Source organism: Brevundimonas sp. ABV4_179 (genome assembly GCF_056311945.1).
On the sequence record NZ_CM149976.1, the window covers coordinates 1,234,847 to 1,343,639 of the forward strand.

The window sequence follows — 108,793 nt, forward strand, 5'->3', positions numbered from 1 at the left end:
CGACGATGGCGCGGGCGCGGTCCTGGGCGCCCAGGTCGGTGCGCGGCAGGAAGACCTGACCCACGCAGATGGGGCCGGGACGCAGGGACTGGCCGATGGAGGCGACCTGTTCGGCGAAGAAGCCTTGCGGCAGTTCGGCCATGATGCCCGCGCCGTCGCCCGACAGGCCGTCGGGATCGACCGCGCCCCGGTGGGCCACGGCCTTCAGGCTGCGGATCGCATATTCGACCACGTCGCGGCGCGGCGTGCCGTCGATGGAGCAGACTAGGCCCACGCCGCAGGCGTCGCGCTCGGAGCTGCGATCATAGGCGTTTCCGGCTTCCAGCCGGTCGCGTGTTGCTTCGTACTTATCAAGCCACTGGGTCATGCCGCGACCTCCTCGGTGCGGGTCTTAAGGTAGCGATCGATTTCGGCGGCGGCGTCCTGGCCTTCACGGACGGCCCAAACCACAAGCGACGCGCCGCGCACGGCGTCGCCGGCGGCGAAGACGCCGGGCAGGCTGGTGACGAAGCTGACGGCGCCGACCTTGATCGTGCCGTCGTCGCGCAGGCGAAGGTCAGGTTCGTGCGCCGCGAACGGCTCGGGCGAGAAGCCCAGGGCCTCGATGACGATGTCGGCGGGAATGTCGAAGTCGGCGCCGGGAACGGGCACGATGTCGCGGCGCTCGCCGGGGGCGGCTTCGGTCAACTGCATCCGTGCGGCGCGGACGCCGGTCACGGCGTCGCCTTGCGACAGCAGAGCCTTGGGCGCGCCCAGCCATTCGAAGACGACGCCTTCCTCCTCGGCGTTCTGAACCTCGCGGGCGGAACCCGGCATGTTCTCGCGGTCGCGACGATAGAGGCAGGTCACGCTGGCCGCGCCCTGACGGATGGCGGTGCGGACGCAGTCCATGGCGGTGTCGCCGCCGCCGATGACGACGACGCGCTTGCCGCTGGCCTCGTACCAGCCCGCCTGTTCGGCGTCGCCCAGGTCGCGGCGGTTCTGGTGCGTCAGATAGGACAGGGCCTCGACGGTCGAATCCGGGCCACGACCGGGCGCCGACAGGATGCGGGGCTGATAGACGCCCATGGCCAGCAGGACGACATCGTGGCGGTCGCGCAGTTCGGTCAGGGTCACGTCCTTGCCGACCTCGCAGCCCAGCACGAACCGGACCCCGCCCTCGGCCAGGCGATCCACGCGGCGCTGGACCACGTGCTTCTCCAGCTTGAAACCGGGGATGCCATAGATCAGCAGGCCGCCCGCGCGGTCGTGCCGGTCATAGACCGTGACCTGATAACCCTCCGAACGCAGACGGTCGGCGGCGGCCAGACCCGCAGGCCCCGCGCCCACGATGCCCACGGTCTCGCCGCGTTCGGCGGCGGGGCGGATCGGCTCGACCCAGCCCTTTTCCCACGCCTGATCGCCCAGCCAGGCCTCGACCGAGCCGATGGTCACGGCGTCCCAGCCGGACTGGTTCAGGGTGCACGATCCCTCGCACAGCCGATCCTGCGGGCAGATGCGGCCGCAGATTTCGGGCATGGTCGAGGTCTGGGACGACACGCGCCAGGCCTCGCGCGCCTCGTTCTCGGCCGACAGGCGCAGCCAGTCGGGGATGTTGTTCTGAAGCGGGCAGGCGTTCTGGCAGAAGGGCACGCCGCAGTCGGTGCAGCGCGACGCCTGTTTCTCGGCCGTCTCGGTCGAAGGCGGAATCGTAATCTCACCGAAACCGCGCGCGCGCAGTTCGGCCGAGGCCTTGGACAGGCGGCGGGGCTCGACGACGAAAGTCCCGCCTTGCTTCAGGGTCTTATGCATATCTCGCATATGCCGCAAAGCTGGGCGTCTAGGCAAATATTATTGCCGCGAGCCATTATCAGCGTTCGAAAAAGAATAAATCGTCCACTATCGGACGTTATGTCGTCAAATGATGCCGATTTCCCTGGTTGCGATGCAACGCTGTTTGGTTCCGAGCCTGCGACATTAGGAACCAGACGGGAGCTGAACCGTTGCAGCAACTGCAATCCCAGCAGGAGAGGCCGATCATGCCGCGATGGACAACCCCCGCAGGTCTGGGAGGCTGGCTGACCCTGCTTCTCGGCCTGCTTCTGGCCGTGATCGGCGTGGTGCTGACCGTGGGCGGGGTTCAGCTCGCCGCGCTGGGCGGCTCCTGGTACTATCTCCTGGCGGGCCTGGCGCTGATCGCGTCGGGCTTTTTCCTTGTCTATCGCGACGTTCGCGGCGCCTGGATCTATGGCGCGACCTTCATCCTGACCCTGGTCTGGGCGCTGTGGGAGAAGGGTCTGAACGGCTGGGCCATGATCCCGCGTCTGGTCGGGCCGCTGGTCTTGATGTTCTTGGTTCTGGCGACCCTGCCGGTGCTGCGTCCCGGGCGGGGCGGCGGTCGCACGGCCGGCGTCGGGGCGCTTGGCCTGGCGGTGCTGACGGTGGTGTTCGGCCTGGTGGTCGGTCAGATCAATCAGCCCGGCGTCGATAGCCCTGTGCCCGGCGCGCGCGGTCCCTTCGGCGATCCGGCGCTGATCAAGGCCGGCGTGGACTGGCCCGCCTATGGCGGATCGGAGGCCGCCCAGCGCTACTCGCCGCTGAACCAGATCAACAAGGACAATGTGGGCCAGCTGGAACGCGCCTGGACCTTCCGCACCGGCGACCTGCCGGGCCAGCGGTTCGGGGCCGAGACCACGCCCCTGAAGATCGCCGACACCATCTATCTGTGCTCGGCGCGCAACAAGATGTTCGCTCTGGACGCCAACACCGGCAAGCAGAAGTGGGCCTATGATCCCCAGGTGCCGGACGAGCAGATCCCCTATACGGCCGCGTGCCGGGGTGTGACCTATTACGCCGTGCCGAACGCGGACCAGGCCCAGCCCTGCGCCACCCGCATCATCGAAGGCACGCTGGACGGCCGCATCATCGCCTTGGACGCCAGGACGGGCGTGCCTTGCCCCGCCTTCGGGACCAATGGAGCGGTCAGCATCAAGGAAGGGATGGGCGACCCCTACCCCGGCATGGTGTCGATCACCTCGCCCCCCGTCATCGTGCGGGGGATCATCGTCACCGGCCACCAGGTTCTGGACGGCCAAAAGCGCTGGAACGCATCCGGCGTGATCCAGGGCTATGACGCCGTGACGGGGCAGATGCGCTTCGCCTGGGACATGATGCGTCCCGAGACCGCCACCACCCCGCCGCCCGGTCAGACCTATACCCCCGGCACGCCGAACATGTGGACCACGGCCACAGGCGACGAGGCCCTGGGCCTGGTCTATCTGCCGATGGGCAACTCGGCCGCCGACTATTATTCGTCGCTGCGTCGGCCTGAGGAAAACCAGTACTCCAGCGCCCTGGTCGCGCTGGACGTCACGACCGGCAAGCCGCGCTGGCATTATCAGACTGTCCGCATGGACGTCTGGGACTATGACCTCGGCTCGCAGGTCACGCTGGTGGATATGCCCACGGCGTCGGGCGTCGTGCCTGCCGTGATCCTGCCGTCCAAGCGCGGCGAGATATTCGTGCTGGACCGCCGCACCGGCCAACCCCTGCATGGCGTGCAGGATCGTCCGGCCCCGCGCGGCGGCGTCGAACCCGCGCAACGGGCGGCGACCCAGCCCTATTCGCTGTTCAACACCCTGGCCAAGCCCGATCTGCGCGAAGCCGATATGTGGGGCATGTCGCCGATCGACCAGATGATCTGCCGCATCCAGTTCAAGAAGGCGTCGTATCAGGGCCAGTTCACGCCCCCGACCGTGGATCGTCGCTTCATCGAATATCCCGGCTACAACGGCGGTTCGGACTGGGGCAGCGTGGCGCTGGATCCGCGTCGCGGCGTGATCATCGCCAACTACAACGACATGCCCAACTACAACCGTCTGGTGCCGCGCGCCGAGGCCGACAGGCTGGGCTGGTTCCCGCGCGACGACCCCCGCTACATCGCCCGCGAGAAGGAGCTGGCCAATCGGGGCGGCAACCTGTCCAAGGCCGAAGGCGCGGGCGACCCGCAGATGGGCGTGCCCTACGCCATCGACGTGAACGCCGGCTGGCGGATGCCCTTCACCGGCCTGCTGTGCAAGGAGCCTCCCTATGGCGGCATCCGCGCCATCGACGTGCAGAGCGGCAAGACCCTGTGGGACCGTCCGTTCGGCACGGCGCGCAAGAACGGGCCTTTCGGCATCCCCTCGATGCTGCCGCTTGAGATCGGCACGCCGAACAACGGCGGTTCGGTCGTCACGGCGGGCGGGCTGATCTTCATCGCCGCGGCGACCGACGATCTGATCCGCGCCATCGACATCGAGACGGGCAAGACCGTCTGGTCCGACGTCCTGCCCGCAGGCGGCCAGGCCAACCCGATGATCTATGAGCAGAACGGCCGCCAGTATCTGGTTATCGTGGCGGCGGGCCATCACTTCATGGAGACGCCGGAGGGCGATTACGTGATCGCCTATGCTCTGCCCAAGGGCAGAGCATAAGCTCTCTTGCTGGGCCTATCGCGCTTCGCGCTGCTTGAGGCCGAGTGGTGGGATGAATGTCAAAGGCTGGCGCGGACGGCTTGCATCGTCCGCGCCAGCCGATCGTCGTCGATGCGTCCAAGATGGGTCGCAACGGCGACATCAATGGTCGCGATCTTGGCTGGCCGGATGACAGACGGCGCGGGCAGGCCGGCGTCGGCATAGGTATCGCCGAACGGCACATCGTCGGCCCATGGCCGATTGTCGGCGCTGGTGATCATCACGACCCACAAAAGCCGGTCGCCGTCGCCCAGCGGCCCGTCGGAGACGATCAGGGCCGGGCGATGCTGGCGGGTGCTGCGGTCGGTATAGGGGAAGGGGACGCGGACGACGTCGCCGCGCTCAAAGTCCGGCATAGGCCTTGCGGTCCGCCTCGCCGTCCCATTCATCGAACGCCGCGAATGGATCTTCCGCCGGCGCACGGCGGGCCTTGCGCAGGATCACCCGGTCGCCGTCCAGATCATATTGCAGTTCGTCGCCGTCCTGCAGACTGAGCGCGGCGCGCACGGCCTGGGGGATGGTCGTCTGGGCCTTCGATGTCAGGCGGCTCTTGATCATGCAATGAAGGTAAGGAATTTCCTTACTGACGGCAAGCCGGGCTTCAGGGCCTGATCTGCCCCTGGCCGCGCACGACGTATTTGTAGGTGGTCAGCTGCTCCGCCCCGACTGGGCCTCGCGCGTGAAGGCGGCTGGTGGAGATGCCGATTTCGCCGCCGAAGCCGAACTCTCCGCCGTCGGCGAACTGGGTCGAGGCGTTGATCAGGACGATGGCGCTGTCGATCTTTGACGCGAACCGTTCGGCGGCAGCTTGGTCGGTCGCGACGATGGCCTCTGTATGGCCCGAGCCGTAGCGGGCGATGTGATCGACGGCGGCGTCCATATCCTCGACTATGCGGACGGCCAGCATGGGCGCCAGATATTCCGTCAGCCAGTCGCTCTCGACCGCCGGGACCATGCCGGGGACCAGCGCTTGCGCCTCGGCGTCGCCGCGCAGTTCGCAGCCGGCCGCGATCAGGTCGGCGGCGATGGGGGGCAACAGGTGCTGGGCCGCCGCCCGGTCCACCAGAAGGGTCTCTGTCGCGCCGCAGACCGAGACGCGGCGCATCTTGGCGTTCAGCACGATGGCGCGGGCGGTCTCCAGATCGGCCGACCGGTGCAGATATGTGTGGTTCAGCCCCTCCAGATGGCTCAGCACCGCCGTTCGAGCCTCGGCCTGGACGCGGGCGACCAGGCTCTTGCCGCCGCGCGGCACGATCACGTCGATGGCGCCGTCCAGCCCGGTCAGCATCAGGCCCACGGCGTGGCGGTCGGGGGTGTCGACCAGCTGGATCGCGTCGGCGGGCAGGCTGGCCTCGGCCAGGGCTTCGGCGATCAGGGCGGCGATGGCCAGGGACGACTGCAGACAGTCCGAGCCGCAGCGCAGGATGGCTGCGTTGCCCGAGCGGATGCACAGGGCGGCGGCGTCGGCGGTGACGTTGGGCCGGCTCTCGTAGATGACGCCCAGCACGCCGATGGGGGTGCGGACGCGGGCGATATCCAGGCCGTTGGCGGGAGTCCAGCGTTCGGTCTCGACCCCCAGAGGATCAGGCACGGCGGCGATGGTCGCCACCGCCTGGGCCATGCCCTCCACGCGGGCGGGCGTCAGCAGCAGCCGGTCGATCTGGGCCTCGGCCATGCCGCTGGCGCGCGCGGCCTCCACGTCGCGGGCGTTGGCGTCGAGGAGCGCGGGCTCGGCCGCCTTCAGCTTTTCGGCCAACAGCGCCAGCGCGCGTGTGCGGGCGGCGGCGGGCGCCTCGCGCAAGGCTGCGGCGGCGGCGCGGGCGCGGCGGCCCAGGTCGAGCATTCGTGCGGTCAGGTCGGTCATCGGTCAGCCAGAACCATGTCGTCTCGGTGGATAAGGACGGAGGCCCCGCGATAGCCGAGGATGGCCTCGATCTCATCGCTGCGGCGTCCACGAATACGGGCGGCGTCTTCGGCGGCGTAGGCGGCCAGACCCACCCCGACCGGCAGGCCGGAGGGATCGGTCAGGCGTACGCAGTCGCCCTTCTCGAAATCGCCCGATATGGCGATGACGCCTGCGGGCAGCAGGCTCTTGCCCGCCTGCAAGGCGGCGACGGCCCCGGCGTCCAGCCGCAGTTCGCCGGCCGGCGACAGACTGCCCGCAATCCACTGTTTGTAGGCGGCCATCGGGCCATTGGGCGCGACTATCAGGGTGGCCCGCGCGCCCTCGCGGATGGCGGTCAGGGGCCACAGGGCCTGGCCCGAGGCGATGATAGTGGCGCAGCCAGCGGAGCGTGCGATCTGGGCCGCCGCCAGCTTGGTGGCCATGCCGCCCGTGCCGACGCCTGCAGCGGCGTTGGCGCCTCCGCCCATGGCCAGGACCTCGGGCGAAAGGGTCTCGATCAGCGGCAGGTGGGCGGCGTTCGGATCGCGGCGCGGATCGGCGGTGTACAGGCCGTCCACGTCCGACAGCAGGATCAGCAGGTCCGCTCGCGCCAGTTGGGCCGCGCGCGCGGCCAGCCGGTCGTTGTCGCCATAACGGATTTCCTCGGTCGCCACCGTGTCGTTCTCGTTGACGATGGGAATGACGCCGTGGGCCAGAAGCGCGTGGACGGTGGCGCGACCGTTCAGCCAGCGGCGGCGGCGTTCGGTGTCGTCGCGCGTCAGCAGAACCTGGCCCGCCACCAGACCATGCGGCTCCAGCGCCGCAGACCAGGCCGCCATCAACAGGGACTGCCCGACCGAGGCCGCCGCCTGCTTGTCCTCCAGCCGAACGCCCAGCGCCGGCAGCCGCCCGCGCCCCAGGGCGATGGAGCCGGACGAGACGACGATGACCTCGCGCCCTTCGGCGCGCAGCGCGGCCAGGTCCGAGGCGATGGCGGCCAGCCAGTCGCGCGTCGGCCGGCGCGTGGCGGCGTCGATCAGAAGCGAGGATCCGATCTTGACCACGACCCGCCGCGCGACGCCAAGCGCCGACGCAGCGTTCGGGCCGGCGGGGAGGGCGGCGCGCTGGGACATGAAGCTTTCTCTAACGCCACGGTTCGGGCTTGTCTCTTGCCGCGTCGCGCCTCAATGCAGACGGATGATGGAATCCCTTTCCCCGATTGCCGCGGGCGGTCTCGGCAGCCTGGCGGCGGGCATGATGACGGCGGTGGGGGCTGTGCCGCTGCTGTTCTTCCGCAAGGCGGGGGTTCAGACCCAGAGCGCCCTGCTGGGCTTCGCCGCCGGCGTCATGCTGGCGGCGTCGTTCTTTTCGCTGATCATTCCCGGCGTGGACGTGCTGCAGGCGGGGGGCGCCGGACAGGCGATGGCCGCCGGGGTCATGGCGACGGCGGTGCTGATCGGGGCGGCGGTGATCGGCCTGATGAACCGGTTCGCGCCGGTCGACATGCTGGCCATCGGCCCGGCGGGATCGCGCGACCTGTCGCGGCGCATCTGGCTGTTCATCATCGCCATCACCTTGCACAACTTTCCCGAAGGGGCGGCGGTGGGAGTCAGCTTCGGCGGCGGCGACCTGCACCAGGGCCTGTCCACGGCTGTCGGCATCGGCATCCAGAACATGCCGGAGGGTCTGGCCGTGTCGGCCGCGATGGCGACCCTGGGCTATGGACGCTGGCCGGCCTTCCTGGCGGCGCTGGCGTCCGGCCTGGTCGAACCGGTCGGCGGACTGATCGGGGCCAGCGTGGTCGATCTGGTTCCCGGCGCGCTGCCGTGGGGCCTGGGTCTGGCGGCCGGCGCCATGATCTATGTCGTGACCGCCGAGATCATTCCCGAAACGCGCGAGAAGTCCAAGGGCGAGGGCTCGATGATCGGGCTGATGATCGGTCTGGTGGGGATGATGTTCCTGGACATCGCCCTGGGATAGGCGGGGGCCGAACGGGGCGCATCCCCGACAGAGCGACGGCGGCCATGTCGATCACGGCGCTGAAACGGACCTTGATCGGGCGGGCGGCCGTTACATCATTTACATCGTCGGCGGGGGTTGAAGCGGTCGGTCGCCAGAGGCTAGGCGTCTGAGCTTCGCTGCTCGATCTCGTCCCTGAAGGAGCGCCACTGTTGACGCGACCTCTCAAGCCTGCGGCTTCCCGTAGAAATTTCTTGTCTGGCCTGGGGCTTTTGGCCCTGATGGGCGCCGGAGTCTTCCCCATGCCTGTTTCCGCCCAAGCGTCCCGCACCATCGCCCGCCACCGCCAGAGGATCGAGGATCTGATCGCGGCCATGACGGTCGAGGAGAAGGCCGGGCAGTTGAATCTGCTGGCCGATCCGTTCCGCTGGATGCCGACGGCCGTGAATCCGCTGGACGGCACGGGCGATCCCGCGCGCGTCACCGCCCTGATCCGCGAGGGCAAGGTCGGGTCGCTGTTCAACGGCATCGGCGCCGAGGCGGGCCGTCGCATCCAGCAGGTGGCGATGGAGGAAAGCCGGCTGAAGATCCCGCTGCTGTTCGCCGCCGACGTGATCCACGGCCTGTCGACCATCTTCCCCGTGCCCCTGGCCGAGGCGGCGGCGTTCGACACCGAACTGGCCTATCGGACCGCACGCGCGGCGGCGGTGGAGACGGCGGCCTCGGCCGTGCACCAGACCTATGCGCCGATGGTGGACGTGGCGCGAGACCAGCGCTGGGGCCGCAACGTCGAGGGCGCGGGCGAGGACGTGCTGCTGAACAACCTGCTGGCCGCCGCCCGGGTGCGCGGCTTCCAAGGCGAAAAGGGCCTGGACGACCGTGACGCGGTCCTGGCCACCGCCAAACACATGGCCGCCTATTCCGCCGCCGTGGGCGGCGTCGAATACAACACCACCGACATGAGCGAACAGACGCTGCGCGGGGTGTTCCTGCCGCCGTTCAAGGCGTCGGTGGACGCCGGCGCCCTGTCGATCATGAGCGCCTTCAACGATGTGAACGGCGTGCCGGCCTCGGGCAGCCGCAAGTTGCTGACCGACATCCTGCGCGGAGAGTGGGGCTTCGAAGGCTTCGTGGTCTCGGACTACACCTCCGAGCAGGAACTGGTGGCCCACGGCTTTGCCGAGGACGGCCGCGACGCCACGCGCCTGGCCTTCAACGCCGGGGTCGACGTGTCGATGGTGTCGGGCCTGTATATGGAGCATCTGCCCGGCCTGGTGGCCTCGGGCGAGGTGTCGATGGCGCGGCTGGACGAGGCGGTGCGTCGCGTCCTGACCGCCAAGGCGGCGCTGGGCCTGTTCGACGATCCCTATCGCGGCACCGACGCTGCGCGCGAAAAGGCCGTGGTGGGATCGCGCGAACACATCGAACTGTCGCGCGAGGCGGGACGCAAGTCGGTGGTTCTGCTGAAGAACGAGCAGGACCTGCTGCCGCTGGACAAGGGCCGCAAGATCGCCCTGGTCGGCCCGTTCGCAGACGACGTGGACAATGTGTGGGGGCCGTGGACCATCTGGGGCGCGCCCGAGCGGCGGGTCTCGCTGGAGACCGGCTTCCGCGCCGCCATGCGCGATCCGCAGAACCTGACCATCGCGCGCGGTTCGGGCGTGGAGACGCCGCTGGACGGCGGGATCGAACAGGCTGTCGCCGCCGCCCGCGACGCCGAGGTCATCGTTCTGGCTATCGGCGAGGCGACCAATATGTCGGGCGAGGCCCAGTCGCGCACCGAGATCGTGGTGCCGGCCCCGCAGATGGCGCTGGTCGACGCCATGGCGGCCCTGGGCAAGCCCATGGTCGTCCTGCTGAGAAACGGCCGGGGCCTGGCGCTGGAAGGCAATGTCAAGAACGCCCAGGCCATCGTCGTGACCTGGTTCCTGGGCGAACAGATGGGCCATGCGGTCGCCGATGTGATCTTCGGCGATCACGGCCCGTCCGCCCGCCTGCCTGTCAGCTTCCCGCACAAGTCGGGCCAGCAGCCCTATTCCTACGACCGCAAGACGACCGGCCGCCCGGCCAATCCCGATCTGGCGACCGAGGAGTACAAGTCCCGCTATCGCGAGACCCCCAATACGGCGCTTTATCCGTTCGGCTACGGCCTGACCTATGGGGCGATCACATACGGGCCGATCGAGATGGCGACGGATCAGTTGCCCTGGGCCGGGACGCTCGAGGTGGCGGTTGCCGTGACCAATACCGGCCGACACGCGGCCGAGGAGCTGGTGCAACTCTATATCCATGACCGGGTGGCCAGCCTGACCCAGCCGGGGCGGCTGCTGAAGGACTTCAAGCGGGTGGCCTTGCGCCCCGGCGAGAGCCGCAAGGTCAGCTTCACCCTGAACGCCCGCCAGCTGGGCTTCATCGGGGCGGACGAGACCTATCGGATCGAGCCGGGTCTGTTCGACATCTGGCTGGCGCCCCACGCGCAGGGCGGAGTGACGGCGACCTTCCAACTGGTCGGACCGGCCTCCATCAGCGATGGGCGTTGAGCCGTGGTTGACGGCGCGAGCGGCAGGGCCTAACGACCCGGCCGTTTGCGTCCCGCCCCGGTTCGGGCGGGATTCGGTTTTAGGAGCGCGCCCATGACGACCAAGATTCTTCCGGGCGCGACGGGCGTCCTCGCACTGGCCGACGGCACCATCCTGCAGGGGATCGGCGTCGGCGCCGTGGGTTCGGCCCTGGGCGAGGTGGTCTTCAACACCGCCATGACCGGCTATCAGGAAATCCTGACCGACCCGTCCTACATGAGCCAGATCCTGGCCTTCACCTTCCCGCACGTCGGCAATGTCGGCACGAACGTCGAAGACATCGAACAGATGGGCGGCGGGTCCGACACCTCTGCGCGCGGCGCGATCTTCCGCGACCTCCCGACCGATCCGGCCAACTATCGCTCGGACGCCAGTTTCGACGACTGGATGAAGCGGCGCGGCGTCGTCGGCCTGGCCGGCGTCGACACCCGCGCCCTGACCAAGATCATCCGCGACAAGGGCGCGCCCCACGCGGTGATCGCCCATGACCCGAACGGCGAGTTCGACCTGGACGCCCTGGTCGCCCAGGCCAAGGCCTGGACCGGCCTGGTCGGTCTGGATCTGGCCAAGCCTGCTTCGACCCTGCAAGCCTTCGAGTGGAACGAGGGCGTCTGGGACTGGCCGGAAGGCTATCCCACCGTCGCCGGCGGCAAGACTGTCGTTGTCATCGACTATGGGGTGAAGCGCAACATCCTGCGCGCTCTCGCCTCGACCGGCGCCAGGATCACCGTGGTTCCCGCCACGACGACGGCGGAAGAGGTTCTGGCCCGCAATCCCGACGGCGTGGTCCTGTCGAACGGTCCGGGCGATCCGGCCGCGACCGGCGAATACGCCGTGCCGGAAATCCAGAAGCTGGTCGCCAGCGGCAAGCCCCTGATGGGCATCTGCCTGGGCCACCAGATGCTGGCCCTGGCCCTGGGCGCCAAGACGGTGAAGATGGAGCAGGGCCACCACGGCGCCAACCATCCGGTCAAGGATCTGACCACCGGCAAGGTCGAGATTGTGTCGATGAACCACGGCTTCACCGTGGACCGCGACAGCCTGCCCCAGGCCGTGACCGAAACCCACGTCAGCCTGTTCGACGGCACCAATTGCGGCATCGCGGTGAAAGACAAGCCGATCTTCAGCGTCCAGCACCACCCCGAGGCTTCGCCCGGACCGACCGACAGCCTGTATCTGTTCGACCGGTTCGCCGAACTGATGGGCGACCGCTGAGGCCATGAAACAGGGGGCGGCGCGGTCGGACTATCTGGACTGGCTGGCCCAGGCGCTGGCGGCGACGGAAGCGTTCGCGCCCCTGCCCGATGGCGATGCGGTGGTTGGCTACGCCACGGGATACGACGCCGCCGACATCGCCCCCTTCGTGACCTCGCTGCGGGCCGTGTTCGACGGGGCGGTCGCTCTGGTGGTGGACCAGGACGCGGACCTGCGCGCCTTTCTGGCCCGTCATGAGGTGATGGCCGTGGATGCGCCGGTTTGGCGCGGCTGGACGCCCCATCCGGTGATGCAGCGGTTCGTCGCCTTTGCGGGCCTGCTAGGCGACCGGCCGGGCGCAGCCCTGGCCTGCGACGTACGCGACGTGATCTTCCAGGCCCCGCCCTTCGATCCCGCGCCGCAAGGACTAGAGGCCTTCGTGGAGGCGGACGGGCCGCTGGCGGACCACGCCTTCAACATGAAATATCTGCGCGCCCTGTTTGGCCAGGCTCAGGCGGATCGGATGGCGGACAGGGCCTGTCTGTGCGTGGGGACGCTGGTCGGGCCGCGTGCAGAGGTTTCGCGTCTGTCGCGGCTGATCCTGGCCCTGGCGTCCGCGCCGCGTTCGGAGATCGGCGGCGCGTTCGGCGCCGATCAGGCGGCCTTCAACCTGGCCATCCATCGGGGGCTGGTCGGGGCGACGGTGCGGGCCAACTATGGCCGGGTGGCGACGCTGGGCCTGACGCCCGGCGAGCGGCTGAGGTTCGCAGACGGGCATGTGGTCAATCCCGACGGCGGGATCAGCCCCATCGTCCATCAGCACGACCGCCATCCGCATCTGGACGCGCCGGTCCATGCCCGCTGGGGCGCGGGGCTGGAGCATCGCAAGCGGGTGCGGCCGAAATCCGCAGGCCAGAAGCTGGAAAAACTGAAAGCCTCGCTGCGCCGCCGGATGCCCGAACTGCGCTGAGGCGGTTGTGCCAGGCCCAGGCGCTGGCGACGATGGCGGACAGGTCGGACTGGCGCGGCGCAAAGCCCAGGTCCCGGCGGGCCAGGGCGATGTCGGCGACCAGATGCGCCGGATCGCCAGCGCGGCGTTCGCCCGATACGTCGGGCAGCCGCAGGCCGCTATGGCGCATGATCGCCGCCAGAACCTGACGCACCGAATGGCCCTGGCCGGCGCCGAGATTGTAGGCCGCAAAGCCGCGGCGTCCATCCAGCAGTTGCGCCAGGGCCGACAGATGTCCCTGGGCCAGGTCCGACACATGGACATAGTCGCGGATCGCCGTGCCGTCCGGCGTGGGATAGTCGGTTCCATAGACGGCGAAGTCGTCGACGCCGCCCTTCAGGGCCATCATGGCGCGCGGGATCAGGTGGGTCTCGACCGGCCGGTCCTCGCCGATCAGGCCGCACGCCGAGGCCCCGCTGGCGTTGAAATAGCGCAGGGCGACGGCGTTCAGGCCGTGGGCGGCGGCGGCGTCGGCCAGAATCTGTTCGCACCCCAGTTTGGAGCGGCCATAGGGGGTGACGGGCGCCGGCGCCTGCTCCTCGATGATCGGCCCGGCGCCGGGATCGCCATAGACGGCGCAGGTGCTGGAGAAGACGAGGGTGTTCACGCCCGCCGCCCGCATCCCGCCCAACAGGCCGAACAGCCCGCCCAAATTGTTGCGATAACAGTCGAGCGGCGCGCGCACCGATTCCGGCACGACGGAGGAGGCGGCGAAATGCAGGACGGCGCGGATGTCATGCTCGACCAGGGTCCGACGCACCAGTTCGGCGTCCCAGACATCCCCCTCGATCAGCGGCCCCCAACGCGCGAAGGCGCGACGGCCCGTTGACAGATTGTCCAGGACGACGGGGCGGTATCCTGCGGCGGCCAGGCCTTCACACACATGGGCGCCGACATAGCCGGCGCCCCCCGTGACCAGGATCGCCTTTCCGACGGAGAGTGTCGCGACGCGAGCGGCCATGCCCCTCCTTGTCGACATCAAAGGCCGTTTGGACAACCCCTGATGCCAAACAAAGTTATCTGAGGTAGGTGAAGTCCGTCACGGCAGGGGCGAGAAGCTGCGTTCCTCGCGCAGGGCGCTGGCTTTCCGAACGGCGATGGGGGCGGCGTGAAGCCAGTATTCGGCATCGTCGAGCCGATGCTCGCGACGGCGTTCCAGCCCGCGCAGGCGGCGCAAGGCGGCGTTTTCGAGAAGGCGCGCATGGAGGGCGCGGGGCGACAGTTCAGCGATGGCGGGAGAGCCGGGGACGGCGACGGCGTCGGGGCCTTGGGGCTCCACCGCCGGGCGGGCGATGGCGATAAACATGACGATCTCGGTGCGGGAGGGGAGGGCGCTTCTGCGCCGCGTTCACGGTGGATTAACCACAGTCCCTGTGGATAGTTCCTGAGTGCGGCCGAAAAAAGTCTGTGAATCGAAAGGCTTACCGCCGCGATCCGAACATAGTGATTACCAGAAGGTTAATCCGGGGGCGGAGCGTTCGCTCGACGCGGCGGATCGGAACGGTCGTGGAGGCGTCGCCGGTGGCAGTCCCTAGGGGAGTCGAACCCCTCTTTTCAGGTTGAAAACCTGACGTCCTAACCGATAGACGAAGGGACCGCGGCCGGGGCGGCGCATGTGCCCCGGTTCGGTCCCCTCTGCAAGCGAAAACTTATGCGGCTTCCGCCTTGACGGGCGCCAGGGCGTCCAAGGCCGGGAACAGGTCGCCGATCAGATCCTCGACATGCTCCAGCCCGACAGACAGGCGCACCAGGCCGTCGCCGATCCCGGCGGTGGCGCGCTGCTCCGGCGTCATGGCGGCGTGGGTCATGGTGGCGGGGTGGGCGATCAGGCTTTCGACCCCGCCCAGCGATTCCGCCAGGGTGAAAATCTCCAGCGCTTCGACCAGGTCGCGCACGGCGCCGGTCCCGCCTTCCAGCTCGAAGCTGAGCATGGCGCCGGGGCCGGCCTGCTGGGCGGCGACCAGGGCATGGCTGGGGTGGGACTTCAGGCCGGGATAGTGGACGACCTTGACCGCCGGATGGGCGTTCAACAACTCGGCGATCTTGCCCGCCGTGGCCTGCTGGCGCTCGATGCGGGCGAACAGTGTGCGTACGCCGCGCAGGGTCAGATAGGCGTCGAACGGCGATCCGGTCACGCCGGTGCAGTTGGCCCACCAGGCCAGGGTCTGATGATCCTCGGCGTCGGCCGAGATGACGGCGCCGCCCACCACGTCGGAATGGCCGTTGATGAACTTGGTCGTGGAGTGAACCACGAAGTCGGCGCCCAGCTTGATCGGGTTCTGCAGCGCGGGCGACAGGAAGGTGTTGTCGCAGACGACCTTGGCGCCCGCCGCATGGGCGCGGGTGCAGATGTCGGCGACGTCGACCAGGCGCAGCAGGGGGTTGGACGGGGTTTCGACCAGCACCAGCCTGGGCTTCAACGCCAGGGCCGCCTCCAGGGCGACGGGATCGCCTTGGTCGACCAGCAGCAGCTCGAAATGGCCCTTCTTGGCGCGGGCGTTCAGCAGGCGACAGGTGCCGCCGTAACAGTCGTGCGGCGCGATCAGAAGATCGCCCGGCTCCAGCAGGGCAAGGGGCAGGTCGACCGCGGCCATGCCGGTGGCGGTGATCACGGCGCCCGCGCCGCCTTCCAGCTCGGTCAGGGTCTCGGCCAGGACGTCGCGCGTCGGATTGCCCGAGCGGCTGTAGTCATACTTCCGCTTCTGCTCGAAGCCCGCGAAGGAATAGTTGGATGACAGATAGAGCGGGGGCATGACCGCGCCATGTGCCGTGTCCGAATCCACGCCCGTGCGGGCGGCGATGGTGTGCGGATTGGCGGGACGGGAAGTCATGCTTTGATGTCCTTGAAGGCGGCGCGGAGGATGTCGCCCACGAAGGCGTCCTCCTTCAGAAAGGCGTCGTGGCCATAGAGGGAGGGCGCCTCGACGAAGCGCCACAGGGTCGGCAGCCGCGCGGCCAGTTCGCGGATGTCGTCGATCGGCACCAGCCGGTCGGAAGTGAAGCCGATCAGGGTGACGGGGGTTGAAATGGCCTCGGGCGTCACGCTGTGGCGATCCAGGGAATCGGACATCGACAGCCAGCGGGCCGGGGTGGTGTGGGTGCGGTAGGCCCGGCCCCGCGCCGTCAGATAGTCGCACACAGGATAGGCGCCGCCGACGGCCGCAGGCGCGGTCGTATCGAAACGGTCGTGGAACTCCTCGGCCGTGCGATAGGTGGTCATGGCCAGTTCGCGGGCCAGGGCGACGCCTTCCTCCGGGCGACCGGCGGCGACGGCGAACTGCAGGATGCGGCGCTGGATGCCGCGCCAGGCCGTGGCCTGGGGGTGGGCGCGGTGGGCGGCGGACACGACGATCAGCTGCTCGGCCCAGTCGGGAAACAGTTCCGCGAAGGCCAGGGCGACCATGCCGCCGTAGGAGCAGCCGACGAAGGCGGCGATCCGCTCGATCTTCAGATGGGTCAGCACCAAGGCAAGCAGGCGCGCCTGATCCTGGGTGGTGATGGTGACGGGCGTGTCCAGAAACTCGGCGCCGGGGGCGAAATCCACGGCCAGAACCTGGAAGCGGCTCAGGTCGATAGGGCCGCGCACCGACACGGCGCCCGACCACCAGCCCAGGCCGTTGGTCTCGGTGCGGTGGACGAAACGCCCCGCGGAAATGCCGCCCGCGACGACGACGACGGGCGCGCCCGCCCGGCCATGAAGGCGGCCCACGATATTGGGTTGGTTCAGTTTTTCGCCCGAAGTCAGGCGGAAGTCGGCGGGGATGGAGACGATGACGTCACGGGCCCCGCCGCGTTCGCGCGTCGGTTCGCGCACGGCCGGCGCGTCGATCGGCTGGGGCCGACAGAAGGGCTCTTCAAGCAGGGATGTTTCAGCCAGGGTCATCAATCGTCGTCCGCATCGTTCTCGCCTCAGCAAGGCTCGATGCGGTGACAGATCGTGGAGCGTCGCCTCGTCGATGCTCCACTCATCTCTCGCGACCCCGAAGGACCCCGCAGGAGTTGGCACCGTTTCGGGCGGAACCCGATGGTTGCCCCGGCGTCAAAGGGCCTAATCCCTCAGCCGGTCTTGATGAGTGACTTTACGTTGATCAAACAGGCGGCACCGGTCAAGCGGAAAATTCGACCTCAATGCAGGGCTCGGGCGATGACGCGAGGTGCAAAAAGAACGCAAATGGCGCTGTCGTGAAAAAATCATCCACGGCCGCTTGACAGACCGGGGGTGCGCCAATCACCCTAGGCCAAGATTTCAACCGGACCTGTCCCGTGCCGCAGCGCTCGTTCATCGCCGAAGTCACCACCGTCGCCGGCCTCGCCGCGACGGTCTTCGGCATGGGCGCGACCCTCGGCGGAACCATTATCGGCGGCACGACCGGCGCCACCACCATGCCCAGTCGGGCGGGACGAGTTTAGCACGCCGAACACAGGCGAACGCAGAACCCGAACCCCGCCCGGTCCGCCAGGCGGGGTTTTTCTTTTCACCCCACGCTCCACGCAGAAATCCGAGAACCCCATGTCCGCCTCCCTCGCCGTCGTAGAGACATCCGAACCGCTCAATCCCGATTGTCGGCTCGCCGCCGATCCCGCCCCCGAAGTCGTGGTGCTGAAGTTCGGCTCGTCCATCCTGCGAAGCCCGGCAGAGGCGCCGCTGGTGGCCTCGGCCGTCTATGGTCATGTCCGGGCGGGGCGAAAGGTGGTGGCGGTGGTCTCGGCCTTCGGCGGGGCGACGGATCGGCTGCTGAGCGAGGCGCGGGCGTTGGGCTTAACCCATTCCAACGACCTGCTGCCCGGCTATGTGGCCCTGGGCGAGGAAAAGTCGGCGGCCCTGGTCGCCATCGCCTGCGACCGGATCGGCCTGGACGCCTGCGCCCTGTCGGTGCGCGAACTGGGCATTGTGGCGGAAGGCGAGCCGGAACATTCGCGACCCTGCGGCCTGCGCGCCGATCATCTGAAACAGGCGCTGGACCGGCATGAGGTTGTGGTGGTGCCCGGTTTCGGCGCCGTGCGGCCGGACGGGCGGGTGGCCTTGCTGGGACGCGGCGGATCGGACCTGACGGCGGTTTTCCTGGCGGCCGAACTGGGGTTGAAGAAGGTGCGGCTGGTCAAGGATGTGGACGGTCTCTACGACCACGATCCCAACGACAAGACGGCCCCGGCCCTGCGCTATCGCCGCGCGTCCTGGGACGTGGCGCGCAAGCTGGGCGGGGCCCTGGTGCAGCACGACGCCATCGACCTGGGCGAAAGCCGTGGGGTCGAGATCGAGGTGGCGGCGCTGGACCGGGCGGACGGCACGGTGATCGGCGACAAGTCGGCGCCCCCCGGGCCGGCCCCGGCCCTGCCGCCGCTGAGGGTGGCGGTCGCCGGGTGCGGCGTGGTGGGCGGCGGGGTGCTGGGCCGGCTGCTGGCCGATCCACGATACGACGTCGTCGGGGTGCTGGTGCGCAATCCGAACAAGGCCCGCGACGTGGCCTGCCCGCCCTCTCTGTTCACGGCCAGCGCCGACGACCTGCTGTCGCGCAAACCTGACATCGTGTTGGAGGCCCTGTCGGAGGGCGAGGCGGGTCATGCGGTGATCCGCGCCGCGCTGGAGGCGGGCTGCGACGTGGCCAGCGCCAACAAGCAGGCGGTCAGCCGCGATCCCGGCGGCTTGCAGGACCTGGCCCGACAGCACGGCCGTCGCGTCTTCTGGTCGGCCTCGGTCGGCGGCGGGGCGCCCATGGTCGAAACGGTGCGCGCCGCCCGCGCGGCCGGCGAGGTGGTCGGGTTCGAGGCGGTGCTGAACGGCACGGTCAACTTCATGCTGGAGCGGCTGGGCGACGGCGCGGCCTTCAGCGAGGCCCTGGCCGACGCCCGCGCGGCGGGCTTCGCGGAGGAAGATCCGTCGTCGGACCTCGAAGGTCTGGATGCGGCGGCCAAGGTGCGCCTGCTGTGCCACGAGGCGTTCGGCCGGTCGCCCGATGGCGACGTGCCGCGCGACCACCTGACCGAGGAAACCTCCGCCGAGGGCGGGGTTCGCCAGATCGGCGCCGCCCATCTGAAGGATGGGGTGATCAGCCCGTCCGTGTCGCTGAACGCCGACCATGGCGACCCCCTGTTCTCCAACCTGTGCGGCGAGGGCAATGCGCTGAAAGTCTATGGCGCTGACGGCCGGGTGTGGCGCTGTCGCGGGCGCGGCGCCGGGCGCTGGGCCACGACCGAGAGCATCATGGCGGACCTGGCCGAGATCGTCCGTGCGCGCCGCGCCGATGTGGGGCTGAATTAGGTCCATGGCCGTCTTCACCTCCGTTTCCCTGGACCAGGCGCGCGCCTTTCTGACCGGCTATGACATCGGCGAGGCGGTGTCGCTGACCGCCATCGCCGAGGGGGTGGAGAACACCAACTACCGGCTGGAGACGCAGCAGGACGGCGTGACGCGACGGTTCGTCCTGACCCTGTTCGAGGGGCGGACCGACGCCGCCTCCCTGCCGTTCTGCCTGGGGCTGACGGCCCATCTGGCGGGGCGGGGCTTTTCCTGCCCGATGCCGATTTCGGATCGGTCGGGCGGCTGGCTGGGGCGGCTGAACGATCGGGCGGCGGCGGTGATCGAATGGAAGACCGGCGCCTGGCTGCGCCATCCTGACGCGGCGGATCAGGCGGCGGCGGGCGCGGTCCTGGCGCGCCTGCACCAGACGGCGGCCGATTTTCCCCTGCGTCGCGCCAATCCGGTGGGGCCGGCGGTCTGGCGGAAACTGGCGGATCGGTGCGCCGGGGGGCTCACGCGCGCCTCGGATACGGACCGGGCGCTGTTGAAACAGGTCCAGGCGGCGTTGACGCGGCTGGGCGATCCGTTCACGGACGACCTGCCGGGCGGGGCGATCCACGCCGACTACTTCCCCGATAATGTGCTGTTCGCGGATGGGGCGGTGTCGGCGGTCATCGACTTCTATTTCGGCTGCGACGGCGCCTTCGCCTATGACCTGGCCATCGCCCTGTCGGCCTGGGGCTTCGACGCCGAGGGACGGCCCATGCCCGAGGCCCTGGCGGCCTTCCAGCGCGGCTACGAGGCCGTGCGGCCCCTGAGCCCCGCCGAGCGCGTGGCTCTGCCGCGCCTGGGCGAGGCCGCCGCCCTGCGCTTCACGGTCACGCGGCTGCACGACCGCATCTTTCACGACCCGGCCAACCTGGTCACGCCCAAGGACCCGGCCGTGTTCCTGCGCCGCCTGGACCACTGGCGGGCGGTGGAAATGGCCTGAAGCGGCGCCATTGCGGGAACCGAAAGCGACAGCCGGGATTTCTGTGATCAACGGCGAAAACCGCCGCTCTCCCCGAGGATGACATCATGACTGACGAACAGATCAACGGCGCCGCTTCGCAGGTGCAGGGCAAGGCGCAGAAGGCTTTCGGCAATCTGGTCGGCGACCAGAAGATGCAGGTCGAAGGCGCCTATAACGACGCCAAGGGCAAGTCGCTGGAGACCTTCGGCAAGGCCATGGACGCCGTGGATCGCCTGGTCGAGAAGGCGCCCGCCGACTATCGCGACAAGGCCCGCACCGTCGCGGCCGAGGCGCGCAAGCGTCCGCTGGTCACCACCCTGTCGGTCGCCGGCGTCGGCCTGCTGCTCCTGCGCGCCCTGACCGGCGGCGGTCGACGCTAAGCTCGGGTTCAGTGGCGGCCTGAAAAGGCCGCCACCGCATCCCGCGCCGCCGCCATTGTTCCATCGACGACCGTTAACCGCTCGGGCTTGTCGCCCAGGGCGGCGACGACGTTTGCGGGCTCGGGTTCGAAGCCCAGCACGTTCGAGACGAAGGCGCCGAACTTGGACGGATGGGCGGTGGACAGGGCGACGACCGGCCCCTTGGCGCGATCCTGCCGCCGGGCGGCGGCGAGGGCGACGGCCGTGTGCGGACAGATGACGCGGCCCCAGGCCTCATAGGCGTAGGCGATTTCGGCGCGAGTCTCGTCCTCGTCGATCGAGACGGCCGAAACCTCGGCGCGGAGGGCCGCCAGCAGGGCCGGATCGAAGGCTGCTGCGCCGTCGCGGGCGAAGCTTTCGAACACCGTGCGGGTGGCGTCGGCATCGCGGCCGGTCGCCTCGAACACCAGCCGTTCGAAGTTGGACGGCGCCTGAACATCCATGGAGACGCTGCCGCTCTCCACCGCCGGACGGCGCGAATAGAGGCCGTCGTTGAGCGCGCGGGCCAGGGCGTCGTTCTGGTTCACCGCCGCGACGAAGCCGTTAGACGGCAGTCCCATCCGGGTCGCGGCGATGCCGGCGAAGGCGTCGCCGAAATTGCCGGTCGGGACGACGAAGGTCGCGGCCTGACCCAACTGGGCGGTGGCGGAGACATAATAGGGAATCTGACCCGCCAGCCGCGCCCAGTTGATGGAGTTGACCGACGACAGGCGGCCCCGCGCGCGCAGGGCGTCGTCGGCCAGAAGCCCCTTCACCAACCGCTGGCAGTCGTCGAAATCGCCACGCACGGCCAGGTTCAGCACATTGTCCGCCTGGACCGTCGTCATCTGTTTGCGCTGGATCGGCGAGACGCGATCCAGCGGGTGCAGCACGACCAGATCGACGGATTTCGCCCCGGCGAAGGCGCGCACGGCGGCCGCGCCCGTGTCGCCCGACGTGGCGGTCAGAATGGTCAGCCGCTCGCCCGAGGCGGCCAAGGCCTCGTCCGTCAGACTGGCGACCAGCTGCATGGCCAGGTCCTTGAAGGCCGCGGTCGGACCGTGGAAAAGCTCCAGCACGAACAGACCCGGCTCCAGCTCCACCAGGGGCGTGACCATCGGATGGTCGAAGCCGGCCGCCAGCCGATCCAGCGCCCGTTCCAGGGCGCCGGTCGGCAGGGCGTCGCCGACGAAGGGCGTCAGGACCTGAAGGGCGATGCGTTTGTAGTCCGCCTCGCCGGTCCATGCGTCGGGCGACAGGGCGGGCCAGGCGGTCGGCATATAGAGGCCGCCGTCGGGCGCGATGCCCCGCAGCAGGGCGTCGGAGAAATCGGTTTCGGGCGATTGGCCTCGGGTCGAGACGTAGCGGGCGCTGGAAGTCGTCATGGCGGCTTGGTCGTAACCAGCGAACGGCGCGGCGTCATCCGGTTTCTGGCCAATACAGGTATGATTTTGTCGGCTTGCCAGGTGCTGTGACGGTGCGGCCGCATCCACAGCGCAAAATCGGGGCGTCGCGGCAATTTCATGCCGCCTGTGTCGCTGATTGGGAGCCGTACCCTCGGGGTCCTGCCGCTCGCGCATCTTGTGGACATGCCGGGATTATGGAACCTCGCCACAGGGGTGAGGATGACGGAGCGTAAGTGGTGAGAGAACGGGCGTTGCGACATCGCCCCGCTGGCGCCCGCCGCCGCGACAGTCCATGTCAGACGCATGAGACGACGCGATCTTCTGATCCGGCTGGGGCTGATCGCCGGGGGCGTGGGCGGGGCCTGGTGGCTGCGCGACCATGTGCTGTGGAAGGCGCCGACGGTGGTCTTTCCCGCCGCCGGGGCGAGCGACTGGCTAGGCTACGCCGAGCCGCGCGCCAGCACCCCCACGGTGGAGGTCTCGGTGAATGGGCGGCCTGTGCGGGCGCTGATCGATTCCGGCGCGCAGTATTCGGTGATCGACCGTTCGCTGGTCGCGACCCTGGGCCTGACCCAGGTGTTCGACATCCCCATGGTGGCCTATGGCGTCGGCGGTCAGGCCCAGGTCGGGCGCGGCGCGACATTGGACGTCCAGATCGGCGGCGCCCAGGCGGTGCGGCTGGACGGTTTGCGCGCCGCCATACTGGGTCTGGGGCCGCTGGCCAGCGACAAGGGACTGGGCGCGCCTCTGATCCTGGGCCAGGACGTGCTGCGCGAACTGATCCTGGAACTGGATACCCGCCGGCGTCGGATCAGGCTGATGTCGCGAGACGGCTGGGCGCCGCCGCCGGGAGCCGCATCCATCGCGGTGACGCGGGCGGGCAAGGCGCTGCAGGCGGCGATCACGGTGGAGGGGGCGGCGGTCGATGCGGTGATCGACACGGGCGCCTCGGCCGTGCTGGCCCTCACGCGCGAGACGGCGCAGGCTGCGGGCCTGCTGGACGGGCGCGCGCGGACGCCGGGCCAGAGCATCGTGCTGGGCGGCGTGGTGGGCGCCGAGACGGTGATCGTCCGCACCCTGACCATCGGCGACGAACTTTATCGGCAGGCGGCCGTGGCCATCTATGACGACGTGGCCGTGCCGGGCTTTCCCAAGGCCCTGGTGGGGATGGCGGCGTTTGAGGATCGCCGCGTCATCCTGGACCTGCGCGGCCCGCGCCTGTTCGTCGAGCGGCCGATGCAGATCACGGTCGGCTAGGCAGGTTTCAACTCGCCAAAGCGGCGGACACCACGGCCTTGGCCTCGTCCTGAACCTGGGTCAGATGATCGGGGCCGAGGAAGGATTCGGCGTAGATCTTATAGACATCCTCGGTGCCCGAGGGGCGGGCGGCGAACCAGGCGTCGGCGGTGACGACCTTCAGGCCGCCGATGGCCTCGCCATTACCGGGCGCCTTGGTCAGGATGTCGGCGATGGGCTGCCCGGCCAGGGTGGTCGCCGAAACGTCAGAGGGGCTGAGCGCGGCCAGGCGCGCCTTTTCCGCGCGGGAGGCGGGAGCGTCGACGCGGGCGTAGGCGGGGGCGCCGTACTGGTCGGTCAGGCCGGCGTAAAGTTGGCTGGCGCTCTCGCCCGTGCGGGCCTGAATCTCGGCGGCGAGCAGGCACAACAGGATGCCGTCCTTGTCGGTGGTCCAGACCGTTCCATCGTGGCGCAGGAAGGACGCGCCGGCCGATTCCTCGCCGCCGAAGCCGACCGTTCCATCCAACAGGCCAGGCACGAAATGTTTGAAGCCGACGGGGACTTCCAAGAGCTGCCGGCCCAGACCGGCGACGACCCGGTCGATCATGGACGACGAGACCAGGGTCTTGCCCACCGCCACCTCCGCGCCCCAGCCAGGGCGATGGGCGAACAGATAGGCGATGGCGGCGGCCAGGAAATGGTTGGGGTTCATCAGGCCGGCGTCGGGGGTGACGATGCCGTGGCGATCCGCGTCGGCGTCATTGCCGAAGGCCACGTCGTAGGCCGAGCCGCCCTGCATCATGCCGATCAGACCGGCCATGGCCGAAGGCGACGAACAGTCCATGCGGATCTTGCCGTCGGCGTCCAACGGCATGAAGGCCCAGCGCGGATCGACGGCGTCATTGACCACGGTCAGGTTCAGCCGATGGCGCGTTGCGATCTCGCCCCAATAGGCCACGGCCGCCCCGCCCAGCGGATCGGCGCCGATACGCACCCCGGCGTTTCGAATGGCGTCCAGATTCAGAACGTTGGGCAGGTCGTCGATATAGGCGGACAGATAGTCGAACCGGCCGGCCGTCGCATGGGCCTGAGCGAACGGAACGCGGCGCACCTCGGTCAGGCCGCCCTCGATAAGCTGGTTGGCGCGGGCCGCGATGGCGGATGTGGCCTCGCCCCCGGCCGGGCCGCCCGAGGGGGGATTGTATTTGATGCCGCCGTCGCGGGGCGGATTGTGCGACGGGGTGATCAGAACGCCGTCCGCCAATCTTGACGGGTTTCGGCGCGCATCCGCGCGGTTATGGGTCAGGATGGCGTGCGACACGGCGGGCGTCGGGGTGAAGCCGTCGCGGGCGTCGATCAGCACCTCGACGCCGTTGGCGACCAGCACCTCCAGCGTGGTGCGGAAGGCCGGCTCGGACAGGCCGTGGGTGTCGCGGGCCAGAAACAGCGGGCCATCGACGCCTTGCGCTGAGCGGTATTCGGCGATGGATTGCGCGATGGCCAGGATGTGGGCCTGGTTGAAGGCGCCGTCCAGGCTGGAGCCTCTGTGGCCCGAGGTTCCGAAGACGACCCGCTGCGTCGGATCGGCCAAGTCTGGCCGCACGCTCTCATAGGCGTCGAGCAGGGCGTCCAGGTCGATCAGGTCTTCGGGGCGTGCGGTCTTTCCGGCGCGGTCATGCATCGTCAGTCAATCAATCTTTGTGGGAAACAGGCGGCGATCAGGCGCCGCCGAAGGTGTCGCAGGACGCGGGGTCGCCCGACTGATAGCCGCGCTGCAGCCATTCGACCCGCTGGGCCGAGGAACCGTGGGTGAAGCTTTCGGGCGAGACACGTCCGCCGCCGCGCCGTTGCAGGGTGTCGTCGCCGATGGCCTGGGCGGTTTTCATGCCTTCCTCGATGTCGCCGGGCTCCAGCGCGACCTGACCGTTCGAGACGGCCGCGGCGTTCTTGGCCCAGACACCGGCGTAGCAGTCGGCCTGGAGCTCCAGCGCGACGGAATACCGATTGGCCTCGCCCTGGCCGCGCGCACGTTGTTGGGCCTGGCGAACCTGATCCGAGGTTCCCGTCAGGGTCTGGACGTGGTGGCCGAACTCATGGGCTATGACATAGGCGCGGGCGAAGTCGGCGCCGGATGCGCCCAGCTGGGTCTCCATCTCCTGCCAGAAGCCCAGGTCCAGATAGACGGTCTTGTCAGTGGGGCAGTAAAAGGGGCCCATGGCCGACTGGCCATAGCCGCAGCCGGTCTGGGTGCCCTGTTCGTAGATCACGACCTTCGGCGGTTGATAGCCTTTCAGCTTCTGGGACCAGACATCGTCGATGTTGCTGCCGATCACATCGACAAAGCGTCCGGCCTGATCCTTGGGCGTGCCGACCTGTCCCTGCTGTTCCGAGGCGCCGACCCCGCCCAGCTGGCTGGCCAACTGGGTCGTGGTGGATGGGTCTATGCCGAAGACGAAATAGCCGATCAGGGCCAGGACGCCCACGCCGATGCCGCCGCCTGCAATGGCGCCGCCGCCCATGCCGCGCCGGTCCTCGACCCCGCCGCCCGTCCGTCCGCCCTGCCAGCGCATATGTCGTTCTCCGCCTGATCCCTGCCTTAAGCTAGGCCGGAACGCGGGGGAGAGGGAAGGGATGCGTCGCCTTAATGCGGACGGTCCAGCCAGGCGTCGATCTGACTGACCCCTTGCGCGGTTTCCTGGCGGCGTTTGGCGGCGGACTGGCGCAGCGCCCGTTCCTGTTCGGGGCTGTAGAGGGGCCGGGGCGGCAGGGCGGACGGCGCCGTCGGTTCGCGCGCGGATTCGATGGCGCGCAGGCGAAGCTGGGTCTCGATCTGCTGCTGATGGGCCTGGTCGGCGTTGGCCTGAGACTGGGCGCGCAGGCGGTCGTTCTCATAGCGATGCTGGTCCGCGATGGCGGCCGGGACGCCGCCCGGATAGGCGCCGTAGGGGCGGCCGGGTGCGGGATAAATCTGGGCCAGAACGGGCGTCGCGGAGGCCGCCAATAGTGTCGTCAGGGTCAGGAGCATTCGCATGGGGGATATGTGGGGCGGACGGTCGTTAGCGCCAAGCGGAGCCGCAACCCTTTGACTTGCCGTGGGTTCATGGCGCCGAACCCCTTTCCAAAACGGAGCATGTCCCATGGCCCAGACCCTTTCCGGCAAGACCGTCGCCATCCTGGCGACCGACGGCGTCGAGCTGATCGAACTGAATGAACCGATGAAGGCGCTGAAGGATGCGGGGGCGGTGGTCGAGATCGTGTCGCTGAAGGCCGGAGAGTTCCAGGGCTTCGACCATCTGACGCCGGGGGACAAGGTGACGGCCGACAAGGCGGTGGCGGCGGCGGACGCCGCGGCCTATTCGGCCCTGCTGCTGCCGGGCGGGGTGGCCAACCCGGACCTGCTGCGCGCCGATGCGGACGCCGTGGCCTTCGTGCGGGCCTTCTTCGATGCGGGAAAGCCGGTCGCCGCCATCTGTCACGCGCCGTGGCTGCTGATCGAGGCGGGCGTGGTCGAGGGGCGTACGATGACCGCGTTCGAGAGCATCCGCACCGACCTGAAGAACGCGGGGGCTGATGTGGTCAATGAAGAGGTGGTGGTGGACCAGGGCCTGGTCACCAGCCGCTGCCCCGACGACATCCCGGCCTTCAACGCCAGGATGATCGAGGAATTCGGCGAGGGGCGGCACCAGGGGCAATCCGCTTAAAGCGGGGCCGCTTAGGGCATGGCCCAGACGGAGGACCGTTTGATCTCCTGGTCCTCCAGTTCTCGCGAAGTGGGAACGCGGTATTCGGCCAGGAAATCCAGGCCGGTGCGCGGGAAATAGGTGCGGCCCGGATCGCCGATCAGGACGCGCGTCCCCTTTTCGCGGGCCAAGGCCAGCCAGGCCAGGACGGCGTCGGTCATCGGGCGTTCGTAGCAGATGTCGCCGGCGCAGATCACCTCGACCTCCGGCGGCGGGGCGTCCAGCAGATTGGTCTGGGTGAACGCCAGCGTCACATCGTTGGCCGTGGCATTGGCGGCGACGGCGGCCTGGCAGAAGGGATCGATGTCGGCGCACAGGACCGAGGCCGCGCCCGCCTTCATGGCCGCCACGCCGACCAGGCCCGAACCGGCGGCGAAGTCCAGCACACGCTTGCCCGCGACCTCATGCGGGTGATCCAGGATGTAGCGGCTGAGCGCCTGCCCGCCCGCCCAGGCGAAGGCCCAGAAGGGCGGCGGCAGGCCCATCTCGCCCAGCTCCTCCTCCGTCAGCCGCCAGATCGGTGTGATCTCGTCCGCCAGCCATAGAGATATCTCCGGCGCGTGCGGCACGGTTTGCAGCCGCGTATTGTCGCGGATGAAGGCGGCGGGGTCCGTGATCGTCATGCAGGGCGGCGGGTCGCGGTTCGGATCACGTCCAGATAGCCCTGCGACACCTCCATGGCCTCGGCCTGCGGTCGGGCGTGGATGGCGCGGTGAAGACGGGGCAGCTTCCAGCAGGGCACATGCATGAACAGGTGGTGTTCGGCGTGGAAGTTGACCCAGTAGGGGGCGATGAAGGCGCGCTCCCACCAGGCGGCGCGGGTGGTGCGGGCGGCGCGAAAAGGGTCGACGGCCGAACCCTCGACGCAGGCGTGTTCGGCGATGTTCCTCAGTCGCGTCACCATCGGAAACCACGTCGCCATCGGCAAAAGCCACAGGGCGAAGAAGGCCCACCAGATTCCGCCTGCGACGAAGCCCGCCAGCAGGACGGCGTTGAAGATCAGGAAGGCTAGGACGGACCGGCCGGTCACGATGGATTCATAGTCGTGGGTCGCTTCGCCGGGCGGTGTCGAACGACGCTGCGCCAGCGGCAGCAGCACCCGCTGTTTGAAGAAGGTCTGGCCCGTCAGGTCGCGGATCAGCTTTCGCCGCAAGGAGGCCGGGCTGACGGGGAAGGGCGCCGACAGCATCAGGTCGGGATCCTCGGCCTGCTGGGCGAAACGGTGATGGGTCAGGTGATAGGGGCGATAGGCCGCCAAGGAGGCGCCGATGGGCACGGCGCACAGCCAGTGGCCCTGGAAATCGTTCAGGCGGGGCGATCTGGACAGACCGCCGTGCGCCGCCTCGTGCATCAAGATGGCCAGGCCCAGTTGGCGGGTCCCGACGATCATGACGCACAGCGGGGTCAGCCAGGGCAGGACGACGCCCGCCGTCACGGCCAGGACGATCACCACCCAGCAATGCACGACTAGCAGCGGCCCGGCCCAGGCCGCGCGCCTCTGAAACGGCGCCCATTCCTGGGGCGTGAACAGAACCGATGGGGCGATGCGCGGGGCGGCGGGCATGGCGCATACTATCGCCATCGGCGGGTGCGGAGAAGCGGTGGATGAATGTTGAGATGTCCTGACAAAAAGTCAGGTTGACATGACATTGAGTCGGTGTCAGGTTGGCCTTACAGGAGGAGATGGCGATGTTCACCGCATGGAAGACCGGAACCTCGGCGCATCGGCGCTATGTGATCCGAACGATGGCGTTCACCGCGCCCTATGTCGCGATCTGCGTCGCGATGATGACCACCGACGCCTTCGACGACCTGATGGGCAAGCCGGCGGCCTGGGGGCTGGCGGCGGCGGTGTCCGCGCCGGTGATCGGCCAGATCTGGGCGACCTTGGCCCTGATGCGGGAAAGCGACGAGTTCGTGCGCGGCGTGACCGCCAAACGGTTCATCGTCGCCTCGGGCCTGACGCTGGCCGCCGCCGCCTTTTGGGGCTTTGGCGAAAGCTTCGCGGGGGCGCCGCACCTTCAGACCTGGCTGATCGTGCCGGTGTTCTGGGCGATGTTCGGCGTCGTCTCGCCCTTCATAAAGACCAGTCGATGAAGAACCGTCTGAAGCTGTTGCGCGTCGAGCGCGGCTGGACCCAGGAGCAGTTGGGCCAGGCGCTGGGCGTCTCGCGCCAGGCGGTGATCGCGCTGGAGACCGAGCGGCACGACCCGTCGCTGGACCTGGCTTACCGCATCGCCGCGACGTTCGAGCGGCCGGTCGAAGAGATATTCGAAAATCCCCACTCAGCCTGACCGAAAAGTCAGAATAACCTTACAATCGGAGACTGCCATGTTGAAGCTCCCTCGCGCTTGCAGGGGCGTGCGCGCGCCTGCGCGCCTCGCCGCTGTGATCGGCGTCGTGATCGCCTGCTGCGTCGCCAACGAACCGGCGCGCGCCCAATCCCTAACGCCAGCGGTCGTCGCCGCGCCATTCGTCTCGGACCGATTGTCAGTCGAGGTCGTGGGTCAGGGGGCGGACGTGATCCTGATCCCCGGCCTGGCCTCCTCGCGCGAGGTGTGGCGGGCGACGGCGGATAGGCTGAAGGCGACGCACCGGGTGCATCTGGTGCAGTTGGCCGGGTTTGCGGGCGAGGCTTGGACGCATGGCGACGGCCCCTTCGTCCAGCCGGAAGTGGAGGAACTGGCTCGATATATCCGTGAAGCCGGGCTGAACCGGCCGGCGGTGATCGGCCATTCGATAGGCGGCTTGAGCGGCCTGTTGCTGGCGCAGCAGCAGCCGGAACTTGTGGGCCGCGTGATGACGGTGGATTCCCTGCCCTTCTACAGCGCCCTGTTCGGCCCGACCGCGACAGCTGAAAGCGTCAGGCCGTTCGCGGACCGGGCGGCCGCCATGATCCTGGGCGCCGACGACGCCGGCTTCCGCACGCAGCAGGAGGCGACGGCGAAGGCCCTGTCGCGGACACTTGAAGAACAGACGCGCATCGTCGCCTGGTCGATGGCCAGCGACCGGCGCGCCGTCGCCTCGGCCATGAGGGATGTGATGACCACCGACGCCCGGTCGGGCCTGGCCGCCATGACGACGCCGGTGACGGCGCTTTACGCCGCCGACGCGGACGGCGGGGCCCCGGCGGCCGGTGCGGATGCGATGTGGGGGCGGGAGTATGCGGCCCTGCCCGGCGCGACGCTGATCCGGGTGGATGGATCGCGGCATTTCATCATGGCCGACCAGCCGGCGCGGTTCGCCGAACTGGTGAATGCGTTCTTGGCGAAGTGAACCTTCAGATCCTCCCCCGCATGCGGGGGAGGATCTTAGACGTCAGCCGTTCTTCGGGGTCACGTCGCCGGCCTTGACCGGGGCGCCGTCGAACTGGTCGGCGTAGGCGGGGTTCAGTAGGGCGCGGAAGGCGCTCTGGGGCAGGGCGATCCAGTAGGGGCCGTCCGAATAGGGGCCGATCTGATACGGCCCCACCAGGAAGGTCACGCCTCCCGCCTTGCCGGGCGTGGAGCCGGGGGTCAGGAAGAAGGGGGTGGAGACGGCCTTGGGGCAGGTCCACATCTTGCCGTCCAAGGTCGCGGCCTCCGACCCTGGAGAGCGGGCCTGTTTGGCGGCATTGGCGGCGGCGCACAGGGCCTTGTCCAGCACGGCCAGGTCGGCGCCGGGGCGGAACAGGTCGGCGAAGCCCACCCGCTTGTTGGTCGTCTTGTCCCAGATCACCGAGGCGAAGCTGGTGTTGGGGTGGGCGCCGCCCGTGAACTCGAAATCGGTGCGGGCCAGGCTGACCAGTTTCGCGGTCTCGGCGCCGGGGGCGAAGGCGATGGACTTCTCATAGGGGTTGGAGCCGCCGCCGGCTTCGGTCAGGTCGGCCTGGGCGCCCTCCTCGAACTGCTTCAGGTCGCGCACCATGTCGGCGTAGAGGGCGGCGTGCAGGGCCGGCGTCGCCTTGACCGTCTGGGGCAGGGTCAGTTTGACGTCGGCGTAGGGTGTCTTGCTTTCATAGCCGACCGGGGTGGTGTCGGCGACGACGGCCTGGGCCGGCGCGGCCTTTGGGGCAGGGGCCTTTTCCTCGCGGCGCTGGCAGGCGGCCAGGGTCGCGGCGACGGCGACGGACAGCAGCAGGATGCGGGGGGCGGAGGTCATGGGGGTTTCCTTCACAGCGTGATGAATCCGAGGGCGATGGCGGCCAGCAGGATCAGGCCGGCCTCGCGGTTCGACTTGAACAGTTTCAGCGCATGCGCGCCATCATTGGGGTTCAGGCGGACGACCTGGCGCGCTAGCTGCCCGGCGTAGGCGACCAGGCCGATCCAGAAGACGGCCCCCAGCCCGCCCGCCGCCCCGGCCGCGCCGGCCAGAACGACCGCCAGGCCATAGAAGACGGCGACGCCGGGCCGCACGGCCGAGGCCAGGCGCCGCGCCGAGGACTTCACCCCGATCATGGCGTCGTCCTCTATGTCCTGCAGGGCGTAAATCGTGTCGTAGCCCAGGGTCCAGAAGACGCCGCCCAGCCACAGCAGCACGGCGGGGGCATAGGCCTCCCAGACCAAGGCGACGGCATGGCCGCTGTCGCTGGCGGGGGACCACAGGAAGGGGCGGAACTCGCCGGCCATGTCGGCGGGCAGAAGCAGCGCGGCCGCCGCCAGCGGCAGGGCGGCGGCGAACCCCATCAGCGCGCCCCAGTTGAACGTCAGGCCAAGCCAGGCCTGGGGCCACCAGGTGATCCGCTTCATGAAGGGATAGGCCGCGACCAGGGCCAGCGAGCCGACGCCCAGCAGGATGGCGACGGTCGGCAGGGTCAAAAGGATCGTCAGACTGATCAGGCTGCACGCCACCACGAAGGCCCAGGCCTGTTTGACGCTGATCCGGCCGGACGGAATGGGCCGCTGGGCGGTGCGGGCGACCTTGGCGTCGAAGTCGCGATCCACGATGTCGTTGAAGGCGCAACCCGCCGCCCGCATCAGACAGGCGCCGACAGCGAAGCCGACGAACAGCCACAGATCATAGAGACCCAGCGGCTGCCGATACTGCGCCAGGGCCAGGGCGATCCCCTGCCAGCCGGGCAGCAGCAGCAGCCAGATGCCGATGGGCCGGTCGAACCGCCCCAGCTTCAGCCAGGGTTTCAGCCCCTCCGGCGCATGGCGGTCCACCCAGTTGGCGCCGGCGTCGGGAAGGGGGGCGGAGGTCATGGCGACGACTTAGCGGTTCTGGGCCGGGGGGTGAAGGCGCAAGGGTCGGTCGGGCGTCAAAAGAAAAGGGGGCTGGTTGGACCAGCCCCCTGACCGTTCGAGCTTTTGGGTCGATCACTCCTGGGTGACCTGGCCGGAGCCGGACACGCTGCTGTTCAGCTTGGCGGGGCGGCCGGACAGGGTGACGTCGCCCGAGCCGTTGATCTCGACGTCCACCTTGCCCGTGGCGGCGATGTTGGCGCCGCCTGAGCCCGAGATGTCCACCTTGGCGTCCGTGGTCGACAGGCCGCTGAGATCGGCGTCGCCCGATCCCTTGATGCTCAGGTCCAGGGTCTGGATCCGGCCGGACGCCGTGACGTCCGCCGAACCCGAGACGTCCAGCGCCAGGGACGGCTGGTTGAAACCGGCGATGGTCAGGTCGCCCGAGCCGTTGGAGACGAAGCGGCGCACAGTGGGGGCGGTGACGACCACCTTCAGCTCGTCGCGTTCCGAACGGGCCGAGAAGTTTCCGCTGTTCCAGCCGAAGACGATCCGTTCGTCGCCGTCGCTCAGGCGAATGCGGCCGTCCTCGATCTGCACCCGGTCGGCCAGGGCCTTGGGGCCGGTGACGACGACGGAGTTGGCGTCGCCCTGGATGTATTCGACGTCGACGCTTGAATCGACGGTCAGGGTCTCGCCGCCGGTCCAGGCCAGGGTGCGGGTGGTGAAGGGACCCAGATCGTCGGCGCCGCCGCCCTTGACCCGCTCGAAGCGGACGGTCTCGCCGTTGTCGTCCTTGAAAGTCCAGGCCCAGCCGTGGCGCTGCAGGTCGTGGCCGCCGATGGCGAGGGCGCCGCCCACGGTGACCAGGCACAGCACCAGGGCGGCGCCGGCGATGATGAACAGGGTGCGGATCATGCCGAAGCTCCCGAAACAGGCGTGGATTGAGCGGGGGTGGGCTCAAGCGCGGGCTTGAGCAGGCGATAGTGCAGGCGGGCGAACCAGACGACGCCGTTGACCAGCCAGATGGTGAATATGGCCAGCAGGGCGCCGATGAAGACCGACCCGGCCATGAAGCCAAGGCCCATCAGGATGGCCGCGAACGGCCCGCCGGGGAAGCCGGCGAAAGGGCCGGCGACCATGATCACCCCGCCCGCGACGAACAGGCCGATGGCGGCGATGAAGAAGCCGAACACCGTCCCGACCACACCCATCAGAAGGGGCAGAAGGATCAGGATGTCCAGGGCGCCCAGGCCCAGCACCGCGAAGACGGCGCCGGCGGCGGCGGACGGGTTCTTTTCCTGATGCCAGCGCTGGATGCCGGCCTCGGCCTTCAGCTCGCGGGCCAGGCGGACCGGATCGCCCAGGGCGGCGGCGACCTCGGCCTCGGTGCGGCCGGCGGCGACGCCGTCGTCGAAATGCGCCTGGTAGTCGGCGACGATGTCGTTGGCCGTGGTGGTCGGCAGGCCGACCAGCCCGTCCTTCAGGCGGTTGATGAAATCGGCGCGCGTCATTGGGCGGCTCCCTGATCGGCGTCGTTCGCCACGATGGCGTCGACGGCCTTGGTGAAGGCGGACCATTCAGCGGTCTGGGCGGCCAAAGCCGCGCGACCCGCCTCGGTCAGGCGATAGTATTTGCGCGAGGGACCGGCGGAGGATTCGACCAGATAGGTCTCGACCTGGCCCTCCGACTGCATCCGCCGCATCAAGGGGTAGATGGTGCCTTCGCCCATGTCGATCGCGTCCGACAGACGGCTGGCGATCTCATAGGCGTAGCTGTCCGCCCGGCTTAGAAGCGCCAGGACGCATAGGCCCAGCACTCCCTTCTTCAACTGTATCTCGATGGTTTCAGGCACCGCGATCTCTCCTGTGTGTGGGGATTGATTACGGCAAGGTATCTGGCGGTGCAAGGTAGCTGTCGAAACATGACACCGATTTAATCGAGTGCGCCGAATGGCCGATCTTTGGCGGCTTTGCGGCGGCGCCTGCGTTGATCGCTTGGCAAGCCGAAGGCGATCCGATAGGTCAAAAAGATCGCCGGGCGTGGGAATCGCGCCAGTGTGATTACTTGCGAGCCATTCGCAAGTGTCTGCTGTAGAACGGTTTTATGGGGAAGACTCCGATGGGGATGGGCAAGCGAGCCCGGAGGACGCTGGGGGAGACTGCGGCCTCCATCGTTCTAGGCGCCGGATTGGCGGTGTTCGCCGCCGCGCCGACCTGGGCGCAGGATCTGATGGGACAGCCGACGCCGGGGGGCATCGACCTGCAACCCGCGGCCTCGCCGCTGAAGCATGACGCCATCGCCTTCCATAACGGGCTGCTGGTCGTCATCACCGCCATCACCCTCCTGGTGCTGGGGCTGCTGGCCTGGATCGTCTTCCGCTACAACAAGAAGGCCAATCCGACGCCGGCGCGCTGGAGCCACAACACCACCATCGAGATCATCTGGACGGTCATGCCGGTCCTGATCCTGGCGGGCATTTCGCTGTTCTCGTTCCGGCTGCTGTTCGCCTATCACGACATGCCCACGCCGGACCTGACGGTGAAGGTGACCGGCAACCAGTGGAACTGGGCCTATGAATATCCCGACCAGGGCGTGGCGGAATACATCTCCAACATGCTGCCAGAGGACGAGGCCAAGGCGCGGGGCGTGCCCTATCGCCTGGCGGCGACCGAGCCGATGGTCGTGCCGGTCGGCAAGACGGTCCAGCTGGTCATCACCGCCTCGGACGTGATCCACGCCGTGGCCCTGCCGGCCTTCGGTCTGAAGACCGACGCGGTGCCCGGCCGGATCAACACCACCTGGTTCAAGGCCGAGCGCACCGGCGTCTTCTACGGCCAGTGCTCCGAGCTGTGCGGCGTCGACCACGCCTTCATGCCCATCGAGATCCGGGTCGTGACCCAGGCCCAGTTCGAACAGTGGCTGGCCTCCAAGGGCGGGTCGATGACGCCCAAGGCCGCCGAGCCCGCGCCGACCGCCGCCGCGCCTGCCGCGCCCGCCGAGACGCCCGCCGCCGCGACCCCGGAAGCGGCCGCCGCCGCTCCCGCCGGCGCTCCCGGCGCCCAACCCGTTCCCGCCGCGGCGCCCGCCGCGCCGGCCGCCCAGTAAGAGGCGAAAAGACATATGGCTGACGCTACCGTAACCCGTGACGCGACCCAGATCGGTCACGCCCACGACCACCATCATCACGACGACCACAAGGTGGGCTTCTTCACCCGCTGGTTCCTGTCGACCAATCACAAGGACATCGGCACGCTCTATCTGATGTTCGCCATCATGGCGGGCATCGTGGGCGGCGCCCTGTCGGGCCTGATCCGCTGGGAACTCGCCGAGCCGGGCATCCAGATCTTCAAGGAGGGTTCGTCGATCCAGCTCTTGGGGCTCGTGGAGCAGTCCAAGCACGGCTACAACGCCGTGGTCACGGCCCACGCCCTGATCATGATCTTCTTCATGGTCATGCCGGCGATGATCGGCGGTTTCGGCAACTGGTTCGTGCCCATCATGATCGGGGCGCCGGACATGGCCTTCCCGCGCATGAACAACATCTCCTTCTGGCTGCTGGTCGCCGCCTGGTGCCTGCTGATCCTGTCGATGTTCGTCGACGGCGGGCCGGGCAAGGGCTTCGGCGGGGGCTGGACGGCCTATCCGCCGCTGTCGACCTCAGGCCACGTCGGTCCCGCCTTCGACCTAGCCATCTTCGCCCTGCACGTCGCGGGCGCCAGCTCGATCCTGGGCGCGATCAACTTCATCACCACCATCCTGAACATGCGCGCGCCGGGCATGACCCTGCACCGGATGCCGCTGTTCGCCTGGTCGGTGCTGATCACCGCCTTCCTGCTGCTGCTGTCGCTGCCCGTCCTGGCCGGCGCCATCACCATGCTGCTGACGGACCGCAACTTCCACACCCACTTCTTCGATCCCGCCGGCGGCGGCGATCCGATCATGTACCAGCACCTGTTCTGGTTCTTCGGCCACCCGGAAGTGTACATCCTGATCCTGCCGGGCTTCGGCATCATCAGCCACATCGTCTCGACCTTCAGCCGCAAGCCCGTGTTCGGCTATCTGGCCATGGCCTACGCCATGGTGGCCATCGGCTTCGTCGGCTTCATCGTGTGGGCGCACCACATGTACACCGTCGGCATGAGCATCAATCTGCGCGCCTATTTCATCGCCGCCACCATGATCATCGCGGTGCCGACGGGCGTGAAGATCTTCAGCTGGATCGCCACAATGTGGGGCGGCTCGATCAGCTTCAAGACGCCCATGCTGTGGGCGATCGGCTTCATCTTCCTGTTCACCGTCGGCGGCGTGACCGGCGTGGTCCTGTCCAACGCCGGCATCGATTACAGCCTGCACGACACCTATTATGTGGTGGCCCACTTCCACTATGTGCTGTCGCTGGGCGCCGTCTTCGCCATCTTCGCGGGCTTCTACTACTGGTTCGAGAAGATGTTCGGCGTGAAGTACAACGAGTTCCTGGGCGCGCTGCACTTCTGGATCATGTTCGTGGGCGTCAACCTGGTCTTCTTCCCGCAGCACTTCCTGGGTCTGCAGGGGATGCCGCGCCGCTACATCGACTATCCCGACGCCTTCACCCTGTGGAACCACGTCTCGTCCATCGGCTATGCGATCACGGCCGTCGGCGTGGTGGTGTTCCTGATCATGCTGGCCGAGGCGGCGATCCGTCGCCGGCCCGGCGTGGCCAATCCGTGGGGCGAGGGCGCCACGACCCTGGAGTGGACCCTGTCCTCTCCGCCGCCGACGCACCAGTTCAACGAACTGCCGGTGGTCAAGGGCGACGAGCACTGATCGCCATCCGGCGAAGCTGAGACCAGCGGGCCGCGCTTTCCATCGGAAAGGGCGGCCTTCTGCTGATCAGTGTGCTATTGCGGCCCGCACCGATGACCCAAGCCCAGACACCCCCCGCCCTCTCGACCGCCCAGCCGGAAGACTTCTTCCAGCTGTTGAAGCCGCGCGTGATGTCGCTGGTGGTGTTCACCGCCGCGACCGGGCTGGTCGTGGCGCCGGGGTCGGTCAATCCGCTGGTCGCCGCCATCGCCATCCTGTGCATCGCCGTGGGCGCGGGCGCAGCCGGCGCGCTGAACATGGCGCTGGAGGGCGAGACCGACGCCCTGATGCGCCGCACGCGCGGCCGGCCGGTGGCGGCGGGGCGGGTCAGGAAGAACGACGCCATGGCGTTCGGCGTGATCCTGAGCCTGTTTTCGGTCATGCTCTTGGGCATGAACGCCAACTGGCTGGCGGCCGGGCTGCTGGGCCTGACCATCGTCTACTACGCCGGCTTCTACACCCTGCTGCTGAAGCGCCGGACGCCGCAGAACATCGTCATCGGCGGGGCGGCGGGCGCCTTTCCCCCGGTGATCGGCTGGGCGGCGGCGACGGGCCATGCGCCGTGGCAGGCGTGGCTGCTGTTCGCCATCATCTTCCTGTGGACCCCGCCGCACAGCTGGGCCCTGGCGCTGTATTCGGCCGGCGATTACGCCAAGGCGGGCATTCCGATGATGCCGGTGGCGCGCGGCGCCCGGTCAACCCGGCTGCAGATCCTGATCTACAGCCTGATCTTCGTGCCGACCGCCATCGCCCCCGCCCTGGTCGGCCTGGGCGGCGTGATCTATCTGGTCGTGTCGGTCGTCGGCGGTCTGGGCTTCCTGGGCCTGGCCTGGCGGCTGTTCCGCTCGCGCGCGGGCGACGAGCCGGACAAGGCCGACACCGTGGGACGCGAGGCCGCATTGTATGACGTCAAGGCCCAGGCCAAACCGGCGCGGGACCTGTTCGCCTTTTCCATCCTGTATCTGATGGCCCTGTTCTCGGCCCTGTTGGTCGAGGCCCTGGCCGGCCTGGGAGCGTAAGCCATGCGTCTGACCCCCGAAGAGATGCGCGCGCGCAAACGCCGCAACATCTGGATCGCCAGCGCCCTGGTCGCCTTCATCGTCCTGGTCTTCGCCACGACCGTCCTGCGGCTGCAGCAGAACCAGGCGGCCGAACGCGCGCTGGAGCGCGCCGTCGCGACGTCCCAGCCGTGAGGAGCGACCGCAAGAATCTGATCGCCATCGTCTGCGTGCTGGGCGTGATGGGGATGACGGGCGCGGCCTTCGCGGCGGTGCCGCTCTATCGGATGTTCTGTCAGGTCACGGGCTTCGACGGCACGGTGCGGCGCGCGGAAAAGGCGCCCGACCAGGTGTTGGATCAGACCGTCCTGGTGCGGTTCGACACCAATGTCCGGGGCCTGCCCATGACGTTCCGGTCCGAACAGGCGACCCAGCGCGTGCGGATCGGCGAGACGGGCCTGGCCTATTTCGACGTGACCAACACCTCGGACCGGCCGATCCAGGTGCGGGCCGGCTATAATGTCGTGCCGGAATATACGGGGCCGTATTTCCAGAAGCTGCAATGCTTCTGCTTCACCGATCAGACGCTGAAGGCCGGCGAAACGCGCCAGTTCCCGGTGCAGTATTTCATCGCCCCCGAACTGGCCACCGACCGCGAGGCGCGGGGCGCGCGCGAGATCACCCTCAGCTACACCTTCTATCCCTCGGTGGATGCGCCGGCGGCCTGACGGCGAGGCTTGATTAGGGGCGACGCGGCGTCTGGCCTGTTGCGCTCGACGCCGTTATGTCGGAAGAAAAGACGACTTCATCACAGGATCGAGGCCTGACAAAAGGCTCGGCCGAGGATGGATTTGAGGGGAAGAGACCGCATGGCCGACGCGCACGCCGCTCCGCAGCACGACTATCACCTGGTTCCGCCCAGCCCATGGCCGCTGGTGTCGTCCATCGGCGCCACCATCATGTTCATCGGCGCGGTGATCTGGATGAAGGGTCTGGCCCCGGCCGACAGCGGTCCGATCGCCGCCAACTTCCTGGCCCAGGGCAAGCCTGGGATCTTCTTCGCCGGCCTGGCGGGCGTGCTGATCTCGGCCTTCTGCTGGTGGTCGGACGTGATCAAGGAATCCAAGGCGGGCGACCATACGCCGGTCGTCTCCATCGGGCTGCGCTACGGCATGATCCTGTTCATCGCGTCGGAGGTGATGTTCTTCGTCGCCTTCTTCTGGATGTTCTTCGACATGGCCCTGTTCCACGAATCGCGGGCGCTGACGCCGGAAGTGGGCACCTGGGCCGACACCGCCAAGGCCTGGTCGACCTGGCCGCCGAAGGGCGTGGAGGTGCTGTCGCCGTGGCAACTGCCGCTGTTGAACACCGTGACCCTGCTGCTCAGCGGCTGCACCGTCACCTGGGCGCACCACGCCATTCAGGTCGGGGACCGAAAGGGCGCCAAGATCGCCCTGGCCATCACCGTGGCGCTGGGCGTGCTGTTCACCTGCGTCCAGGCCTATGAATACCACCACATCCTGCATGAGAAGCTGTTCTTCAACGAAGAGGCGATCAACTCGGGCCTGTATGGTTCGATCTTCTTCATGGCCACGGGCTTCCACGGCTTCCACGTCCTGATCGGCACCATCTTCCTGGCGGTCTGCCTGATCCGGCTGCTGAAGGGCGACTTCACCCCGCAGAAGCATTTCGGCTTCGAGGCGGCGGCCTGGTACTGGCACTTCGTGGACGTGGTCTGGCTGTTCCTGTTCGCCTTCGTCTATGTCGTCTTCGGTTGATCCAAGACGGGCCTGAGACTGTCGAAACGGCGCGGGACGAGGGATCGTCCCGCGCCGTCGTCGTTTGCGATCACCCGGTTCGCGCGGCGTTGAAGGGGCGCTGCCCGCGCTGCGGCCAGGGGCGGCTGTTCGATGGTTTCCTGAAGGTTCGGCCGGCCTGCGCGGTCTGCGATCTGGACCTCTCGACCATCCAGACCGGCGACGGCCCGGCGACCTTCATCATGCAGATCGCCGGCTTCGTGGTGGTGTTCTCGGCCCTGTTCGTCGAGATCAAGTTTCACCCGCCCATGTGGCTGCATCTGATCGTCTGGCTGCCGATGGTGGCGGGCCTGTCTCTGGCGCTGATCCGGCCGGGGCGGGGGCTGATGATCGGCCTGCAGTACAGGAATCAGCGATGAAGCGTTTTCCCTGGATTCTGACCGTTCTGACGGCGGCGGCCATCGTGTTGCTGGTCGGCCTTGGCGTGTGGCAGGTCGAGCGGCTGAAGTGGAAGGAAGGGCTGATCGCGGCGGCCGATGCGGCGGCGGCGAAACCGCCCGCGCCGCTGGACCAGGTGCTGGCCAAGGGCGAAATGGAGTTCCGCAAGGCTCTGATCGTCTGTCCCGGCCTGGCCAGCGCGCCCTTCGTGGAGTTGCAGTCCATCCATGACGGCGAGGCCGGGGTGCGGCTGATCTCGGCGTGTCGGCCGTCAGGTCATGACTTCACCGTGCTGATCGACCGGGGCTTCGTCGGCGACGGCGTGACGGCCCGGCCGCGCGTGATCGAGACCACCTTGCCGCTGGTGCTGGTGGGCGAGTTCCGCACCTTTCCCAAACCGGGGGGAATGAGTCCCGCGCCGAGGGACGGCCGCTTCTACGCGCGCGACACCGCCGCCATGGCCAGGGCGCTGAACGTCACGGGGCCTGTGCGGCCCGAGGCCGTTTTCGCGGTCACCGCCGTCAATCCCGAGTTTCCGGCGCTGAGGCCCTCTGCGCCCCCTGCCGCCTTCTCCAACAACCATTTCGGATACGCCCTGACGTGGTTCGGACTGGCGATCGCCCTGGCGGGCTTCTATGTGGCCCTGCTTCGCCGTCGAACCAAAGAAAGACGGTCATCAAGCAGCCGCGCACCGCGTGCGCGGCGATAGGAAAGACTAAAGTCCTGACTTCTCTCCACACCCTGTCCAACGGCGTCCGCGTCGTCTGCGACCCCATGCCGGGGCTGAAGACCCTGGCCGTCGTCGTCACCGTCAAGGGCGGCGCGCGCTGGGAGGCCGAAGACCGCTCTGGCTGGTCGCACCTGCTGGAGCATCTGGTGTTCAAGGGCGCCGGCGACATGGCCGCGCGCGAGATCGTCGAGCGGATCGAGGCCGAGGGCGGCACGATCAACGCCTCCACTGGATACGAGCGGACCAGTTTCGAGGTGCGCGGCCTGGACGGCTCTCTGCCGCTGGCCATGCAGGTGCTGTCGGACCTGGTGTTTCGCCCCACGCTGGACCCCGCCGAGATCGTGCGCGAAAAAGATGTTGTGGCCCAGGAGATCGCCGAGGCCTTCGACACGCCCGATGACCATGTGTTCGAAATGGTCCAGACCCGCGCCTTCGCCAAACAGCCGCTGGGCCGCCCCATCCTGGGCTCGGTCGCCAGCCTGAAGCCCGCCGACAAGGCCGCGGTCGAGGCCTGGCGCGCGCGGCTGTATTCGCCCGACCGGATGGTGGTGTCGGTGTCTGGCGCGGTGGACGAGACCGAACTGCTGGCCCTGGCCGAGCGCTGGTTCGGCGATGCGGTCGCCACGCCGGCCGACGCCCCGGCCCCGGCCGTCTTCGTGGGCGGCCACGCCAAGCTGACGCGCAAGATCGAACAGGCCAATCTGGTGTTCCAACTTCCGGCCCTGTCGGCGACCGACCCCGCCCTGTCGGCCATGCGGCTGTTCGGCGAGATCCTGGGCGGGGGCATGGCCTCGCGCCTGTTCCAGAGCGCGCGCGAGGAGCGGGGCCTGGCCTACGCCATAGACGCCTATCAGGAGCCGTACGAGGACGCGGGCGTGCTGGGCATCTACGCCGGGGCGGCGGCGGATCGGGCGAAAGAACTGGCCGAGGTCTCGGCGGCCGAGGTGCGGGCGCTGGCCGAGCACGGCCCCACTGACCGGGAACTGTCACGCGCCAAGGCGGTGATGAAGGCGGGTCTGTGGATGTCGGACGAGAATCCCATGAGCCGGGCGGGGCGCAACGCCGCCCAGACCCTGATCTTCGGCGCGCCGCGCGCCAGCGCCTGGATGACCGAACAGTTGGAGGCCCAGTCGGTGGAGGATGTGCGGGCTGTCGGCGGACGTTTGCTGGCCACGGGCAAGGCGGCCAGTGCGGTGCTGGGGCCAAAGAGCGCCGCCCCGGCGGGCGAGGCCTTTTCCGCCGCCCTGTTCGCGACCTGATCCGGCCGGTTTGTAGGGAACATCGGCCGGGCGTATCGGTTATGCTGGCGCTTCAATACCCCAGCCCCGGAGTGTCCCATGTCCGTCCGCGTCGCCCTGATCGTCGGCAGCCTGCGCGAAGGCGCCTATTCGCGGGCCATCGGCCTGGAACTGAAGGCGCTCGCCGCACCGGCGCTGGAGCTGGAGTTTGTCGAGATCGGCGACCTGCCGCTCTACAACCCCGATCTGGAGACCGATGCGCCGCCGCCCGCCTGGACCCGCTTCCGCGAGGAGGTGGCGACGACCCAGGCCGTGTTGTTCGTCACGCCGGAATACAATCGCTCCATCCCCGGCGCGCTGAAGAACGCCCTGGACGTCGGCTCGCGTCCCTACGGCCACAGCATCTGGGCCAAGAAGCCCGCCGCCATCGTCAGCGTCTCGCCCGGCGCCCTGGCGGCCTTCGGCGCCAACCATCACCTGCGCCAGCCCCTGGTCTTCCTGGGGATGCCCACGATGCAGCAGCCGGAAGCCTATATCGGCAATGTCGCCGACCTGCTGGACGACGACGGCAAGCTGAAGAAGGACGACACCCGCAAGTTCCTGAGGGATTTCATGGACGCCTTCGCCGACTGGATCGAGAAGAACGCCGCCTGATCCGCGGCGGGCCCCTCACCAGATCAGGATCAACGCGCGTCCGACCATGACGGCCAGAACCATCGTGGCCAGGACAAACAGCGAAAAGCGCGCCATCACCCGGTTGATGCTGATCTGAACCAGGCTGTGCAGCACCCTTAGCGCCACATAGGCCCAGGCCAGACCCGCCATCCAGGCGTCGCCATGACCCGCCACCTGGATGGCCAGGGCCGCCGCGTAGAAGATGGTCGGCTGCTCCATCAGGTGGTTGTAGTTGTCGGCGGCCTGGCGGGCCGGAGCGGGCAGGACGTTCAGACTGCCGGGCATGGCCGCGTCCTGGGGCGCGATGCCCGCCTTCTGCATGGCCGGGATGCGTTTGACATACATCCACGCCCAGATGATCAGCGACCATGTCACCAGCGCCAGCACTGGAGCGACCATTGTCGTCATCGCGACAACCTCCCCAAAGAACGCCGATACTAACGGGATGAAGCCGGTCCGAAAAGCACAAGCTGAGCCGCAGGCGCGCCTTGTCGCGGGGAGCGATGATCGGGCAGTCGGCGGCCAGCGCGCCGGTCCATGAAATCCACGTCATGAGCTAAAGTTAAGCTGTGCTGTCCACGTTTCCCTGTCACCAGGTCCGTGACGGCTTCCGTTCCGCATTTGCGGCATCAGGCCGAACAGGGGATGGGATGGCTGAAGACCGATCCGGCCAGCGGAGCGGACGCCTCGAACATCGGCGTGATCGGCGTCAGTTATGGCGGCTAGGTGGCGTTGCAGACGGCGGCGGCGGATCATGGCGTGCGTTGCGCCGTGGCCCTGGTTCCGGCCGACATGGGCGTGATCGGCGCGCGCTGGGGAACGGACGCGGACTATCGTGCAGCCTGGAAGGCGGATCTGGACAGCTTCGCCGCCGAGCCCGAGACGGCCCGGTTTGGTCCTGAAGGCGTGGACGGGTTCATGAATGCGATCACGCGGGACGCCGCCGCGTCCCGCTTGGCCCAGCGCGCGCCCGACCTGGCGGATCGTCCGATCTTCGTCGCCGGCGGACGAAAGGATCCGGCCGCGCCGTTTGCAGATCACTATGCGCCTTTGGTCGAGGCCCTGCGCGTGGCCAAGGCGCCGTTCGCGGCTCTCGAGTTCGACGGCGGACACAATCCCTCCGAAGCCTCGGCCGCAGCGCAGGGCTTCATCGAACGGACCTGCTTCGGGCGATAGGCTGAGCCCCAATTGAAAACGGCGGCTCCGAGAGGAGCCGCCGTCGTCGTATCAGCAGGTGCTGAAATCAGCCTTGGGTCTGGAGCTGGCCAGCCGATTCCTTGCCCGAACGCTTGTCGCGTTCCAGCTCGTAGGAAACCTTCTGGTTTTCGTCCAGGCCGCGCAGGCCGGCGGCTTCAACAGCCGAAATGTGCACGAAGACGTCCTTGCCGCCGTCGTCGGGTTGGATGAAGCCGTAGCCCTTGGTTGCGTTGAACCACTTAACAGTGCCGGTAGCCATTAGTAGACCTCCGTTAGAAGTTGACCGAGGGAACGTCCCTGCGGCCTGTCGGGTCTGAATGGAGCGGCCTGGACTCGTGCGTTCGCAGAGAGAGTGGGCGTTACGCAGAGAGATCGACGAGGCTTATGTGCGCAGGTCTTCGTGACAAATGCAAGCGCGCCGCGTCGGAGGATAAAATCCAGCGCCTGGAACGGTTTAGCTTGCAAGGCGTTGATGTGGCGAACGAAAGGCATTTCCATGAACCGCACCCATGTCGTGGAGCGCGCCTATCAACTGGCCCGCACGCAAAACTGTCTCAACACCGGCGACGTCGTGAAGGCGCTGTCGGGCGAGGGCTATTCCGGCGCCGAGATTTCGCACTTCCAGGGCAGTTCGATCCGCGCGGATCTGAACCGCATCTGCAAGATGCCCAAGGCCGAGGTCGAGGCCACGCCGGACGCGGCCTGAGGGCCTGAGAGCTTGAGAGCGTGAACCTGGCCGCTTAATGCGCGCCGGCGTCGGCTGGCAGATGCATCTTCTCGAACCGCCCCACCCGCGCGACTAGGGTGCGGGCGGCGTCGTTCATGCCGACCACCTGAACCTGGGCGCCCTGTCGGCGATAGCGGAACACCACCTTGTCCACGGCGGCGACGCCGGTCAGGTCCCACAGATGGGCGTCGGTCAGGTCGATCTCGACGTGCGTCGGCCCGCCATGATGTTCGAAACTGGCGGCGAACAGATCGGCCGAGCCGAAGAACAACTGGCCTGACACGCGATATCGCAGCGCGCCGGGTTCGGATGTCTGAACTTCGGTCACGCTCAAGGTCTTGCTGACCTTACGCATGAAGAAGACGGCGGACAGCAGCACGCCAAGCACCACGCCCTTGGACAGGTCGTGGGTGACGACGACGGTCGCCGTGGTGGCGACCATGACGATCGAGGACTGGATGGGCAGGGTGCGCAGCTTCAACACCGAGTTCCAGTCGAAGGTCCCGACCGACACCATGATCATGACCGCAACCAGGGCCGCCATCGGAATGCGCGCCACCCAGTCCTGAAGCGCCAGCATCAGGAACAGCAGGAACAGTCCAGCCCACAGGGTCGACAGCCGCCCGCGCGCGCCCGATCCGACATTGATCATCGACTGGCCGATCATGGCGCAACCCGCCATGCCGCCGAACAGGGGCGACAGGATGTTGGCGATCCCCTGACCGCGCGTCTCGCGATCCTTGTCCGAGGCGGTGTCGGTCACGTCGTCGATCAGATTGGCGGTCAGCAGGCTCTCCAGCAGGCCGACGAAGGCCAGGGTGGCCGAGATCGGGGCGATGATGGCCAGCGTCCGCCACGTCAGCGGCACGGCGGGCAGGTGGAACGCCGGCAGGGCGGTGGGCATCTGACCCATGTCGCCGACCGTCCGCACGTCCAGCTTCATCACCATCACCGCGGCGCTGACGACCACGATGGCGATCAGGGGCGAGGGGACGGCCTTGGTCAGGCGCGGGGCGCCATAGATGATGGCCAGGGCCGCCGCGACGAGAACATAGGTGGTCGGCCCGGCGCCGATCAGTTCCGGCATCTGGGCCAGGAAGATCAGGATCGCCAGCGCATTGACGAAGCCGGTCATCACGCTGCGGCTGACGAACTTGATGTAGCGGCCCAGCTTCAGCAGGCCGATGACGATCTGAAACACGCCGCACAGGATGGAGGCGGCGAACAGATATTCGATGCCATGATCGCGAACCAGGGTGACCATCAGCAGCGCCATGGCCCCGGTCGCCGCCGAGATCATGGCCGGCCGCCCGCCGACGAAGGCGATGGTGATCGCGATCACGACGCTGGCGTACAGGCCCACCGCCGGATCGACGCCGGCGATCAGGGAGAAGGCGATGGCCTCCGGGATCAGGGCCAGGGCCACGACGGTTCCGGCCAGCAGGTCGCGGCGTGGACTGGCGAGCCATTGCTGGCGCGCGGATGCAATCAGGGTCATGTCAGGATTTCATCTGGATGAGCCGCGCCCGACGATGCGGTTTCTGGCGGTTCGGTTTCCCAGCGGATCGGCGGCGGGGATAGCCACCCGTCGCCTGCGAACAGGGCCGGGTCCAAGGTGATGACGTCCTGATGCGTCAGGCGCGTGCGGAAAGCAAGCGCAGGCTCCGGGGCGCGCGAAGGACGCCCCGGAATGGAGGGCTTTACGCCGGCTGGGCCAGGCCCATTTCGGCCTCGGCGATCAGGTCGCGGTCGTCAACCTGCCAGGGGTGGAAGTCGGGGCGGTAGAAGGCGAAATAGTCGCCGATCATCCGGCGATACAGGCCCGGCTTGAACCACAGCCAACGGAACAGGCCGAACCGGGCGCGCCAGCCGACGATGCCGTCCTGTTTCAGCAGCATCAGACTGGTCTGGCGCACCGTCTTGGTGAACAGAAGGGTCGTCAGCAGCATGGCCCAGCGACGCAGCCGCCAACGCTGCAGCGGCGACATGTCGCGCGTCGCATGCAGGAAGACGTCATAGGCCACGCCCTTGTGCTCGATCTCCTCGATGGAGTGCCAGCGCCAGAGCCGCGCCAGATCGTGGGGCGATCCTTTCAGCAGGTCCGGGTCGGCCAGAAGCCGGTGGGCGAAGGCGGCGGTGAAATGCTCCAGCGCCATGGTCGCGGCCAGTTGCGCCAGCGGCGGGCGGGCGCGGGCGATGTTCAGCCGTTCGGTGACATAGGCCTCGATCTCGGCGGTCCGATAGCCTGCGCGTTCGGTGATGGCGTTGAAGGCCATGTGCTCGCGCGTGTGCGCCCCTTCCTGCACCGTGAAGGCGCGGATGTCGGCGGCCAGATTGGGCGGCGCGTCCTTGGCGAAGCGTTTGACCGACTGGATGAAGAACCGCTCGCCGTCGGGGAAGGTCAGGCTGAGGGCGTTCATCACCGCCGTGCCGAAGGGGTCGCCATTGAACCACCAGCGTGGCGTGGCGGCCTCGCGGTCGATATGCAGGTCGCGCGGCGTGATCTGGAGGTCGGCGGGTGTGGCGGATTTCGCCATGATAAGGCTCCTTAAGGGTCTGCCCATCGATTTCGAGATCAATATGGAGATAACTGACATCTATGTCAACTAATGGCCCGGCAAGGCGGCGTCGAGGGGCTGCGGCGCGCGAAGAGGCGCTGGAGGCGGCGCGCGATCTGTTGCTGTCCGGCGGCCCGGCGGCGGTGACGCTGAAGGCCGTGGGCGAGCGCATGGGGGTGGGCCACGCCAATCTGATCCACCACTTCGGCTCGGCGGCGGGACTGCAGGGCGCGCTGATGGACCGGATGGTGCGAGACCTGGCCGACTGGATCGAGGCGGGCCTGGGCGCGGGACGGGACGATGTGGAGCCCGACCGTCTGATGACGGCCGTGTTCGACGCCTTCGGCCAGGGCGGCGCCTCGCAGATGGCGGCCTGGCTGGCGCTGGCGCGCGAACAGGCGCGGGCCGAAAGTTTCGCCCAGGTGGTGCGCGATCTGGCCGACCGGCTGGCGGCCATGGCGCCCGAAGATCCGCGCGCGGCGGAACGGGCCAAGGCCCTGGTGGTCACGGCGGCCTATATGGCCTTCGCCGAGGGTCTGATCGGCGACATACTGACCCCGATGCTGGGCGCGCCCGACGGACTGGGGCGCGATCTGGCGCTGAAACTGACGGCGACGCTTTTGGCCGAACCGTAAGGTTCAGGCCAGGATCTTGGTGCTATAGTCCCCACCCATGGCCCTTCTGGACTGGATGAGCGATGTCGGCGGACCCGTGGTGCGCGGGAAGGGCGTGCTGCTGCGCCCGCCGCGCGCCGGCGACCACGCCGCCTGGTCCACGCTGCGGGACGGGTCGCGCGACTATCTGCAACCGTGGGAGCCGGCCTGGCCCGAGGACGACCTGACCAAGGCGGCGTTCCGGCGGCGGCTGTCGATCTATGCGCGCGAGATGGAGCTGGGCCACGCCTGGCCCTTCTTCGTCCTGGTCGATGGAGGAAAGACGCTGGCCGGCGCCGTGACCCTGTCGAACGTGCGGCGCGGCGTCGCCGAGACCGGCACCCTGGGCTACTGGATCGGCCAGCCTTACTCGGGCCAGGGCGTGGCGACGGCGGCCGTCCAGGCGGTGGTCGGCTATGCGTTCGACGTGCTGAAGCTGCATCGGCTGGAGGCGGCCTGCCTGCCGACCAATCACGGTTCGCGCCGGGTGCTGGAGAAATCGGGCTTCCGCAACGAGGGCCGGGCGCGGGCTTATTTGAAAATTAACGGCGCTTGGGCAGACCATCTTCTGTTCGGCCTGGTCGAGGACGAGCGTTGACGGTCGCGGGCCGTCTGGAAGGGCGGATAGCGTGACGACACGATCCCGATCGCTGGCCTGGGACGCCACGACCGCCATCGAGGCGCTGGCCGCCGCCGACACGGCCCTGTGGATCTGGACCCCGGCCGAGAACGAGCTGCGTTTCACCGGGGCCACCCGCGCCCTGGGCCTGGGGCCGCTGGCCCCGGAATGCACCGCCGCCGGCTTCGTCGCCCTGGCCATGCCCCAAGACCGCAGCCTGGCCGAACGGATGCTGAAACCCCAGGAAGAGGGGACCGAGGTCGCCGTGCGTCTGCGGATGCGCGGGTCCGAAACCTGTCTGTGGCGCGGCGTCTGGCTGGAGGACGGCCTGCGCGCCGCCGGCGTCGTCGCGCTGGAGACCAAGTTCGCCGGATCGGATCAGGACACTTTGACCGGCCTTCTGGACCGTCGCGCCTTCCTGGCCCGCGTCACCGAGGTCCTGACCCAGGCGGGCGAATACGAGATGGTGGTCGGGGACGTCGATCGCCTGCGTCGCCTGAATGAGGCGCTGGGCCACGAACGCACGGATCTGGTCCTGTCGGCCCTGGGCTCGCGCCTGGCCGCCGCCTTCCCCAAGGACGCTTCGCCCGCCCGGATCGGAGAGGACGAGTTCGCCATCATCGTGCCGCGCAGCGCCTCGCACACCAGCTACCGGATGCGCGACGCGCTGGAACAGCCGCTGCGGGTCGCAGGCTTCGATATCTATCCGACCGTCTCCATCGGAGCGGTGATGGTGGAGGGCGGGCCGGACGCGCCGGACGCCGCCGAACTGCTGCGGCGGGTCGAGCTGGCGGTGGAATCGGCCAAGAGCGCCGGGCGCGGCGGATCGGCCGCCTATGGCCGGGCGCTGGAAAGCGACAGTCTCAGCCGGCTGGCGCTGGAGGCGGACCTCCGCAACGCCTTCGTGCGCGGCGAGATCGTGCCCTTCTTCCAGCCCATCGTGAACCTGAACACCGGGGCGGTGGCGGGGTTCGAGGCCCTGGCCCGCTGGCGGCACCCCCGTCGCGGCCTGGTGCCGCCGGACGAATTCCTGGGCCTGACCGCCGACCTGGGCATGATGAACGAACTGGGTCTTCTGATGATGACCCAGTCGGCGCGGCAGCTGGCCGAATGGATCGAACGCCATCCGCTGGCCGGCAAGCTGTTCTGCAGCGTCAATCTTTCGGTGGGTGAGATCGAGCGTCCGCACCTGTGCGAGGACGTGGCGCGCGTGATCAAGGAAAGCGGCCTGCCCAAGGGCGCGCTGAAGCTGGAAGTCACCGAGGGCGACATCATGCGCGACACCGCGCACGCCGCCGAGGTGCTGCAGTCGCTTAAGGATGTCGGGGCGTCGCTGGCGCTGGACGACTTCGGCACCGGCTTCTCGTCCCTGTCGTATCTGGCGCGCCTGCCGTTCGATACGCTGAAGATCGACCGCTACTTCGTGCTGACGATGAACAAGGACGAGGGCTCGGCCAAGATCGTCAAGTCGGTCGTCAACCTGGGTCGCGACCTGTCGCTGGAGGTCGTCGCCGAGGGGGTCGAGAACGCCGAACTGGCCCGCCTGCTGCTGGACGCCCAATGCCACTACGGCCAGGGCTTCGGCTACGCCCCCGCCCTGCCGGCCCAGGAGGCCGAAGTCTATCTGGCCGAAAGCCTGGCTGACGGATCAGCGCCGATCAAGCAGCGGTCGGCTTGATCGACGCCTGGCCGCCTCAGCGCAGCACCGCCTCGGGGTCGGCCAGCACTACGTCGTGCATCATGTTCAGATAGGCTTCGTAATAGGGTTTGTGCGAGGCGCCGACGATGGTCAGCATCCGCGTGCCCGGATAGCGACCCAGGACATCGCGCATATTGGCGACCATGCGCAGGTTCCGCGTCTCCCAATAGCCGACGTAGTTGCGGCCGAACCCCTGCGGCGACGGCTCCCTGAGCGCGGCGCCGAAATCGGATTGGTAGGTCAGCAGCGACTGACGCGGTTCGTTGTAGGCGCGATACAGGGCCAGGACGCCGCCCGGCGCGTTCAGGTCCGCCTGCAATCGGTCGGATTCAGCGCGGCGCTCACGGCTGTAGGGATTGTTCCAGGCGCCCATGACGGCGTCGGCATAGGCCTTCTTGACCGCCGGATCGGGGCTGTCGGGGGTGTCGGCGGAGTGATCGTCGACGCTCCATAGTCGCTCCAGTCCCAGGCGTGCGGCCAGGGGGGCGGAGATCTGATCGGTCTCGTTGCGGCGGACCCTGATCCGCTCCATCCGGGCGGCCAGATCGTCGGTCAGGCCGTCGCCGGCGCGGCGCTCCTGGGTCGGCAGACGCAGCCATTGAACCAGGGCCGAGCCTTGCTCGCCCGCCGCCAGGAAGACCGCCGTCAAATATCGGCGCTGGGCGGCCGTGGGCGACGCGGGCCAAGCGGCCAGCAGTCGTTCCGCCTCGGCGTTGGCGGCGGGCACGTCTAGGCCCAAGGCTGCGCCGGCCGCTGAAGGGTCGGAACAATAGGATTCGATCGTTTCGGCGTAGCGTTGTGGATAGCGGCGCAGGCTGTCGCATTGCAGGCCCGACAAATCCTCGGTGGCGATGGCGGTCGGCGCCCAGGCGGCCAGCTTATCCATCAGCGGCGCCAACAGGACCCAGTCGAAGCTTTCCGGCAGGCCGGACAGATGGACGGTGCCCAGAACCAGCACCGTGTTGGGCGCGCCGGAGGGCGGTCCCTTCAGCTGTTCGGGATGAAAGTCCGGGCGATAATCCTGAGCTGAGGCCAGGCCGGCGACCGCCGCAGCGGCCATGGCGACGACGGACGACAGGATGCGGTGATGGGGACGCGCCATGAGATTTGACCTTGAAACGACGCCGCCAACCCCGACGCCAAAGGCAGTCTGGCCCAAGCGTGGCCGCTGCACCCGTTAAGTTTTGGACAGCTAGCCATACGGCTCAGTTTGACGGACAGTGGTCGCCATGACCGACGCCAGACTGGAGATCGCCGCAGGCTTCGCTACCGCGCAGGGCCCCAAGGCGGACAATCAGGATTTCGGCGGGGTCCATATCGGCACCGCGGCGGAACAGCGCGAGCACGGGGTGGTGGCGGTGATCGCCGACGGGGTGTCGGGGTCCAAGGCCGGGCGGGTGGCGGCGGAACTGACCACGCGCAGCTTCATAGACGGCTATCTGGACCAGAACCCGCTGAACGGCATCGCCGCCAACGGGATCAAGGCGCTGCGGGGTTTCAATCGCTGGCTCCACGCCAAGGGGCGCAGCGACCCGGCGATGGAGGGGGCGGCGACCACCTTCACCGCCCTGGTGCTGCGCGGGCGCGAGGCCACGGCCCTGCACGTCGGCGACAGCCGCGCCTGGCATTTCCGCGACGGGGTTCTGACGCGGCTGACCGAGGACCACACCCGCGCCCAGCAGGGGCTGAGCCATGTGCTCTATCGCGCCGTGGGCATCGAGGCGGACGTCAAGCTGGATGTGCGCCAGGTGCGGCTGGAGCCGCACGACCGGCTGCTGCTGACCACCGACGGGGTGCATGGGGTGCTGACGGACGCGGCCATCGCCGGGCTGCTGGCGCGGCGCGGATCGCCCGATGCGGACGCCCGCGCCATCCTGGCCGAGGTCGAGACGGCGGGCGCGCGCGACAACGCCACGGCCATCGTCATCGACGTGGTCCGCACCGGGGCGCCCGACTGGGAGGCGATCACGGCCGAGGCGGAAGGGCTGGCCATCGCTTCCCCGCCCGAGGTGGGTCAGACGGTGGACGGCTTTGTGCTGCAGCGGTTGGTGGCGGACGGGCGCTATACCCGGCTGTTCCTGGCCCGGGACACGCTGGGCGACGCAGGCGTGGTGGTGCTGAAATTCCCCAAGCCCGCCGTGGTGTCCGAGCGCGGCGCCCGCACCGCCTTCCTGCGCGAAGCCTTCATCGGCCGTCGCATCGACAGCCCCTATGTCGGCAAGGTGCTGACGCTGGACGCCGGGCGTCAGAGCCGCCTCTACATCGCCCAGCCCTTCCACGCCGGCCGGACCCTGCACGCGCATCTGGCCGAGGAGGGGCCCTATCCGATCGCCGAGGGGATCGCGGTCGCCCTGCCGCTGGCGCGCGCCGTCTCGGCCCTGCACCGGGCGGGGGTGACGCACCGCGACATCAAGCCGGACAATGTGATCCTGGAGGCGAACGGCGGGTTGAAACTGGTCGATCTGGGCGTGGCGCGCCTGAGGCTGGCCGAGGAGTTCGCCGAGGCCGAGGCGCCCGGCACGGCCGGCTACAAGGCGCCGGAGATGTATGCGGGCGAGGCGGGCGACGCCCTGACCGACCAGTTCGCCCTGGGCGTGACCCTGTATCGGCTGTTCACCCGAACCTATCCGTGGGGCGAGGTCGATCCGGCGGACGCGCCCCGGTTCGACCGCGCGCCGGCGCCCCCGACCCGCCACCGGCCGGACATGCCCGCCTGGCTGGAAGCCGCCATCCTGCGCGCCTCGGCGGTCGATCCCAACGATCGGTTCGAGGATGTGGAGGAACTGATCCACGTGCTGGAGACGGGCAGCGCCGTCGCCGCCCCGCCGCCGCGCCAGCTGTCGCTGATCGAACGCGATCCGGTGCGGTTCTGGCAGGGGGTCAGCCTGATCCTTCTGCTGGCCTTCCTGATCTCCATGGCCACGCGCTAGGCGCCTACGCCAAAGCGCAGCCATCGGATGTGCGACATTTGGCGGCGCACCTTTTTCGGGAACGTCTCGTGCGGTTTCGCTTTTCCGACCGCGAGCGGGGACTTCGCGCCCGCAGCCAGCACGTAAGCCTCCCCCAATGATCAAGACCCTCGCCTGCAGCGCCCTGGCGCTGGCCCTCGTCTCCACCCCGGCCCTGGCCCAATCGACCGTGCAGAACTGGTCCGGCCCTTACGTCGGCATCTTCGGCGGCTACAACCAGACCAACGACGACGGCGACGAAATCCTGCGCTTCGACCGTAATCTGGACGGCGCCTATGGCGATCCCGTCAATACGGCGGCCGGCGCCAACGCCTTCAGCCCCGGCTTCTGCGGCGGCGCGGCCACCAGCACCGCCCCGACCACCGGGTGCAAGGGCGACAACAACGGCGTCGAGGCGGGCGTGCGCGCCGGATATGACTGGCAGTTCGGCAATATCGTCGTCGGCGCCCTGGCCGAATACACCGTCAACAACGCCCAGGATTCGGTGACCGGCTTCTCGACCACCCCGGCCTCCTACACCTTCACGCGCGAGCTGGAGAGCACGGCGGCCGCCCGTCTGCGTCTCGGCTATGCGGCCGGCAACGCCCTGATCTACGGCACCGGCGGCTACGCCTATGGCAAGTTCGACAACAAGTTCCGCACCTCGAACCAGGCCAACAGCTTCAGCCAGAACAGCGAAGGCGACGACGGCGACGGTTGGCAGGCCGGCGGCGGCGTGGAATACGCCCTGGGTCGCGGCCTGACCTTCACCGGCGAATACCTCTACACCTCGCTGGACGTGGACAGCCCCGTCGTCCGCGTGGGCCAAGGCACGGCGCCGGCGACCAACCCGTTCGTTCTGGCGCCCAACACCACGGGCACGGACATCACGCGCGGCAACGGCAAGTTCGGCACGCATATGTTCCGCGTGGGCATGAACTACCGCTTCTAAGTCCCGAAGCGGGGCGGTCGGGTCGGGTTCAGGCCCGGCCGCCCTGGCTGGACAGCATGGCTGCGTCCACGCCCAGCAGGGCGAGGGCGCGAGTCCATTTCGACGTGTGTTCGCTGTCGAAGATCAGATCCAGGTCCGCCTCGGCGGTCAGCCAGACGTTGTCGGCCAACTCCTCCTCCAACTGCCCTTCGCCCCAGCCAGCATAGCCCAGCAGAAGGGCAGAGCGGCGCGGGCCGCCGACATCGTCGGTCATGGCCGTCAGCGCCTCGCGCGTGCCCGTCATCGCCAGGCCGTCGCCAAACGGAAGGCTGTCCTCGCCGATCATCCAGTCGTCGGTGTGCAGGACGAAGCCCCGCTCGCGCTCCACCGGCCCGCCCATCAGCACCGCCCGACCGATCGACTGGTCCGGCGCGGGGGCGTCCAGCTTGTCCAGCACCGTCTTCAGGTCCACGCCCGGCGCGGGTCGATCCAGCCTGAGGCCCATCGCATGGTCCGGGCCATGGGCGCAGATCAGGATGACCGCATGTTCGAACCGGGGATCGTCGATGCCGGGCATGGCCACCAGCAGGCGGCCGGTCAGGGGGGAGGCTTCGCTCATGATCCGCCCATCATCCGCCGCGAAAGCGTCGGGCGCAAGACGCAGGCGCTTGCGGTTGGCCCGTCGGCCTCTATGTGTCGCAGGCGGCGTTTTTCATCCATTCGACGCCACGTCCTTTCCCTTCATCCTTCCCTGTCCGCGGAGACCCTCATGACCATCCAGATCGGCGATCGCATCCCCGACGCGACCCTGGCCCAGGCCACGTCCGAAGGGCCCAAGCCCGTCAGCACGGCCGATATCTTCGCCGGCAAGACCGTTGCCCTGTTCGCCGTGCCCGGCGCCTTCACCCCGACCTGCTCGGCCCGCCACCTGCCGGGCTTCAAGGACCATCTGTCGGACATCAAGGGCAAGGGCGTCGACACCGTCGCCTGCGTCTCGGTCAACGACGCCTTCGTCATGAAGGCCTGGGGCGAGAGCCAGGGCGTCACCGACGACAGCATCGTCATGCTGGCTGACGGCAATGGCGAACTGACCAAGGCCCTGGGCCTGGTGCTGGACGGTTCGGGCTTCGGCCTGGGCGAGCGCTCGCAGCGCTATTCCATGCTGGTCAAGGACGGCGTCGTGACCCAGCTGAACATCGAGGAGGGCGGCGAGTTCAAGGTGTCGTCGGCCGAGCATCTGATCGCCCAGCTCTGATGGAAGCCGGGCCGCGGCGTCGTTCTGCGGCCCGACGACCATGACCACTGATGTCTTCAGTCCCGAGCAGCGCAGCGCCGTGATGCGCCGCGTGAAGGGGCGGGACACGTCGCCCGAACTGGCCGTGCGCAAGGTTCTGCGCGCGGCCGGCGTCGGTTACCGGCTAGGCGGCTGCGGCCTCCCCGGTCGGCCGGATGTCGTGATGAAGGGCCGCCGCATCGCCCTGTTCGTCCACGGCTGTTTCTGGCACGGCCACGACTGCCCCCGGGGCGCGCGCCAGCCCAAGACCAACGCCGACTACTGGATCGCCAAGATCGCCCGCAACCGCGCCCGCGACGAGGCGGCCGTGCAGGCGCTGCTGTCGGCCGGCTGGCGGGTGGTCGTGGTCTGGGAATGCGACCTGCGCCGGCCCGACTTTCCCGCGGCCCTGATCGTCGAATTGACGGGTCAGGCGGCCTCGGATCTGGCCTGAGCGGTTTCTTCCAGCACGTGCTGCAGGGCGCCGATCAGGGCCGTGGGCGTCAGGGGCTTGGACACGAAATAGGCCATGCCCGCCGCCTGACAGGCGGCGACATCCTCGGGCGCCGTATCGGCGGTGACGGCGACCACGGGCGTCAGGGCGTTGGGGCCATGGCCGGCCCGCAGACGGCGCGTGGTCTCGCGACCATCCAGTTCGGGCATCCGAACATCCATGAAGATGACGTCGAAGACCGTCTCCTCGCAGCGTTCCAGCGCGATCAGCCCGTCGGCGGCCGTGGTGATTTCGCACCCCAGGGGCTGAAGGATCAGCTGCACCGCCCGGCGATTGATGTCGTGATCGTCCACCACCAGCAGGCGCAGCGGCTGGTCGGTTTCGTCTTCCGCTTCCGCCTCGGCCTCCATCGCGATGGCCGCGACAGGTTCGGGGCTTGGAGCGGCGACCGGCTCAGGCGCTGCAACGGGCGCGGGTGCGGGCGCGGAGGGGACGGGCGCCGTGGGGCGCAAGGTCCGGGCGATGTCCAGACGGCTCTGATCCGCAGGCTCGACCGACGGTGCCGCCGCCTCGCCGCGCGGCAGGACCAGCGAGACGGTGAAGCGCGACCCCTGGCCCGGCGTGCTGCGCACCGTCAGCCGTCCGCCCATCAGGTCCACCAGATTGCGGCTGATCGCCAGCCCCAGACCCGAACCGCCATAGCGGGCGGTGACCCCTTCGGCCGTCTGGTCGAACGGGGTGAACAGTCGGTCCAGCTGGTCGGGCGTCATGCCGGGGCCGGTGTCGGCGATCTCGAACGTCAGGGCGTAGGACGCCGGCTCTTCCAGCCAGCCCTGAACCCGCAGGGTGATGGTCCCGCTGGCGGTGAACTTCATGGCGTTGGACAACAGATTGTTCAGCACCTGGCGAATGCGGATCACGTCGCCCTTGACCGACCGCGGCATGGTCGCCGCCCCCTCGATCCGCAGTTTCAGCCCCTTGGCCTCGGCCGGCGCGCGCCACAGCTGCAGCGTCTGGGCCAGCATCTGGCGCAGGTCGAAATCCTTGACCTCTATGGCCATCCGACCCGCCCCTATGCGGGAATGGTCCAGCAGATCGTCCAGCAGGGACTTCATCATCAGGCCGGCGTCGGTGATCAGTTCGGCGTTCTGGCGCGATCCCGCGTCCGCGCCGCGCACCTCTGCCGCCCCGCTCAGGATGGCGCCGATGGGGGTGCGCAGGTCATGACCGATGGCGGCGAGAAAGGCGCGCTGCTCGCTCAGTTCGCGGCTCATCCGCTCGACATGCGCCTCGGCCCGCAGGCGGTCGTGCTGTTCGCGCTTCAGCCGGTCGGCCAGGCTGCGCCAGACGTTCAGACAGTAGATGGTGAAGATGATCACCGCCGCCGCCGCCGTGATCGCGGCGCCCAGCGGCGCGCCCAGCCCCATCAGCAGGAAGGGGAAGGCCGCCATATAAAGGATCTGCGGCGTGGTGGTGCAGGCCAGAACGGTCAGGGACCGGGGCGCATTGACCATGGAATAGACCATGGCGGCCGGAAGCATGATCGCCGCCGATACGCCGCCCGCCGCCCCGCCGAACACCCACAGCATCATCGACAGGGCGCCATACAGGCCCGTGTTGGCGAACATGGTCGCCCCGCCCAGGATGTTGCGCGCCTTGGACATCGGGCGCGGGATCGGCAGGTTCAGGGGCGCGAAGACGAAGGCTTCCCACGCCTGGATGGCGATATAGGCCAGACCCCAGCCCACGGCGATCGGCCAGCCCACCAGGGAGGTCGCGGCCAGGCTGCTGGCCATGCCCACGGCGATGCGCTGCATCATCGCGCCCCGGCGTTGCCGGACCGCATAGGCCCAGCCGCTGACCGTATCGGCGCCCGTGGTGTGCGACATGCATTTCCCCGTTGGCGCCATCAGACGCTTTGAGACGACTTTGCCCCGGTCGAGCCTAACGCTCCGTCAACGACCCGCGCCGATCGCCTCGGCCAGTGTGGAAAAGCCGTCGGCGCGCAGCCGGGCGGCAAGGTCGCGCTTGATCCGGGCGACCAGACCGGGACCTTCGTAGATCAAGGCGGAATAGAGCTGGACCGCCGAGGCGCCCAGGCGGATGCGGGCATAGGCTTCGGCGCCGCTGTCGATCCCGCCGACCGCGATCAGGGGCAGACGTCCGCCCGCCGCCTCGGCCGCCGCGCGCAGGGCCTTTTCGGCGAAGGGCCGGATCGGCGCGCCCGACAGGCCGCCGGTCTCGCGCGCCTGGGGCGAACGCAGGGTCTCTGGCCGTTCAAGCGTGGTGTTGGACACGATCAGTCCGTCGATCCGGTGCGCCAGCGACGCCTCCACGATCATGCTGATCTCGTCGGCGATCAGGTCAGGCGCGATCTTCAGGAAGACAGGCGCGCGCGCGGTGCCTGTCGCCGGACGGGCGGCGTCGATGCGGCCCAACAGGTCGTCCAGCTGATCGCGGCCCTGCAAGGCGCGCAGACCGGGCGTATTGGGCGAGGAGATGTTGACGGTGAAATAGCTGGCGCGACCGGCCAGACGCTCCAGGCCCTCCACATAGTCGGCGGCCTTGTCCTGCGTATCCTTGTTGGCGCCCAGATTGGCCCCGACCGCCACCCCTTTCGGTCGATGGTCCAGCCGGGCGGCGAAGGCGTCCAGCCCGGCGTTGTTGAACCCCATCCGGTTGATGACGGCCCGATCCTCGGTCAGGCGGAACAGGCGCGGCTGGGGGTTGCCGGCCTGGGCGCGCGGCGTGACCGAGCCGCACTCCACGAAGCCGAATCCAAGACGCGACAGGCCGCGCAGGGCCTCGCCGTTCTTGTCCAGCCCGGCGGCCAGACCGACCGGATTCGGCAGGGCCAGACCCGCCAACGTCGTCCCCAGGATCGGATCGTCGACCGGCGGCCGGGGCAGGGGGGCGAGCGCCAGGCTCTTGATCGCCAACTGGTGCGCCTGTTCGGGATCAAGGCGCCGCAGGGCGGCGGCGCCCGCGTCGCTGATGCGCGCCATCAGGCTCATGCCGGGTCCCCGACCTGCATCTCGCCCTCGTCGGTGACGTTCAGGGTGCGCGTGGCGGCCACGGCCGAGACGGGCAGGGGCGCATAGAGGTGCGGGAACAGGGCGCCGCCCCGCGACGGCTCCCAGACCACGTCGTCGCCCAGTCGCGTCAGGTCCACGTACAGCAGCAGCAACTCTTGGCGACCGGCGAAATGCCGTCGCGCCGTCTCGGCCAACTGGTCCTGGGTCGACATATGGATATAGCCGTCGGCCAGATCGACCGGCGCGCCGTCATAGCGGCCCTCGGCGACGGCCGCGCGCCATTCGGCGGCGTCCACGATCTTGTAGGCGATGTCGGTCACAGCGAGGGCGCGCCCAGCGACCGTGGCGTCAGAAACCCTTCGTAGGCGCATCGCCCCGCTGCATCGACGGTGAACAGGGCGGCCGCGCCGGTTGGAAAACCGCCCGACAGCTTGTCCACCACCGTCGGCGAGGCCGCGCTTTCAACCAGATACTCGGCCGCCAGCACATGGACGCCCGGATTGTGCGCCAGGACCAGCAGGCAGCCGGCCTCGTCCTCGCTGGCCTCGACAAACCGGCGGATGACGTCGGCGGAGGCGTTGTACAGGCAAGCCTCGTCGCGCACCTCCACGTCGCCCAGGGCGTCGTGCATCTGCTCCCAGGTCTGACGGGTGCGTACGGCGGTGGAAACCAGAGCCAGGTCGGGCTTCAGGCCCCGTTCGGCCAGGGCGCGGCCCATCAGCACCGCCTCGGCGCGGCCGGCGGCGGACAGGGGGCGACCCTCGTCGCCGCCGGACGGAGCGGAGGTTTCGGCCTGGGCGTGCCGCATCAGGATCAGTCGGTGCATGATCTTCGCCATAAGGCGGTTTCCGCTCGCCGACCAGATGCCGCGCCGGTCAACTCCCTGTCAGTCGCGCTGTTCACGTTGCGAAGGGACGGAGGTGACGGGCTGGGGCGCCAGGACGGGTGCGGCGACGCGCTGGGCATGGCCGCTGGGCCGGATGCGGGCGTAGCCCTGGCGCGACGCCTCGAGCAGGATCAGGCCGGCGGTTCCCGGAAAGACATGGCGGCCCACCTGTTCGAACCCTTCGGCCAAGGGCAGCAGCGGCCCCCAAGGCGGCACATACAGGGTCTGGGACCAGGCCGCCGGCTCCAGTCCCACGTCACGCACCAGCCGCTCCAGTTGGCGTCGGGTGAAGGGGCGTCCGTGGCCGAACGGGGTGTTGTCCGCCCGCGCCCACAGGCCCCCGCGCGCCGCCGCCGCCAGGATGATCCGCCCGGTGGGGGCCAGCGCCCTGACGGCTTCGAGCAGCAGGGCGGCGGGATCGTCCGCCTCCTCCAGCGCATGGACCAGCAGGATGCGGTCGAACGATCCGGCGGGGAAGGGCAGGCGCCGGTCGTCCACCAGCAGGGTGCGGTTTCGCCCGACGGCGGGCCATTGCTCCACCCCCTGGCCGCCCGGCATGGCCGCGACCACCCGCCGCGCGCCGACGAAAGCGTCCAGCCACGGCGTCGCATACCCAACGCCCAACACGTCGCAATCCGCCGCCTCGCCCCAGGCGTCCTCCAGCCGGCGCGCCACCAGACGCCGCGCCAAGGCGCCGGTCGGTTCGCCGTAGAAGGTTCGAAGCTCGTCGATGCTGCGCCGCATCGGGCCACTATAGGCCCGACGACCGCCTTCCTGCTAGGATGGCGGCATGACCCTGGACGTTCATCTGTTCCCTTGCCGCAGCGACAACTACGGCTTTCTGATCCGCGATGCGGCGACCGGCGTGGTCGCGGCGGTCGATACGCCTGACGCCGCACGCATTCTGGAAGAGTTGGAGCGGCTGGGCTGGGGCCGGCTGGATATGATCCTCAATACCCACTGGCACCCCGATCACACCGAAGGCAACGAGCGGCTGAAGGCCGAATGGGGTTGCGAGATCGTGGGGCCGGAAGAGGTGCGTCGCGTCGCCCCGCTGGACCGTGTGGCGGCGGATGGCGATGTGGTGATGGTCGGCGAGACGCGGTTCGAAGTCACGGCCACGCCCGGCCACACCCTGGGCCATGTGGTCTTCCGCGCGCCCGACGCCGGTCTGGCCTTTGTGGGCGACACCCTGTTCGCCCTGGGCTGCGGCCGGCTGTTCGAAGGCACAGCCGAGCAGATGTTCGCCAGCCTGCAACGGCTGAAGGCCTGGCCCGACGCCACGGTCATCTGGTGCGCCCATGAATATACGGCGTCGAACGCCCGCTTCACTCTGAGCCTGGACGACCGGCCCGAAACGGCGGCCCACGCCCAGGCGATCTTCGCCGCCCGCGAGCGCGGCGAACCCACCGTGCTGACGACGATGGGGGTGGAGAAGCGGTTCAACCCCTTCCTGACTGCGGCGGACGCCGAACAGTTCGCCGCGCGGCGGGCGGCGAAGGACGCCTTCTAGGCTTCAGCGGTTCAGCGCATCGCCGGCGACGACCCGCACGATCCGGGCCGACGACGGCCGGCCCGCCATGCCGGCGTCGGCGTCGATGACGATCCGCAGCGTGCCCTGAACCAGGGTGACGCCGGGCCGGCCCTGGTCCGAGACCACCACGCGGCGCACCCGCTCGACCTGGCCCCGCAGGTTGGAGGCGCGGGCCATGCGTACGATGGCGTCGCTGGCGGCCGAGACGGTTTCGGCCGCCACCTGTTCGGAACCCGGCTGGATGTCCACGTCGATCACGATCAGCCGACCCATGGCCGTACTGGCGCGATAGCTCTGACGCATGAAATAGTCGACCAACTGGGCCCCGGTCAGGGTGGCGCTGGCCAGACCTTGCGCGTCCCCGACGCGCGACACCGGCGAGCCCTGCGGCGTGGCTGTGGTGTAAAGGGTCACGCCCCCGTCCGGCGTCACGCGCAGCACCTGATCGCCATTGTCGTTGCGATAGATGATGTCGCCGCGCGGGGCGGGCGTGGGGCGCAGCACCCAGACCTCGGTCGACCGCTCGAACCGCATCAGGGCGCGAGAGCCGGAGGTGTCCAGGACGAAGGCCTGGCCGTTGCCGCTGACATAGCGGGCGGTGGGCGGCACGCTGCGGCGCGTCTGGGCGTGACAGTCGGCGGGCAGGACAGCGGGCGCGGCGAGGCTGACGCCCATGGCCGCGAGGGCGACGACCGCCATCGCGGTCACGCGCGGCGATTTTTTCGCCCTGACCGTTCCCAACAACTTCATGACAGACTTGATGAAAGCGACGCGCGGCGGATTTTGGGCGAAGGCCGTCTCAACCCACCAGGTATTGACCGCCGTTCAGCGACAGGGTGCAGCCTGTGACATATCCGGCACGCTCGCCCACCAGCCAGGACACCATGTCGGCGATCTCCTCGCCCTTGCCCAGGCGGCCAACGGGGATGTGGCTGATGATGCCTTCCAGCACCTTGGGGTCCATGGCGCCGACCATTTCGGTGTCGATATAGCCCGGCGCGATGCAGTTCACGGTGACGCCCTTCCTCGCATTCTCCAGCGCCAGGGCCTTGGTGAAGCCGATCATCCCGGCCTTGGCGGCGGAATAGTTGGTCTGGCCGATCTGGCCTTTCTGGCCATTGATCGAGGAGATGTTGACGATGCGGCCGTGGCCCCGGTCGCGCATCCCGTTGATGACCTGCCGGGTCATGTTGAAGACGCTGTCCATGTTGACGCGGATCACGTCGGACCACTGGTCGTGGCTCATCTTGTGGAAGAAGCCGTCGCGGGTGATGCCGGCGTTGTTGACCAGGATGTCGATGGGGCCGAGCTGATCCTCGACCTCCTTCACCGCGCGGGCGCAGTCGTCGAAGCTGCCGACATTGCCCTTGACCACCATCACGTCCAGCGCATCGGCGATGGCCTTGGCCGCCTCGTCGTTTCCGGAATAGCCGGCGGCGACCTTGAACCCGTCCTCATGCAGGCGCTGAACGATCGCCTTGCCGATGCCCCGGGTCCCGCCCGTTACGAAAGCCACGCGCGCCATGTCGTCTCCTGTCCCTTGCCGGCCCTTGGGAAGGCCTTGTCGGATTTCAGGATTAACGCCCAAGGCCGCGCGCGCAAGGCGTGAATCTGACGCAACGGAAGTTTCACGCCTCCGTCGCGTTTCGATCCGTCAGGCGGCCAGCTTCGCCATGTCGATGACGAAGCGATAGCGGACGTCCGACTTCTCCATCCGCTCATAGGCCTCGTTGATCTGATCCGGGGCGATGGTCTCGATGTCGCAGGCGATCCCGTGCTGGGCGCAGAAGTCCAGCATCTCCTGCGTCTCCTTGATCCCGCCGATCAGCGAGCCGGCGATGCGACGACGACGCCAAAGCAGCGGCAGGGCGAACACAGGCAGGCCCTCGGTCGTCAGGCCCAACATGATCATGGTCCCGTCGCGGGCCAGCAGATGGATGTGGCTGGCGATCTCGTGGGTGGCGGACACCGTATTGATGATCAGATCGAACTTTTCCGCCGCCGCCTTCATCGCGTCCTTGTCGGAATTGATCAGGAAATGTTTGGCGCCCATCCGTTCGGCGTCGGCCTTCTTGCGGTCCGAGGTGGACAGGACGGTGACCTCCGCCCCCATGGCCGCCGCCAGCTTGACCGCCATGTGACCCAGCCCGCCCAGGCCGATCACCGCCACGTTCGAGCCGGGTCCGACGCCCCACTCCTTCAGCGGCGAATAGGTGGTGATGCCGGCGCACAGCAGAGGCGCCGCCACGTCCAGCGGCAGGCTGTCCGGGATGGACAGGACGAAATGCTGATCGACCGTGATGTGGTCGGAATAGCCGCCCTGGGTGATGGTCTCGCGGGTCCCGCCCTTCCTGTCCTTGCCGCCGTATGTGCCGGTGAAGCCGGGGACGCAGTACTGCTCCACCCCTTCCTGGCACGACACGCATTCGCGGCAGCTGTCGACCATGCAGCCGACCCCGACGCGGTCGCCGGCCTTGAAGCGGGTGACGTCGGCGCCCACCGCCTTGACCACCCCGGCGATCTCGTGACCCGGCACCAGCGGATAGGTGGATCGGCCAGTTTCGCTGCGCGCCGCGTGCAGGTCGGAATGGCAGACGCCGCAGTATTTGACGTCGATCAGCACATCGTCCGGGCCGGGATCGCGCCGCTGGAAACTATAGGGCGTCAGTGGCTTGTCGGCGGCGGTCGCGGCGAAGGCGCGTGTGGCGATCGGCATGGGGAAGTCCTTCAGACTTTGCAGGGCTGGCCTAGAAGCGGCCGCGGCCGAACGGTCGCAAGACGGCTCGGCCTATTTCAGCTTGGCGATCAGCGCCTGAGCCGCCGCCGGGTTCCGCACCTTGGCCCCCGAGATGAAATAGGCGAAGACGTCGCCGCGTTTCGCCCAGGCCCTGGCCTGATCGGCCACGGCGTCCAGTTCGCGCGGGGTCATGCCGGTCGGCTCGTCCTCGCGGCTGGACATCAGCCGGGCGTAGCTGAAATCGGCGGTCGCCTCGTCGATCTGGGGCCAGGTCGGCTCCTCGTCATCAACAGCGTAGACGATGGCTGCGCCGTATTTTCGGGCCAGATCATAGAACTGTTCCGTGGCGAAGGTCGGGTTGCGAACCTCCAGCGCGTGGCGCAGCCGCACGCCGTTCTTGTCCTTGGGCAACAGTTGCAGGAAGCCTTCGAAATCCTCGGGGTCGAATTTCTTGGTCCCCATGAACTGCCAGTTGATCGGCCCCAGTTTGTCGCCCAGTTCGGTCAGGCCCTGGGAGAGGAATCGGTCGAAGCTCTCGGCTCCGTCGGACAGCACCTTGCGATTGGTGCAGTAGCGGCTGGCCTTGACCGAGAACACGAAACCGTCCGGCGTCTCGTCACGCCATTTCTTCCAGCTGTCGGGCTTGAAGGTCGAATAATAGGTGCCGTTGATCTCGATGGAGGTCAGCTTGGACGCCGCATACTCCAGCTCCCGCTTCTGCACCAACCCTTCGGGATAGAAGACGCCCCGCCACGGCTCGAACGTCCAACCGCCGACGCCGACATGGATGGGATGGGTCATGGTTCGCTCCATTCGTCGCTCGATCCGATGTCCGATGCATCGGACTGCCAATCCTCCAGCCCATGTCGAATGCGTCGGACGAACACGTCCGCACCGTCGATCCGATAGAGGATGGCGTGGCTCCTGTAGAAGATCACCAGGGCGTCCGGGCTCAACTCCGGCCGAGCGGCGCCGAGCCGTGGAAACTGCGCCAGCAGGTCCAACTTCGCGAAAAGGCCCTCGATATAGTCGTCGGCCTGACGGCTGCCGAACAGTTCGAGACCCTGCAGATAGACGTGTTGCAGGTCCGATCGCGCTTCGCGGCTGAGGCGAAGCATCAGGAGGCGCGGCGCAACTGAGCCCGCAGTTCCTCGATCACTTCCCGAGGAGACTGATCTGAAACGCCCGAAGCGTCCGCCTCTGCAATCAGCCTCTGCCAATGGGCGATCTTCTCGGCCTTGACTTGCTCGCGGCGGATCAGGTCGCGCACCACGTCGGACGTGTTGGCGTAGCGGCCGGATTTCGCCTGGTCCTCGACCCAGGCCTTCATCGGATCGGGCAGGGAGATGTTCATCGTCGCCATGATCGGCCTCCTGGCGACAAGAGGCGGCGCTTTGGCAATCCTTGTCAAGTTTGGTCTGGCGATATCGGCTGGCGTCGGGATCGGGTAGGCTTAGGATGACGGCATGATCGCCACCCTTCTCCTGATCGCCGCCCTTCAATCCGACCTAGGCGGCCTGCAGACCCTGACGCGCGTCGATGATCGCGCCTGCACCGGCGACGGGGGCTGGTGCGTGGCCTTGGTGGGGGGCGAACAGGATGGCGAGCCGGTGGTGCGGCCCGTCCTGCGCCGGGCCGACGACGCGACCGCCATAGCCAAGCCCGAGAACAGCGCGGTCGAGAGCTTTCAGCCGTGGACCCACCTAATCCGCCTGAGCAACGGCGGCGCCTTGGCCGGGGTGCAGGTGGAGACCCGCAGCATGTATTCGGGCGGCGGCGGCCAGGCGACGGAGCTGCGGCTCTATCGGCTGGATGCGCGGGGCGACGCCGCGTCGACGCCGGTCCTGTCCGTGCCAATCCAGGGTTCGCTGATGATCCGGGCCTGTTTCAGCGAGGAGGACATGACGCAGAGGGCGGGCGCCTGCCACGATGAATACGGCTTCGAGGGCGTGCTGACCGTCGAGGCGGAGGCGAGCGAGGCCCTGCCCGTGCTGACCTATGCGACCACCGCGACCGCCTATCCGCGCGGCGCCTCGCGGTCCGAGGATTCGCTGGAGAAGCCGCCGCTGAAGCCCGCCGACCTGATCACGGTGCGCGATCCGAAATGCAGTTTCACGCGCCGGTTCACGTTTGACGCGGCGGCGGGCGAATACCGACCGGATCGCAAAATGCCCGACTGTTCGGACTACACCACGCCTTAATAGGCGAAGTCGGCGTAGATGCGCTTGACGTCGCCCTGCCAGGCCCCGTGATACAGGTCCAGCAGGCGTTCGGCCGGGGTGATCCCGCTGTCGGCGATGTCTTCCAGTTCCGACAGATAGCCGCGCTCGTCCACCATGCCGCCCGAGAATTTGGCGCGGTTCTTCAGACCCTGTTTGGCGATGGCGACCAGATCGACGGCGATGTCGCGCACCGACCGGCCCGCGACCTCGGCCTTCAGGCCCAGGCGCGTCACGTCGCGGCGCAGGCGCTCGTGGTCGGCGATGTCCCAGTCCTTGACCAGGTCCCAGGCGGCGGCCAGCGACGGCGCGTCGTACAGAACCCCAGCCCACAGGGCGGGCAGGGCGCAGATGCGGCTCCAAGGCCCGCCGTCAGCGCCGCGCATCTCCAGATAGGACTTCAGCCGGACCTCGGGGAAGAGGGTGGTCAGGTGGTCGTTCCAGTCCTTCAGGGTCGGATATTCGCCGGGCAGGGCGGGCAGTTTCCCGGCCTGGAAATCCCGGAACGACTGGCCCGAGGCGTCGACGTATTTGCCGCCGCGCTTGGCGAAATACATCGGCGTGTCCAGGGCGTAGTCTGCGTAGCGCTCGAAGCCGAAACCGTCCTCGTACACAAAGCCCAGCATACCGGTGCGGTCGGCGTCGGTGTCGGTCCAGACATTGGCGCGGGCCGACAGGAAGCCGTTGGGGCGGCCTTCGGTGAAGGGGGAGCAGGCGAACAGGGCGGTGGCGATGGGCTGCAGCGCCAGCGAGGTGCGGAACTTCAGCACCATGTCGGCTTCCGAGTCGAAATCGAGGTTGGCCTGGATGGTGCAGGTTCGCAGCATCATGTCCAGGCCCAGGGTCCCGACCTTGGGCATATAGGCGCGCATGATGTCGTAGCGGCCCTTGGGCATGATCGGGACCTGTTCGCGGGTCCACAGCGGGTCGAACCCGGCGCCCAGGAAGCCGACGCCGATCTGGTCGGCCACCTGCTTGACCTCCATCAGGTGCTGGCCCGTCTCGTTGCAGATGTCGTGGATGGTCAGAAGCGGCGCGCCCGACAGCTCCAGCTGGCCGCCGGGCTCCAGGCTGACGGATGCGGTGAATCCCTCGGCGTTCTTGCGTTCCAGACCGATCAGGAAGCCGTTCTCCTCGACGCGCGACCATCCGAACCGCTCAAGCCCCTCCAGCATGGCCTTGATGCCATTCGGGCCGTCATAGGCGGGGCGCGCCAGGGTGATCTTGTCGAAGCCGAACTTCTCGTGCTCGGCGCCGATGCGCCATTGATCCTTGGGCTTGGCGCCCTTGGACATGGCCTCGATCAGGGCGTTGCGGCTCAGCGGCGCGTCTTCGGTCATGCGTCAGTCCCCTGCGGCGCGCCGTACGCGACCGTCTGTCGCGGCTAGATGGGCAAGATTGCGGCGTGGCTCAAGAGCATCCGTTACACTTATCGTTCCCAATCGCCGACCGCCGCCTGCCACAAGGTCATGGCGGCGATGGCGGCGGTGTCGGCGCGCAGGATGCGCGGACCCAGAGAAACAGCGGTGGTGAAGGCCAGGGACCGCAGCCGTTCGCCCTCTTCCGGCGCGAACCCGCCTTCTGGTCCGATCAGGATGGACCATTTTTGCTCTTGGGAGCCGGCGCCCGCGGCCGCCAGGGCCGACATCGGCGGCGCGCCGCCGGTCTCGTCGCAGAACATCAGGCGCCGTCCCGCCCCCCAGCCGTCAAGCAGGGCGTCCAGCTTGATGGGGTCCTCGACGACCGGCACGTCCATCCGGCCGGTCTGTTCGGCGGCCTCCTCGGCGATGGCGTCCAGCCGGTCCAGGCGGATGCGGTCGGCGTTGGTGCGTTTGGTCAGCACCAGCCGCACCCGCCGCGCGCCCAGTTCCGCCGCCTTCTCCACGATCGTCTCGACCCTGGCCTTCTTCACCACCGCCACGATCAACTCCAGATCGGGGCCGAAGGTCTGGGGGCGGACCTGGTCTTCGGCGCGCAGGATCACGCCCTTCTTCAGCACCTCCGCGACCGAACACCGCCATTCGCCGTCGCGGCCGTTGAAGGCCAGCAGTTCGTCCCCCGCCTTCAACCGCATGACCTGGGTCAGATAGCGGGACTGGTCCAACGTGGGGGCGACGGCGGCGGCGGGCGTTAGGGCGCCCTGAACATGCAGACGGATCATGGCCCCTGCATATCGTGGTTCAGGCCCCCGGACCAATCCCTGACGGCTCGAGGGGGCGGGGTGGAACGTCGCCCTCCACCCGGCGTTTGTCTGGCCATGTTCACAACCTTGGCTGTTGCCGCACGCGACCGGAAGCGTCTGACGGAAATCTCGGGCATAGCGGCTCGTTTCGGCCTGGGCGCGGTTCTGGCCCGGCTGGGACTGGGGCTGGGGCTGGGGCGCGAGGCGGGCGGTGTCGAGGACGCGGGGGTGGAGCCTCTGTCGCGGCGCACCCGTCTGGCGCTCCAGGCGCTGGGGCCGACCTTCATCAAGCTGGGCCAGATTCTATCGACCCGGTCCGACCTGCTGCCGCCCGACTGGATCGAAGAATTCGAACGGCTGCAAAGCGGCGGCGCGACGTTGGATTTCAACATCCTGCGCCCGGACGTGGAGGCCGCTTTGGGCGGCCCGCCGGAACAGATCTTCGCCCGGTTCGACGCCGCGCCCCTGGCCGCCGCCTCCATCGCCCAGGTGCACCGCGCCGCCCTGATCGACGGAACCGAGGTCGTGGTCAAGATTCGCCGTCCCGGCGTGCGGCCGCGTGTCGAGGCCGACCTGCGCCTGATCGCCGAACTGGCGCGAAAGGCGGAACAGGCCAGCGGCGAAATCGCCCGCTATCGTCCCCGCGCCCTGGTCGCCCAGTTGTCCGAGGCTATGCTGGACGAGCTAGATTTCACCAAGGAGGGGCGCAACACGGACCGGTTCGGCGCCGACTTCGCCGCCAATCCCGACGTGGTCATCCCGGCCGTCTATTGGGACTATACCACCGACGGGGTGTTGGTTCAGGACTATCTGGACGGGATCGCGCCCACCGACGCCGAGCGGCTGCGGGCGGGAGGCGTCGATCCCCAGCGGCTGGCCCGCATCGGGGCGGATGCGGTCTTGGACATGGTTCTGGTCAACGGCCGGTTCCACGCCGATCCCCACCCCGGCAATCTCAGGGGCATGGCGGGCGACCGGGTGGGCCTGCTGGACTTCGGCATGGTGGGCGTGGTCACGCCGCGCCGCCGGGCCGAACTGATCAGCTTCGTCCAGGCGCTGGCGGGCGGCGACGCCCAGCGGATGGCCGAGGTTCTGGCCGACTGGACCGAGGGCGCGGACGTGCCGTCCCAGAGCCTGACGGCGGGCGCCGAACGGCTTATCGCCCGCCATGGCCAGGGTCAGGTGGACCTGCCCGCGATCGTCGCCGACATGATGGCCTTGATGCGCCAAGAGCGGGTCGCCGCGCCGCCCGACCTGATGCTGATCCTCAAGGCCCTGGTCACCATCGAGGGTGTGCTGTCGCGTGTCGATCCCGACTTCGATCTGGTGCGCGCCATGAGCGGCGCCTGGAAACGGGTGGTCTTTTCGCGGCGTCGTCTGGGAACCGTGCAGAACCAGTTGGTCGGCGCCCTGCTGGACCTGTCGGCGTCAGGCGGCGACCTGCCGCGCCTTATCCGCGCGGCGTCGCGGCGTTTGCTGGATGATCCGGGCAGGCAGGCCGCCGCGTCTGATCGTGAGACAGCCAAGGCCGTGATGCAGGCCGGGCGATGGATCGGATTTTCCATCCTTTGCGCGGGCGGCCTGATCGCGCTCGGTCTGGTCGTGGGGGCGTTGCTGGGCGGCTGAGGCGCTCGATAGTGATAGCGACACTGAACGATCTCCAATCCCGCCTGAGACGCGCGATAGACCAGCCGGTGTTCCTGATCGATACGCCGGGACCACCATCCCGACAGTTCGCCCTTCAAGGGTTCGGGCTTGCCGGAGCCGGTGAGGGGCGTGCGCTGACATTCCTTGATCAGGGCGTTTAACTTCTTCAGGGCTTTGCGATCGGTGTTCGGCCACTCGACATATTGGGCCCAGGCGCGGGCCGAGAATATGAGGTTCATTCCTCGATCAGTGCGCGCGCCTGACCACCGCCCGCTTCAAGTTCGGCGATGGAGGCGCGCAGCGCCTCGCGATTAGCCGGGCTGCGCAGCAGATAATCGGTCTCCTGCCACGAGGCGAAGTCCTCCAGCGACATCAGAACCGCCGCCGGCTTGCCCCCTTCACGTGTGATGATGGTGTAGTCATGGTCCGACGTAACCCGGTCGATGGTGGCGGCCAGGGTCTTGCGCAGTTCGGTGACGGACATGGCGTTCATGGCGAGAATGTACGCATTCACGTACATTCTCGCAAGGGACTCACAGCGTCCGCGCGATCAGCAGCTTCATGATTTCGTTGGTGCCGCCATAGATGCGCTGGACGCGGGCGTCCTTGTACAGCTGGGCGATGGCGTATTCGTTCATATAGCCATAGCCGCCGTGCAGTTGCAGCATCTCGTCCAGGGTCTCTCCCTGGATGTCGGTGACCCAGTATTTGGCCATCGAGGCGGTGGCGGCGTCCAGCTTGCCCTGCAGATGCAGGCCGATGCAGTGGTCGACGAAGACCTTGGCCACGGTCAGCTTGGTCTTGACCTCGGCCAGTTTGAACTGGGTGTTCTGGAAGTCCAGGATTCGCTTGCCGAAGGCCCTGCGCTCCTTGACGTAGGCCAGCGTCGCCTCAAGTCCCCGCTCGGCGGCGGCGACGCCCTGGACGGCGATGTTCAGCCGTTCCTGCGGCAGTTGCTGCATCAACTGGACGAAGCCCTGGCCCTCGCCGCCGCCGATGATGTTGTCGCCGGACACCTTCACGTCGTTGAAGAACAGTTCGGAGGTGTCGTTGGCCTCCATGCCGATCTTGTGCAGATTGCGGCCGCGTTCGAAGCCGTCGGCGCCGTCGGTCTCGACCACGATCAGGGACACGCCCTTGGCGCCTTCCGCCGGGTCGGTCTTGACCGCCACGATGATCAGATTGGCCAGTTGGCCGTTGGTGATGAAGGTCTTGGAGCCGTTGACGACATAGCTGTCGCCCGACCTGATGGCGGTCGTCTTGACGCCTTGCAGGTCCGATCCGGCGCCCGGCTCGGTCATGGCGATGGCGCCGACCAGTTCGCCCGATTGCAGGCGCGGCAGCCAGCGCTGCTTCTGCTCCTCGGTGCCGTAATGCCAGATGTAGGGCATGACGATCGCATTGTGCAGGCTGATGCCGAAGTGATCCGCGCCCTTCCAGCCCAGCTGGCGCATCAGCACGACCTCATGGCGATAGTCGCCGCCGAAGCCGCCTTCCTGCTCGGGCATGGACAGGCCAAGCAGGCCCGCCGCCCCAGCCTCGTTCCACAGCTGGCGCGGCACCGAGGAGGCGGCGATCCAGTCCTGCACCTTCTCGGGCGGCGCGTGCTCGTCGATCCATTTGCCGACGCTGTCGGAGAAGAGGGTGATCTCCTCTTCCTTCATGAAATCGGGTTCGGGGCTGCCCAGCACGTTCATCGTTTCGTCCCTTGTCGCTATGATTTCAGTTGGGCTTCTGCGTCCCAACCGTTAGGTCTTGGTATGGATTTCGACCACCAGCGAAGGCCGGTCGCAATCCATTTCCGACGAAGCTCGGCGTGTGTCGCCTTTGCGTCGTCATAACCAAAGTGCGTCCCGCAACAGGGGCAGATTTCGAACGATTGCATCGGTTCGAAATCCAGCTCCCATTTGCAAACAGGACAGGCCGTCACCGTTCTCAGAACGCCTCGGCCGGCATGGCCATCAGCACGTCGGCGCCCGTCTTCAGCTTCTTCAGGTGGCTTTCCGCGTCGGGCAGGATGCGCTCGACGAAGTAGCGGCCGGTTTGCAGCTTGGTCGCATAGTAGGGGTCGGTCGAACCGGCCTCGACCTGGGCTTGCGCGACCTTGGCCATCTGCGCCCACATATAGGCCAGGGCCGTCAGGCCGAAGACGTTCAGATAGTCGGTCGAGGCGGCGCCGGCGTTGTCCGGGTTGGCCATGCCGTTCTGCATCAGCCACATGGTCCCCTCCTGCAGCTTGGCCTTGGCGTCGGCCAGGCCGTCGACGAAGGGTTTGATGGCTTCATTGCCGCTGTTCTCGGCGACGAAGGCGTCGATCTCGCCGAACCAGGTCATGATGGCGCGGCCGCCGTTGGCGGGCAGCTTGCGGCCCACCAGGTCCAGGGCCTGAATGCCGTTGGCGCCTTCATAGATCATGGTGATGCGGGCGTCGCGCAGATACTGCGAGGCGGGGAAGTGTTCGGTATAGCCCGAACCGCCGTGGACCTGCATCGCCAGCGAGGCGACATGGAAGCCCTTGTCGGTCAGATAGGCCTTCAGCACCGGCGTCAGCAGACCCATGTAGTCCTTGGCCTTGGTCGCCACGGCCTCGTCCTCGGACTTCTCCAGGTCGGCGTGAAGCGCGGTCCACAGGATGAAGGCCTGGCCGCCCTCGACGAAGGCCCGTGCCTCCAGCAGCATCCGGCGCACGTCGGGATGGACGATGATGGGGTCGGCTGGCCCGTCCGGGTTCTTCGGTCCGGTCAGCGAACGGCCCTGCAGGCGGTCCTTGGCGAACTCGACGGCGGCCTGATAGGCGGCCGTGCCGATGGCCAGGCCCTGCAGGCCGGTGCCCAGGCGGGCCTCGTTCATGACCACGAACATATTGTTCATGCCGCGGCCTTCTTCACCCAGCAGCCAGCCCTTGGCGCCCTCATACTGCATGACGCAGGTGGCGTTGCCGTGGATGCCCATCTTCTCTTCCAGCCCCACGCATTGCAGCGTGTTGCGTTCGCCCAGCGAGCCGTCCTCGTTGACCAGATATTTCGGCACCACGAACAGCGACAGACCCTTGATGCCCGGAGCCGCGCCCTCGATGCGCGCCAGCACCGTGTGGATGATATTGTCCGAGAAGTCGTGCTCGCCCGCCGAAATCCAGATTTTCTGGCCGGTGATCGAGAAACTGCCGTCGTCGTTGCGGACGGCCTTGGTGCGGACCATGCCCAGGTCGGTGCCGCACTGCGGCTCGGTCAGGTTCATGGTGCCGGACCATTCGCCGGACACCATATTGGGCAGATATTTGGTCTTGATCTCGTCCGAGGCGCTGGCGTGAATGCCGGCATAGGCGGAAGACGTCAGGCCCGGATACATCGAGAAGGCGGCCGATGCGCCCGCTGTCATCTGGCCGAAGGCCGAGGCCACTACGCTGGGCATGCCCTGGCCGCCATACGCCGGGTCGGCGGCCAGGGCCATCCAGCCGGCTTCCGACATCGCCTTGTAGGCTTCCTTCCAGCCCTTGGGTCCGGTGACCACGCCGCCCTCGGCCCAGTGACAGCCTTCCTTGTCGCCGGGATTGTTGATCGGGGCGATCACCTCGTCGGCGAACTTGGCGCCTTCCTCCAGGATCTGGCCGACCAGATCCGACGACACGTCCTGGAACCCCGGCTGATTGGTGTAGCGGTCGATCTCCAGCACTTCGTTGAGGATGAAGGTGAAGTCACGGACGGGCGACTTATAGGCCATGGATCAAGCTCTTGCTTTGAAGGGGTGATGGTCGTGGTTGAGGCGGGACTGGAGCAGTTTCTCGTAGTCCTCGGCGCCCGGCAGCAGGTCCGGGCGGTGTTCTGAAAGCTTGGATTCCATCCAGGCGCAGGCGGTTTCCGCCGTCTCGATCGCGCCTTCGATGTCTTCAAGCTGCTGTTTCAGCGCGGCGATCTGGGCGCGGTGCCGCACCAGGGCCACCGCCATCTGATGGACGTTGTGGTCCTTCTGATCATAGAGATCCATCATGTCCTGGATCTCCTGCAGGGTGAAGCCGATGCGGCGTCCCCTCAGGATCAGTTTCAGCCGTGCGCGGTCGCGGGAATCATAGACCCGCGTCTGACCCTTGCGCGCAGGGGTCAGAAGGCCCTTGTCCTCATAGAAACGAAGGGCCCGGGCCGTGGCGCCGAACTCGCGACACAGCTGGCGAATGGAATAGGTTCTGTGGTCGTCGGCTGTGGCCATGGGCCGACCATAACTTTACCCGCACGTAAAGGGAAGAGTTTACGCGCACGTAAGGGTAAGCTTTTTCGACGGCGCGCTTTCGGCAAAGAAAAAGCCCGGAACCGGGGGAACGGTTCCGGGCGCGAGACGCCGGATGGAGGGGGGAGAACGTCCGGCGCTCGAACTGGTCGGCGCGTCAGGCTCGGCGGCGACCCAGCAGCACCGGAACCGTAAAGGCCAGAAGGACGGCGTTGACCGCCGCCAGGGCGATGTCTTGATTGACGGCGTGGACGGCCAGCATGGCCGTCTCCAACACGACCAGGCCGGTCGCGGCGGTCAGCAGCAGCGGGCGGCCGACGCGCCAGGAGATCAGGGGGCTCAGCACGCCCATGGCCAGAACGATCTCGACCACGCCCAGGCCGCGCACCATGTTCTCGGGCGCGACGGCGGGCCAGCCCATCAGATTGATCAGATTGGTCATCGGCTCGGTCAGCTTGGCGTAGCCTGCCGCGATGAAGAACATCGCGATCCAGCCCTGCAGCGTCTAAAGGGCGATGTTGCGATAGGCGGCGCGGTTGCGGGACTGAGGGGCGGGGAATGTCGTCGTGGTCATGGGGCAAGGCCTAATTCGTAACAGCCGCGATATCGGATTGGTCGGCGCCGTTCGCAAGAGGGATATAGCGGCGCTTTCGATATTTGTCATCCGGCGATGACATCAGCTGATGACATCAGCTGATGACTTTGTGTTACAGCCCCCCAAACCGTTGAGGCGCGGAAAGATGTTTCCGCGCCTCGTCGATCATTCGGATTACGGATCGGGCCTATTCCGGCTGCGGCCCCGGCGTCTGGACGATCAGGTCGCCCGGCTGGCAATCCAGTTCGCGGCACAGGGCGTCCAGGGTGGAGAATCGGACGGCGCGGGCCTTGCCAGTCTTCAGGATGGACAGATTGGCCATCGTCACCCCCACCCGGTCGGACAGTTCGGTCAGCGACATCCGGCGGTCCAGCAACAGCCGGTCCAGTTGGATCATGATCATGGCGCGCCCTCAGACCGTGGTCAGCTGTTCGTCGCGCATGGCCGCGCCCTGGCGAAACACCTCGGCGAGGATGAAGACCACCAGAATGCCCAGCCAGGCGCCCAGGTTCAGGCTGCGGTTCAGCGCGCCTTCGCCCAGGGTGGCGGCCACGACGAGGGCCAGATTGACCAGCTGAAGACCGATCAATCCCAGACCGACCGCCTGAAGCCGTTTGACGTTGGCGAACTCGAAGGCGTCGCCCTGGTTCACCGACAACAGGATGCGCCGCAGTCGATTTATGATCCACCAGGTGAAGCCGCACGCCAGGGCGCCGCCGAGAAAGACCAAGGCGCCGCTCCAGTGCAGGATGTGGCTCGGATCCGCCGGTCGGCCCTCCATCCCGTCCAGCAGGCCGGCGCCCAGGCTAGGGTCCGCCAGGGCGAAGGCGAACAGGATCAGCGTCAGAACGCCGCCGATCACGACGAAGACGTTTGCGACGCCGAGGAGCCAACGCAGCGCGCTGGCGATGGAGTATTTGCCGATCAATTTCATTGCGAAAGCCTTCCCATCGGGTCGCCCTCCGCGACCGCCTTGGTGACTATCGATATGGATTTATCGATAAACGGGCAAGAAAATTATCGATAAACGAGATGAAGCTTTCGTAAGGTTCGGCGTCAGGAGGTGAAGCCCCAAGCGACGCGGGCCGCCTCCAGCCGGGCCAGTTTGGCCTGGAACGGCGCCCAGTCGTCGTCGGCGGCGATGGCGGCCCACAGGGTTTCAACCTCGTCGATCAGCATCTCCTCCGGTTCGCGCGCGGCGAACATCGGATGCTCCAGCCGCTCGATCCGGTCGGGCTCGTGCTCCATCAAGGCGAAGCGGAAGGCGTCGAAGGCCTCGCCCTGATACAGTTTCGCGCGGGGACCGGACAGGGCGCGGGCCGAGGAGGCGAAGCCGCCGAACCAGTCAAAGAACAGCGGCTCCCACCGCATCGCCTCGCCGCCTTCGCGCAGAAGGGCCAGGGTCGCGTCCACCAGACGCTGATCCGCCGCCTCGCCCAAACTCTGGACCCCGAGCCGCATCAGGAAGGCGGCGCGCAGTTCGCGGATATAGGCCGGGCCGAAGCCGTTCAGGGCGTCGGCCAGGATCTTGGGATCGGAAACGACCGCGAGGCAGCTGGCCAACTGCGTCAGGTTCCAGAACACGGCCTCGGGCTGGCGGGCGAAGGCGTAGAGGCCGCCATGGTCGAAATAGGCGGCGGTGAAGCTGGGCTGATACGCGGGCAGGAACCGCCAGGGGCCATAGTCGAAGCTTTCGCCCGTGACGTTCAGATTGTCGGTGTTCAACACCCCATGCACGAACCCGGCCGCGATCCAGCGCGCCGTCAGCCGGGCCGAGGCGTCGACGATGGCGCGCATCAGGCCGTGAACGTCGCCCGGCGCGACATGCGGGTGATAAAGGCTGCGGACGTGTTCGATCAGCCCCTCGATCTGGTCGGGCCGGTTCAGATAGGCGGCGCGCTGGAATGTGCCGAACCGCACATGGCTGTGCGACAGGCGCACCAGGACGGCGGATCGCGTGGGCGACGGCTCGTCCCCCCGCTCCAGCGGCTCGCCGGTCTCGATCAGCGACAGGGCGCGGCTGGTGGGCGCGCCCAGCGCCTCCAGCATCGCCGCCGCCAGCACCTCGCGCACTCCACCCTTCAGCGTCAGCCGGCCGTCTCCGTCGCGCGACCAGGGCGTGCGGCCCGAACCCTTGGTCCCCAGGTCCATCAATCTTGGCCTATCGCCGCGCTCGCGGAGCGCGGCTGTTTGAGGCGTTTCCCTCATCTGCGCCGCCAGGAAGCCGCGCCCGTCGCCCAGGTCGGGATTGTAGTGGCGGAACTGATGCCCGTGATAGCGCATGGCGATGGGGCCGGGCTGGCCGGGCAGGGGGTCGAACCGGCCGAAGGCGGCGATCCACTCGGCGTCGCTCAGCCCCTCCAGCCCGACCTCTGCGGCGGCGCGGTCGTTGCGGAACCGCAGGATCGTCTGCGGAAAGTCCGCCGATCGCACGGCGTCGGAATAGTCGGGGCCAAGGTCGATGAAACGTGGTTCGGGGCGATAGGCGCAGGAGACGGGCATGGAGAGCTAGGTGCGTGTCGCAAGGCAGGAGCGCAACCGCTTCCTGCCGATCTATTATATCGTCATCCTCCGGCAAGCCGCTTGCGGCGCAGATCGGGGACCCAGCGGCGCGCGTGAGCGCGAACCTGTCGCGGATTCGATCTGTGAAGCGCTTGGGGCGGATAGGTTTCGCCTTCGGCGCCGCTGGGTTCCGGGTCTTCGCTGCGCTTCGCCCGGAATGACGAAGGAAGCCGGCGATTGGTCCCGCAGCCAGATTCATCTATAATGCCTCCAGCCATCAGGTCGCCTCGCGCGGCCAGGCCGGCGCGCCCTCGCGGGCGGCGAATCCGGTCCGACGCCCGTCGATAACCTGGCGTCACGACGAAACTTCCTTTTGGAGGCCGCCGTGGCGCGCAGACTGACACTGGATTTCCTCAAGACCGAGGCGGCGTCCGGCCTGGCCCTGGCGCTGGCGGCCCTCGCTGCCTTGATGGTCGCCAACTCGCCCTGGGGCGGGGAGTATTTCGCCTGGCTGAAGACTTATCACGTCCTGCAGATCGGACCGGTCCGGTTGGAGGAGACGCTCTCCGACTGGATCAAGGAAGGTCTGATGGCGATCTTCTTCCTCGTGGTGGGGCTGGAGATCAAATACGAGATCGTGCGCGGCGAGCTCAGCGATCCCAAGAAGCTGGCGACGCCGGTGCTGGCGGCCCTGGGCGGCATGGCGGGGCCGGCGGCGGTCTATCTGCTGCTGTCCGGCCTGATCGGCGCGCCCCACGCGGGCTGGCCCATCCCTCTGGCCACCGACATCGCCTTCGCCCTGGCTGTCTTCGGCTTGGTGGGCAAGGGATTGCCGGCGTCGCTGCGCGTCTTCCTGTTGACCCTGGCCATCGTCGACGACCTGGGCGCCATCGCCCTGATCGCGGTGCTGTTCAGCGAGGGGACGAACTGGATTCCGTTGCTATGGGCCGCCGCCGCCCTGATCGCGGGCGCCGTCGCCGCGCACAGCATGCGACTACCCGCGCCCTTCTGGGGCGTGGGGTTCGCCCTGGTCTGGTATCTGACGGTGCTGTCTGGCCTCAGCACCTCCCTGACCGCCGTGGCCTTCGCCATGATCGTGCCGATCAGGGCCCGCGCCGAGGACGGCCGGAGCCCGCTCAAAGAGGCCATCCACGACCTGCATCCGTGGAACGCCTTTCTGGTCCTGCCCCTGTTCGCCTTCGCCAAGGCGGGCGTCTCCTTCGCCGGCCTGTCGATGGATCAGGCGTTCGCGCCCCTGGTCGTCGCCATCGCTTTAGGCCTGTTCCTCGGCAAGCAGATCGGCGTGTTCGGCGCCGCCTGGCTGGCCTCGACGCTGCGGATCGGCGCGCGTCCGACGGACGCCAGCTGGGTGCAGGTCTATGGGGTGTCGCTGTTGTGCGGCGTCGGCTTCACCATGAGCCTGTTCATCGGCGTGCTGGCCTTCCCTGGCGCGGTCGACAGCCCCGAACAGGTCGAGGTCAAGCTGGGGGTTATCGGCGGCTCGATTCTGTCGGCGGTCGCGGCGGCCGTGGTGCTGGGTCTGGCGGGCCGGACGCGCCGCTTCGACCCCGCTGCTCTGCGACCGGACGTAGAGCCGTTAGGGCCGAAAACCGGGCAAAAACTGACCTAGCGTCAGGGTTTTCTGTCGCTTCCCCGACACACAAAGGCGGATCTGCGGCGAAAAATCGTCGCGGGCGAGAACGCTCGCTTGTCGGTGGCGTCGAAGCGCGCTTAGCCTAGCGATAACGAACGCTCCCCCACGAAGGGGACGTCGATGGGAACAGGAAACGCCGCGATCGCCCAAGGCGACGCGACTTCAGCCGGGAGGACGCCAATGCGCCGCAATCTTCAACTCAGGACCACCGTGTCCGCCGCCGCCGTCATCGGCGCCGTGGCCTTCGGCTTCGCCGGCGCCGCCGCCGCGCAGGAAGCGCCGGCGACCGTGGACGACATCATCGTCACCGCCCAGAAGCGCGAACAGAGCCTGCAAGACGTGCCGATCGTGGTCACCACCCTGTCGCAGGAACTGCTGCAGGGCGCGGGCGTGCAGGACATCAAGGACCTGCAGATCCTGACGCCCGGCATGACCGTCACCTCGACCCAGTCGGAAGCCTCCACCACCGTCCGCATCCGCGGCGCCGGCACCGTGGGCGACAACCCCGGCCTGGAAAGCTCGGTCGGCGTGGTGATCGACGGCGTCTATCGTTCGCGCAACTCGGTCGGATTCGGCGACCTGGGCGAACTGAGCCGCATCGAAGTCCTGAAGGGGCCGCAGGGCACCCTGTTCGGCAAGAACACCTCGGCCGGGGTCATCAACATCATCACCGAACGGCCGTCGTTCGATCCATCGATCTCGGCCGAACTGACCGGCGGCAACTTCGGCGCCATCGGCGGATCGGTTTCGGCCACGGGCGGCCTGACCGATCAGATCGCCGGTCGCCTGTTCGTCGCCCACCGCGAGCGTGACGGCTTCTACGACGTCAACAACGGCGACGGCCCCAACAGCCGCAAGGACGACCAGAACCAGGACTACTGGACCACGCGCGGCCAGCTGCTGATCCTGCCCAACGACAACACCTCGATCCGCCTGATCGCCGACTACACCAAGCGCGAGGAATACTGCTGCGTCGCCGTGCAGACGCGCGTCGGCCCGTCCCAGGCCTTCATCGCCGCCCTGGCCGCGCCGAACGGCCCTGGCCAAACGCCGCCTGCCGCAGGGTTCGGCACGGTGCCCTTCTCGCGTCTGGCCTATTCGAACCGCGAGACGCCGCAAGAGATCGAGGACATGGGGCTGTCGGCGGAAGTCAACATCGACTTCCCCAGCATCAACGCCACCCTGACGTCGCTGACCTCGTGGCGCGACTGGTCGTTCCAGCAGGGGATGGACCTGGACTACACCGGCGCCGACCTCCTGTACCGCGCCAACGACGGCTCCAACGGCTATGGCGTCGGCAACCTGACCCAGGAACTGCGTCTGGCGGGCACGACGGACAGGTTCGACTGGCTGGTCGGCATGTTCGCCACGCGCGAGACGGTCTATCGCGACGACAGCTACGTCTATGGCTCGGACTACAACGCCTTCGCCTCCTTCCTGCTGACGGCCTCGGTTCCGGCGGCCTTCGGCGGCCCCAGCCCGTCGCGGATCGGCTGCTTCACCAATCCGAACGGCTTCCTGGTCGGCACGACCGGCGCCCTGGCCGGACAACCGCTATGCGTGCTGGGGCTGGCCCCGGCCAGCGCCGCGGCTCCCACCTTCGGCGTGGGCAAGGCCTATGAGGACCACTATTCCCAGAAGTCGGAATCGGTCGCCCTGTTCACCAACAACACCTGGAAGGTGAGCGAGGCCTTCGACATCAATCTGGGTCTGCGCTACACCTACGACAGCAAGCGTCTGCTGGGCCTGCAGGACAATCTGGGGACCAACGGCGCGGCCTGCGGCGGCGCTCTGGCGAACAACCTTGCGCCTGCTTTGCCGGCTTCGCCCATCCCCGGAACCGCCAACGTCCGCACGCCGGCGGCCGCGCTGGGCCTGCTGTGCCTGCCCTGGTCGAACCCGCTCTATGACGGTCGCCGCATCCAGGAGAAGTTCAGCGACACCGACCTGTCGGGCACGATCAAGGCGTCCTACCGCTTCAACCCCTCGATCATGGTCTATGGGTCCTATGCGCGCGGCTACAAGGGCGCGGGCTACAACATGGACCGGGTGCAGACCGGCGTGACGCCGGACGCCTCGCTGTTCTTCAAGGCCGAGACGGTCGACAGCTATGAGGCGGGGGTCAAGACGACCCTGTTCAACCGCACCATGCTGCTGAACCTGAGCTACTTCGACCAGAAGTTCGAGAACTTCCAACTCAACACCTTCCTGGGCACCGCCTTCGTGGTGGAATCCATCCCCGAGCTGAAGTCGCGCGGCGTGGACGCCGACATGGTCTGGTTCACCCCGGTCGAGGGCCTGACCTTCCAGGGCGGCGTGACCTATACCGACGCCAAATACGGCGTGTTCGGCGCCGGCGACCTGTCCAGCCCGGGCCGCTTCCCGCAGCTGTCGCTGCTGCCAGGCGCGCGCGCCTCGTTCGCCCCGGAATGGTCGCTGACCGGCGCCCTGGCCTTCGACCGTTCGCTGGGCGGCGGCCTGCGCGGCGGGTTCAACCTGTCGGCCAAATATTCGACCGAATACAACACCGGCTCGGACCTGCTGCCCTACAAGCATCAGGACGCCTTCACCGTGGTCAACGGCCGGGTGTCGATCGGGTCGGAAGACGAACGCTGGACCGTGGAGGTCTGGGGCCAGAACCTGCTGCAGGAAGAATACACCCAGGTCGGCTTCGCCGCCCCGCTGCAGGGCACGGCCTTCACCAACACCACCACGCCTCAGGCGGACGGCACCTACTACAACATTGCCACCGACACGGCGACCTACAACGCCTACCTGGGCGCCCCGCGCACCTACGGGGTGACGCTGAAGGTCAAATACTGATCGTCAGCCCGCAGGGCTGAACGATGAGGGGCCGACCGGGCGACCGGCCGGCCCTTTTTCCTGGGCGTTCGACCGGCCGCTATCCGGCCGCCTGTCGGGCCGAATGGCGAACGGTCTGGCCGTAGGACAGCTCCAGGGTGTTGCCGTCGGGGTCGGCGATATAGGTCCAGTACCCCACCGGTTCTGGGCTTTGCCTTGGCGGCGAGCGAAGAATGCCGTGCGCCTTGGCGAGGTCCGCCAGACGATCCACGTCCGCGCGACTGGCGCAGGCCATGCCCAGATGGCCGAACGGCCCCAAGGGCGTGTCGCGCAGGTCGTCGGATTCCACAAGCACGACGGCGAACGTCGTATGCGGGTCCGCCATCCAGACGACGCGATTTATGGGGCCCGCTCCCCCGCGTTCGTGGGTCGCGGAAAGCCCGGCGAAGGTTTCATAGAAGGCCCGGCTCCGATCCAGGTCGCGCACGACAAGCGCGATGTGGGTCAGGCCCCGGTCGGGCGTGGGTGTGTCGGACATTTCTCGCTTTCCTTGCTTGACGCCCGCATCCTTTTCCATGCGTTGAGCGAATGGAAATGAAGATGCAGTATGTCTGTCATGCGATCTGTGAATGACCTGAACGGCGTCGATCTCAACCTTCTCGTGGTGCTGGACGCCCTGCTCGCCGAACGGCACGTCACCCGCGCCGCCCTTAGGCTGAACAAGACACAGCCTGCCGTCAGCCATGCTTTGGCCCGTCTTCGGGTTCTGTTCGACGATCCGATCCTGGTGCGGCGACAGGGCGGACTGCAGCCGACGCCGCGCGCCTTGGAACTGGCGGCTCCGTTGCGGGACGCCCTGTCGACCCTCGGCGGCCTGGTTGACGATCGCGTCTTCGATCCTGGGCGCGCGAAGCGAGAGTTCCGGTTGTCGATGTCGGACTACGCCGCCGAAGTCCTGTTGCCCGCTCTGACGCTGCGGATCGCTCATGCGGCGCCCGATGTGACCCTGGCTCTGGTCTCTCTCGGTCGGGACGGCGCACGCGCCGCGATCCGGGCGGGCGAGATCGATCTGGCGATCGGGGTTTATCCAGAGGGGCGAGCCGAAGACCTTCGCACATCACCGCTGTTCGACGATGCGTTCGCCTGCCTCGCCGATGCGACATCGGGGGCGCCGGCTTCGCTACAGGCCTATCTGTCGCGACCGCACATCGCCGTCTCCGCTTCGCCCGAGGACAATGGAGAGGTGGACGCGGCCTTGGCCGCGCAGGGCCTGACCAGGCGCGTGGCGATCACCTTGCCGCATTGGTCGGTCGCGCCGCAGCTTGTGCGCGGCTCCGACCTGATCCTGACGGCCGCACGCCGGAGTTTGACGCCAAGGCCAGACGACGGGTTGGTGATCGCACGCCCCCCGATGGCGCTGCCGACCATTCCGCTGGTGCAGGCCTGGCATGTCCGGCGGGATCACGACCAGGGCCTGAGATGGTTGCGGACGCAGATCGGACAGAGCGTCCCCGCCGATCCCTCTGCCTAGGCGCCGTCTGAAGAGGCCAGGAGAGGTCCGCCGCCGGCCGACCTCTCCTGAAGAGCGTCCCTTATTCCGTCGCACGCTTCGGCTTGGCCAGTTCGCGCTGGCCGGCCGTCCTGCGGCGCAGGATGCGGCGAGCGCCTTGGGCGAAGTCGTCGACGATGGTGAAGATGGCCGGGATGTAGAGCAGGCTGAGGAAGGTCGAGGAGATCAATCCGCCCAGCACGGCGATGGCCATGGGCGCGCGGAACTGGACGTCGGCGCCCACGCCCATGGCGATGGGCACCATGCCCGCCCCCATGGCGAAGGTGGTCATCAGAATGGGGCGGGCGCGCTTGTGCGCCGCGTCCAGTATGGCTTCGCGACGGGGCATTCCCTCCCGTTCGGCCATGATGACGTAATCGACCAGCAGGATGGAGTTCTTGGCCGCGATGCCCATCAGCATCAGCACCCCGATCAGGGCCGACATGGAGAAGTTGGCGCCCCCGATGGCCAGGGCGATGAAGGCGCCCCCAATGGCCAGGGGCAGGGCCGCCATGATGGTGATCGGATAGGCGAAGCTTTTGAACAGCAAGGTCAGCACCGCATACATCAGCAGCAGGCCCGCGGCGAAGGCGATGGCGAAGCCGGTCACCATTTCCTGAATGAACTCGGCGTCGCCGGCTGGCACCTGACGCACCCCGGCGGGCAGGTTCTTGACCGAGGGCAGGCGATTGACCGCCGCGCTGGCGGCGCCGGTCGTGGCGCCGTCCAGTTCGGCGCTGATGGAGGCGATCCGCGACCGGTCCTGGCGCGTGACCGTGGCGGGGCCGGCGCCGAAGCGGATGTCGGCGACGGCGCTCAGCGGCACCGAGGCGCCGTTGTTGGCCGGAACCCGCAGGTTCTCCAGCACCGTTAGGTCCTCGCGCGCCGCCTCGGTCAGTTGCAGGCGGATGGGAATCTGACGGTCGCCCAGATTGTATTTGGGCAGGTTCTGATCGACGTCGCCGATGGTGGCGACCCGAACCGCCTGCGAAATGGCGCCGGCTGAAACGCCCGCCAGGGCCGCCTCGTCGGGCCGCGGTGTGACCAGGATTTCCGGTCGCGCGATGGCGGCCGAGTTGACCACGTTCGCCAGGCCCGGAACGGTCCGCATCTCGGCCTCGACCTTGCGCGCCGCCGCGTTCAGGGCGTCGGGATTGTCGCTCAGAATCGAGAAGGTGTAGGTCGTGCCGTCGCCGGGACCGCCGCCCTGCTGGGCGATGCCGGCGCGGATGCGGGCGCCGGGGATCTTCTTCAGCTCATCCACCATGGCGCGGGCGAAGGCCTGCTGGCTCAGATCGCGGTCGCCCTTGGGCACCATGTCGGCATAGACATTGGCCTGGGTCACGTCCTGACCCCCGATGGCGGCATAGACCGACGTCACCTCGGGCCGGGCCTCGAGGGTGCGGGTCACCTGCTGCACCACCGCATCGGTCTGGCGCAGGGTCGCGCCGGGCGGCAGTTCGACCTGGAAGGCGGCGCGGGCGGTGTCGCCCGGCGACAGGAACTCGAACGACATCTTGGCCACGCCCGCCGTGACGATGGAGCCGACCAGGAACAGGATGCCCAGGACGAACACCTTCCAGCGATTGCCCAGCGACCAGCGCAGCGCCTTCAGATAGCCGCCCATCCAGAAGGGGTCCTTGTCCTCATGGTGGGTGTGTTTGAGGATATAGGCGGCCATCAGCGGCGTCAGGGTGCGCGCCACCAGCAGGGAGAAGACCACCGACACGCAGGCCGCTAGGGCGAAGGCCTTGAAGAACTGTCCGATGATGCCGGGCATGAAGCCCACGGGGGCGAACACGGCGACGATGGTGGCGGTGGTGGCCACGACCGCCAGGCCGATTTCGTCGGCCGCCTCCAGAGAGGCGTCATAGGGCGGTTTGCCGTCGCGCATGTGGCGGACGATGTTCTCGATCTCCACGATGGCGTCGTCGACCAGGATGCCGATGGTCAGCGACAGGGCCAGGAGCGTGACCACGTTCAGCGACTGGTCCATCGGCCCCAGGATGGCGAAGGTCGGGATCAGCGACATCGGCATGGCCGTCGCCGCGATGAAGGTCGCCCGCCAGTCGCGCAGGAAGATGAAGACGATGATGACCGCCAGAACGGCGCCCAGCAGCAGGGCCTCCAGCGAGGCCAGATAGGATTCCTCAATCTGTTCGACGCTGGCGGTGACCTGGCGGATGGTCAGTTCGGGATGGGCCTCGTTCAGGCGTTTGACCTCTTCGCGGACCTTGTCGGCGACCTTGACCTCGGAGGCGGTGCGCGAGCGCAGGAAGTTGAAGGTCACGGCCTCTTGGCCGTTGTAGCGGGCCAGGCGGCGCGGCTCGCTCCACTTGTCCTCGACCTTGCCCAGATCGGCCAGTCGCACCGTCTTGCCATCGCCCAGCGGCACCAGGGTGTCGCGCAGCTGTTCGACCGAGGTGGCCGAACCCAGGGTGCGGACGGACCGTTCGGACCCGGCGATGGTGACGCGCCCGCCCGGCAGGTTGTTGTTGACGTTGTTCAGGGCCTGGCTGACCTGAGCCGCCGTGACGCCATAGGCGGCCAGGCGCTGGGGATCCAGTTCGACCCGCATCTCGCGATCGACGCCGCCGGAGCGGTTGACCTGACCCACGCCGCCCAGCGCCAGCAGGGCGCGGCTGACGTCATTGTCGATGAACCAGCTGATTTCTTCCGGCGTCATGGTGGGCGAGCGCACGACATAGGTGATCAGGGCGTCGCCGGTGATGTCGATGCGCTGGACCGCCGGTTCCTGCATGTCCTGGGGCAGGCTGGCGCGCAGGCCGGTCATGGCGTTGCGCACGTCGTTGGTGGCCCGGTCGGTGTCGGTGCCCAGTTCGAACTCGATGGTCGTGGTCGAGACGCCGTCGGTGATGTTTGAGTTGATGTGGCGCACGCCCGACAGGCCGGCCAGCGAATCCTCGATCAGGCGCGTGACCTGCACCTCCATCTCCGCCGGGGCGGAGCCGGGACGGGCGGCGGTGACGGCGACCAGGGGGAAGTCGACGTCGGGGTTCTGATTGATCCGCATCCCCATGAAGCCGACCACGCCGCCGAGCGTCAGCAGCAGGAACAGCAGGATGATCGGAATGGGATTCTTGATCGCCCAGGACGACATCTGGTTCATGGCGTCGGTCCTACTTGGTCGCGGCGGGCGCGGCGGCAGCCGGCGCAGGGGCGCCCACGGCCGGTGCGACGTTGACGTGGTCGCCTTCGTTCAGGAAGCCCGCGCCGTCCACCACCACGCGCACGCCGGTGTTGACGCCCGACACCGCCGTCTGGGCGTCGGTGCGCGACAGGACCGTGATCGGGTGGAAATGAACCCTGTCGCCGTTCAGGACGAAGACGCCGGGCTTGTTCTCCCGGTACAGCACCGCCCCGGTCGGAACGGTGGTCGCCGGCTGGTCGCCCACGGCGATGTCGGCGCGCGCAAACATGCCGGGCCGCAGCTGGGTGCCGGGCGCCAGGGAGATGCGGGCCAGGCCCAGTCGGGTGGAAGCGTTGACCTCTGGCGTCACGATGCGGACGGAGCCGGTGGTCTGGCCGGCCTCGCTGGAGGTCACGGTCGCCGACTGGCCGGCGCGCACCAGGCCCAGCTCCGTCTCGGGCACCTGGGCGTCCAGCTCCAGCCGCCCGTCGCGGACCATGCGGAACAGTTCGGTTCCGGCCGCGATGATCTGGCCCTTGGTCACGCTGCGGCTGATGATCAGCCCGCCGACCGGCGCGCGGATGGTGGATTGGCTCAGCCGCGTCTGGGTTTCCGACAGGGCCGCGCGGGCGGCGGCCAGATTGGCCGTCGAGGACCGCTGATTGGCCAGTGCGGTGTCCAGCGACGCCTGGCTCAGGAAGCCGCGCGCCTTCAACTGCTGGGCGCGATCAAGCGCGGCGTCGTCGCGCGACACATTGGCCTGGGCCAGCTGGACCTGGGCCTGCTGCTGCTGAAGTTGGGCGCGCAGCAGGACGTCGTTCATCTGCACCAGCGGCTGACCCTGCCGGACGTAGGTTCCTTCGTCCACATAGACGGCGACGGCGGTCAGGCCGCCGGTCTCGGCCGCCACCGGCACCTCTTCCCAGGCCGACACGGTGCCGGACGCGGTCACGGTGCGGTTGAGGCTGGTCTGGGACACGGTGGCGACGCTGACGGTCTGGCGCGAACCGCCGGCCTTTTCTTCGGTCTTTTCCTCACCATGCCCGCCGCAACTCGCCAGCAGGAAGGCCGACAGGGCCATGGCGCCGACGTTGAGAGCGGTTCGGGTCGTCTTGGACACGGGGGATTTCCTCGGTTGCAGGCGAAGCGGATCGCCGGCTCGCGCCGGTTCTGGGGAAGGGCTGATGCATACCGCGTCAGGACAGTGTTCTCAAACGCGGAAGCGGTTTATTGCGAAGCTGTAATGTGACCCGACGCGCGACAGATCGGCCGTGCGTCTGGCCCCGCATGCTTACGCATGATAGGGGCGCGCGGATGACGACTCCTCCTATTTCGAACATTCGCAACTTCAGCGTGGTCGCGCATATCGACCACGGCAAGTCGACCCTGTCCGACCGGCTGATCCAGCACACCGGCGGCCTGACCGCGCGCGAGATGTCCGAACAGGTTCTCGACAACATGGAGATCGAGAAGGAACGGGGCATCACCATCAAGGCCCAGACGGTGCGCCTGACCTATCGGGCCAGGGACGGGCAGGACTACATCCTGAACCTGATGGACACGCCGGGCCACGTGGACTTCGCCTATGAGGTGTCGCGTTCGCTGGCCGCCTGCGAGGGCTCGCTGCTGGTCGTGGACGCCTCCCAAGGGGTCGAGGCCCAGACGCTGGCCAATGTCTATCAGGCCATCGACAACAACCATGAGATCGTGCCGGTCCTGAACAAGGTGGACCTGCCCGCCGCCGAGCCGGACCGGGTGCGCGCCCAGATCGAGGACGTCATCGGCATCGACGCCTCCGAAGCCGTCCTCGCCAGCGCCAAGTCAGGCATCGGCATCGAGGAGGTGCTGGAGGCCATCGTCACCAAGCTGCCGGCGCCCAAGGGGGATATCAATGCGCCGCTGAAGGCCATGCTGGTGGACGCCTGGTACGACCCCTATCTGGGCGTCGTCGTGCTGGTGCGGGTGTTCGACGGCGTGCTGAAGACCGGGATGCGGGTCAAGATGATGCGCAACGGCTCGACCCACCTGATCGACCGGGTCGGCGTCTTTCTGCCCAAGAACACGCCGGTCGACCAACTCGGCCCCGGCGAGGTCGGCTTCATCACCGCCCAGATCAAGGAAGTCGCCCACGCCGCCGTCGGCGACACTATCACCGACGAGAAGAAGCCGACGGCCGAGCCGCTGAAGGGGTTCAAGGAAGTCCAGTCGGTGGTCTTCTGCGGCCTGTTCCCGGTGGACGCCGCCGACTTCGAGGACCTGCGAGCCGCCATCGGCAAGCTGCGCCTGAACGACGCCTCCTTCACCTATGAGATGGAATCCAGCGCGGCGCTGGGCTTCGGCTTCCGCTGCGGCTTCCTGGGTTTGCTGCACCTGGAGATCATTCAGGAACGCCTCAGCCGCGAGTTCAACCTCGACCTGATCGCGACGGCGCCGTCGGTCGTGTACAAGATCGGCCTGCGCGACGGGACCGAGATGGACCTGCACAACCCGGCCGACCTGCCCGACGTGATGCAGATCGAGACCATCGCCGAACCCTGGATCAAGGCCACCATCCTGACGCCGGACGAATACCTCGGCGGCGTCATCAAGCTGTGCCAGGACCGTCGCGGCCAGCAGATCGAACTGTCCTACGTCGGCAACCGCGCCATGGTGGTCTATGAGCTGCCGCTGAACGAGGTGGTGTTCGACTTCTACGACCGGCTGAAGTCGATCTCCAAGGGCTATGCCTCGTTCGACTATGAGATCACCGAATACAAGGTCGGCGACCTGGTGAAGATGTCGATCCTGGTCAACGCCGAGCCGGTCGACGCCCTGTCCATGCTGGTCCACCGCGCCCGCGCCGAGACGCGCGGCCGGGGCATGGTCGAGAAGATGAAGGAACTGATCCCGCCGCACCTGTTCCAGATCCCGATCCAGGCGGCCATCGGCGGCAAGATCATCGCCCGCGAGACCGTGCGGGCGCTCCGCAAGGACGTGACATCCAAGTGTTACGGCGGCGACGCCACCCGCAAGAAGAAGCTGCTGGAAAAGCAGAAGGCCGGCAAGAAGCGGATGCGCCAGTTCGGCAAGGTCGAAATCCCGCAGGAAGCCTTCATCGCCGCCCTGAAGATGGACGAGGATTGAGGTTTTAACTTCCGCTCATCCCGGCGAACGCCGGGACCCTGGTCTTTGGCGTCGAATGGGGGGCGAATGACCACCGGCCTTCGGCCCACGCACTCTTCACCCGAAGCGCTTGGTTCCGGCTTTCGCAGGGATGAGCGGCCCGCAGCTCAATGCGCCCCGTTCAGCCGCTCGAACACCGCCTCATAGCCGTTCACCTCGGCGAACCGCAGGGGCTTGACCCGTTCGACCAGGATTTCGCCGCGCGGCGTATCCCCCCGCTCGATCAGGCCGATCACCTCGGCCGTATAGTCGGCCAGCGGCATGGAGTTGGGGTTCTCCGCATGGCCTGGCACGATGTCGGTGGCCACGGCGGGCGGGGCCAGCTCCAGCACCTCGACCGAGGTGTCGGCCAACTGATGCCGCAGCGACTGGGTCCAGGAATGGATCGCCGCCTTGGTGGCGTTATAGGTCGGCGTCGCCGTCAGGGGGATGAAGGCCAGGCCCGAGGTCACCGTCATCACCGTCGCCGTCGGCTGGGCCATCAGATGCGGCAGCAGCGCGGCCGTCAGGCGGATCGGCCCCAGCAGGTTGGTGGCGATGGTCGCCTCGACCGAGGCGAAGTCGAACGGCTGGGCCTTCAGGTCCTCGGCCTTCATGATCCCGGCGTTCAGGATGACGCCGTTCAGGGCGGGGTGATCCTTGACCACCTGGGCGCCGAAGGCGGCGACGGCGGCGGCGTCCTCCATGTCCAGCGTCGCCCAGGCCATGCCGGGATTGGCGGCCGCCGTCGCCTTCAGCACGTCTTCGCGACGGCCGGTGATGATGATCCGATTGCCGCGCGCGTGCAGCGCCTCGGCCAGGGCGCGGCCGATGCCCGTGCCGCCGCCGGTGATCAGCAGGGTGTTGTCGGTGATGTTCACGATCGTCTCCTCGGGGATGCGTCAGCGATGACGATGAGGTATGACCGTCACTCTCCAATCGAAAGTAGGCACTTGAAACCGCCCTACTTACCGTCTGGAAAGAAATGGCTATGACAACGCTTCCGCCCGCCAGAATCGCTCATCCCGAGACCGGAGAGGTCGCCGATCCGCGCGTCGAGGCCCTGGTCAACGACGTGATCGGCCGCGTCGCCGACAAATGGACCATGCTGATCCTGGAGGTCCTTGCCGAACACGGCGAGCAGCGCTTCACCCGCCTCGGCGGTCTGGTCGGCGGGATCAGCCAGAAGATGCTGACCCAGACCCTGCGTCAGATGGAGCGCGACGGCCTGGTCGTCCGCACCGTCCATCCCGTCATCCCGCCCAGGGTCGAATACCGCCTGACCGACCTGGGTTTCACCCTGGCCGAAGCCTTCTGCGGCGTCTGGATGTGGGCCGAAAAGAACATCGACCGCATCGAGGCGGCTCGGGCGGAGTTTGATGGGCGCAAGGGGTAGGGACGGTCGGCGCCCTCCGCACCTTGACAAAGACCAGTGTTTGTCGTCTATTTCTGTCATGACAGAAACAAGTGACCGATCCTTGCCGTTCGCCGTCGAACAGATCGTGCTGCGCTGGGGCGACCTGGGCGCCCAGTGGGGCGTCAATCGTTCGGTCGCGCAGATCCAGGCGCTGTTGTATCTCAGCGAGCAGCCGCTGACGGCTGAGGACATCGCCACGACCCTGGGGCTCGCCCGGTCGAATGTCTCCAACAGTCTGAAGGAACTGCTGAGCTGGAAGCTGATCCATCGGGTTCCGGTGCTGGGCGACCGTCGCGATCACTATCAGGCCGAAACCGATCTCTGGCAGATGGCCACCAAGGTCGCCCAGGGCCGCAAGGCGCGCGAGATCGACCCGATGGTGGCCGCCATCAACGAGGCCGTCGCCGGCGTCGACGCCCAGGGTTCCGGCGTCACCCCCGAGGTTCGCGCCCGGCTGGAGCGTCTGCAGGGCTTCGTCAACACCGTCGACGGCTGGTACCAGCAGATGCTGGACGTGCCGCCCGACACCCTGATGCGGCTGATCCGCATGGGGTCAAAGGTCGTCGGCCTGCTCAAGTTCGTCGGCAAGCAGGACCGAGGCGGATGATTCATTTGCCCTGCAATTTCTTTCTCTGCAGAAACAACTGACGGGGCCGTCATGACCCAGAAAGACCCCCAGATTTCCATCGCCCGCAGACGTCTGCGCGGACGCCTCCTTTCGGGCTTCGCCCTGGCCCTGGCCATCGCGTTCAGCGCCTTTGTCCTGTTTTCGGCGTCGCGGGCAGGTTCGATCTGGTTCGCCAGCGTATGGTTTCTGGCCCTGTTGCCGGCCGTCCTGTGCGCGCTGATCTGCTACATCGGCGACCCGGACAAGACCCGGTCGATCGGCTTCTACTGGCTGGCGCCCGTGATTTTGGGCGTGATCGTCTGTCTGGCTTCGGCCTTCATCCTGCATGAAGGCGTCATCTGCATCGTCATGCTGTCGCCGGTCTGGCTGCTCAGCGGCTGGGCGGGCGCGCTCATCATGCGCTCGCAGCGTCATCGCCGTGGCGGGACGCTGCAGTCCAGTTTCCTGATCATTCCCCTGGCGGCGGCGATGGTGGAGGCGCAGCTGCCCATGCCGCACGAAGCCGTTTCGCTGAGCCGCACCGTCGTGGTCCGCGCCGCGCCCGAGGACATCTGGCCCTATGCGGTGTCCAGTCGCGACATCGGCGAACAGGAGGGGCGCTGGACCATCACCCACAATATCCTGGGCATCCCTCGCCCGAAGGAATCCACCGTCGTCGGGACCGGCGTGGGGGCGGTGCGGACGGCCTATTGGGGTGATCACGTCAACTTCCAGGAACGCATCGTCGCCTGGGCGCCGGGCCGCAAACTGGGTTGGGACTTCAACTTCACCAACAGTTCGGTGCAGGACTATACCGACAAGCATATTTCGCCGGATGGCGAGTTCCTGAAGATCGAGTCCGGCGATTACGTCCTGCGCCCGATCTCGCCCGGCCTGACCGAAGTGACCCTGACGACCCGCTACATCGCCAAGACCCACGTCAACGCCTACGCCAAACTATGGGGCGAACTGATGATGGGCGACATTCAGGCCAACGTGCTCACCATCATCAAGACACGGGCCGAGCGCGACGCGCAGCGCGGCCGGGCCTGAGCTCAGGCCTGCACCGTCTCGGTGATGAAATGCCGGCCTTGCCGGTCCTCGATCTCCACCACCCACAGGTCGGGGTCATACCCGCGCTGGCGGGCGATATAGGCGTCCAGTTCGTTTTCGCTGTCGGACGTGACGGGCTGGATCCACAGGCGGTCGCCGTCGGTTCCGAAGGCTTCGGTGTAGAGGCGGGCGGTGCGGGTGGAGGTGTCGTAGGCCTTGACGATGACCGAGCCGGCGCGGTCGTCGCCCTTGTTGACCACGGTCGCATAGGCGCCCTCGATCTGGGCGCGGCGGATCAGGGCGCTGACCCAAAGGTCGCTGGAAAGAAGCAATTCGCTAACCCTGCTCGAACACGGAACCCCAACGCTGAGCCGCTAGGGTCGAGGCATGAGGATAGGCCTTTCCCCCCGGCGGACCCAAGCCCTGATGTCGGCGCTGCTGATCGCGGCGACGCCCGTCGCCGCTATGGCCGCGCCACAGGACCGCTATTATGAGCGCAGCTTCGTGCTGGCCGCCAACGACCGCTGCGGTCTGTTCGAGCCGCAACTGACCGCCGCCCTGACGGCCGCCGCCTATCAGGCGCGGGGCGCGGCCCTGCGGGCGGGCGCCAACGACCGGCAACTGGCCGAGACGGCCCAGCGGGCGCGGGCGCGGGCGGTCACCACGCCCTGCGGCTCGGCTGATCTGAAGACGGTTCAGGGCCGGGTGCAGACCGCCTTCTCCGGCTGGTCGCGCACCATGCGGATGCAGTTTCCCGGCGACCGCAGGGGCTGGAGCGCCGACCGCGCCGCCTATGCGCGCCCGACCTGGCGGCTGATGCAGGCGACCGTGACCGGCGCCTCGCCCGTGCGGTTCGGCATGGTGGGCGGCATGGACCGGCCCGACCAACTGGCCGCCGTGGTGTCCTGGCAGGGGCGGTCGCGCCCGACCGGCGTTCGGATCGTGATGCGCGACGCCGACGTGGCGCCGCGCCCGTGGCTGGCGCAGGGTCTGCCCCCCGCGGTCCAGCGCCGCGCCTTCTGGGCCGCGGGCACGCAGGCGGCCGACCGCACCCTGCTGTCCGAGGGCCGCGCGGACGGTCAGGCCTGGCTGTTCCCCGCCGAAGCCGCCGACGCCCTGTCGCGGCTGGACCCGCGCGAGGTCTTCACCGTCGAGTTCGTCTTCCGCGACGGCAGCATCGCCCGCTCCACCTTCGAAGCCGGCGACTTCGCGGCGGGCCGCGCCTTCTTGGCGATGGGGCGGGTTTAGGTTCGGCTTGTCGGCGTTCGCCTGACGTGCGTCTTTCGCACCATGCGCCAGATGCTGTCAGTCGCCGCCGTCTTCATCCTGGCCTCGGCCTGCTCCAAGGAGGATCGGCCGCCCCCGCCTGTGAGAGTTGTCGCCAAGCCGGACTTCGACCGCGAATACCTTTGGGACCAGGCCCCCGCGACGTGGGCGAGTGCGCCGACCCTGGTGATCGCTAAAAGAGACAGTCTTTACCCGACGGTGCCCGACGCCGAGCTGCTGCTGACCTGCGAAGCCGACGGAAGTTTGCATGTGCGGGGCGACGCCTACGGTTTTGCGACCGACCTGGGCGGTCCTCCGCAACTGCTGCCGATGTTCGGGCTTCGAAGCCCGGGTGTCTCGCTGTTGGGCGAGCCCGTCTGGGAGTACGGCGGCTTCGACATGTTCGCCTCCTACCGGCTGCATCCGTCCAGGAGCGAGCTGGCCGCCTTGCTGGGTGGAGCCTGGTTCGAGATCGGCGAGCGATTTGCGGATGGCGACGGCGCCATCCGATACCCGCCGCCGCCTGCCGAACTGACGCATCGGTTCATGCAGCGTTGCGACAAGGTGCGCGAGGCCGGATAAAAGCCGCCGGTCAGGTCTCGGCGAGGATGCGAGGGGGCGTCGCCTTGGGCTGTTCGGCGCCCACCATCACCGGCAACCGGATCAGCACCGCCGCGCCCTCGCCCAGGGTGCTGTCGATGGTCATGCGGCCGCCGTGCAGTTCGGTCAGGCTGCGGACCAAGGACAGGCCCAGGCCCGTGCCTTGGGCCTTCTGGTCGGCGCCGCCGGCCTGTTCGAAGGGGCGGCCCAGGCGTTTCAGGTCTTCGGGGGCGATGCCGACGCCGGTGTCCGACACCGCCAGTTCCAGGTCCGGGCCGTCCGCGTCCAGCGTCAGGGTGACGGAGCCGCCGGCCGGGGTGAACTTGACCGCATTGGACAGCAGGTTCAGCGCCATCTGCTTCAGGGCGCGGGCGTCGGCGCGCACCTTCAGCGGTTCGGCCGACAGGACGGCGGCCAGATCCACGCCCTTGTCGTCGGCCTGCAGCCGGACCAGGGCGACGGCGGCCGATACGGCGTCGCGCGCGTCGAACTCGGCGACGGCCAGCTGATAGCGTTCGGCCTCGATCTTGGACAGGTCCAAGACGTCGTTGATCAGGTCCAGCAGGTGGCCGCCCGCCTGGTGGATGGCGTCGGCGTAACCGGCGTAGCGGTCGGGCAGGGGGCCGAACAGGCGCTGGCGCATGATGTCGGCGAAGCCCAGAACGGCGTTCAGCGGCGTGCGCAGTTCGTGGCTCATATTGGCCAGGAAGCGGGTCTTGCCGGCGGACTGGGCCTCGGCCTCGACGCGGGCGGTCTCCAGCCCCAGTTCGCGGGCGAACTGGGCCGTGCCGTCGAACGCCTGGGCGATCAGGCGGGGGCGGCTGGCGGCCGGATCATGGAAGGGCGCCACGATCAGGATGACGCGGCGGTCCAGGGCGCTGCGCGGGCTGAACTGCACCTCGGCCGGCTGGCCCGACAGGGCGCGCGACAGGGCGGCGGCGACGGCCGGCCGGTCGGGCGCGTGGGCGCTGGCCACCAGCCCCTGGTCGATCAGGGCCGGAACCGACAGGGCGGGCGGGGCGGCGCCCCAGGTCGCGACCGCATGGCCCGACGGCTCCAGCAGAAGGGTCAGGCCGGGCTGGTCGTGCAGCAGGGCGGCGATGCGGTCGGCCTGGTCCTGCGCCTCGATCAGCCGCAGCCGCCGCTGGCCCCAGGTCAGGCGAAGGGCCGATCCCACGGCGCCCAGGGCCAGGAAGGCCGAGGCGGCGGCCAGCAGCGGTTCTTGCGCCTCCGGCCCGTTCAGCCAACTGGACGTCAGGCCGCTGAACAGCGGCGGCAGCAGGCCGCCCACCCCCAGCCAGGTCAGGCCGTCGCGGCCGTTCCGTTCGTGATCCAGGGCCACCCCGGCCGCCAGCGGCAGGACGACCAGGCCCGGCAGGGCGCCGGTGACGCCCCCGGTCAGGCCCGCCGCCGCCGTCGCCGCGACCATCCAGGCGACCATGATCGTCAGGCGCAGCGCCAGGGTGTCGCGCACCATCAGCGCCACCCCCAGCACTCCGGGCAGGGCCATGGTCAGCAGCGCCGCCAGCGGCCCGTTATGCAGGCTGCCCGCCATCTGGGCCGACAAGGCCGTCAGGCTGACCGCCACGGCCCAGACGGCGTGCCACAGCGCCACCAGCGGCGCGCCCGTCTGGGCGTCTTGCGGCGGCGGGCGCGGGTCGTCCTGGAAGCGGTGGCGAGGGAAGGGTGTCAATCGGTCGGGCCGGTGTTCTGTCTGATCCCAGATTAGTCCCCGCCTTGAGTCGGTGCGAGGCCGCTCCCCCCTCAGGCGAACCCCATGGCGGCGTTCACCATGAATATCCGGGGACAAAACGGCCGGTTGTCGTTAACGGCCGGGCGGCCTATCCAGCGCCCATGACCGCAAGCGCCCGCACGCCCCCGACCGAAAGCCTGGATCAGACTCTGGCCGAACTGGCCGAGGATTTCGACCTGCTGGGCGATTGGGAGCAGCGGATCGAATATGTGATCGAACTGGGCAAGGGGCTGGCTCCGCTGGACGAGGCCGACCGTGTCGAGGCCAACAAGGTGCCGGGCTGCGCGGCCCAGGTATGGCTGGCCGTGATGGCTGCGGACGGCCGCCTGTGGTTCGCCGCCGACAGCGACAGCGCCCTGTCCAAGGGCAATATCGCCCTGTTGCTGAAACTGTATTCCGGGCGCACGCCGTCCGAAATCCTGGCCTTCGACTCCAGGGCCGCCCTGGACCGCCTGGGCCTGCCCTCGGCCCTGACCCGCCAGCGCGCCAACGGCCTGAACAGCATGGTGGGGCGGATCAGGGAGGCGGCGCTGGCGGCGGGGTGAAGGTTACAGCGCGACCCTCAGCGAGGCGCGCACGCTGCGCGGCGCGCCGGGGAAGATCCACAGGGCGCTGTAGGAGCTGGCGGCGTATCGCTCGTCGAACAGGTTGTCGACCTCGACCCGCGCCGTGACCTGGCGGGTCAGCCCATAGTCCAGCGCCGCCTTGGCCTTCCAGTAGGCGGGCAGTTCGGGCGCGCCCAGCGCCAGACCGCCGGCCCGCTCGCCGACATAGGATGCGCCGGCCATGAAGGACCAGTCCGTGCCGTGCGGGGTGGCGAACCGGCCGATCACGAACAACGAACCCGAGTGTTCGGGCACGTTCAGCACGGCGTCGCTGGCGAACCGGCTGTCGTCGGCCTTGGCGTCGGTCCAGCTGTAGTTGGCGACCACCTGCCAAGCGTTGTCGATCTTCAGCGACCCGTCCAGCTCGATCCCTCGCGTGGTCAGCTTGCCGACTGGCGCCAGGTAGTTGCCGGGATCCAGAACAGTCGAGTCATAGGGTTCGGTGGTCAAGATGTTCGACTTCTCGATGTCGAAGACAGTGGCGGCGAGGTCCAGTCCCTCCCAGGCGCCGGCCAGGCCGATCTCATAGCCCTGGCCCTTTTCGGGCGCGAAGCCCGCGCCGTTGCGGCCCGTGCCTGAGTTCAGCACGAACGACCGGCCATAGCTGGCGTGGGCGGTGATGGTGTCGGTCAGGCGGTATCGGGCGGCGAAGCGATAATCGAACGGCGTGTCCGCCGCCTCACCCAACGCGCCGGTGCGATTGTTGCGGATGCTCTGGCTGTAGTCGTCCAGCCGCAGGCCCGCCGACAGGCTCAGGCGGTCGTTCACCTCCCACAGGTCCTGGGCGTACAGGGTCACGACCTCGCGCGTCTCCAGATTGTCGGTGAAGGGCAGGGGCGCGGGCGCCGGAACCGCGCCATAGACCGGGTTGAAGACATTGATCGGATAGGGGTTGGCCGCCGTCGGATTGATCCGCAGCCACTTCTCTCCATAGGTCAGCTTGTAGCCCTTGAGCCCGAAGGCGAGGTTGTGGACGCCCAGGCCGGTCGCGACCGCGCCGTTCAACTCCAGCCGCGCCGACAGGTCCTCGACGCTGAAGTCGCGGCCCCGACGCTGGCGCCACAGCTGATCGTCGACCAGGCGCGACTGATCGCTGGACAGGCCACGCAGCGAGCCGCCGCGCCAGGCGATCCCGCCGTTCAGGCTCCAAGCGCCGTTCAGGGCGTATTCGCCCGTGATTTGATGCCGTTCGTTGCGGAACCGGGTCTGGCCGTCGCCCGGCTCGCCGTAGTAGTTCGATTCCGGCAGGGCCAGGGCGTCGCCTTTGATCGCGGGCATCCCCCGGTCGAACAAGGTGGTGAAAGTGGTGAACTCTCCCACATAGGTCAGGCGCAGATCGGCGTTGGGCCGCCAGGTCAGGGACGGCGCGACCACGGTGCGGTCCAGGCCGACATGATCGCGCCAGCCCGTGCTGGTCTCGCCCGCCAGGACGATCCGCCCGGCCAGTTCCTCGGTGATCGGGCCGGTCAGGTCCAGTTCGCCGCGTCTCAGACCGAAGGACCCGACGGTTCCGGTGAAGACGGCGGCGGTCGCGAACTTGGGCGTCTTGGACACCAGATTGATGCGGCCCGCCGGATCGATGTCGCCGAACAGGGCGCCGGACGGGCCCTTCAGCACCTCGATCCGTTCGGCCGTGACCGGGTCGCGGGGCGGGGCCATGCCGCGATTGGCCAGGAAGCCGTCAACGTAATATTCCGCCCCGCCGTCCGGCGTGCCGAGGAAGCCGCGGATGGCGAAATTGTCCATCACCCCGCCGCGGTTGTTCTGCTGACTGACGCCGCTGACCAGCTCCAGGGCGTCGACCAGGCGGGTGGCGCCGACGGCCAGGATCAGGTCGTTCTCGATCGAGCGGCTGGACGGGGACATGGTCTGGGTGTCGCGCCCGGCGCCCAGGGTGCGGTCGCGCGGCGCCGTGCGACGGCCCAGGACGACGATTTCGCCCAGGGCGGCCGGTTCGACAGCCGCCTCCGGCGCAGGGGCGACAGGCGGTTGGGCGGCGGCCAGCAGGCAGGCGCCGGCGCAGCTCGAAAGCAGGGACAAGTCAGGCTCCGTTTGAAACGTTATACTATATCGGCTATCCGCTCGGGCATGACGCTGTCAACCGCCGCAACGCTTTCGCCTTCCGCCCCGCGCCGCGCCGTGGCCCGATCCCGCGCCGCCGCCGGCGTCGGGGCGCGCATCCGCTCCATCGACGCCCTGCGGGGACTGGTGATCCTGCTGATGCTGGTCGATCATGCGCGGGAGTTCTTCTTCATTCACGCCCAGGTCTTGGACCCGATGGACGTGTCGGCGACGACGCCCGGCCTGTTCTTCACCCGGCTGTCGGCCCACCTGTGCGCTCCGGTTTTCGTCGCCCTGACGGGACTGGCGGCCTGGCTCTATGCGGACAAGACCGCGGCGGGCGGGAACCGGGCGCGGGCCGCCTCGGGCTTTCTGCTGAAGCGCGGCCTGTTCCTGGTGGCGCTGGAGCTGACGGTGGTCAGTTTCGCCTGGACCTTCTCCCTGACGCCGCAGACCATCTATCTGCAGGTGATCTGGGTCATCGGCCTGTCGATGATCGCCCTGGCGGGTCTGGCGCATCTGCCGCGCCCGGCCCTGATCGCGGTGGGCCTGGCGATCGTGCTGGGCCACAATCTGCTTGACGCGATCAGCGTTCAGCCGGGTCAGCCGGGCCATGCGATCTGGGCCATCCTGCACGACCGGGGCTTCATCGACCTGTCCGGGTTGGGACTGGGGGTCGAACAGGCCCGGACCTCCTATCCGTTGCTGCCGTGGATCGGCGTCATCGCCCTGGGCTACGGGGTCGGTCCCTGGTTCGCGGGGGCGCAAGCCGCGCGCCTGAAGCGTCTGGCGGCGACCGGCCTTTCGGCCCTGGCCCTGTTCGCGGTCCTTCGCGCGATCAACCTGTATGGCGATCCGACGCCTTGGGCCGTGCAGGCGACGCCCTTGCAGACGGCGATGAGCGTGCTGAACCTGACCAAATATCCGCCGTCGGCCGATTTCATCCTGCTGACCCTGGGTGGTGGCGCCCTGCTGCTGGCGGGGCTGGAGCGGGCGTCGGATCGGCTGGTCGGTCTATTGGCCGTGTTCGGCGCGGCCCCGCTGTTCTTCTATCTGATCCACCTCTACGGCCTGCATATGCTGCAACTGGCGGCGCTGGCGGTGTTCGGGGCCAATCAGGGCGATGGGTTCGCGGTGCCGGGCGTGGGCTGGCTCTGGGCGCTGGCGGCCGTCGTCGCCCTCCCGTGCTGGTTCGCCTGCCGCTGGTTCGGCCGGATCAAGCGGACCAGCGGCCAGCCCTGGATGAAATACCTCTAGACCCCGATGCCATAATGTTCGGCCAGGGCCTGGAGTGCGTGTTTCAGCACCGTCTTGCCCTGGCGGCGACGCAGGCCCAGCCCGGTTTCGGCCAGTTGCAGGCTGTCGCCATGGATGCAGATGCGGTTCAGCATCGGACGCAGGCGCGGGCCGACCGCCGCCAGCGCCGCCTCCACCCGACGCCCGGCCGACAGGGCGCGGTCGCTGGGCTCCAGCCGCGCGGCGGTTCCGGCGCCGGACGTCGGCAGGGCGTCCCAGCGCATGGTCAGGGACGGGCCGCGCAGGGCGAACTCGGCTTCGCGCCGCAGACGCTCCCCCGCCGCCGCCTCGGCCGGCGTCAGCCAGGGGCGGCCCGAGACGTCCTTTCGCCGCGCCAGCCAGGCGATGGGGCTTTCGCCCAGATTGGCCGCCCGTCGCGCCACCCGACCGTCGGGCTGGATCAGGTCCCGTTCGCCCAGGACCATGCCCGGTCGGCCGGGCGGAGGCGAAGCCGCCGTCTCTCCCTCGGGCCGGGCCTGCCAGCCGCCGCCGGGCCGCGCGCGCAGACCGGGCCTTTCGATCAGGGCGCGGAACTCGGCCTCGTTCAGCGTCAGGCTGATCCGACTGCGCCGATCCGCCGACAGCCGCAGCGCATAGCCGTCGCCGTCGCCGCTGGGGGCCAGCCAGGCGTCGGGGCGGTTCATCAGGCTGCGCGCCCGCTCCACGATGCGGCTCATCGGGCCAGGTCCATTACGGGCGGCTGATACAGGGTCTGGATGCAGGTCTCCAACTCGCTCAGCAGATCGTCGACCGGCCGGCGTTCGCGTTCGTCCTCGACCCAGCGACAGGCGGCCCCGGCGCTGGCCCGATTGACGCCGAAGACGTGGCTGACCCGCTCCAGCGTCCAGCCGAAGGCGATGTGCGACAGATACATGGCCAGCCAGCGCGGACGGGCCATGCGCGGATTCATCCGGCCCTTTCCCATCATCTGCGACGGCAGGGCCCCGGTGCGCACGGCGACCAGATGCACGGCCAGCCCGGCCTTGATCCGGTCCTCCTCGCTGACCGGCACGATATACTCCTCCACGGCGAACGCCTCCCTGTTCTTCTGAACTCCGACGCCGACACCATAAGGCGTCCCGACATCGTGGTAGGAATAAAAACCTATTCGACGTCAAAATCGGTCGTGGCGCCTTAACCGCCTTGAGGTTGTGAGATGGGCGATGCGCTGGATAGCGGCGGGCGTCGTTCACGTCCCGCGTGGCTTGGCTGGGAACATGGTTAATAAATTTCGAATCGTTGACTCCGGCTACTCGACGGCGATTCGCAAATCAGCCTAGATTCGACTCAATCGAATGACGTTAACCCTTCTTAAGGTTTTCACGTCTTAACCTGCGAACAAGGTTACCCCGGCCGTGCGTCAGGGTGGTTACCGCAAAGCTATGGCCTGGAGGGGCACGAATGCGCGTCCTGTTGATTGAAGACGATCACGCAACTGCCCAAAGCATCGAACTGATGCTGAAGTCGGAAGGCTTCAACGTCTACACGACCGACCTGGGCGAAGAAGGCATCGATCTGGGCAAGATCTATGACTACGACCTCATTCTTCTTGACCTGAACCTGCCGGACATGAGCGGCCTTGAGGTCCTGCGCCAGCTGCGCGTGGGCAAGGTCAACACCCCCGTCATGATCCTGTCGGGCAGCCACGAGATCGAAACCAAGGTCAAGACCTTCGGCGGCGGCGCCGACGACTACATGACCAAGCCCTTCCACAAGGACGAGCTGATCGCGCGCACCCACGCCGTGGTCCGCCGCTCCAAGGGCCACGCCCAGGCCATCATCCACACTGGTGAGATCGCCGTGAACCTGGACGCCAAGACGGTCGAGGTGAACGGTCACCGCGTGCATCTGACCGGCAAGGAATACCAGATGCTGGAGCTGCTCTCCCTGCGCAAGGGCACGACCCTGACCAAGGAAATGTTCCTGAACCACCTGTACGGCGGCATGGACGAGCCCGAGCTGAAGATCATCGACGTCTTCATCTGCAAGCTGCGCAAGAAGCTGGCCACCGCCGCCGACGGCAAGCATTACATCGAAACCGTCTGGGGCCGCGGCTACGTCCTGCGCGACCCGTCCGAGAGCGTCGTCACCGTCGCCGCCTGATCGTTTTTCGATCTGCCGATTTCGAAACGCCCGCCGGAAACGGCGGGCGTTTTTGCGTTTCGCCTACTGCCGCCTGGCCGGCATGTCGCGGCCGCCCTGGTGCAGGACCAGTCCATGGACGGCGCCGGTCGCGTCGCGGGTGAAGGTGATCTGGGCGTCGACGGCGGTCAGGTAGAAGGCGTCCTCGGCCTCCGCCGTCAGTTCGAACGCCTTCTGGCCCGTGGCCTGGGCCGTCAGCTTGCCGTCCACGACCGACACGGTCAGGGCGAAGGCGGGCGACAGGGCGTAGACGCCCTCATAGGCCCTCAGCGCCTCGGGCGACACGGCGACGGCGCGGCGCTCGCTGGCCAGGGTGACGGTCCCGCCGCGGGCCAGGGCGACCAGGGCCGCGCCCAGCTTGTCCGGCGCCTCGCCGTTCAGATTGCCCAACACGATCACGGCAGTCCGGTCGCCCGGATCATAGGCCATATAGGTGTTGAAGCCCTCGATGGCGCCATTGTGCCAGACCAGGCGCCGGCCATCGGACTCGCTGACGATCAGGCCCATGGCGTAGCCGTCGCGAACGGGCGTCGTCAGGGCGGTCAGGGACTGGGCGTTCAGAAGCCGGCCGCCGAACAGACCCTGTTCCCACTTCAGCAGGTCGTGGGTCGTTGAATACAGGGCGCCGGCGCCGGTCGGGATGCTCATGTCCACATAGTCGGCGTTGACGACCCCGTCGGCGCCCGGCGCATAGCCCGAGGCCCGGCGGGGCAGGACGACCTCATGGCGGTCATAGCCGCTGTCGTTCATGCCCAGCGGCTGGAACAGGTTGGCGGTCACGAAGTCGGCGTAGGTCTGGCCGCCAGCCGCCTCGACGATGGCGCTGAGCAACACATAGCCCGAGTTGGAATAGGCGAAGCGCGAGCCGGGCGCGAAGTTCAGCGGGCGGTCGCGGAACCGGGCGATCAACTGCTCCAGCGTCGACGGCCGCGTCTTCAAATCCTGATAGTCGGGAAAGGCGGTGAAGTTCGGCACGCCCGCCGTGTGGCTGAGCAGATGGCGCGGGGTGATCGCGTCCCAGGCGGCCGGGGCGTCGGGCAGCCAGGTCTTGATCGGCGCGTCCAGGTCGAGCTTGCCCTGTTGGTTCAACAGCATGACGGCGACGGCGGTGAACTGTTTGGACAGGGACCCCAGGCGGAACTTCACATCCCCGTCGTTGGGGATGTTCCACTCGCGATTGGCCAGGCCGTAGCCCTGATCCAGCAGGATGCGGCCGTCGCGCGCGACCAGGACGGCGCCCGAAAAGGCGTCGGCGTCGCTGGAGGCGCGCACGACCTGATCCATGCGCCCGACGTCCTGGGCCTTGGCCTGATTTGCCGCCAAGGGACCGAAGGCGAGGGCGAGCGTGCCGACGGCGACCAGCAGGCGGGCGGTGGTGCGTGGGGCGACGGGCGAATGGGGCAAGGCGGTCTCTCCTGAACGCGCCACGCTGACGCTTTCAACAAGAGGCGGCGAGGGGGCCTTGCGGATGCACGCCGTCGAAAAAACGCCAGGCCGTCGTCGGACGACCGGCCGCCTTCCGATCAGGCTGGGGTCCTGAACCCCGCAGCGATGGCCGCCGCCATCGGGTTGGGACGGCCGAAGCTGTCGAAGGGCAGGGGCTTGTCCTTGCCGTCGTCCTTTTCGCCCTGGCGATACCAGCTGTCGGTGTCGCGCAGGCCCCAGGTGGTGAAGGCGAACTGCTGGGCCTCGGGCAGGGCGGCGAAGGCGTGGGCCAGTTCGGTCACGCGCGCCCCCTGGGCGGTCAGGCGTTCGGCCTGACTGCGGAAGTCCAGCCGGTCCTCGGTGCGCAGGGTGCAGTCCAGCTCAGACACATGGATCGGCAGGCCGAACTGGGCGGCCTCGCGCATGAAGGCGGCGATCACGCCCGGCTTGATGTCGATCCACAGGTGGGATTGCAGCCCCAGTCCCTGCAGCGGGCAGCCCGCTTTCAGCAACCGCTCGACCAGTTTCAGGAACTGCGCGCCCTTCGCCGGCACGCTTTCCTGATTGTACTCGTTGAGGAAAAGCAGGGCTTTCGGATCGGCGGCGCGCGCCCTTTCGAAGGCGCGCAGGATATAGCCGTCGTGGCCGTAACGGGCGCTCCAGTGGCAGTCGCGCATCCCCGACCCGTCGTCCAGGATCGGCTCGTTGACCACGTCCCAGCTGCGGACCTTGCCGCGATAACGACCGGCCGTGGTTGCGATATAGCCGTCGAAGGCCCGGTCGAAGGCGGGGCCGGACAGGCCCTCGAACGCCTCTTTCCCTTGCGCGTACCAGATCAGGGTGTGGCCGTGCAGGGCCATGGCGTTGGCCTGGGCGAAGGCGGCGATGCGGTCCGAGCGATCGAAGTTGGGGCGATCCAGGCCGTCGGCCAGGATATATTCCATCTTCATCTCCCACTCGGGCGTGAGTTGGGAGGCATTGGCGCGGGCCAGCGCGACCCAGTCCGGGTCGTCGATCTGGCTGGCCTTGATCGCCGCGCCGAAGGGGGCGGGGGCGACGGATTTCAGCGGCCGAACGTTCGGCGGCGTCGCCTCGGCCGAGGCGAAGCGGTCGCAGGCGGCGAGGGCCAGAGGGGCGGCGAGGACGGTGCGACGGGTAAGATCCTCCCCCGAGAAGCGCAGCGGAACGGGGGAGGGGGACCGCGAAGCGGTGGAGGGGGCGGCCTCAGGTAGACTGTCAGCCTGATGAGCATGTTCTAATGTCGACGGTTCGTGCGACGTCCGCCCCCTCCACCACGCTACGCGCGGTCCCCTTCCCCCGCCATGCGAGGGAGGATCTTTGGAGTCAGACCGCACGTTTCCGCAGACCCAATTCGTCGAAGGCGGCGGTTTCGCGCTTGGCGATGGCGACCAGCTGGTTCAGGCGGGTGGTTTCGGCGACGTGTTCGAACTTCTTCAGCTCTTCGAAGGCGCCGGTCAGGGCGTCGCGGGCGCCGGCTTCCTCGGCGTCCAGCACCGACAGGTCGCCCTCGGCCTGGGTCTTCCTGGCCTTCCAGCCGTTCAGATAGGCGCCCAGCATCAGGGCGGCTTCGGCGTCCAGGCGGGCGCGGTCCCGTTCGGCCTCGGCCTCGGCGTCCAGAACGGCGATGCGCACCTCGGCGCCGGCGCGGCGTTCGGCGATCTCGGCCAGGCGCTTCTGCAGCGTCTCGACCTCGTAGTTGGAGATGCGGATCAGGGATTGAGCCCAAGCGGTCATTTCGTCGTCACTCTCTGATCATGCCTTGATTGAGGATTGCTTCCAGCCGGGTAAAGGAATCGGAAAGACGGGTGGCGTCGTCCTTGTCCTGACCCAGGAAATCCTCCAGCGCGGGGTTCAGGGCGATGGCGCGGTCTACGATGGGATCGGCGCCGGTGCGGTAGGCGCCGATCTTGATCAGCTCCTCCATGTTCGCATAGGCCGACAGACATTGGCGCGCCCGCTTGTTCAGTTCGCGCTCGGGCGGGGTCTGGCAGCCGGGCAGGGTGCGGCTGACGGATTTCAGCACGTCGATGGCGGGGAACCGCCCGCGCTCGGCGATCTTGCGGTCCATGACGATGTGGCCATCCAGAATACCGCGCACGGCGTCCGCGATCGGCTCGTCATGGTCGCCGCCATCCACCAGAACGGTGAACAGGGCGGTGATGGGCGCCGCCGTCGTGCCGTCCGGCCGGATCGGCCCAGGCCCGGCGCGTTCAAGCAGCTTGGGCAGTTCGGTGAAGACGGTGGGCGTATAGCCCTTGGTGGTCGGGGGCTCGCCCGCCGCCAGACCGATCTCGCGCTGGGCCATCGCAAATCGGGTGACGCTGTCCATCAGGCACAGCACCTCCAGATCCTGATCGCGCAGGAACTCGGCGATGGCCATGGTCATATAGGCGGACTGGCGCCGTTTCAGGGCCGGTTCGTCACTGGTGGCGACCACCACGACGGCGCGTTTCAGCCCCTCTTCGCCCAGGGTCTCTTCCACGAACTCGCGCACCTCGCGGCCGCGTTCGCCGATCAGACCGACGACGACGGCGTCGCAGGTCGCCTCCTTGGCCAGCATGGACAAAAGCACCGACTTGCCCACGCCCGACCCGGCGAAGATGCCCAGCCGCTGGCCCCGGCAGGTGGTGGTGAAGACATCCATCGCGCGCACGCCCAGGTCCAGACGCTCTCCGACCCGGCCGCGGGAATGGGCGGGCGGCGGGGGTGCGCGCAACGGATAGGGCGCCGGCCCCTGAGGCAGGGGGCCCTTGCCGTCGATCGGCTGGCCGAAGGCGTCGATGATCCGGCCCAGCCAGGCGGTGGTGGGGCGCACGCTGGCTGCGGTCTCGATGATCCTGATGTCGGCGCCGGGGGGCACGCCCTCGACCGGGCCGAAGGGCATCAGCAGGGCCTTGGAATCGCGAAAGCCGACGACTTCGGCCGGGAGGGGGTCATGGCCGCGCCGGCCGATCTCGGCCCGCGCCCCGACCGCCAGACGCGACAGGCCGCCCCGCGACTCGATCAGCAGGCCCGACACGCCCGCCACCTTGCCGGTGACGACCAGCGGGTCGATCGCTTCGACGGCGGCGACGAGATTACGCAAGCGGACGGCCCCAGGAACAGACCTCGATCAGATGGGCCATCGTGGTTAACGACCGATGAAGTCGGTTTCCATTCCAACCTTTGCAGTAACGCGAGTTGTGTGCGGTATGCAACTCAAGGGCGAAAGACTTCCGAAACCAATTGGGTGTCAACCTTGCAACCGAGGCGGGCGGGGGCTCGCTGATCGCGAAGGGGTGGAACCATGTTCGCAAAGCCGCATCGGGCCCGTGTGCAGATGCAGGACCGCTTGGCCGATCTGGATGGGAAGATGGCCGCCATCGGCCGATCCCAGGCGGTGATCGAGTTCAGTCTGGACGGCGTGATCATCGACGCCAATCAGAACCTTTTGACCACCATGGGCTACAGTCTGGATGAAATACGGGTCGCGCATCACCGGCAGTTCATGGATCCGGTTGAGGCGGCCTCGCCGGAATACGCCGCCTTCTGGCGCGAACTGAACGCCGGCCGGTTCCTGGCGCGCAAGTTTCGCAGGCTGGCCAAGGGCGGGCGCGAGGTCTGGCTGCAGGCGTCCTACAACCCGGTCTTCGGTCCCGATGGGCGGCCGGTGAAGGTGATCAAACTGGCCATCGACATCACCGAACAGGAGCAGGAGGCGGCCCGGCGCGAGACGGCGCGGATCGCCGCCGAACAGGCCCAGACCGTTCTGGTCGAGGCCCTGGCCGGAGTGCTGGCGCGCCTGTCGGCGGGCGACCTGACCGCGCGGATCGACGCGCCGGTCGAGGGGGCGCATCTGCGGGTGCGCGACGACTATAATGCGGCGGTCGAAAGCCTGCGCCAGACCCTGGGCCAGGCGTTGGGGGCCATCACGGCCTTGCGCGGCGGGGTGGGCGAAATCTCCGGCGCCTCGGACGACCTGTCGCGCCGCACCGAACAGCAGGCGGCCAGTCTGGAGGAGACGGCGGCGGCGCTGGATCAGATCACCGCCACCGTCAAACGCAGCGCGGACGGCGCCCGTCAGGCCTCGACCGCCGCCGCCGGCGCCCGCGCCGAGGCGGATCGCTCGTCCGAGGTCGTGCGTCAGGCCGTGGAGGCCATGGACGGCATCAAGCGCAGCTCGACCCAGATCAGCGACATCATCGGAGTGATCGACGAGATCGCCTTCCAGACCAATCTGCTGGCCCTGAACGCCGGGGTGGAGGCGGCCCGCGCAGGCGAGGCGGGCCGCGGCTTCGCCGTGGTGGCGTCAGAGGTCCGCGCCCTAGCGCAGCGTTCGGCCGACGCCGCCAAGGAGATCAAGACCCTGATCACCACCTCGGGCCAGGAGGTCTCGCACGGGGTTCGACTGGTGAATGAAACCGGCGCGGCGCTGGCGGCCATCGCCGTCAAGGTGGCCGAGATGGACGCCCTGGTCTCCGAAATCGCCGCCTCGGCCCAGGAACAGGCGACCGGCCTCAGCCAGGTCAACAGCGCCGTCAACCAGATGGATCAGGTCACGCAGCAGAACGCCGCGATGGTGGAACAGACCACGGCGGCGGCGATCAGCCTGAAGACCGAGACGGACCAGTTGGCGCAACTGGTCGAACGGTTCGAGAC

Annotated in this window: 110 protein-coding genes, 1 tRNA gene, 2 pseudogenes, 1 riboswitch and 1 other annotated feature (2 of these 115 cut by a window edge); of the genes and pseudogenes, 50 read left to right on the top strand and 63 right to left on the bottom strand. The window is 68.0% G+C overall.

Annotated elements, in window-relative coordinates:
- Together gltB and ACYX4P_RS05925 are read right to left on the bottom strand one after the other, a co-directional pair.
- Window positions 1-367: the start of a glutamate synthase large subunit gene (gltB, locus tag ACYX4P_RS05920; RefSeq protein ID WP_248117880.1), read on the bottom strand. The gene continues 4,148 nt to the left of window position 1, outside the view; the window shows 367 of its 4,515 coding nt (coding positions 1-367); it begins with the start codon at window positions 365-367; the stop codon falls past the left edge of the window.
- Entirely contained in the window at window positions 364-1,791 is a 1,428-nt protein-coding gene (locus ACYX4P_RS05925) for an NAD(P)-dependent oxidoreductase (protein ID WP_248117878.1), read from the bottom strand. Before ACYX4P_RS05925 ends, gltB begins: the two co-directional genes overlap by 4 nt.
- Window positions 1,792-2,018: 227 nt before the next feature.
- Between ACYX4P_RS05925 and ACYX4P_RS05930 the strand changes: the two genes are divergently transcribed.
- Window positions 2,019-4,454, top strand: coding sequence for a membrane-bound PQQ-dependent dehydrogenase, glucose/quinate/shikimate family (locus tag ACYX4P_RS05930; protein ID WP_248117876.1), 2,436 nt, complete (start codon window positions 2,019-2,021; stop codon window positions 4,452-4,454).
- A gap of 59 nt (window positions 4,455-4,513) precedes the next feature.
- On the opposite strand, the gene ACYX4P_RS05935 is transcribed toward ACYX4P_RS05930, so the two are convergent.
- From ACYX4P_RS05935 to proB, 4 genes are read right to left on the bottom strand one after another with little or no spacing between them, the layout of a single operon-like run.
- Window positions 4,514-4,849: a type II toxin-antitoxin system PemK/MazF family toxin gene (locus ACYX4P_RS05935; RefSeq protein WP_248117874.1), complete on the bottom strand. Its 336-nt coding sequence runs from the start codon at window positions 4,847-4,849 to the stop codon at window positions 4,514-4,516.
- Complete coding sequence (locus ACYX4P_RS05940) at window positions 4,836-5,051, bottom strand: AbrB/MazE/SpoVT family DNA-binding domain-containing protein (RefSeq protein WP_248117873.1); 216 nt, start codon at window positions 5,049-5,051, stop codon at window positions 4,836-4,838. The genes ACYX4P_RS05935 and ACYX4P_RS05940 overlap by 14 nt, the downstream gene beginning before the upstream one ends.
- A gap of 43 nt (window positions 5,052-5,094) precedes the next feature.
- On the bottom strand, window positions 5,095-6,357 hold the full coding sequence (locus ACYX4P_RS05945; RefSeq protein WP_248117871.1) for a glutamate-5-semialdehyde dehydrogenase: 1,263 nt from the start codon (window positions 6,355-6,357) through the stop codon (window positions 5,095-5,097).
- Complete coding sequence (gene proB / locus ACYX4P_RS05950; protein ID WP_248117869.1) at window positions 6,354-7,511, bottom strand: glutamate 5-kinase; 1,158 nt, start codon at window positions 7,509-7,511, stop codon at window positions 6,354-6,356. Before proB ends, ACYX4P_RS05945 begins: the two co-directional genes overlap by 4 nt.
- Window positions 7,512-7,578: 67 nt before the next feature.
- Between proB and ACYX4P_RS05955 the strand changes: the two genes are divergently transcribed.
- The 4 genes from ACYX4P_RS05955 to ACYX4P_RS05970 all read left to right on the top strand — a co-directional run bounded on the left by ACYX4P_RS05955 (window position 7,579) and on the right by ACYX4P_RS05970 (window position 13,080).
- Complete coding sequence (locus ACYX4P_RS05955) at window positions 7,579-8,358, top strand: ZIP family metal transporter (RefSeq protein WP_248117867.1); 780 nt, start codon at window positions 7,579-7,581, stop codon at window positions 8,356-8,358.
- A gap of 281 nt (window positions 8,359-8,639) precedes the next feature.
- Window positions 8,640-10,877 (top strand): glycoside hydrolase family 3 N-terminal domain-containing protein, encoded by a 2,238-nt coding sequence (locus ACYX4P_RS05960; RefSeq protein ID WP_248117865.1) that lies wholly within the window; start codon window positions 8,640-8,642, stop codon window positions 10,875-10,877.
- 93 nt (window positions 10,878-10,970) lie between these two features.
- The gene (carA, locus tag ACYX4P_RS05965) at window positions 10,971-12,131 is read left to right on the top strand and encodes a glutamine-hydrolyzing carbamoyl-phosphate synthase small subunit (RefSeq protein ID WP_292045977.1); all 1,161 of its coding nucleotides are present in this window, start codon (window positions 10,971-10,973) and stop codon (window positions 12,129-12,131) included.
- 4 nt (window positions 12,132-12,135) lie between these two features.
- On the top strand, window positions 12,136-13,080 hold the full coding sequence (locus ACYX4P_RS05970; RefSeq protein ID WP_292045976.1) for a hypothetical protein: 945 nt from the start codon (window positions 12,136-12,138) through the stop codon (window positions 13,078-13,080).
- Window positions 13,081-13,138: 58 nt separating this feature from the next.
- On the opposite strand, the pseudogene galE reads toward ACYX4P_RS05970, so the two are convergent.
- The 5 genes and pseudogenes from galE to metX form a co-directional block, all read right to left on the bottom strand.
- Window positions 13,139-14,098 (bottom strand): annotated as a pseudogene (gene galE / locus ACYX4P_RS05975) (UDP-glucose 4-epimerase GalE); the annotation flags it as partial.
- Between the two features lie 60 nt (window positions 14,099-14,158).
- Window positions 14,159-14,425 carry a hypothetical protein gene (locus tag ACYX4P_RS05980; protein ID WP_248117859.1) on the bottom strand — a complete coding sequence of 89 codons (267 nt, stop codon included), beginning with the start codon at window positions 14,423-14,425 and terminating at the stop codon, window positions 14,159-14,161.
- A gap of 216 nt (window positions 14,426-14,641) precedes the next feature.
- Window positions 14,642-14,716: transfer RNA gene (locus ACYX4P_RS05985), tRNA-Glu, on the bottom strand.
- 52 nt (window positions 14,717-14,768) lie between these two features.
- Window positions 14,769-15,950, bottom strand: a complete 1,182-nt coding sequence (metB, locus tag ACYX4P_RS05990) for a cystathionine gamma-synthase (protein WP_248117857.1) — start codon at window positions 15,948-15,950, stop codon at window positions 14,769-14,771.
- On the bottom strand, window positions 15,947-17,002 hold the full coding sequence (metX, locus tag ACYX4P_RS05995; protein ID WP_248117855.1) for a homoserine O-succinyltransferase MetX: 1,056 nt from the start codon (window positions 17,000-17,002) through the stop codon (window positions 15,947-15,949). Before metX ends, metB begins: the two co-directional genes overlap by 4 nt.
- A 79-nt stretch (window positions 17,003-17,081) precedes the next feature.
- Window positions 17,082-17,195: riboswitch (SAM riboswitch) on the bottom strand.
- A gap of 187 nt (window positions 17,196-17,382) precedes the next feature.
- Between metX and ACYX4P_RS06000 the strand changes: the two genes are divergently transcribed.
- The 4 genes from ACYX4P_RS06000 (at window position 17,383) to ACYX4P_RS06015 (ending at window position 20,749) form a co-directional block, all read left to right on the top strand.
- The gene (locus ACYX4P_RS06000) at window positions 17,383-17,529 is read left to right on the top strand and encodes a hypothetical protein (protein ID WP_248117853.1); all 147 of its coding nucleotides are present in this window, start codon (window positions 17,383-17,385) and stop codon (window positions 17,527-17,529) included.
- Between the two features lie 100 nt (window positions 17,530-17,629).
- Window positions 17,630-19,378 carry an amino acid kinase family protein gene (locus ACYX4P_RS06005; protein ID WP_248117851.1) on the top strand — a complete coding sequence of 583 codons (1,749 nt, stop codon included), beginning with the start codon at window positions 17,630-17,632 and terminating at the stop codon, window positions 19,376-19,378.
- Window positions 19,379-19,382: 4 nt separating this feature from the next.
- Window positions 19,383-20,348, top strand: a complete 966-nt coding sequence (gene thrB / locus ACYX4P_RS06010) for a homoserine kinase (protein ID WP_248117849.1) — start codon at window positions 19,383-19,385, stop codon at window positions 20,346-20,348.
- 86 nt (window positions 20,349-20,434) lie between these two features.
- On the top strand, window positions 20,435-20,749 hold the full coding sequence (locus ACYX4P_RS06015; protein ID WP_248117847.1) for a CsbD family protein: 315 nt from the start codon (window positions 20,435-20,437) through the stop codon (window positions 20,747-20,749).
- 8 nt (window positions 20,750-20,757) lie between these two features.
- On the opposite strand, the gene thrC is transcribed toward ACYX4P_RS06015, so the two are convergent.
- Window positions 20,758-22,152, bottom strand: coding sequence for a threonine synthase (thrC, locus tag ACYX4P_RS06020; protein ID WP_248117845.1), 1,395 nt, complete (start codon window positions 22,150-22,152; stop codon window positions 20,758-20,760).
- A gap of 324 nt (window positions 22,153-22,476) precedes the next feature.
- On the opposite strand from thrC, the gene ACYX4P_RS06025 reads away from it, so the two are divergent.
- On the top strand, window positions 22,477-23,430 hold the full coding sequence (locus ACYX4P_RS06025) for a retropepsin-like aspartic protease (RefSeq protein WP_248117843.1): 954 nt from the start codon (window positions 22,477-22,479) through the stop codon (window positions 23,428-23,430).
- A 7-nt stretch (window positions 23,431-23,437) separates the two neighbouring features.
- On the opposite strand, the gene pgm is transcribed toward ACYX4P_RS06025, so the two are convergent.
- The 3 genes from pgm to ACYX4P_RS06040 form a co-directional block, all read right to left on the bottom strand.
- Window positions 23,438-25,090 (bottom strand): phosphoglucomutase (alpha-D-glucose-1,6-bisphosphate-dependent), encoded by a 1,653-nt coding sequence (gene pgm / locus ACYX4P_RS06030; protein ID WP_248117841.1) that lies wholly within the window; start codon window positions 25,088-25,090, stop codon window positions 23,438-23,440.
- A 37-nt stretch (window positions 25,091-25,127) separates the two neighbouring features.
- A complete protein-coding gene (gene ypfJ / locus ACYX4P_RS06035; RefSeq protein WP_248117839.1) occupies window positions 25,128-25,979 on the bottom strand; it encodes a KPN_02809 family neutral zinc metallopeptidase in 852 nt (283 codons plus the stop codon).
- Between the two features lie 71 nt (window positions 25,980-26,050).
- On the bottom strand, window positions 26,051-26,440 hold the full coding sequence (locus ACYX4P_RS06040; RefSeq protein ID WP_248117837.1) for a hypothetical protein: 390 nt from the start codon (window positions 26,438-26,440) through the stop codon (window positions 26,051-26,053).
- Window positions 26,441-26,546: 106 nt separating this feature from the next.
- Here ACYX4P_RS06040 and ACYX4P_RS06045 point away from each other — a divergent pair, with 106 nt between their 5' ends.
- Window positions 26,547-27,110 (top strand): type 1 glutamine amidotransferase domain-containing protein, encoded by a 564-nt coding sequence (locus ACYX4P_RS06045; protein WP_248117835.1) that lies wholly within the window; start codon window positions 26,547-26,549, stop codon window positions 27,108-27,110.
- An 11-nt stretch (window positions 27,111-27,121) separates the two neighbouring features.
- Here the strand turns inward: ACYX4P_RS06045 and ACYX4P_RS06050 are convergent, their stop codons facing one another.
- A complete protein-coding gene (locus ACYX4P_RS06050; RefSeq protein ID WP_248117833.1) occupies window positions 27,122-27,772 on the bottom strand; it encodes a class I SAM-dependent methyltransferase in 651 nt (216 codons plus the stop codon).
- Window positions 27,769-28,713: a fatty acid desaturase family protein gene (locus ACYX4P_RS06055; RefSeq protein ID WP_248117831.1), complete on the bottom strand. Its 945-nt coding sequence runs from the start codon at window positions 28,711-28,713 to the stop codon at window positions 27,769-27,771. The genes ACYX4P_RS06050 and ACYX4P_RS06055 overlap by 4 nt, the downstream gene beginning before the upstream one ends.
- A gap of 125 nt (window positions 28,714-28,838) precedes the next feature.
- Here ACYX4P_RS06055 and ACYX4P_RS06060 point away from each other — a divergent pair, with 125 nt between their 5' ends.
- The 3 genes from ACYX4P_RS06060 to ACYX4P_RS06070 are packed head-to-tail and all read left to right on the top strand — an operon-like array spanning window position 28,839 to window position 30,425.
- On the top strand, window positions 28,839-29,246 hold the full coding sequence (locus ACYX4P_RS06060) for a DUF677 domain-containing protein (protein ID WP_248117829.1): 408 nt from the start codon (window positions 28,839-28,841) through the stop codon (window positions 29,244-29,246).
- Complete coding sequence (locus ACYX4P_RS06065; protein ID WP_248117827.1) at window positions 29,243-29,443, top strand: helix-turn-helix transcriptional regulator; 201 nt, start codon at window positions 29,243-29,245, stop codon at window positions 29,441-29,443. Before ACYX4P_RS06060 ends, ACYX4P_RS06065 begins: the two co-directional genes overlap by 4 nt.
- Before the next feature lie 37 nt (window positions 29,444-29,480).
- Entirely contained in the window at window positions 29,481-30,425 is a 945-nt protein-coding gene (locus ACYX4P_RS06070; RefSeq protein ID WP_248117825.1) for an alpha/beta fold hydrolase, read from the top strand.
- Between the two features lie 42 nt (window positions 30,426-30,467).
- Here ACYX4P_RS06070 and ACYX4P_RS06075 read toward each other — a convergent pair whose 3' ends face one another.
- The 5 genes from ACYX4P_RS06075 to ACYX4P_RS06095 all read right to left on the bottom strand — a co-directional run bounded on the left by ACYX4P_RS06075 (window position 30,468) and on the right by ACYX4P_RS06095 (window position 34,166).
- Window positions 30,468-31,289, bottom strand: a complete 822-nt coding sequence (locus ACYX4P_RS06075) for a DUF3298 and DUF4163 domain-containing protein (RefSeq protein WP_248117823.1) — start codon at window positions 31,287-31,289, stop codon at window positions 30,468-30,470.
- Between the two features lie 11 nt (window positions 31,290-31,300).
- Window positions 31,301-32,332, bottom strand: a complete 1,032-nt coding sequence (locus ACYX4P_RS06080) for a UbiA family prenyltransferase (protein ID WP_248117821.1) — start codon at window positions 32,330-32,332, stop codon at window positions 31,301-31,303.
- A gap of 114 nt (window positions 32,333-32,446) precedes the next feature.
- Window positions 32,447-33,229, bottom strand: coding sequence for a GIN domain-containing protein (locus ACYX4P_RS06085; RefSeq protein WP_248117819.1), 783 nt, complete (start codon window positions 33,227-33,229; stop codon window positions 32,447-32,449).
- Window positions 33,226-33,825 carry a DUF1700 domain-containing protein gene (locus tag ACYX4P_RS06090; protein ID WP_248117817.1) on the bottom strand — a complete coding sequence of 200 codons (600 nt, stop codon included), beginning with the start codon at window positions 33,823-33,825 and terminating at the stop codon, window positions 33,226-33,228. Before ACYX4P_RS06090 ends, ACYX4P_RS06085 begins: the two co-directional genes overlap by 4 nt.
- Complete coding sequence (locus ACYX4P_RS06095) at window positions 33,822-34,166, bottom strand: PadR family transcriptional regulator (protein ID WP_087120506.1); 345 nt, start codon at window positions 34,164-34,166, stop codon at window positions 33,822-33,824. The genes ACYX4P_RS06090 and ACYX4P_RS06095 overlap by 4 nt, the downstream gene beginning before the upstream one ends.
- A gap of 251 nt (window positions 34,167-34,417) precedes the next feature.
- Between ACYX4P_RS06095 and coxB the strand changes: the two genes are divergently transcribed.
- From coxB to ACYX4P_RS06145, 10 genes are all read left to right on the top strand, one after another.
- Entirely contained in the window at window positions 34,418-35,419 is a 1,002-nt protein-coding gene (gene coxB, locus ACYX4P_RS06100) for a cytochrome c oxidase subunit II (RefSeq protein ID WP_292074526.1), read from the top strand.
- Between the two features lie 15 nt (window positions 35,420-35,434).
- Entirely contained in the window at window positions 35,435-37,120 is a 1,686-nt protein-coding gene (gene ctaD, locus ACYX4P_RS06105; protein ID WP_248117815.1) for a cytochrome c oxidase subunit I, read from the top strand.
- 92 nt (window positions 37,121-37,212) lie between these two features.
- Complete coding sequence (gene cyoE / locus ACYX4P_RS06110) at window positions 37,213-38,178, top strand: heme o synthase (RefSeq protein ID WP_248117813.1); 966 nt, start codon at window positions 37,213-37,215, stop codon at window positions 38,176-38,178.
- A gap of 3 nt (window positions 38,179-38,181) precedes the next feature.
- Window positions 38,182-38,352, top strand: a complete 171-nt coding sequence (locus tag ACYX4P_RS06115; RefSeq protein WP_248117811.1) for a hypothetical protein — start codon at window positions 38,182-38,184, stop codon at window positions 38,350-38,352.
- 47 nt (window positions 38,353-38,399) lie between these two features.
- A complete protein-coding gene (locus ACYX4P_RS06120) occupies window positions 38,400-38,885 on the top strand; it encodes a cytochrome c oxidase assembly protein (protein ID WP_248118067.1) in 486 nt (161 codons plus the stop codon).
- Window positions 38,886-39,026: 141 nt separating this feature from the next.
- Window positions 39,027-39,935, top strand: coding sequence for a cytochrome c oxidase subunit 3 (locus ACYX4P_RS06125; RefSeq protein ID WP_248117810.1), 909 nt, complete (start codon window positions 39,027-39,029; stop codon window positions 39,933-39,935).
- Complete coding sequence (locus tag ACYX4P_RS06130) at window positions 39,932-40,333, top strand: DUF983 domain-containing protein (RefSeq protein WP_282438807.1); 402 nt, start codon at window positions 39,932-39,934, stop codon at window positions 40,331-40,333. Before ACYX4P_RS06125 ends, ACYX4P_RS06130 begins: the two co-directional genes overlap by 4 nt.
- The gene (locus ACYX4P_RS06135; RefSeq protein WP_248117808.1) at window positions 40,330-41,061 is read left to right on the top strand and encodes an SURF1 family protein; all 732 of its coding nucleotides are present in this window, start codon (window positions 40,330-40,332) and stop codon (window positions 41,059-41,061) included. The genes ACYX4P_RS06130 and ACYX4P_RS06135 overlap by 4 nt, the downstream gene beginning before the upstream one ends.
- Before the next feature lie 65 nt (window positions 41,062-41,126).
- Window positions 41,127-42,341 carry a M16 family metallopeptidase gene (locus tag ACYX4P_RS06140; protein ID WP_248117806.1) on the top strand — a complete coding sequence of 405 codons (1,215 nt, stop codon included), beginning with the start codon at window positions 41,127-41,129 and terminating at the stop codon, window positions 42,339-42,341.
- Between the two features lie 78 nt (window positions 42,342-42,419).
- Complete coding sequence (locus ACYX4P_RS06145) at window positions 42,420-42,974, top strand: NADPH-dependent FMN reductase (protein ID WP_248117804.1); 555 nt, start codon at window positions 42,420-42,422, stop codon at window positions 42,972-42,974.
- 15 nt (window positions 42,975-42,989) lie between these two features.
- Here ACYX4P_RS06145 and ACYX4P_RS06150 read toward each other — a convergent pair whose 3' ends face one another.
- A complete protein-coding gene (locus ACYX4P_RS06150; RefSeq protein WP_248117803.1) occupies window positions 42,990-43,403 on the bottom strand; it encodes an MAPEG family protein in 414 nt (137 codons plus the stop codon).
- Window positions 43,404-43,595: 192 nt separating this feature from the next.
- On the opposite strand from ACYX4P_RS06150, the gene ACYX4P_RS06155 reads away from it, so the two are divergent.
- Window positions 43,596-43,721: a hypothetical protein gene (locus ACYX4P_RS06155; RefSeq protein WP_282438806.1), complete on the top strand. Its 126-nt coding sequence runs from the start codon at window positions 43,596-43,598 to the stop codon at window positions 43,719-43,721.
- Entirely contained in the window at window positions 43,722-44,171 is a 450-nt protein-coding gene (locus ACYX4P_RS06160) for an alpha/beta hydrolase (RefSeq protein ID WP_248117801.1), read from the top strand. It abuts the gene before it with no gap.
- 67 nt (window positions 44,172-44,238) lie between these two features.
- Here ACYX4P_RS06160 and ACYX4P_RS06165 read toward each other — a convergent pair whose 3' ends face one another.
- Entirely contained in the window at window positions 44,239-44,451 is a 213-nt protein-coding gene (locus tag ACYX4P_RS06165) for a cold-shock protein (RefSeq protein ID WP_248117799.1), read from the bottom strand.
- A 237-nt stretch (window positions 44,452-44,688) separates the two neighbouring features.
- Between ACYX4P_RS06165 and ACYX4P_RS06170 the strand changes: the two genes are divergently transcribed.
- Window positions 44,689-44,898 (top strand): hypothetical protein, encoded by a 210-nt coding sequence (locus tag ACYX4P_RS06170; protein ID WP_248117798.1) that lies wholly within the window; start codon window positions 44,689-44,691, stop codon window positions 44,896-44,898.
- 34 nt (window positions 44,899-44,932) lie between these two features.
- On the opposite strand, the gene ACYX4P_RS06175 is transcribed toward ACYX4P_RS06170, so the two are convergent.
- Together ACYX4P_RS06175 and ACYX4P_RS06180 are read right to left on the bottom strand one after the other, a co-directional pair.
- Window positions 44,933-46,417, bottom strand: a complete 1,485-nt coding sequence (locus ACYX4P_RS06175) for a SulP family inorganic anion transporter (RefSeq protein WP_248117796.1) — start codon at window positions 46,415-46,417, stop codon at window positions 44,933-44,935.
- A gap of 53 nt (window positions 46,418-46,470) precedes the next feature.
- Window positions 46,471-46,534: a sequence feature (sul1 is cis-regulatory element that is thought to sense ions involved in sulfur or methionine metabolism; They are found in Alphaproteobacteria), on the bottom strand.
- Window positions 46,535-46,619: 85 nt separating this feature from the next.
- On the bottom strand, window positions 46,620-47,456 hold the full coding sequence (locus ACYX4P_RS06180; protein ID WP_248117794.1) for a metal-dependent hydrolase: 837 nt from the start codon (window positions 47,454-47,456) through the stop codon (window positions 46,620-46,622).
- A 62-nt stretch (window positions 47,457-47,518) separates the two neighbouring features.
- Between ACYX4P_RS06180 and ACYX4P_RS06185 the strand changes: the two genes are divergently transcribed.
- Genes ACYX4P_RS06185 through ACYX4P_RS06195 form a run of 3 tightly spaced genes read left to right on the top strand, consistent with a single transcriptional unit; the run spans window position 47,519 to window position 50,427 of the window.
- Window positions 47,519-48,112 (top strand): TetR family transcriptional regulator, encoded by a 594-nt coding sequence (locus ACYX4P_RS06185; protein ID WP_248117792.1) that lies wholly within the window; start codon window positions 47,519-47,521, stop codon window positions 48,110-48,112.
- 37 nt (window positions 48,113-48,149) lie between these two features.
- A complete protein-coding gene (locus ACYX4P_RS06190; protein WP_248117791.1) occupies window positions 48,150-48,728 on the top strand; it encodes a GNAT family N-acetyltransferase in 579 nt (192 codons plus the stop codon).
- Between the two features lie 31 nt (window positions 48,729-48,759).
- Window positions 48,760-50,427, top strand: a complete 1,668-nt coding sequence (locus tag ACYX4P_RS06195) for a putative bifunctional diguanylate cyclase/phosphodiesterase (RefSeq protein WP_248117789.1) — start codon at window positions 48,760-48,762, stop codon at window positions 50,425-50,427.
- A gap of 16 nt (window positions 50,428-50,443) precedes the next feature.
- Here the strand turns inward: ACYX4P_RS06195 and ACYX4P_RS06200 are convergent, their stop codons facing one another.
- Complete coding sequence (locus tag ACYX4P_RS06200) at window positions 50,444-51,550, bottom strand: DUF5694 domain-containing protein (protein ID WP_248117787.1); 1,107 nt, start codon at window positions 51,548-51,550, stop codon at window positions 50,444-50,446.
- A gap of 127 nt (window positions 51,551-51,677) precedes the next feature.
- Between ACYX4P_RS06200 and ACYX4P_RS06205 the strand changes: the two genes are divergently transcribed.
- Together ACYX4P_RS06205 and ACYX4P_RS06210 are read left to right on the top strand one after the other, a co-directional pair.
- Entirely contained in the window at window positions 51,678-53,378 is a 1,701-nt protein-coding gene (locus ACYX4P_RS06205; RefSeq protein ID WP_248117785.1) for a bifunctional protein-serine/threonine kinase/phosphatase, read from the top strand.
- Between the two features lie 136 nt (window positions 53,379-53,514).
- Window positions 53,515-54,348, top strand: a complete 834-nt coding sequence (locus ACYX4P_RS06210; RefSeq protein WP_248117784.1) for an outer membrane protein — start codon at window positions 53,515-53,517, stop codon at window positions 54,346-54,348.
- Window positions 54,349-54,376: 28 nt separating this feature from the next.
- Here ACYX4P_RS06210 and ACYX4P_RS06215 read toward each other — a convergent pair whose 3' ends face one another.
- The gene (locus ACYX4P_RS06215; protein ID WP_248117783.1) at window positions 54,377-54,946 is read right to left on the bottom strand and encodes a YqgE/AlgH family protein; all 570 of its coding nucleotides are present in this window, start codon (window positions 54,944-54,946) and stop codon (window positions 54,377-54,379) included.
- A gap of 150 nt (window positions 54,947-55,096) precedes the next feature.
- Between ACYX4P_RS06215 and ACYX4P_RS06220 the strand changes: the two genes are divergently transcribed.
- Both ACYX4P_RS06220 and ACYX4P_RS06225 read left to right on the top strand, forming a co-directional pair.
- Complete coding sequence (locus ACYX4P_RS06220) at window positions 55,097-55,582, top strand: peroxiredoxin (RefSeq protein WP_248117782.1); 486 nt, start codon at window positions 55,097-55,099, stop codon at window positions 55,580-55,582.
- A 40-nt stretch (window positions 55,583-55,622) separates the two neighbouring features.
- The gene (locus tag ACYX4P_RS06225; protein WP_248117781.1) at window positions 55,623-56,054 is read left to right on the top strand and encodes a very short patch repair endonuclease; all 432 of its coding nucleotides are present in this window, start codon (window positions 55,623-55,625) and stop codon (window positions 56,052-56,054) included.
- Here the strand turns inward: ACYX4P_RS06225 and ACYX4P_RS06230 are convergent.
- The 5 genes from ACYX4P_RS06230 to ACYX4P_RS06250 form a co-directional block, all read right to left on the bottom strand.
- Window positions 56,030-57,943 carry an ATP-binding protein gene (locus tag ACYX4P_RS06230; RefSeq protein WP_248117780.1) on the bottom strand — a complete coding sequence of 638 codons (1,914 nt, stop codon included), beginning with the start codon at window positions 57,941-57,943 and terminating at the stop codon, window positions 56,030-56,032. The genes ACYX4P_RS06225 and ACYX4P_RS06230 overlap by 25 nt on opposite strands.
- Before the next feature lie 66 nt (window positions 57,944-58,009).
- Window positions 58,010-59,059 carry a quinone-dependent dihydroorotate dehydrogenase gene (locus ACYX4P_RS06235; RefSeq protein WP_292047057.1) on the bottom strand — a complete coding sequence of 350 codons (1,050 nt, stop codon included), beginning with the start codon at window positions 59,057-59,059 and terminating at the stop codon, window positions 58,010-58,012.
- A gap of 5 nt (window positions 59,060-59,064) precedes the next feature.
- Complete coding sequence (locus ACYX4P_RS06240) at window positions 59,065-59,409, bottom strand: DUF952 domain-containing protein (RefSeq protein ID WP_248117779.1); 345 nt, start codon at window positions 59,407-59,409, stop codon at window positions 59,065-59,067.
- A complete protein-coding gene (locus ACYX4P_RS06245; RefSeq protein ID WP_248117778.1) occupies window positions 59,406-59,915 on the bottom strand; it encodes a SixA phosphatase family protein in 510 nt (169 codons plus the stop codon). The genes ACYX4P_RS06240 and ACYX4P_RS06245 overlap by 4 nt, the downstream gene beginning before the upstream one ends.
- A gap of 60 nt (window positions 59,916-59,975) precedes the next feature.
- The gene (locus tag ACYX4P_RS06250; protein WP_248117776.1) at window positions 59,976-60,719 is read right to left on the bottom strand and encodes a methyltransferase domain-containing protein; all 744 of its coding nucleotides are present in this window, start codon (window positions 60,717-60,719) and stop codon (window positions 59,976-59,978) included.
- A 46-nt stretch (window positions 60,720-60,765) separates the two neighbouring features.
- On the opposite strand from ACYX4P_RS06250, the gene gloB reads away from it, so the two are divergent.
- The gene (gene gloB, locus ACYX4P_RS06255; RefSeq protein ID WP_248117774.1) at window positions 60,766-61,488 is read left to right on the top strand and encodes a hydroxyacylglutathione hydrolase; all 723 of its coding nucleotides are present in this window, start codon (window positions 60,766-60,768) and stop codon (window positions 61,486-61,488) included.
- A 3-nt stretch (window positions 61,489-61,491) separates the two neighbouring features.
- Here the strand turns inward: gloB and ACYX4P_RS06260 are convergent, their stop codons facing one another.
- The 6 genes from ACYX4P_RS06260 to ACYX4P_RS06285 all read right to left on the bottom strand — a co-directional run bounded on the left by ACYX4P_RS06260 (window position 61,492) and on the right by ACYX4P_RS06285 (window position 65,609).
- Complete coding sequence (locus tag ACYX4P_RS06260) at window positions 61,492-62,208, bottom strand: DUF4908 domain-containing protein (RefSeq protein ID WP_248118061.1); 717 nt, start codon at window positions 62,206-62,208, stop codon at window positions 61,492-61,494.
- Window positions 62,209-62,308: 100 nt separating this feature from the next.
- Window positions 62,309-63,034, bottom strand: a complete 726-nt coding sequence (gene phbB / locus ACYX4P_RS06265; protein WP_017505756.1) for an acetoacetyl-CoA reductase — start codon at window positions 63,032-63,034, stop codon at window positions 62,309-62,311.
- A 129-nt stretch (window positions 63,035-63,163) separates the two neighbouring features.
- Window positions 63,164-64,225, bottom strand: coding sequence for an NAD(P)-dependent alcohol dehydrogenase (locus ACYX4P_RS06270; RefSeq protein ID WP_292046969.1), 1,062 nt, complete (start codon window positions 64,223-64,225; stop codon window positions 63,164-63,166).
- A 72-nt stretch (window positions 64,226-64,297) separates the two neighbouring features.
- On the bottom strand, window positions 64,298-65,059 hold the full coding sequence (locus ACYX4P_RS06275) for a DUF72 domain-containing protein (protein ID WP_312572952.1): 762 nt from the start codon (window positions 65,057-65,059) through the stop codon (window positions 64,298-64,300).
- The gene (locus ACYX4P_RS06280; protein WP_248117768.1) at window positions 65,044-65,364 is read right to left on the bottom strand and encodes a type II toxin-antitoxin system RelE/ParE family toxin; all 321 of its coding nucleotides are present in this window, start codon (window positions 65,362-65,364) and stop codon (window positions 65,044-65,046) included. Before ACYX4P_RS06280 ends, ACYX4P_RS06275 begins: the two co-directional genes overlap by 16 nt.
- Complete coding sequence (locus tag ACYX4P_RS06285; RefSeq protein ID WP_248117766.1) at window positions 65,364-65,609, bottom strand: type II toxin-antitoxin system ParD family antitoxin; 246 nt, start codon at window positions 65,607-65,609, stop codon at window positions 65,364-65,366. Before ACYX4P_RS06285 ends, ACYX4P_RS06280 begins: the two co-directional genes overlap by 1 nt.
- Window positions 65,610-65,712: 103 nt before the next feature.
- On the opposite strand from ACYX4P_RS06285, the gene ACYX4P_RS06290 reads away from it, so the two are divergent.
- Complete coding sequence (locus ACYX4P_RS06290; protein WP_248117764.1) at window positions 65,713-66,447, top strand: hypothetical protein; 735 nt, start codon at window positions 65,713-65,715, stop codon at window positions 66,445-66,447.
- On the opposite strand, the gene ACYX4P_RS06295 is transcribed toward ACYX4P_RS06290, so the two are convergent.
- Window positions 66,444-67,805 (bottom strand): glutamate--cysteine ligase, encoded by a 1,362-nt coding sequence (locus ACYX4P_RS06295; protein ID WP_248117763.1) that lies wholly within the window; start codon window positions 67,803-67,805, stop codon window positions 66,444-66,446. The two genes, ACYX4P_RS06290 and ACYX4P_RS06295, sit on opposite strands and share 4 nt — an antisense overlap.
- Before the next feature lie 89 nt (window positions 67,806-67,894).
- On the bottom strand, window positions 67,895-68,626 hold the full coding sequence (locus tag ACYX4P_RS06300) for a 16S rRNA (uracil(1498)-N(3))-methyltransferase (RefSeq protein ID WP_248117760.1): 732 nt from the start codon (window positions 68,624-68,626) through the stop codon (window positions 67,895-67,897).
- 108 nt (window positions 68,627-68,734) lie between these two features.
- On the opposite strand from ACYX4P_RS06300, the gene ACYX4P_RS06305 reads away from it, so the two are divergent.
- Complete coding sequence (locus ACYX4P_RS06305; RefSeq protein ID WP_248117758.1) at window positions 68,735-70,273, top strand: ABC1 kinase family protein; 1,539 nt, start codon at window positions 68,735-68,737, stop codon at window positions 70,271-70,273.
- A gap of 68 nt (window positions 70,274-70,341) precedes the next feature.
- Here the strand turns inward: ACYX4P_RS06305 and ACYX4P_RS06310 are convergent.
- From ACYX4P_RS06310 to ACYX4P_RS06350, 9 genes and pseudogenes are all read right to left on the bottom strand, one after another.
- Window positions 70,342-70,533, bottom strand: a pseudogene (locus ACYX4P_RS06310) (Txe/YoeB family addiction module toxin); the annotation flags it as partial.
- Window positions 70,530-70,787: a type II toxin-antitoxin system Phd/YefM family antitoxin gene (locus tag ACYX4P_RS06315; protein ID WP_292074536.1), complete on the bottom strand. Its 258-nt coding sequence runs from the start codon at window positions 70,785-70,787 to the stop codon at window positions 70,530-70,532. The pseudogene ACYX4P_RS06310 and the gene ACYX4P_RS06315, both read right to left, overlap by 4 nt.
- A gap of 40 nt (window positions 70,788-70,827) precedes the next feature.
- Window positions 70,828-71,991, bottom strand: a complete 1,164-nt coding sequence (locus ACYX4P_RS06320) for an acyl-CoA dehydrogenase family protein (RefSeq protein ID WP_248117756.1) — start codon at window positions 71,989-71,991, stop codon at window positions 70,828-70,830.
- A 238-nt stretch (window positions 71,992-72,229) separates the two neighbouring features.
- Window positions 72,230-74,014: an acyl-CoA dehydrogenase C-terminal domain-containing protein gene (locus tag ACYX4P_RS06325; RefSeq protein WP_248117755.1), complete on the bottom strand. Its 1,785-nt coding sequence runs from the start codon at window positions 74,012-74,014 to the stop codon at window positions 72,230-72,232.
- 3 nt (window positions 74,015-74,017) lie between these two features.
- Window positions 74,018-74,497, bottom strand: a complete 480-nt coding sequence (locus ACYX4P_RS06330; protein WP_201096571.1) for a MerR family transcriptional regulator — start codon at window positions 74,495-74,497, stop codon at window positions 74,018-74,020.
- A 175-nt stretch (window positions 74,498-74,672) separates the two neighbouring features.
- A complete protein-coding gene (locus tag ACYX4P_RS06335) occupies window positions 74,673-74,999 on the bottom strand; it encodes a DoxX family protein (RefSeq protein WP_248117754.1) in 327 nt (108 codons plus the stop codon).
- A 298-nt stretch (window positions 75,000-75,297) separates the two neighbouring features.
- Window positions 75,298-75,513 carry a helix-turn-helix domain-containing protein gene (locus ACYX4P_RS06340; protein WP_248117753.1) on the bottom strand — a complete coding sequence of 72 codons (216 nt, stop codon included), beginning with the start codon at window positions 75,511-75,513 and terminating at the stop codon, window positions 75,298-75,300.
- A 9-nt stretch (window positions 75,514-75,522) separates the two neighbouring features.
- Window positions 75,523-76,044, bottom strand: a complete 522-nt coding sequence (locus ACYX4P_RS06345; protein WP_248117752.1) for a DUF2975 domain-containing protein — start codon at window positions 76,042-76,044, stop codon at window positions 75,523-75,525.
- Between the two features lie 122 nt (window positions 76,045-76,166).
- On the bottom strand, window positions 76,167-77,612 hold the full coding sequence (locus ACYX4P_RS06350) for a protein adenylyltransferase SelO family protein (protein WP_248117751.1): 1,446 nt from the start codon (window positions 77,610-77,612) through the stop codon (window positions 76,167-76,169).
- A 385-nt stretch (window positions 77,613-77,997) separates the two neighbouring features.
- Here ACYX4P_RS06350 and nhaA point away from each other — a divergent pair, with 385 nt between their 5' ends.
- The gene (nhaA, locus tag ACYX4P_RS06355; protein WP_248117750.1) at window positions 77,998-79,242 is read left to right on the top strand and encodes a Na+/H+ antiporter NhaA; all 1,245 of its coding nucleotides are present in this window, start codon (window positions 77,998-78,000) and stop codon (window positions 79,240-79,242) included.
- A 204-nt stretch (window positions 79,243-79,446) separates the two neighbouring features.
- Window positions 79,447-82,089 (top strand): TonB-dependent receptor, encoded by a 2,643-nt coding sequence (locus ACYX4P_RS06360; protein ID WP_248117748.1) that lies wholly within the window; start codon window positions 79,447-79,449, stop codon window positions 82,087-82,089.
- 79 nt (window positions 82,090-82,168) lie between these two features.
- Here ACYX4P_RS06360 and ACYX4P_RS06365 read toward each other — a convergent pair whose 3' ends face one another.
- Complete coding sequence (locus ACYX4P_RS06365; RefSeq protein ID WP_248117746.1) at window positions 82,169-82,606, bottom strand: VOC family protein; 438 nt, start codon at window positions 82,604-82,606, stop codon at window positions 82,169-82,171.
- Between the two features lie 78 nt (window positions 82,607-82,684).
- On the opposite strand from ACYX4P_RS06365, the gene ACYX4P_RS06370 reads away from it, so the two are divergent.
- Window positions 82,685-83,599 carry a LysR family transcriptional regulator gene (locus tag ACYX4P_RS06370; RefSeq protein ID WP_248117744.1) on the top strand — a complete coding sequence of 305 codons (915 nt, stop codon included), beginning with the start codon at window positions 82,685-82,687 and terminating at the stop codon, window positions 83,597-83,599.
- A gap of 61 nt (window positions 83,600-83,660) precedes the next feature.
- Here ACYX4P_RS06370 and ACYX4P_RS06375 read toward each other — a convergent pair whose 3' ends face one another.
- Both ACYX4P_RS06375 and ACYX4P_RS06380 read right to left on the bottom strand, forming a co-directional pair.
- On the bottom strand, window positions 83,661-86,747 hold the full coding sequence (locus tag ACYX4P_RS06375) for an efflux RND transporter permease subunit (RefSeq protein ID WP_248117742.1): 3,087 nt from the start codon (window positions 86,745-86,747) through the stop codon (window positions 83,661-83,663).
- 10 nt (window positions 86,748-86,757) lie between these two features.
- Window positions 86,758-87,888 carry an efflux RND transporter periplasmic adaptor subunit gene (locus tag ACYX4P_RS06380; protein ID WP_248117740.1) on the bottom strand — a complete coding sequence of 377 codons (1,131 nt, stop codon included), beginning with the start codon at window positions 87,886-87,888 and terminating at the stop codon, window positions 86,758-86,760.
- 194 nt (window positions 87,889-88,082) lie between these two features.
- Here ACYX4P_RS06380 and lepA point away from each other — a divergent pair, with 194 nt between their 5' ends.
- The gene (lepA, locus tag ACYX4P_RS06385; protein WP_087120456.1) at window positions 88,083-89,891 is read left to right on the top strand and encodes a translation elongation factor 4; all 1,809 of its coding nucleotides are present in this window, start codon (window positions 88,083-88,085) and stop codon (window positions 89,889-89,891) included.
- 146 nt (window positions 89,892-90,037) lie between these two features.
- On the opposite strand, the gene ACYX4P_RS06390 is transcribed toward lepA, so the two are convergent.
- On the bottom strand, window positions 90,038-90,790 hold the full coding sequence (locus ACYX4P_RS06390; RefSeq protein ID WP_248117738.1) for an SDR family oxidoreductase: 753 nt from the start codon (window positions 90,788-90,790) through the stop codon (window positions 90,038-90,040).
- A 110-nt stretch (window positions 90,791-90,900) separates the two neighbouring features.
- On the opposite strand from ACYX4P_RS06390, the gene ACYX4P_RS06395 reads away from it, so the two are divergent.
- The 3 genes from ACYX4P_RS06395 to ACYX4P_RS06405 all read left to right on the top strand — a co-directional run bounded on the left by ACYX4P_RS06395 (window position 90,901) and on the right by ACYX4P_RS06405 (window position 92,986).
- A complete protein-coding gene (locus ACYX4P_RS06395) occupies window positions 90,901-91,305 on the top strand; it encodes a winged helix-turn-helix transcriptional regulator (protein ID WP_248117735.1) in 405 nt (134 codons plus the stop codon).
- Window positions 91,306-91,387: 82 nt separating this feature from the next.
- Window positions 91,388-91,933, top strand: a complete 546-nt coding sequence (locus tag ACYX4P_RS06400) for a GbsR/MarR family transcriptional regulator (RefSeq protein ID WP_248117734.1) — start codon at window positions 91,388-91,390, stop codon at window positions 91,931-91,933.
- A gap of 51 nt (window positions 91,934-91,984) precedes the next feature.
- The gene (locus tag ACYX4P_RS06405; RefSeq protein WP_248117732.1) at window positions 91,985-92,986 is read left to right on the top strand and encodes an SRPBCC family protein; all 1,002 of its coding nucleotides are present in this window, start codon (window positions 91,985-91,987) and stop codon (window positions 92,984-92,986) included.
- A gap of 2 nt (window positions 92,987-92,988) precedes the next feature.
- Here ACYX4P_RS06405 and ACYX4P_RS06410 read toward each other — a convergent pair whose 3' ends face one another.
- A complete protein-coding gene (locus ACYX4P_RS06410) occupies window positions 92,989-93,318 on the bottom strand; it encodes a DUF1491 family protein (protein ID WP_248117727.1) in 330 nt (109 codons plus the stop codon).
- 55 nt (window positions 93,319-93,373) lie between these two features.
- Here ACYX4P_RS06410 and ACYX4P_RS06415 point away from each other — a divergent pair, with 55 nt between their 5' ends.
- Together ACYX4P_RS06415 and ACYX4P_RS06420 are read left to right on the top strand one after the other, a co-directional pair.
- Complete coding sequence (locus ACYX4P_RS06415) at window positions 93,374-94,234, top strand: hypothetical protein (protein ID WP_313441358.1); 861 nt, start codon at window positions 93,374-93,376, stop codon at window positions 94,232-94,234.
- 42 nt (window positions 94,235-94,276) lie between these two features.
- Window positions 94,277-94,834, top strand: a complete 558-nt coding sequence (locus tag ACYX4P_RS06420; RefSeq protein WP_248117725.1) for a hypothetical protein — start codon at window positions 94,277-94,279, stop codon at window positions 94,832-94,834.
- Between the two features lie 10 nt (window positions 94,835-94,844).
- Here the strand turns inward: ACYX4P_RS06420 and ACYX4P_RS06425 are convergent, their stop codons facing one another.
- The gene (locus ACYX4P_RS06425; RefSeq protein ID WP_476070255.1) at window positions 94,845-96,407 is read right to left on the bottom strand and encodes a sensor histidine kinase; all 1,563 of its coding nucleotides are present in this window, start codon (window positions 96,405-96,407) and stop codon (window positions 94,845-94,847) included.
- A gap of 299 nt (window positions 96,408-96,706) precedes the next feature.
- Here ACYX4P_RS06425 and ACYX4P_RS06430 point away from each other — a divergent pair, with 299 nt between their 5' ends.
- Window positions 96,707-97,150: a SufE family protein gene (locus ACYX4P_RS06430; protein ID WP_248117723.1), complete on the top strand. Its 444-nt coding sequence runs from the start codon at window positions 96,707-96,709 to the stop codon at window positions 97,148-97,150.
- Between the two features lie 3 nt (window positions 97,151-97,153).
- On the opposite strand, the gene ACYX4P_RS06435 is transcribed toward ACYX4P_RS06430, so the two are convergent.
- Window positions 97,154-99,250, bottom strand: a complete 2,097-nt coding sequence (locus ACYX4P_RS06435) for a TonB-dependent receptor (protein ID WP_248117722.1) — start codon at window positions 99,248-99,250, stop codon at window positions 97,154-97,156.
- A gap of 48 nt (window positions 99,251-99,298) precedes the next feature.
- Here ACYX4P_RS06435 and ACYX4P_RS06440 point away from each other — a divergent pair, with 48 nt between their 5' ends.
- The gene (locus ACYX4P_RS06440) at window positions 99,299-100,528 is read left to right on the top strand and encodes an acetyltransferase domain-containing protein (protein WP_248117721.1); all 1,230 of its coding nucleotides are present in this window, start codon (window positions 99,299-99,301) and stop codon (window positions 100,526-100,528) included.
- On the opposite strand, the gene ACYX4P_RS06445 is transcribed toward ACYX4P_RS06440, so the two are convergent.
- Both ACYX4P_RS06445 and ACYX4P_RS06450 read right to left on the bottom strand, forming a co-directional pair.
- Window positions 100,525-101,244, bottom strand: a complete 720-nt coding sequence (locus tag ACYX4P_RS06445) for a DUF6456 domain-containing protein (protein ID WP_248117719.1) — start codon at window positions 101,242-101,244, stop codon at window positions 100,525-100,527. The genes ACYX4P_RS06440 and ACYX4P_RS06445 overlap by 4 nt on opposite strands.
- The gene (locus ACYX4P_RS06450; RefSeq protein ID WP_248117717.1) at window positions 101,241-101,594 is read right to left on the bottom strand and encodes a chromosomal replication initiator DnaA; all 354 of its coding nucleotides are present in this window, start codon (window positions 101,592-101,594) and stop codon (window positions 101,241-101,243) included. Before ACYX4P_RS06450 ends, ACYX4P_RS06445 begins: the two co-directional genes overlap by 4 nt.
- 374 nt (window positions 101,595-101,968) lie before the next feature.
- On the opposite strand from ACYX4P_RS06450, the gene ctrA reads away from it, so the two are divergent.
- Complete coding sequence (gene ctrA, locus ACYX4P_RS06455) at window positions 101,969-102,670, top strand: response regulator transcription factor CtrA (protein WP_135193504.1); 702 nt, start codon at window positions 101,969-101,971, stop codon at window positions 102,668-102,670.
- Between the two features lie 63 nt (window positions 102,671-102,733).
- On the opposite strand, the gene ACYX4P_RS06460 is transcribed toward ctrA, so the two are convergent.
- The 4 genes from ACYX4P_RS06460 to fliI form a co-directional block, all read right to left on the bottom strand.
- Window positions 102,734-104,113 (bottom strand): serine hydrolase, encoded by a 1,380-nt coding sequence (locus ACYX4P_RS06460; RefSeq protein WP_292046523.1) that lies wholly within the window; start codon window positions 104,111-104,113, stop codon window positions 102,734-102,736.
- A 119-nt stretch (window positions 104,114-104,232) separates the two neighbouring features.
- Window positions 104,233-105,489 (bottom strand): endo-1,4-beta-xylanase, encoded by a 1,257-nt coding sequence (locus tag ACYX4P_RS06465; protein WP_248117713.1) that lies wholly within the window; start codon window positions 105,487-105,489, stop codon window positions 104,233-104,235.
- Window positions 105,479-105,889 (bottom strand): flagellar export protein FliJ, encoded by a 411-nt coding sequence (locus ACYX4P_RS06470; protein WP_248117712.1) that lies wholly within the window; start codon window positions 105,887-105,889, stop codon window positions 105,479-105,481. Before ACYX4P_RS06470 ends, ACYX4P_RS06465 begins: the two co-directional genes overlap by 11 nt.
- A 7-nt stretch (window positions 105,890-105,896) precedes the next feature.
- Window positions 105,897-107,240 (bottom strand): flagellar protein export ATPase FliI, encoded by a 1,344-nt coding sequence (fliI, locus tag ACYX4P_RS06475; RefSeq protein ID WP_248117710.1) that lies wholly within the window; start codon window positions 107,238-107,240, stop codon window positions 105,897-105,899.
- Between the two features lie 201 nt (window positions 107,241-107,441).
- On the opposite strand from fliI, the gene ACYX4P_RS06480 reads away from it, so the two are divergent.
- Window positions 107,442-108,793 carry the 5' portion of a methyl-accepting chemotaxis protein gene (locus ACYX4P_RS06480; RefSeq protein WP_248117708.1) on the top strand. Its footprint extends 142 nt past the window's final position, so only the first 1,352 of its 1,494 coding nucleotides appear in the window; its start codon is at window positions 107,442-107,444; its stop codon lies off the right edge, out of view.

What these genes read in the sequence shown, in the direction of transcription:
- ACYX4P_RS05925 (WP_248117878.1), bottom strand. Translation starts at nt 1,791, where the DNA reads ATGCATAAGACCCTGAAGCAAGGCGGGACTTTCGTCGTCGAGCCCCGC.
- ACYX4P_RS05930 (WP_248117876.1), top strand. Translation starts at nt 2,019, where the DNA reads ATGCCGCGATGGACAACCCCCGCAGGTCTGGGAGGCTGGCTGACCCTG.
- ACYX4P_RS05935 (WP_248117874.1), bottom strand. Translation starts at nt 4,849, where the DNA reads ATGCCGGACTTTGAGCGCGGCGACGTCGTCCGCGTCCCCTTCCCCTAT.
- ACYX4P_RS05940 (WP_248117873.1), bottom strand. Translation starts at nt 5,051, where the DNA reads ATGATCAAGAGCCGCCTGACATCGAAGGCCCAGACGACCATCCCCCAG.
- ACYX4P_RS05945 (WP_248117871.1), bottom strand. Translation starts at nt 6,357, where the DNA reads ATGACCGACCTGACCGCACGAATGCTCGACCTGGGCCGCCGCGCCCGC.
- proB (WP_248117869.1), bottom strand. Translation starts at nt 7,511, where the DNA reads ATGTCCCAGCGCGCCGCCCTCCCCGCCGGCCCGAACGCTGCGTCGGCG.
- ACYX4P_RS05955 (WP_248117867.1), top strand. Translation starts at nt 7,579, where the DNA reads ATGGAATCCCTTTCCCCGATTGCCGCGGGCGGTCTCGGCAGCCTGGCG.
- ACYX4P_RS05960 (WP_248117865.1), top strand. Translation starts at nt 8,640, where the DNA reads ATGCCTGTTTCCGCCCAAGCGTCCCGCACCATCGCCCGCCACCGCCAG.
- carA (WP_292045977.1), top strand. Translation starts at nt 10,971, where the DNA reads ATGACGACCAAGATTCTTCCGGGCGCGACGGGCGTCCTCGCACTGGCC.
- ACYX4P_RS05970 (WP_292045976.1), top strand. Translation starts at nt 12,136, where the DNA reads ATGAAACAGGGGGCGGCGCGGTCGGACTATCTGGACTGGCTGGCCCAG.
- ACYX4P_RS05980 (WP_248117859.1), bottom strand. Translation starts at nt 14,425, where the DNA reads ATGTTTATCGCCATCGCCCGCCCGGCGGTGGAGCCCCAAGGCCCCGAC.
- metB (WP_248117857.1), bottom strand. Translation starts at nt 15,950, where the DNA reads ATGACTTCCCGTCCCGCCAATCCGCACACCATCGCCGCCCGCACGGGC.
- metX (WP_248117855.1), bottom strand. Translation starts at nt 17,002, where the DNA reads ATGACCCTGGCTGAAACATCCCTGCTTGAAGAGCCCTTCTGTCGGCCC.
- ACYX4P_RS06005 (WP_248117851.1), top strand. Translation starts at nt 17,630, where the DNA reads ATGTCCGCCTCCCTCGCCGTCGTAGAGACATCCGAACCGCTCAATCCC.
- thrB (WP_248117849.1), top strand. Translation starts at nt 19,383, where the DNA reads ATGGCCGTCTTCACCTCCGTTTCCCTGGACCAGGCGCGCGCCTTTCTG.
- ACYX4P_RS06015 (WP_248117847.1), top strand. Translation starts at nt 20,435, where the DNA reads ATGACTGACGAACAGATCAACGGCGCCGCTTCGCAGGTGCAGGGCAAG.
- thrC (WP_248117845.1), bottom strand. Translation starts at nt 22,152, where the DNA reads ATGACGACTTCCAGCGCCCGCTACGTCTCGACCCGAGGCCAATCGCCC.
- ACYX4P_RS06025 (WP_248117843.1), top strand. Translation starts at nt 22,477, where the DNA reads ATGAGACGACGCGATCTTCTGATCCGGCTGGGGCTGATCGCCGGGGGC.
- pgm (WP_248117841.1), bottom strand. Translation starts at nt 25,090, where the DNA reads ATGCATGACCGCGCCGGAAAGACCGCACGCCCCGAAGACCTGATCGAC.
- ypfJ (WP_248117839.1), bottom strand. Translation starts at nt 25,979, where the DNA reads ATGCGCTGGCAGGGCGGACGGACGGGCGGCGGGGTCGAGGACCGGCGC.
- ACYX4P_RS06040 (WP_248117837.1), bottom strand. Translation starts at nt 26,440, where the DNA reads ATGCGAATGCTCCTGACCCTGACGACACTATTGGCGGCCTCCGCGACG.
- ACYX4P_RS06045 (WP_248117835.1), top strand. Translation starts at nt 26,547, where the DNA reads ATGGCCCAGACCCTTTCCGGCAAGACCGTCGCCATCCTGGCGACCGAC.
- ACYX4P_RS06050 (WP_248117833.1), bottom strand. Translation starts at nt 27,772, where the DNA reads ATGACGATCACGGACCCCGCCGCCTTCATCCGCGACAATACGCGGCTG.
- ACYX4P_RS06055 (WP_248117831.1), bottom strand. Translation starts at nt 28,713, where the DNA reads ATGCCCGCCGCCCCGCGCATCGCCCCATCGGTTCTGTTCACGCCCCAG.
- ACYX4P_RS06060 (WP_248117829.1), top strand. Translation starts at nt 28,839, where the DNA reads ATGTTCACCGCATGGAAGACCGGAACCTCGGCGCATCGGCGCTATGTG.
- ACYX4P_RS06065 (WP_248117827.1), top strand. Translation starts at nt 29,243, where the DNA reads ATGAAGAACCGTCTGAAGCTGTTGCGCGTCGAGCGCGGCTGGACCCAG.
- ACYX4P_RS06070 (WP_248117825.1), top strand. Translation starts at nt 29,481, where the DNA reads ATGTTGAAGCTCCCTCGCGCTTGCAGGGGCGTGCGCGCGCCTGCGCGC.
- ACYX4P_RS06075 (WP_248117823.1), bottom strand. Translation starts at nt 31,289, where the DNA reads ATGACCTCCGCCCCCCGCATCCTGCTGCTGTCCGTCGCCGTCGCCGCG.
- ACYX4P_RS06080 (WP_248117821.1), bottom strand. Translation starts at nt 32,332, where the DNA reads ATGACCTCCGCCCCCCTTCCCGACGCCGGCGCCAACTGGGTGGACCGC.
- ACYX4P_RS06085 (WP_248117819.1), bottom strand. Translation starts at nt 33,229, where the DNA reads ATGATCCGCACCCTGTTCATCATCGCCGGCGCCGCCCTGGTGCTGTGC.
- ACYX4P_RS06090 (WP_248117817.1), bottom strand. Translation starts at nt 33,825, where the DNA reads ATGACGCGCGCCGATTTCATCAACCGCCTGAAGGACGGGCTGGTCGGC.
- coxB (WP_292074526.1), top strand. Translation starts at nt 34,418, where the DNA reads ATGGGGAAGACTCCGATGGGGATGGGCAAGCGAGCCCGGAGGACGCTG.
- ctaD (WP_248117815.1), top strand. Translation starts at nt 35,435, where the DNA reads ATGGCTGACGCTACCGTAACCCGTGACGCGACCCAGATCGGTCACGCC.
- cyoE (WP_248117813.1), top strand. Translation starts at nt 37,213, where the DNA reads ATGACCCAAGCCCAGACACCCCCCGCCCTCTCGACCGCCCAGCCGGAA.
- ACYX4P_RS06115 (WP_248117811.1), top strand. Translation starts at nt 38,182, where the DNA reads ATGCGTCTGACCCCCGAAGAGATGCGCGCGCGCAAACGCCGCAACATC.
- ACYX4P_RS06120 (WP_248118067.1), top strand. Translation starts at nt 38,400, where the DNA reads ATGGGGATGACGGGCGCGGCCTTCGCGGCGGTGCCGCTCTATCGGATG.
- ACYX4P_RS06125 (WP_248117810.1), top strand. Translation starts at nt 39,027, where the DNA reads ATGGCCGACGCGCACGCCGCTCCGCAGCACGACTATCACCTGGTTCCG.
- ACYX4P_RS06135 (WP_248117808.1), top strand. Translation starts at nt 40,330, where the DNA reads ATGAAGCGTTTTCCCTGGATTCTGACCGTTCTGACGGCGGCGGCCATC.
- ACYX4P_RS06140 (WP_248117806.1), top strand. Translation starts at nt 41,127, where the DNA reads ATGCCGGGGCTGAAGACCCTGGCCGTCGTCGTCACCGTCAAGGGCGGC.
- ACYX4P_RS06145 (WP_248117804.1), top strand. Translation starts at nt 42,420, where the DNA reads ATGTCCGTCCGCGTCGCCCTGATCGTCGGCAGCCTGCGCGAAGGCGCC.
- ACYX4P_RS06150 (WP_248117803.1), bottom strand. Translation starts at nt 43,403, where the DNA reads ATGACGACAATGGTCGCTCCAGTGCTGGCGCTGGTGACATGGTCGCTG.
- ACYX4P_RS06165 (WP_248117799.1), bottom strand. Translation starts at nt 44,451, where the DNA reads ATGGCTACCGGCACTGTTAAGTGGTTCAACGCAACCAAGGGCTACGGC.
- ACYX4P_RS06170 (WP_248117798.1), top strand. Translation starts at nt 44,689, where the DNA reads ATGAACCGCACCCATGTCGTGGAGCGCGCCTATCAACTGGCCCGCACG.
- ACYX4P_RS06175 (WP_248117796.1), bottom strand. Translation starts at nt 46,417, where the DNA reads ATGACCCTGATTGCATCCGCGCGCCAGCAATGGCTCGCCAGTCCACGC.
- ACYX4P_RS06180 (WP_248117794.1), bottom strand. Translation starts at nt 47,456, where the DNA reads ATGGCGAAATCCGCCACACCCGCCGACCTCCAGATCACGCCGCGCGAC.
- ACYX4P_RS06185 (WP_248117792.1), top strand. Translation starts at nt 47,519, where the DNA reads ATGTCAACTAATGGCCCGGCAAGGCGGCGTCGAGGGGCTGCGGCGCGC.
- ACYX4P_RS06190 (WP_248117791.1), top strand. Translation starts at nt 48,150, where the DNA reads ATGGCCCTTCTGGACTGGATGAGCGATGTCGGCGGACCCGTGGTGCGC.
- ACYX4P_RS06200 (WP_248117787.1), bottom strand. Translation starts at nt 51,550, where the DNA reads ATGGCGCGTCCCCATCACCGCATCCTGTCGTCCGTCGTCGCCATGGCC.
- ACYX4P_RS06205 (WP_248117785.1), top strand. Translation starts at nt 51,678, where the DNA reads ATGACCGACGCCAGACTGGAGATCGCCGCAGGCTTCGCTACCGCGCAG.
- ACYX4P_RS06210 (WP_248117784.1), top strand. Translation starts at nt 53,515, where the DNA reads ATGATCAAGACCCTCGCCTGCAGCGCCCTGGCGCTGGCCCTCGTCTCC.
- ACYX4P_RS06215 (WP_248117783.1), bottom strand. Translation starts at nt 54,946, where the DNA reads ATGAGCGAAGCCTCCCCCCTGACCGGCCGCCTGCTGGTGGCCATGCCC.
- ACYX4P_RS06220 (WP_248117782.1), top strand. Translation starts at nt 55,097, where the DNA reads ATGACCATCCAGATCGGCGATCGCATCCCCGACGCGACCCTGGCCCAG.
- ACYX4P_RS06225 (WP_248117781.1), top strand. Translation starts at nt 55,623, where the DNA reads ATGACCACTGATGTCTTCAGTCCCGAGCAGCGCAGCGCCGTGATGCGC.
- ACYX4P_RS06230 (WP_248117780.1), bottom strand. Translation starts at nt 57,943, where the DNA reads ATGTCGCACACCACGGGCGCCGATACGGTCAGCGGCTGGGCCTATGCG.
- ACYX4P_RS06235 (WP_292047057.1), bottom strand. Translation starts at nt 59,059, where the DNA reads ATGGCGCGCATCAGCGACGCGGGCGCCGCCGCCCTGCGGCGCCTTGAT.
- ACYX4P_RS06245 (WP_248117778.1), bottom strand. Translation starts at nt 59,915, where the DNA reads ATGCACCGACTGATCCTGATGCGGCACGCCCAGGCCGAAACCTCCGCT.
- ACYX4P_RS06250 (WP_248117776.1), bottom strand. Translation starts at nt 60,719, where the DNA reads ATGCGGCGCAGCATCGACGAGCTTCGAACCTTCTACGGCGAACCGACC.
- gloB (WP_248117774.1), top strand. Translation starts at nt 60,766, where the DNA reads ATGACCCTGGACGTTCATCTGTTCCCTTGCCGCAGCGACAACTACGGC.
- ACYX4P_RS06260 (WP_248118061.1), bottom strand. Translation starts at nt 62,208, where the DNA reads ATGGCGGTCGTCGCCCTCGCGGCCATGGGCGTCAGCCTCGCCGCGCCC.
- phbB (WP_017505756.1), bottom strand. Translation starts at nt 63,034, where the DNA reads ATGGCGCGCGTGGCTTTCGTAACGGGCGGGACCCGGGGCATCGGCAAG.
- ACYX4P_RS06270 (WP_292046969.1), bottom strand. Translation starts at nt 64,225, where the DNA reads ATGCCGATCGCCACACGCGCCTTCGCCGCGACCGCCGCCGACAAGCCA.
- ACYX4P_RS06275 (WP_312572952.1), bottom strand. Translation starts at nt 65,059, where the DNA reads ATGGAGCGAACCATGACCCATCCCATCCATGTCGGCGTCGGCGGTTGG.
- ACYX4P_RS06280 (WP_248117768.1), bottom strand. Translation starts at nt 65,364, where the DNA reads ATGCTTCGCCTCAGCCGCGAAGCGCGATCGGACCTGCAACACGTCTAT.
- ACYX4P_RS06285 (WP_248117766.1), bottom strand. Translation starts at nt 65,609, where the DNA reads ATGGCGACGATGAACATCTCCCTGCCCGATCCGATGAAGGCCTGGGTC.
- ACYX4P_RS06290 (WP_248117764.1), top strand. Translation starts at nt 65,713, where the DNA reads ATGATCGCCACCCTTCTCCTGATCGCCGCCCTTCAATCCGACCTAGGC.
- ACYX4P_RS06295 (WP_248117763.1), bottom strand. Translation starts at nt 67,805, where the DNA reads ATGACCGAAGACGCGCCGCTGAGCCGCAACGCCCTGATCGAGGCCATG.
- ACYX4P_RS06300 (WP_248117760.1), bottom strand. Translation starts at nt 68,626, where the DNA reads ATGATCCGTCTGCATGTTCAGGGCGCCCTAACGCCCGCCGCCGCCGTC.
- ACYX4P_RS06315 (WP_292074536.1), bottom strand. Translation starts at nt 70,787, where the DNA reads ATGAACGCCATGTCCGTCACCGAACTGCGCAAGACCCTGGCCGCCACC.
- ACYX4P_RS06320 (WP_248117756.1), bottom strand. Translation starts at nt 71,991, where the DNA reads ATGAACGTGCTGGGCAGCCCCGAACCCGATTTCATGAAGGAAGAGGAG.
- ACYX4P_RS06325 (WP_248117755.1), bottom strand. Translation starts at nt 74,014, where the DNA reads ATGGCCTATAAGTCGCCCGTCCGTGACTTCACCTTCATCCTCAACGAA.
- ACYX4P_RS06330 (WP_201096571.1), bottom strand. Translation starts at nt 74,497, where the DNA reads ATGGCCACAGCCGACGACCACAGAACCTATTCCATTCGCCAGCTGTGT.
- ACYX4P_RS06335 (WP_248117754.1), bottom strand. Translation starts at nt 74,999, where the DNA reads ATGTTCTTCATCGCGGCAGGCTACGCCAAGCTGACCGAGCCGATGACC.
- ACYX4P_RS06340 (WP_248117753.1), bottom strand. Translation starts at nt 75,513, where the DNA reads ATGATCATGATCCAACTGGACCGGCTGTTGCTGGACCGCCGGATGTCG.
- ACYX4P_RS06345 (WP_248117752.1), bottom strand. Translation starts at nt 76,044, where the DNA reads ATGAAATTGATCGGCAAATACTCCATCGCCAGCGCGCTGCGTTGGCTC.
- ACYX4P_RS06350 (WP_248117751.1), bottom strand. Translation starts at nt 77,612, where the DNA reads ATGCCCGTCTCCTGCGCCTATCGCCCCGAACCACGTTTCATCGACCTT.
- ACYX4P_RS06360 (WP_248117748.1), top strand. Translation starts at nt 79,447, where the DNA reads ATGCGCCGCAATCTTCAACTCAGGACCACCGTGTCCGCCGCCGCCGTC.
- ACYX4P_RS06365 (WP_248117746.1), bottom strand. Translation starts at nt 82,606, where the DNA reads ATGTCCGACACACCCACGCCCGACCGGGGCCTGACCCACATCGCGCTT.
- ACYX4P_RS06370 (WP_248117744.1), top strand. Translation starts at nt 82,685, where the DNA reads ATGCGATCTGTGAATGACCTGAACGGCGTCGATCTCAACCTTCTCGTG.
- ACYX4P_RS06375 (WP_248117742.1), bottom strand. Translation starts at nt 86,747, where the DNA reads ATGAACCAGATGTCGTCCTGGGCGATCAAGAATCCCATTCCGATCATC.
- lepA (WP_087120456.1), top strand. Translation starts at nt 88,083, where the DNA reads ATGACGACTCCTCCTATTTCGAACATTCGCAACTTCAGCGTGGTCGCG.
- ACYX4P_RS06395 (WP_248117735.1), top strand. Translation starts at nt 90,901, where the DNA reads ATGACAACGCTTCCGCCCGCCAGAATCGCTCATCCCGAGACCGGAGAG.
- ACYX4P_RS06405 (WP_248117732.1), top strand. Translation starts at nt 91,985, where the DNA reads ATGACCCAGAAAGACCCCCAGATTTCCATCGCCCGCAGACGTCTGCGC.
- ACYX4P_RS06415 (WP_313441358.1), top strand. Translation starts at nt 93,374, where the DNA reads ATGAGGATAGGCCTTTCCCCCCGGCGGACCCAAGCCCTGATGTCGGCG.
- ACYX4P_RS06420 (WP_248117725.1), top strand. Translation starts at nt 94,277, where the DNA reads ATGCGCCAGATGCTGTCAGTCGCCGCCGTCTTCATCCTGGCCTCGGCC.
- ACYX4P_RS06425 (WP_476070255.1), bottom strand. Translation starts at nt 96,407, where the DNA reads ATGGCGGGCAGCCTGCATAACGGGCCGCTGGCGGCGCTGCTGACCATG.
- ACYX4P_RS06430 (WP_248117723.1), top strand. Translation starts at nt 96,707, where the DNA reads ATGACCGCAAGCGCCCGCACGCCCCCGACCGAAAGCCTGGATCAGACT.
- ACYX4P_RS06440 (WP_248117721.1), top strand. Translation starts at nt 99,299, where the DNA reads ATGACGCTGTCAACCGCCGCAACGCTTTCGCCTTCCGCCCCGCGCCGC.
- ACYX4P_RS06445 (WP_248117719.1), bottom strand. Translation starts at nt 101,244, where the DNA reads ATGAGCCGCATCGTGGAGCGGGCGCGCAGCCTGATGAACCGCCCCGAC.
- ctrA (WP_135193504.1), top strand. Translation starts at nt 101,969, where the DNA reads ATGCGCGTCCTGTTGATTGAAGACGATCACGCAACTGCCCAAAGCATC.
- ACYX4P_RS06470 (WP_248117712.1), bottom strand. Translation starts at nt 105,889, where the DNA reads ATGACCGCTTGGGCTCAATCCCTGATCCGCATCTCCAACTACGAGGTC.